This window comes from Acrocarpospora macrocephala (assembly GCF_009687865.1).
Taxonomy (GTDB): domain Bacteria; phylum Actinomycetota; class Actinomycetes; order Streptosporangiales; family Streptosporangiaceae; genus Acrocarpospora; species Acrocarpospora macrocephala.
The window spans coordinates 41,992-157,334 of the sequence record NZ_BLAE01000010.1; the positions used below are offsets into that span (position 1 = coordinate 41,992).

At 68.5% G+C, this 115,343-nt stretch carries 99 protein-coding genes and 5 pseudogenes (1 of these 104 running past the window's edge); 57 read left to right on the forward strand and 47 right to left on the reverse strand.

Annotated features, from left to right (window positions below; all coding sequences use genetic code 11):
• From Amac_RS53560 to Amac_RS09570, 3 genes are all read right to left on the reverse strand, one after another.
• Positions 1-283, reverse strand: a 283-nt coding sequence (locus Amac_RS53560; RefSeq protein ID WP_218040970.1) for a hypothetical protein, incomplete at its 3' end; no start/stop codon positions are given.
• A gap of 273 nt (positions 284-556) precedes the next feature.
• Positions 557-1,498, reverse strand: a complete 942-nt coding sequence (locus Amac_RS57225) for a calcium-binding protein (RefSeq protein ID WP_155353963.1) — start codon at positions 1,496-1,498, stop codon at positions 557-559.
• Between the two features lie 143 nt (positions 1,499-1,641).
• Positions 1,642-2,430, reverse strand: a complete 789-nt coding sequence (locus tag Amac_RS09570; protein WP_155353964.1) for a hypothetical protein — start codon at positions 2,428-2,430, stop codon at positions 1,642-1,644.
• 41 nt (positions 2,431-2,471) lie between these two features.
• Here Amac_RS09570 and Amac_RS09575 point away from each other — a divergent pair, with 41 nt between their 5' ends.
• Entirely contained in the window at positions 2,472-3,248 is a 777-nt protein-coding gene (locus Amac_RS09575) for a LysE family translocator (protein WP_246268204.1), read from the forward strand.
• A gap of 41 nt (positions 3,249-3,289) precedes the next feature.
• Here Amac_RS09575 and Amac_RS09580 read toward each other — a convergent pair whose 3' ends face one another.
• Positions 3,290-4,297 carry a nitronate monooxygenase gene (locus tag Amac_RS09580; protein ID WP_218040971.1) on the reverse strand — a complete coding sequence of 336 codons (1,008 nt, stop codon included), beginning with the start codon at positions 4,295-4,297 and terminating at the stop codon, positions 3,290-3,292.
• Between the two features lie 231 nt (positions 4,298-4,528).
• On the opposite strand from Amac_RS09580, the gene Amac_RS09585 reads away from it, so the two are divergent.
• Positions 4,529-4,867, forward strand: coding sequence for a histone-like nucleoid-structuring protein Lsr2 (locus Amac_RS09585; RefSeq protein ID WP_155353965.1), 339 nt, complete (start codon positions 4,529-4,531; stop codon positions 4,865-4,867).
• Positions 4,868-4,921: 54 nt separating this feature from the next.
• Here the strand turns inward: Amac_RS09585 and Amac_RS09590 are convergent, their stop codons facing one another.
• The gene (locus Amac_RS09590) at positions 4,922-6,121 is read right to left on the reverse strand and encodes a cysteine desulfurase-like protein (RefSeq protein WP_155353966.1); all 1,200 of its coding nucleotides are present in this window, start codon (positions 6,119-6,121) and stop codon (positions 4,922-4,924) included.
• An 85-nt stretch (positions 6,122-6,206) separates the two neighbouring features.
• Here Amac_RS09590 and Amac_RS09595 point away from each other — a divergent pair, with 85 nt between their 5' ends.
• Positions 6,207-6,953 carry an SDR family NAD(P)-dependent oxidoreductase gene (locus Amac_RS09595; RefSeq protein ID WP_155353967.1) on the forward strand — a complete coding sequence of 249 codons (747 nt, stop codon included), beginning with the start codon at positions 6,207-6,209 and terminating at the stop codon, positions 6,951-6,953.
• A 71-nt stretch (positions 6,954-7,024) separates the two neighbouring features.
• Here the strand turns inward: Amac_RS09595 and Amac_RS09600 are convergent, their stop codons facing one another.
• The 7 genes and pseudogenes from Amac_RS09600 to Amac_RS09625 form a co-directional block, all read right to left on the reverse strand.
• Complete coding sequence (locus Amac_RS09600) at positions 7,025-7,507, reverse strand: Ig-like domain-containing protein (RefSeq protein ID WP_155353968.1); 483 nt, start codon at positions 7,505-7,507, stop codon at positions 7,025-7,027.
• A 433-nt stretch (positions 7,508-7,940) separates the two neighbouring features.
• A complete protein-coding gene (locus Amac_RS09605) occupies positions 7,941-8,486 on the reverse strand; it encodes a dihydrofolate reductase family protein (RefSeq protein ID WP_155353969.1) in 546 nt (181 codons plus the stop codon).
• A 12-nt stretch (positions 8,487-8,498) separates the two neighbouring features.
• Entirely contained in the window at positions 8,499-9,587 is a 1,089-nt protein-coding gene (locus Amac_RS09610; protein WP_155353970.1) for a sigma-70 family RNA polymerase sigma factor, read from the reverse strand.
• Between the two features lie 143 nt (positions 9,588-9,730).
• Positions 9,731-10,132, reverse strand: coding sequence for a DUF6508 domain-containing protein (locus Amac_RS55985; protein WP_246268215.1), 402 nt, complete (start codon positions 10,130-10,132; stop codon positions 9,731-9,733).
• 36 nt (positions 10,133-10,168) lie between these two features.
• Positions 10,169-10,669 (reverse strand): annotated as a pseudogene (locus Amac_RS55990) (O-acetyl-ADP-ribose deacetylase); the annotation flags it as partial.
• A 48-nt stretch (positions 10,670-10,717) separates the two neighbouring features.
• Positions 10,718-11,515 carry an alpha/beta fold hydrolase gene (locus Amac_RS09620; protein WP_218040973.1) on the reverse strand — a complete coding sequence of 266 codons (798 nt, stop codon included), beginning with the start codon at positions 11,513-11,515 and terminating at the stop codon, positions 10,718-10,720.
• 196 nt (positions 11,516-11,711) lie between these two features.
• Positions 11,712-12,752, reverse strand: coding sequence for a hypothetical protein (locus Amac_RS09625; protein ID WP_155353972.1), 1,041 nt, complete (start codon positions 12,750-12,752; stop codon positions 11,712-11,714).
• A gap of 847 nt (positions 12,753-13,599) precedes the next feature.
• Between Amac_RS09625 and Amac_RS09630 the strand changes: the two genes are divergently transcribed.
• The gene (locus Amac_RS09630; protein ID WP_155353973.1) at positions 13,600-14,190 is read left to right on the forward strand and encodes a dihydrofolate reductase family protein; all 591 of its coding nucleotides are present in this window, start codon (positions 13,600-13,602) and stop codon (positions 14,188-14,190) included.
• A gap of 36 nt (positions 14,191-14,226) precedes the next feature.
• On the opposite strand, the gene Amac_RS09635 is transcribed toward Amac_RS09630, so the two are convergent.
• Entirely contained in the window at positions 14,227-14,466 is a 240-nt protein-coding gene (locus tag Amac_RS09635; RefSeq protein ID WP_155353974.1) for a hypothetical protein, read from the reverse strand.
• Between the two features lie 386 nt (positions 14,467-14,852).
• Here Amac_RS09635 and Amac_RS09640 point away from each other — a divergent pair, with 386 nt between their 5' ends.
• Positions 14,853-15,452 (forward strand): hypothetical protein, encoded by a 600-nt coding sequence (locus tag Amac_RS09640; RefSeq protein ID WP_155353975.1) that lies wholly within the window; start codon positions 14,853-14,855, stop codon positions 15,450-15,452.
• Positions 15,453-15,676: 224 nt separating this feature from the next.
• Here Amac_RS09640 and Amac_RS09645 read toward each other — a convergent pair whose 3' ends face one another.
• Positions 15,677-17,605, reverse strand: a complete 1,929-nt coding sequence (locus Amac_RS09645) for a Xaa-Pro dipeptidyl-peptidase (RefSeq protein ID WP_155353976.1) — start codon at positions 17,603-17,605, stop codon at positions 15,677-15,679.
• 204 nt (positions 17,606-17,809) lie between these two features.
• Between Amac_RS09645 and Amac_RS09650 the strand changes: the two genes are divergently transcribed.
• Together Amac_RS09650 and Amac_RS09655 are read left to right on the forward strand one after the other, a co-directional pair.
• Positions 17,810-18,370 (forward strand): helix-turn-helix domain-containing protein, encoded by a 561-nt coding sequence (locus Amac_RS09650; protein WP_170322406.1) that lies wholly within the window; start codon positions 17,810-17,812, stop codon positions 18,368-18,370.
• Positions 18,371-18,490: 120 nt separating this feature from the next.
• Positions 18,491-19,876, forward strand: coding sequence for an alpha/beta hydrolase family protein (locus Amac_RS09655; protein WP_218040974.1), 1,386 nt, complete (start codon positions 18,491-18,493; stop codon positions 19,874-19,876).
• A gap of 44 nt (positions 19,877-19,920) precedes the next feature.
• Here the strand turns inward: Amac_RS09655 and fxsT are convergent, their stop codons facing one another.
• Entirely contained in the window at positions 19,921-24,165 is a 4,245-nt protein-coding gene (gene fxsT, locus Amac_RS09660; protein ID WP_155353978.1) for an FxSxx-COOH system tetratricopeptide repeat protein, read from the reverse strand.
• A gap of 10 nt (positions 24,166-24,175) precedes the next feature.
• Between fxsT and Amac_RS09665 the strand changes: the two genes are divergently transcribed.
• Positions 24,176-24,316, forward strand: coding sequence for a hypothetical protein (locus Amac_RS09665; protein WP_155353979.1), 141 nt, complete (start codon positions 24,176-24,178; stop codon positions 24,314-24,316).
• A 651-nt stretch (positions 24,317-24,967) separates the two neighbouring features.
• Here Amac_RS09665 and Amac_RS09670 read toward each other — a convergent pair.
• A complete protein-coding gene (locus Amac_RS09670; RefSeq protein WP_246268205.1) occupies positions 24,968-25,894 on the reverse strand; it encodes an NAD(P)-dependent alcohol dehydrogenase in 927 nt (308 codons plus the stop codon).
• Positions 25,895-25,950: 56 nt separating this feature from the next.
• Here Amac_RS09670 and Amac_RS09675 point away from each other — a divergent pair, with 56 nt between their 5' ends.
• Entirely contained in the window at positions 25,951-28,404 is a 2,454-nt protein-coding gene (locus tag Amac_RS09675) for a LuxR C-terminal-related transcriptional regulator (RefSeq protein ID WP_218040975.1), read from the forward strand.
• Between the two features lie 81 nt (positions 28,405-28,485).
• Here Amac_RS09675 and Amac_RS55995 read toward each other — a convergent pair.
• Positions 28,486-28,662, reverse strand: a pseudogene (locus Amac_RS55995) (thiolase family protein); the annotation flags it as partial.
• 291 nt (positions 28,663-28,953) lie between these two features.
• Here Amac_RS55995 and Amac_RS09685 point away from each other — a divergent pair.
• From Amac_RS09685 to Amac_RS09705, 5 genes are read left to right on the forward strand one after another with little or no spacing between them, the layout of a single operon-like run.
• Complete coding sequence (locus Amac_RS09685) at positions 28,954-29,982, forward strand: ABC transporter substrate-binding protein (RefSeq protein WP_155353982.1); 1,029 nt, start codon at positions 28,954-28,956, stop codon at positions 29,980-29,982.
• A gap of 7 nt (positions 29,983-29,989) precedes the next feature.
• A complete protein-coding gene (locus Amac_RS54765) occupies positions 29,990-30,826 on the forward strand; it encodes an ABC transporter permease (RefSeq protein WP_155353983.1) in 837 nt (278 codons plus the stop codon).
• A gap of 10 nt (positions 30,827-30,836) precedes the next feature.
• Positions 30,837-31,658, forward strand: a complete 822-nt coding sequence (locus Amac_RS09695; RefSeq protein ID WP_218040976.1) for an ABC transporter permease — start codon at positions 30,837-30,839, stop codon at positions 31,656-31,658.
• Positions 31,655-32,476: an ABC transporter ATP-binding protein gene (locus Amac_RS09700; RefSeq protein WP_155353985.1), complete on the forward strand. Its 822-nt coding sequence runs from the start codon at positions 31,655-31,657 to the stop codon at positions 32,474-32,476. Before Amac_RS09695 ends, Amac_RS09700 begins: the two co-directional genes overlap by 4 nt.
• Positions 32,473-32,898, forward strand: a complete 426-nt coding sequence (locus Amac_RS09705) for a VOC family protein (RefSeq protein ID WP_218040977.1) — start codon at positions 32,473-32,475, stop codon at positions 32,896-32,898. The genes Amac_RS09700 and Amac_RS09705 overlap by 4 nt, the downstream gene beginning before the upstream one ends.
• Positions 32,899-32,963: 65 nt before the next feature.
• Here Amac_RS09705 and Amac_RS09710 read toward each other — a convergent pair whose 3' ends face one another.
• The gene (locus Amac_RS09710; protein ID WP_155353986.1) at positions 32,964-33,737 is read right to left on the reverse strand and encodes an SDR family NAD(P)-dependent oxidoreductase; all 774 of its coding nucleotides are present in this window, start codon (positions 33,735-33,737) and stop codon (positions 32,964-32,966) included.
• A gap of 131 nt (positions 33,738-33,868) precedes the next feature.
• Between Amac_RS09710 and Amac_RS09715 the strand changes: the two genes are divergently transcribed.
• From Amac_RS09715 to Amac_RS09725, 3 genes are read left to right on the forward strand one after another with little or no spacing between them, the layout of a single operon-like run.
• Positions 33,869-34,387: a carboxymuconolactone decarboxylase family protein gene (locus tag Amac_RS09715; RefSeq protein ID WP_155353987.1), complete on the forward strand. Its 519-nt coding sequence runs from the start codon at positions 33,869-33,871 to the stop codon at positions 34,385-34,387.
• Positions 34,384-35,184 (forward strand): SDR family NAD(P)-dependent oxidoreductase, encoded by an 801-nt coding sequence (locus Amac_RS09720; protein WP_155353988.1) that lies wholly within the window; start codon positions 34,384-34,386, stop codon positions 35,182-35,184. The genes Amac_RS09715 and Amac_RS09720 overlap by 4 nt, the downstream gene beginning before the upstream one ends.
• A complete protein-coding gene (locus Amac_RS09725; RefSeq protein ID WP_218040978.1) occupies positions 35,177-36,091 on the forward strand; it encodes an amidohydrolase family protein in 915 nt (304 codons plus the stop codon). The genes Amac_RS09720 and Amac_RS09725 overlap by 8 nt, the downstream gene beginning before the upstream one ends.
• A gap of 18 nt (positions 36,092-36,109) precedes the next feature.
• Here the strand turns inward: Amac_RS09725 and Amac_RS09730 are convergent, their stop codons facing one another.
• Positions 36,110-36,838, reverse strand: coding sequence for a GntR family transcriptional regulator (locus Amac_RS09730; RefSeq protein WP_155353989.1), 729 nt, complete (start codon positions 36,836-36,838; stop codon positions 36,110-36,112).
• A 180-nt stretch (positions 36,839-37,018) separates the two neighbouring features.
• Between Amac_RS09730 and Amac_RS09735 the strand changes: the two genes are divergently transcribed.
• Positions 37,019-38,389 carry an FAD-binding oxidoreductase gene (locus Amac_RS09735; protein WP_218040979.1) on the forward strand — a complete coding sequence of 457 codons (1,371 nt, stop codon included), beginning with the start codon at positions 37,019-37,021 and terminating at the stop codon, positions 38,387-38,389.
• A gap of 5 nt (positions 38,390-38,394) precedes the next feature.
• Here the strand turns inward: Amac_RS09735 and Amac_RS09740 are convergent, their stop codons facing one another.
• From Amac_RS09740 to Amac_RS09780, 9 genes are all read right to left on the reverse strand, one after another.
• Positions 38,395-39,348, reverse strand: a complete 954-nt coding sequence (locus tag Amac_RS09740) for an alpha/beta fold hydrolase (RefSeq protein WP_155353990.1) — start codon at positions 39,346-39,348, stop codon at positions 38,395-38,397.
• 195 nt (positions 39,349-39,543) lie between these two features.
• Complete coding sequence (locus tag Amac_RS09745; RefSeq protein ID WP_155353991.1) at positions 39,544-41,121, reverse strand: FAD-binding oxidoreductase; 1,578 nt, start codon at positions 41,119-41,121, stop codon at positions 39,544-39,546.
• Positions 41,122-41,302: 181 nt separating this feature from the next.
• The gene (locus tag Amac_RS09750; protein WP_155353992.1) at positions 41,303-41,941 is read right to left on the reverse strand and encodes a nuclear transport factor 2 family protein; all 639 of its coding nucleotides are present in this window, start codon (positions 41,939-41,941) and stop codon (positions 41,303-41,305) included.
• Between the two features lie 20 nt (positions 41,942-41,961).
• Positions 41,962-42,981 carry a dihydrodipicolinate synthase family protein gene (locus Amac_RS09755; protein ID WP_155353993.1) on the reverse strand — a complete coding sequence of 340 codons (1,020 nt, stop codon included), beginning with the start codon at positions 42,979-42,981 and terminating at the stop codon, positions 41,962-41,964.
• Between the two features lie 23 nt (positions 42,982-43,004).
• On the reverse strand, positions 43,005-44,471 hold the full coding sequence (locus Amac_RS09760; protein WP_155353994.1) for an NAD-dependent succinate-semialdehyde dehydrogenase: 1,467 nt from the start codon (positions 44,469-44,471) through the stop codon (positions 43,005-43,007).
• A gap of 16 nt (positions 44,472-44,487) precedes the next feature.
• Positions 44,488-45,468, reverse strand: a complete 981-nt coding sequence (locus tag Amac_RS09765) for an ornithine cyclodeaminase family protein (protein WP_155353995.1) — start codon at positions 45,466-45,468, stop codon at positions 44,488-44,490.
• Between the two features lie 20 nt (positions 45,469-45,488).
• Positions 45,489-46,625, reverse strand: coding sequence for an FAD-dependent monooxygenase (locus tag Amac_RS09770; RefSeq protein WP_155353996.1), 1,137 nt, complete (start codon positions 46,623-46,625; stop codon positions 45,489-45,491).
• Positions 46,622-47,551, reverse strand: a complete 930-nt coding sequence (locus tag Amac_RS09775) for an MBL fold metallo-hydrolase (RefSeq protein ID WP_155353997.1) — start codon at positions 47,549-47,551, stop codon at positions 46,622-46,624. Before Amac_RS09775 ends, Amac_RS09770 begins: the two co-directional genes overlap by 4 nt.
• A 10-nt stretch (positions 47,552-47,561) precedes the next feature.
• Positions 47,562-48,590: a VOC family protein gene (locus Amac_RS09780; RefSeq protein WP_218040980.1), complete on the reverse strand. Its 1,029-nt coding sequence runs from the start codon at positions 48,588-48,590 to the stop codon at positions 47,562-47,564.
• 195 nt (positions 48,591-48,785) lie between these two features.
• Here Amac_RS09780 and Amac_RS54770 point away from each other — a divergent pair, with 195 nt between their 5' ends.
• The 19 genes from Amac_RS54770 to Amac_RS09875 all read left to right on the forward strand — a co-directional run bounded on the left by Amac_RS54770 (position 48,786) and on the right by Amac_RS09875 (position 75,173).
• Positions 48,786-49,301, forward strand: a complete 516-nt coding sequence (locus tag Amac_RS54770) for a MarR family winged helix-turn-helix transcriptional regulator (protein ID WP_218040981.1) — start codon at positions 48,786-48,788, stop codon at positions 49,299-49,301.
• Positions 49,302-49,462: 161 nt separating this feature from the next.
• Positions 49,463-50,320 (forward strand): fumarylacetoacetate hydrolase family protein, encoded by an 858-nt coding sequence (locus Amac_RS09790; protein ID WP_218040982.1) that lies wholly within the window; start codon positions 49,463-49,465, stop codon positions 50,318-50,320.
• A complete protein-coding gene (locus tag Amac_RS09795; protein WP_155354000.1) occupies positions 50,317-51,333 on the forward strand; it encodes an amidohydrolase family protein in 1,017 nt (338 codons plus the stop codon). The genes Amac_RS09790 and Amac_RS09795 overlap by 4 nt, the downstream gene beginning before the upstream one ends.
• A 7-nt stretch (positions 51,334-51,340) precedes the next feature.
• Positions 51,341-52,279: a fumarylacetoacetate hydrolase family protein gene (locus Amac_RS09800; protein WP_155354001.1), complete on the forward strand. Its 939-nt coding sequence runs from the start codon at positions 51,341-51,343 to the stop codon at positions 52,277-52,279.
• A 28-nt stretch (positions 52,280-52,307) separates the two neighbouring features.
• Entirely contained in the window at positions 52,308-53,675 is a 1,368-nt protein-coding gene (locus Amac_RS09805; protein WP_155354002.1) for a hydroxymethylglutaryl-CoA lyase-like TIM-barrel protein, read from the forward strand.
• Positions 53,672-54,688, forward strand: a complete 1,017-nt coding sequence (locus Amac_RS09810) for an LLM class flavin-dependent oxidoreductase (RefSeq protein ID WP_155354003.1) — start codon at positions 53,672-53,674, stop codon at positions 54,686-54,688. The genes Amac_RS09805 and Amac_RS09810 overlap by 4 nt, the downstream gene beginning before the upstream one ends.
• 281 nt (positions 54,689-54,969) lie before the next feature.
• On the forward strand, positions 54,970-56,484 hold the full coding sequence (locus Amac_RS09815) for a serine hydrolase domain-containing protein (RefSeq protein ID WP_155354004.1): 1,515 nt from the start codon (positions 54,970-54,972) through the stop codon (positions 56,482-56,484).
• A 218-nt stretch (positions 56,485-56,702) separates the two neighbouring features.
• Complete coding sequence (locus tag Amac_RS09820) at positions 56,703-58,298, forward strand: hypothetical protein (protein ID WP_170322407.1); 1,596 nt, start codon at positions 56,703-56,705, stop codon at positions 58,296-58,298.
• 39 nt (positions 58,299-58,337) lie between these two features.
• Positions 58,338-58,553, forward strand: coding sequence for a hypothetical protein (locus tag Amac_RS09825; RefSeq protein ID WP_155354006.1), 216 nt, complete (start codon positions 58,338-58,340; stop codon positions 58,551-58,553).
• Entirely contained in the window at positions 58,550-59,908 is a 1,359-nt protein-coding gene (locus tag Amac_RS09830) for an MbnB/TglH/ChrH family RiPP precursor modification enzyme (RefSeq protein WP_155354007.1), read from the forward strand. Before Amac_RS09825 ends, Amac_RS09830 begins: the two co-directional genes overlap by 4 nt.
• 74 nt (positions 59,909-59,982) lie before the next feature.
• The gene (locus Amac_RS09835; RefSeq protein WP_246268206.1) at positions 59,983-60,780 is read left to right on the forward strand and encodes a S1C family serine protease; all 798 of its coding nucleotides are present in this window, start codon (positions 59,983-59,985) and stop codon (positions 60,778-60,780) included.
• An 18-nt stretch (positions 60,781-60,798) separates the two neighbouring features.
• Positions 60,799-61,782: an AAA family ATPase gene (locus tag Amac_RS09840; RefSeq protein WP_155354008.1), complete on the forward strand. Its 984-nt coding sequence runs from the start codon at positions 60,799-60,801 to the stop codon at positions 61,780-61,782.
• Positions 61,783-61,786: 4 nt separating this feature from the next.
• On the forward strand, positions 61,787-62,668 hold the full coding sequence (locus Amac_RS09845; RefSeq protein WP_155354009.1) for a DUF58 domain-containing protein: 882 nt from the start codon (positions 61,787-61,789) through the stop codon (positions 62,666-62,668).
• Entirely contained in the window at positions 62,665-63,606 is a 942-nt protein-coding gene (locus Amac_RS09850) for a VWA domain-containing protein (protein ID WP_155354010.1), read from the forward strand. The genes Amac_RS09845 and Amac_RS09850 overlap by 4 nt, the downstream gene beginning before the upstream one ends.
• Complete coding sequence (locus Amac_RS09855; protein ID WP_155354011.1) at positions 63,607-64,689, forward strand: vWA domain-containing protein; 1,083 nt, start codon at positions 63,607-63,609, stop codon at positions 64,687-64,689.
• A 25-nt stretch (positions 64,690-64,714) separates the two neighbouring features.
• Positions 64,715-66,133 (forward strand): FtsX-like permease family protein, encoded by a 1,419-nt coding sequence (locus tag Amac_RS09860; RefSeq protein WP_155354012.1) that lies wholly within the window; start codon positions 64,715-64,717, stop codon positions 66,131-66,133.
• 96 nt (positions 66,134-66,229) lie between these two features.
• Entirely contained in the window at positions 66,230-67,210 is a 981-nt protein-coding gene (locus tag Amac_RS09865) for a polyprenyl synthetase family protein (RefSeq protein ID WP_155354013.1), read from the forward strand.
• Positions 67,211-67,270: 60 nt separating this feature from the next.
• Entirely contained in the window at positions 67,271-67,750 is a 480-nt protein-coding gene (locus Amac_RS09870; RefSeq protein ID WP_155354014.1) for a hypothetical protein, read from the forward strand.
• A gap of 61 nt (positions 67,751-67,811) precedes the next feature.
• Entirely contained in the window at positions 67,812-75,173 is a 7,362-nt protein-coding gene (locus Amac_RS09875) for a pentapeptide repeat-containing protein (protein WP_155354015.1), read from the forward strand.
• A gap of 93 nt (positions 75,174-75,266) precedes the next feature.
• On the opposite strand, the gene Amac_RS09880 is transcribed toward Amac_RS09875, so the two are convergent.
• The 6 genes from Amac_RS09880 to Amac_RS09905 form a co-directional block, all read right to left on the reverse strand.
• Positions 75,267-76,751, reverse strand: coding sequence for a hypothetical protein (locus Amac_RS09880; RefSeq protein WP_170322408.1), 1,485 nt, complete (start codon positions 76,749-76,751; stop codon positions 75,267-75,269).
• A 344-nt stretch (positions 76,752-77,095) separates the two neighbouring features.
• Positions 77,096-77,920 carry a helix-turn-helix domain-containing protein gene (locus tag Amac_RS09885; protein WP_170322409.1) on the reverse strand — a complete coding sequence of 275 codons (825 nt, stop codon included), beginning with the start codon at positions 77,918-77,920 and terminating at the stop codon, positions 77,096-77,098.
• 463 nt (positions 77,921-78,383) lie between these two features.
• Complete coding sequence (locus tag Amac_RS09890; RefSeq protein ID WP_218040984.1) at positions 78,384-79,508, reverse strand: right-handed parallel beta-helix repeat-containing protein; 1,125 nt, start codon at positions 79,506-79,508, stop codon at positions 78,384-78,386.
• A 155-nt stretch (positions 79,509-79,663) separates the two neighbouring features.
• Positions 79,664-81,493 (reverse strand): ABC transporter ATP-binding protein, encoded by a 1,830-nt coding sequence (locus Amac_RS09895; RefSeq protein ID WP_155354018.1) that lies wholly within the window; start codon positions 81,491-81,493, stop codon positions 79,664-79,666.
• A complete protein-coding gene (locus Amac_RS09900) occupies positions 81,490-82,014 on the reverse strand; it encodes a TlpA family protein disulfide reductase (protein WP_155354019.1) in 525 nt (174 codons plus the stop codon). Before Amac_RS09900 ends, Amac_RS09895 begins: the two co-directional genes overlap by 4 nt.
• Before the next feature lie 71 nt (positions 82,015-82,085).
• Positions 82,086-82,292, reverse strand: coding sequence for a hypothetical protein (locus Amac_RS09905; protein WP_155354020.1), 207 nt, complete (start codon positions 82,290-82,292; stop codon positions 82,086-82,088).
• 135 nt (positions 82,293-82,427) lie between these two features.
• Between Amac_RS09905 and Amac_RS09910 the strand changes: the two genes are divergently transcribed.
• Positions 82,428-82,859 (forward strand): S26 family signal peptidase, encoded by a 432-nt coding sequence (locus tag Amac_RS09910; RefSeq protein ID WP_155354021.1) that lies wholly within the window; start codon positions 82,428-82,430, stop codon positions 82,857-82,859.
• Here Amac_RS09910 and Amac_RS09915 read toward each other — a convergent pair.
• Complete coding sequence (locus tag Amac_RS09915) at positions 82,854-85,064, reverse strand: AfsR/SARP family transcriptional regulator (RefSeq protein ID WP_155354022.1); 2,211 nt, start codon at positions 85,062-85,064, stop codon at positions 82,854-82,856. The two genes, Amac_RS09910 and Amac_RS09915, sit on opposite strands and share 6 nt — an antisense overlap.
• 124 nt (positions 85,065-85,188) lie before the next feature.
• Here Amac_RS09915 and Amac_RS09920 point away from each other — a divergent pair, with 124 nt between their 5' ends.
• The gene (locus Amac_RS09920) at positions 85,189-87,951 is read left to right on the forward strand and encodes an ATP-binding protein (RefSeq protein WP_170322410.1); all 2,763 of its coding nucleotides are present in this window, start codon (positions 85,189-85,191) and stop codon (positions 87,949-87,951) included.
• Between the two features lie 123 nt (positions 87,952-88,074).
• Here the strand turns inward: Amac_RS09920 and Amac_RS09925 are convergent, their stop codons facing one another.
• Together Amac_RS09925 and Amac_RS09930 are read right to left on the reverse strand one after the other, a co-directional pair.
• A complete protein-coding gene (locus tag Amac_RS09925; RefSeq protein ID WP_218041002.1) occupies positions 88,075-88,287 on the reverse strand; it encodes a hypothetical protein in 213 nt (70 codons plus the stop codon).
• Positions 88,288-88,354: 67 nt separating this feature from the next.
• Positions 88,355-89,214, reverse strand: a pseudogene (locus Amac_RS09930) (IS5 family transposase); the annotation flags it as partial.
• A gap of 59 nt (positions 89,215-89,273) precedes the next feature.
• On the opposite strand from Amac_RS09930, the pseudogene Amac_RS56000 reads away from it, so the two are divergent.
• Positions 89,274-90,211, forward strand: a pseudogene (locus tag Amac_RS56000) (IS3 family transposase); the annotation flags it as partial.
• Positions 90,212-90,304: 93 nt separating this feature from the next.
• Here the strand turns inward: Amac_RS56000 and Amac_RS09945 are convergent.
• Positions 90,305-90,946, reverse strand: coding sequence for a DUF6461 domain-containing protein (locus tag Amac_RS09945; protein ID WP_155354025.1), 642 nt, complete (start codon positions 90,944-90,946; stop codon positions 90,305-90,307).
• A gap of 345 nt (positions 90,947-91,291) precedes the next feature.
• Between Amac_RS09945 and Amac_RS57690 the strand changes: the two are divergent.
• The 4 genes and pseudogenes from Amac_RS57690 (at position 91,292) to Amac_RS09970 (ending at position 92,323) form a co-directional block, all read left to right on the forward strand.
• Positions 91,292-91,723 (forward strand): annotated as a pseudogene (locus Amac_RS57690) (replication initiator).
• Positions 91,720-91,905 carry a helix-turn-helix domain-containing protein gene (locus Amac_RS09960; RefSeq protein ID WP_155354028.1) on the forward strand — a complete coding sequence of 62 codons (186 nt, stop codon included), beginning with the start codon at positions 91,720-91,722 and terminating at the stop codon, positions 91,903-91,905. The pseudogene Amac_RS57690 and the gene Amac_RS09960 overlap by 4 nt, the downstream one beginning before the upstream one ends.
• Complete coding sequence (locus Amac_RS09965; protein ID WP_155354029.1) at positions 91,902-92,093, forward strand: helix-turn-helix transcriptional regulator; 192 nt, start codon at positions 91,902-91,904, stop codon at positions 92,091-92,093. Before Amac_RS09960 ends, Amac_RS09965 begins: the two co-directional genes overlap by 4 nt.
• Positions 92,090-92,323 (forward strand): hypothetical protein, encoded by a 234-nt coding sequence (locus tag Amac_RS09970; protein WP_246268207.1) that lies wholly within the window; start codon positions 92,090-92,092, stop codon positions 92,321-92,323. The genes Amac_RS09965 and Amac_RS09970 overlap by 4 nt, the downstream gene beginning before the upstream one ends.
• A gap of 41 nt (positions 92,324-92,364) precedes the next feature.
• On the opposite strand, the gene Amac_RS09975 is transcribed toward Amac_RS09970, so the two are convergent.
• The 6 genes from Amac_RS09975 to Amac_RS10000 all read right to left on the reverse strand — a co-directional run bounded on the left by Amac_RS09975 (position 92,365) and on the right by Amac_RS10000 (position 97,598).
• Positions 92,365-93,519 (reverse strand): sensor histidine kinase, encoded by a 1,155-nt coding sequence (locus Amac_RS09975; RefSeq protein WP_218040985.1) that lies wholly within the window; start codon positions 93,517-93,519, stop codon positions 92,365-92,367.
• On the reverse strand, positions 93,516-94,214 hold the full coding sequence (locus tag Amac_RS09980) for a response regulator transcription factor (RefSeq protein WP_155354030.1): 699 nt from the start codon (positions 94,212-94,214) through the stop codon (positions 93,516-93,518). The genes Amac_RS09975 and Amac_RS09980 overlap by 4 nt, the downstream gene beginning before the upstream one ends.
• Entirely contained in the window at positions 94,186-95,388 is a 1,203-nt protein-coding gene (locus Amac_RS09985) for a glycosyltransferase (RefSeq protein ID WP_155354122.1), read from the reverse strand. The genes Amac_RS09980 and Amac_RS09985 overlap by 29 nt, the downstream gene beginning before the upstream one ends.
• Entirely contained in the window at positions 95,274-96,248 is a 975-nt protein-coding gene (locus tag Amac_RS56005; protein WP_155354031.1) for a hypothetical protein, read from the reverse strand. The genes Amac_RS09985 and Amac_RS56005 overlap by 115 nt, the downstream gene beginning before the upstream one ends.
• On the reverse strand, positions 96,245-96,901 hold the full coding sequence (locus tag Amac_RS09995) for a DUF998 domain-containing protein (RefSeq protein WP_155354032.1): 657 nt from the start codon (positions 96,899-96,901) through the stop codon (positions 96,245-96,247). The genes Amac_RS56005 and Amac_RS09995 overlap by 4 nt, the downstream gene beginning before the upstream one ends.
• A gap of 73 nt (positions 96,902-96,974) precedes the next feature.
• The gene (locus Amac_RS10000) at positions 96,975-97,598 is read right to left on the reverse strand and encodes a TetR/AcrR family transcriptional regulator (RefSeq protein WP_155354033.1); all 624 of its coding nucleotides are present in this window, start codon (positions 97,596-97,598) and stop codon (positions 96,975-96,977) included.
• 133 nt (positions 97,599-97,731) lie between these two features.
• Between Amac_RS10000 and Amac_RS10005 the strand changes: the two genes are divergently transcribed.
• Entirely contained in the window at positions 97,732-98,361 is a 630-nt protein-coding gene (locus tag Amac_RS10005; RefSeq protein ID WP_155354034.1) for an MSMEG_1061 family FMN-dependent PPOX-type flavoprotein, read from the forward strand.
• A 17-nt stretch (positions 98,362-98,378) separates the two neighbouring features.
• A complete protein-coding gene (locus Amac_RS10010) occupies positions 98,379-99,284 on the forward strand; it encodes a PDR/VanB family oxidoreductase (protein ID WP_155354035.1) in 906 nt (301 codons plus the stop codon).
• Between the two features lie 51 nt (positions 99,285-99,335).
• Here the strand turns inward: Amac_RS10010 and Amac_RS10015 are convergent, their stop codons facing one another.
• Entirely contained in the window at positions 99,336-100,418 is a 1,083-nt protein-coding gene (locus Amac_RS10015; RefSeq protein WP_155354036.1) for a DUF6183 family protein, read from the reverse strand.
• Positions 100,419-100,668: 250 nt separating this feature from the next.
• Positions 100,669-102,237, reverse strand: coding sequence for a DUF1593 domain-containing protein (locus Amac_RS10020; RefSeq protein WP_218040988.1), 1,569 nt, complete (start codon positions 102,235-102,237; stop codon positions 100,669-100,671).
• A gap of 612 nt (positions 102,238-102,849) precedes the next feature.
• Between Amac_RS10020 and Amac_RS10025 the strand changes: the two genes are divergently transcribed.
• Both Amac_RS10025 and Amac_RS10030 read left to right on the forward strand, forming a co-directional pair.
• The gene (locus Amac_RS10025) at positions 102,850-104,556 is read left to right on the forward strand and encodes an FAD-dependent oxidoreductase (protein ID WP_155354037.1); all 1,707 of its coding nucleotides are present in this window, start codon (positions 102,850-102,852) and stop codon (positions 104,554-104,556) included.
• Between the two features lie 15 nt (positions 104,557-104,571).
• Positions 104,572-105,528: an NADP-dependent oxidoreductase gene (locus Amac_RS10030; RefSeq protein ID WP_155354038.1), complete on the forward strand. Its 957-nt coding sequence runs from the start codon at positions 104,572-104,574 to the stop codon at positions 105,526-105,528.
• Between the two features lie 8 nt (positions 105,529-105,536).
• Here Amac_RS10030 and Amac_RS10035 read toward each other — a convergent pair whose 3' ends face one another.
• A complete protein-coding gene (locus tag Amac_RS10035; protein WP_170322413.1) occupies positions 105,537-106,982 on the reverse strand; it encodes an MFS transporter in 1,446 nt (481 codons plus the stop codon).
• A 596-nt stretch (positions 106,983-107,578) separates the two neighbouring features.
• On the opposite strand from Amac_RS10035, the gene Amac_RS10040 reads away from it, so the two are divergent.
• From Amac_RS10040 to Amac_RS10080, 9 genes are all read left to right on the forward strand, one after another.
• Positions 107,579-108,997 carry an ABC transporter substrate-binding protein gene (locus tag Amac_RS10040; protein WP_246268217.1) on the forward strand — a complete coding sequence of 473 codons (1,419 nt, stop codon included), beginning with the start codon at positions 107,579-107,581 and terminating at the stop codon, positions 108,995-108,997.
• A 78-nt stretch (positions 108,998-109,075) separates the two neighbouring features.
• Positions 109,076-110,035, forward strand: a complete 960-nt coding sequence (locus tag Amac_RS10045; RefSeq protein WP_218040990.1) for an ABC transporter permease — start codon at positions 109,076-109,078, stop codon at positions 110,033-110,035.
• Entirely contained in the window at positions 110,032-110,934 is a 903-nt protein-coding gene (locus Amac_RS10050; protein WP_155354041.1) for an ABC transporter permease, read from the forward strand. The genes Amac_RS10045 and Amac_RS10050 overlap by 4 nt, the downstream gene beginning before the upstream one ends.
• A gap of 41 nt (positions 110,935-110,975) precedes the next feature.
• Positions 110,976-112,031 (forward strand): ABC transporter ATP-binding protein, encoded by a 1,056-nt coding sequence (locus Amac_RS10055; RefSeq protein ID WP_246268208.1) that lies wholly within the window; start codon positions 110,976-110,978, stop codon positions 112,029-112,031.
• Complete coding sequence (locus Amac_RS10060) at positions 112,021-113,052, forward strand: ABC transporter ATP-binding protein (protein WP_155354043.1); 1,032 nt, start codon at positions 112,021-112,023, stop codon at positions 113,050-113,052. The genes Amac_RS10055 and Amac_RS10060 overlap by 11 nt, the downstream gene beginning before the upstream one ends.
• Positions 113,053-113,118: 66 nt before the next feature.
• On the forward strand, positions 113,119-113,412 hold the full coding sequence (locus Amac_RS10065) for a hypothetical protein (protein WP_155354044.1): 294 nt from the start codon (positions 113,119-113,121) through the stop codon (positions 113,410-113,412).
• A gap of 37 nt (positions 113,413-113,449) precedes the next feature.
• Positions 113,450-114,847, forward strand: a complete 1,398-nt coding sequence (locus Amac_RS10070) for an aromatic ring-hydroxylating oxygenase subunit alpha (RefSeq protein ID WP_155354045.1) — start codon at positions 113,450-113,452, stop codon at positions 114,845-114,847.
• Between the two features lie 97 nt (positions 114,848-114,944).
• A complete protein-coding gene (locus Amac_RS10075) occupies positions 114,945-115,292 on the forward strand; it encodes a 2Fe-2S iron-sulfur cluster-binding protein (protein ID WP_281356262.1) in 348 nt (115 codons plus the stop codon).
• Positions 115,293-115,319: 27 nt separating this feature from the next.
• Positions 115,320-115,343, forward strand: the 5' end (the start) of a protein-coding gene (locus Amac_RS10080; protein ID WP_218040991.1) for a thiamine pyrophosphate-dependent dehydrogenase E1 component subunit alpha. It continues 972 nt past the right edge of the window; the window shows 24 of its 996 coding nt (coding positions 1-24); it begins with the start codon at positions 115,320-115,322; its stop codon lies off the right edge, out of view.

Genomic DNA, 115,343 nt, shown 5'->3' on the forward strand with positions numbered 1-115,343 from the left:
CCCCCGCCACGAGGATGGGGAAACCGATCGACAGGAGCGCGAGATACCCCAGGGCGGCCAGCACGACACCAGCGATCGCCAGCGCGATCCCCCGTCTCGGGGCTGCCCGCGACGCGCCGTACACCATCAGCACGGCGCACCCGGCCAGCCCTCCGAGGAACCAGGCCACCGGCCGGCCGCCCTCCCGCGCGATCAACGTGACGTACCAGACGGACATCATCACGGTGATCAAGACCGCCGACACCGCCAGCCAATCCCAGCCCGCTCTCCGCGCCACAGCCACGTGTCCACGATGCCACCACCAGCCCAGAACTCGTAGCCCGGGTCGCCTCTACCGGTGGCTGACAGGTCAGAGCAGGTGACGCCCCATCGAGGGTGAGGGCGTAGAGCCGGCCCCGCCTGCTCGTCACCGACAAGCGCTACGACAAGAACCCGGTCTATGGAGGCCCGCGGGACGCCATCATCACCGATTAGCCACGCCTTCGCGGCCCCGGCACCCTGTCCTCAAGGGCAGCGTTCCAGGGCCACCGCGGGCCCGTGGAGGTGGGCCAGCGGGTTACAGCTCGCAGCCGATTTCCACGTCGACGCCCAGCCCGCCGTTGCAGTCGTCGGCGAAGCCGAGGCCGCCGTTCAGGGTGTCGTTGCCCCAGCCGCCCCAGAGGGTGTCGTTGCCCAGACCGCCGTTCAAGGTGTCGTTGCCCCAGCCGCCCCGCAGGGTGTCGTTGCCCAGACCGCCGTTCAGAGTGTCGGCGCCTAGGCCGCCGTTCAGGGTGTCGATGCCGACGCCGCCGTTCAGGGTGTCGTTGCCGGACTTGCCGGTGATGTCGTCGTTGCCGCCTCCGCCGGTCAGGGTGTTGGCGAGGGTGTTGCCGGTCAGGGTGTCGGATGTGGAGCCGCCGATGACGTTCTCGACGCCGTTCAGGGTGTCGGCTTCGCCGGCCTCACCGCAGGGGCAGGCGGCCAGGTCGACGGTGACCGGGGCGACGCGGGCGGCGTAGCTGACGGTGTCGGTGCCGGTGCCGCCGTCGATCAGGTGCTGGCCGGGGCCGGAGTGGATGAGGTCGTCGCCTGGGCCGCCGTCGACCAGGGAGCCGATGCTGCCGGGGTAGCCGTAGGCGATGTCGTCGCCGGAGCCCAGGCCGATCAGGGCGTGGTTGGGGCCCGTCGGGTTGACGATGTCGTCCATGTCGCCGACGTCGACGATGAGCTGGCCGCCGAAGCCGAACTTGGCCGTGCACTGGACCAGGGTGAGGTCCCTGGCGTCGGGGTGGGAACAGCCGTCGAGCGGGGTGATGGCGACGATGTCGTCGACGAGGTAGGTGTTGGGGTCGGTGAGGGTGAACACCACGTGGTTGACCTGGCCCGGCGCGGCCGTGTAGTTGAGTTCGCCGCCCTGGACCGACGCGCTGGTGTCGGCCGCGTAGGCGGGGGCCACCGCGATCGTGGTGGAGAAAGTGAGAACCGCCGCGATGACCGCGGCTGAGCGTAATGCTGACATGTGCTTCTCCCGTCGGAGGAAATGCCTGACCGCAGGGTCCGCCCATGCCGTTGAGAGCTGGTTGCCCGCCGCTTGCAGACGTCAGCACGTGGACGCCGGTTACCGCGAGGTACGGATCCCCAGGTGCGAAGGCTGACCGTCGGTCACGAGTAGTCCGGGACCAGTTCCCGCTGGTCGATCACCTGGTCGGCGGGTGGGGCGGTGACCACCAGGGGCTGCCCCCATCCGCTGAACCGGGTATCGACGCTCGCCGCGCCCGGGTGCGTGCCCCAGCCGGAGGGCTCCGAGGTACGCAGGCGGGTGGGCAGGCCCTTGGCGTCGGTCCAGAGCCACCAGCTGATCTTCTTGTGGTCGTTGTCGTACCAGCTCCGGGCGGCCTTGGACAGCTCGGCATAGGTGGTCGTGCCCTGGTAGAGCCGCCCACCGGTGTCGAGCCTGCCGGTCTTTCCGGCCAGCAGGACGGTGAGGACGCGCGGGTCGTACACGTTGATCGGCTGAACGGTGATGTGCGGGGAGTCCTGGGCGCTCGGAATCTGCCTGATCCAGGGCTTGCCGTCCTGAAGTTCGGGCTCGCCGCGCACATAGGTTGATCCGCCGGTGCTGATGAAGTTGTACTCGTCCACCGAGTCCCTGGAGTCCTGCGCGTCCGCCTCCAGCGTCCGCGGCCCCGGGTCGGGGACGCCGGAGAACTGCGCGTAGGAACCGACCGGACCGGTGGGACTGAGCTGGACCAGGCTGCGAACGCGGATCCGGCGCCAGCCACCCTTCGACAGGGAATACCGGCCGACCTCGGAGACCTCGACACCGCGCTGGTGACGCAAGTGGTTCTTGACCGCCTGCGCGGGGTTCGGGGCGCCGGAGCCCCCGAGGGCCGGCACCGGGGTGCACAGGACCAGCAGGCCGACGGCGGCCAGGGCTAACCATCGCCTCATGAAGCCTTTGTCCTTCCCGGAAAGAACCGTGATCATGCGGAATGGTCATCATTGCAGATGGCGATGGCGCGATTGATGAACATTTGAAGGGAATGCGCGGCTTTGGCCGACCCTCGCGATGCTTGCCAGGACGCCACCTTTACTCTGGAGCCGATGCGGAGGGGGACGCGGTGAACTACGGGGGCTTGGGCGGGATCGCAGTGGTGGCTCTGGCTATGGTGCTCACCCCTGGGCCGAACATGGTCTATCTGGTCTCACGGTCGATCGCTCAGGGGCGGCGGGCCGGCCTCTTATCGCTCACCGGCGTGGTCGTCGGGTTTCTCGCCTACCTGACGGCCACCTGTTTGGGGCTCACTGCGGTGTTCGCGTTGGTCCCTGCCGCGTATTCGGCGATCAAGCTGGCCGGAGCCGGTTATCTGCTCTATCTCGCCTGGAAGACGTTGCGGCCGGGCGGCGTCTCGGTTTTCGAGGCCGGTGAACTGAAGCCTGACTCGACGCTGAGGCTGTTCACCATGGGGTTGGTCACTAATCTGCTCAACCCAAAGGCAGCCGTGCTGTATTTGTCGCTGCTGCCGCAGTTCATCGATCCGGCGGCAGGTCATGTGATGATGCAGAGTTTCATGCTGGGCACCGTACAGATCACGGTGAGCATGGCGGTGAACCTGCTGATCGTGCTCACGGCCGGAAGCCTGGCTGCCTTCCTGAAGGACCGACCGGCCTGGCTTCGCTTCCAGCGCTACGTCACCGGCACGCTGCTCGGCGCCTTCGCGGTCAAGCTCGCGACGGACCGATCGCGGGTTGTCGTGGCCACACCGTGAAGGTGATCGATCGCACGTGAGAGACCGGGTGCCGTCGCTCGTCAGCGGATGTGCTGGGCTCCCAGCTCTTGGACCAGCCCGGCGGCGGGCATGTCCCGCGCGAGCGCGAACCCCTGCCCCGCCCAGAGATTGATCATCTCGGCGTCACCCGCCCGGCGGGCGGCGGCGCGTAGCGGGGCGGTCAGCCGGTGGACCTGCGGATAGGCGGCGGGCGCGTGCGCCGAATGCTCGGTCAGGAACCGGTTCACCAAGCTCCGGGCCAGGCGCCCGGTAAAGGCCCGAGTCAGCGCTGTGGCCGACGCCGACGTCAGCGCGGCCCGGTGGGGTTCGCTCGTGCCCGCCTCGGGGCAGCGCAGGAAGGCGGTGCCCAGCTGGGCGGCGACCGCGCCGGCGGCCAGGACCGCGGCCACCCCCGCGTGGTCCATGACGCCTCCCGCGCCCACCACGGGAAGCGGGGTGTGCCGCGCCACCAGCCGCAGCAGGGTCAGCAGTCCGAGGTCGCCCTCGTCGGTGAACCCGCCCCGGTGCCCGCCCGCCTCGATCCCCTGGGCCACCAAGGCGTCGGCGCCCCCATCGCAGGCGGCGACCGCCTCGGCCGGGGTGGTGACCGTCACCAGCACGAGTGCCCCGGCCCCGCGCAACTCCTCGACGATCTCCCGGGCGGGCAACCCGAAGGCGAAGGACACCACCGGCACCCGTTCCCCGACGACCAGAGCGAGCTTCTCCGCCCAGCCGTCGTCGTCGGCCACGGGGTCCCCCAGGCGCACGCCGTACCGGTCCGCGTCGGGGCGCAGCAGCTCCGCGTAGGTCTCCACCGGACCTGGGGCGGGCCGGTCGGCGGCTGGCACGAAGAGGTTGACGCCGAACGGGGCTTCCGTACGCGCTCGCACCGCCGCGATGTCGGCCCGCAGCTCCGAGATGGTCCGGTACCCGGCCGCCAGGAAACCCAGCCCGCCCGCCCCGGACACCGCCGCCGCCAGCTCGGGCGTGGACGGACCGCCCGCCATCGGGGCCTGGATGATCGGGTAGCGCAGGCTCTGAAGATCCACAACCGCCACCCTAACGGCCGGAATCAGAGCGGCAGGTGAGCCGTCACCGTGGTGACCCCATCGATTTCGGGTCACCGCCGGCCCATCCCCCGGCGTCGCGGGTGATCACGACGGATTGGCGAGAAAGCAGCATGGAATTGCTTTGCGGAAAGAATGGTCCTTCGGATTTTCGACTGGCCCGGTTCAGCCGTTAAGGTATGGCAAATATCGCGGCGGCATGAGGAGCGGACCATGGCCAAGCACATCGTTGAGCAGGTCACCGACGACCTGGACGGCACTGCGGGTGCCGCCACCTACCAGTTCGGCTGGGGCAAGGACACCTTTGAAATCGATCTGAGCGAGGCCAACAAGGACAAGCTGGAGAAATTCCTGGCGCCCTACATCACCAACGGGCGACTGGTCCGCGAGGCCAGGGCCGGCCGCGGGCGGCGGGCCGGCGTCAGCCAGGCCAAGCTCAGCCGGGAGAAGTCCCACGAGATCAGAGAATGGGCCAAGGCCAACAACTATCCGGTGAACGAGCGGGGCCGGATCGCGGCCACCATCCTCGAAGCGTACGAGGCGGCCCACTGACCTGGGCCACCGGCGACGCGATGACTCAGATGGGCCTCTCGCACCATCAGCCGATCACAGGTCTTCCAGGGCGTTGAGCAGGCGGTCCACGTCCGATCTGTCGTTGTAGTGCACCAGCCCGGCCCGTACGGCAGAACCGGTGTCACGGATGCCGAGCGCCCCCGTGAGCTCCCAGGCGTAGCAGTGCCCGTCCCACACGTTGACCTTGCGAGCCGCCAGGTGCTCGGCCACCTGGCGGGGCTCGCGCCCGGCGACGTCGAAGAACGCGGTGGCCGTACGGCGCACGGGCGAGCCGATCAGGCCGACGCCGGGCAGGGACGACAAGCCCTTGAGCAAGTGCGCGAACTCGGCCTGCTCATGGGCTTCGACCGCCGTCATCGAGGCGAGCAGCCGTTCCCGCCGGGTGCCGGTCGCGTCCGGGTCCAGTCCGGCGAGATGGTCGACCGCGGCGGTCACCCCGGCCAGGTCGGCGAAGGGCAGGGTGCCCGTTTCGAACCGGTCCGGCACCTCGTCCGGCGATGAGGCGAGCTTGTCGGGCGACAGCCGTACGAGCAGGTCAGGCCGGGCGATGACGGCTCCGATGTGCGGTCCCGACCATTTGTAGGAGCTGGTCGCGTAGAAGTCCGCGCCGAGGGCGACCATGTCGATCGGGGTGTGCGGCGTCGCGTGCACGCCGTCGACGTAGGCCAGCGCTCCCACGGCATGGGCCCGCGCGGTGATCCGCCGGACGTCGGGCATGGTGCCCAGGATGTTGCTGGCCGCGGTGACGGCGACGAGTCTCGTGCGGTCGGTCACGAGCTCGTCGTACTGCTCGGCGGGCAGTTCCCCGCTCGGCGCGTCGACGGCCGCCCATCTGATCCGGGCTCCGGCCCGGGTGGCGGCCTGCACCCATGGCCGTACGTTCGCGTCGTGGTCGAGCTGGGACACCACGATCTCGTCGTCCGGGCCCCAGTCCTTCGCCAGCGCGTACGCGAACCGGTAGGTCAAAGTGGTCATGTTGGGGCCGAACACGACGCCGTCCGCGTCGCCGCCGACGAGATCCGCGACGGCCTGGCGAGCCCGCGAGACGATCTCGTCGGATCGTGCGCTGGCCGGGAAGGCGCCGTGGGCGTTGCCGATTCCCTCGGCGTAGGCGGCGGCGATGGCATCGATCACCGGTCGCGGCACCTGGGTGCCCGCGGCCGCGTCCAACCAGGCATATCCGTCAGAAAGGGCAGGGTAGAGCGCGCGGATCCGCGCGATGTCGAGGCTCATGCCTCCCCAGTCTCATGGGTCGGCCGGTCGGAGGCAAAGGGGGCCCCATCCGGCCGGAGCACGTCGACCTGTTAGTGTCCGGCCGGTGAGCGGACGAGCGGTAGTGATCACTGGGGCATCGCGGGGAATCGGACGAGCGGTCGCGACGGCGTTCGCGGCCGAAGGCGACCGGGTCGCGATTCACCATCGGGCTTCGCCGGAGCTGGCCGAACGGCTCCGCGCCGAATTGCCGGGAGAGGGCCATGCCGTCGTCCAGGCCGACCTCGCCGATCCCGATGAGGTGCGCCGGATGGTCGACTCGGCGGCTGACGCCCTCGGCGGGATCGACGTGCTGGTCAACAACGCCGGCGTCTTCTTCTCCCATCCGATCACGGAGGTCTCCTACGAGGAGTGGCAGGCCGCGTGGCACCAGACTCTGGGCGTCAACCTCCTCGGGGCGGCCAACGCGACGTGGTGCGCCGTACGGCACATGGCCCGCGGCGGCAGGATCATCAACGTCTCGTCGCGCGGCGCCTTCCGCGGGGAGCCGGACAGTCCCGCGTACGGCGCGAGCAAGGCGGGCATGAACGCGCTGGGCCAGTCGCTCGCCATCGCCCTGGCTCCGCGCGGCATCACGGTGGGAACCGTGGCGCCCGGGTTCGTCGAGACCGACATGACGAACGAGCACCTCAAGGCGCCGCGGGGCGACGCGATTCGGGCGCAGAGCCCGTTCGGACGGGTGGCGGTGCCGGAGGAGATCGCCGCCGCCGTGCTGTATCTGGCCTCACCGGCGGCCGAATGGGCGAGCGGCACCATCATCGACCTCAACGGCGCCTCCTACCTGCGCAGCTGATCCCTTGGCCGAGCGGCGCGGCCTGATCGGCAGGCCGCGCCACATGCCCAGGCTCCCCTAGTTTGGGTTGCTTACGGACAGAAGGGCTCGTCGGGCAGGCCAGGGGGCGGGTCGACCAATAGGAACGAAACGATCTCGGAGTCCGCGTTCAGTTGGGGCTTGTCGGTGTCGTACGCTCGCGCGAATGCCGTGTTTTTGCCCGAGCTCTGCGGGATGAACGGTCCGCGGTCGACCGTGATCTCGTACGGCGCGATGTTGTCGGTGGCCAGCAGGCGGTCGTTGACGTAGAACTCCACCCGGTCGATCCCGTCGGGGGCGAAGATCGGGATGTCGTCCGGGCCCCGCATGATCTCGTTGTCGCCGTCCACGGCGCTGGCGCTGAATGTGATCGGGCACCCTGACACGCCTATGAAGCCGTCGGTCGGGCTGATCAGGGCTACTCGTGGTGGCAGGTTCTTGGCAATGGGACCGGCCACCGGGTCGCCCATGGCGGTCCCCGCGCCGGCGACCGAGGCTAACGTTAGAGCCCCGATGAGAACCAGGCTGCGTCTCACGTGCTACTCCTTCGATTTGCTGTTGCTATGGCAGGAGACCTGTGTTGCCCCGTGTCTGTGGTGAAGGACATGGCCAGCGCGGCCGCGGGAGGCCTGAGACCAGGGTCATCGTCGGCTCTCCGATTGGATAGATCAGCGGGATTAGCCCACTACGCAGCCCGATAATCAGTGCAAACTGGGAGAAGGCACGTGCTCGCGACGGACGCGGTGGCAGCTTCCTGCGTTTTGACGCGCTGTTACAGGGCCTATCGAGTTCCGCGCGCACGGCGTAGGTGGCGCGGGACGACCCGGCTGGGAGCTTAAGTAGCCCAGGTCGTCCGGACCGTAGCTTGAGGACAGCTGATCTATAGGCTGTCTACACATCACCGCCGCACAACCGCTGTCCACCTGCGGCGACCCCTACCTGCCGGCCCAAAAAAGAATGCGCCGGCTGTCAGGCGCGCCGGTAGCGGACGTGGAACGCGCCGGTGTCGAAGTGCTTGATGCTGATCAGCCGCATGCTGATCGGTTCGGGAAGGCCGGGGAACAACGGCAGCCCTGTCCCGAGGGCCAACGGGTGGACGATCAGGCTGTACTCGTCGATCAGTCCGAGCCTGGACAGTGACTGGACGAAGCGGGCGCCGCCGGCCACGGCGATGTTCTTGCCGGATCGCTGCTTGAGCTGTGCGATCTCGGTAGCGGGGTCGGCGGTTGCCAGCCGGGCGTTGGCCCACTCGACCCGGTCCAGGGTCTCGGAGAAGACGATCTTTGTCATGTCGTTTATCAGGGGCGCGATCTCGTCGGTTGAAGTCGGCCAGTGTGCCGCCTGCTCGTGGTAATTGACACGCCCAAGCAGATAGGTGTCCATGTCCCGCAAGCCCCCGACGATCAACTCTTTCAGCTCATCGTTGAACGTGCGCCAGATCCAATCCAGCTCTCCGTTCGGTCCGGCGACGAAACCGTCCAGCGAGACCTGCATCCCCAGTACCACTTTCCTCATGCGCGTGTCCTCTCACGATCTCTTCCTGCTGCGCGTCATCGTTGGTTGAGACGGCGAGAGGATCGAAAAGGAATCGCCGGGGTCGCGCGTCACGAGGGTGGCCGGGAGGCCGAACGCCTCCAGCACAGCCGGAGAACTGAAGTCGACTATCTCTGTGATCTTGCCTTCCTCGACGCGCAGGACTTCCAGCGCCAGCGCCCGGAACTCGCTGTCCTGCGGGCGACGCAGGTAGACCGCGACAGCCGGTTGCAAGTTGGACCGGGTGGCCAGGTAGCGGTATTCCCCTGCGGCCGCGAACTCCGTGCTGCCTGTAATAAACGCCTGGCTCCCCTCGACCCAGAACGGCAGCGGCGGGAACGAAACGCGCACATCCTCGCGCAGCAGGCCGGCCAGCACGTGGGTGTCGCGCCGCTGGTGGGCGTCCATGTAACGCTGCAGCAGCGCACGCTCGGCCGCGCTGGGATCGGTCACCGGACCCCATTGCGACCGTTGCCGTGGCAGGTGCTTCCGCAGCGTCGAGCGCGCCCTTTGCAGCGCGCTCTTCACCGCGGCGACGGTGAGCTCCAGCGTCGCCGCCGTATCGCCGGCCGTCCAGCCCAGGACATCCCGCAGGATGAGCACCGCCCGCTGCCGGGGCGGCAGATGCTGGATGGCCGCCAGGAACGCCAATTCGATGGTCTCCTTCGCCACGACCACCGCATCCGGAGCGTCCTCATCGGAGGTGACATTCGGCAGCAGATGATCCGGGTACGGCTCAAGCCATGGATGATCGGCCGGTTCGAAGGGCGCCGTACCGGTCCCTGCCACCGGCGCCACCTCATAGGGCAGGACACGGCGGGGACGCTGGTCGAGCACGTCGAGACAGGCATTGGTCGCGATCCGATACAGCCATCCCCGGAATGTCGAACGCCCCTCGAAACCTTCCCGCCCGCGCCAGGCGCGCAGAAAGGTCTCCTGCACCAGGTCCTCCGACTCCTCAAGCGAGCCGAGCATCCGGTAACAATGCACCTGAAGCTCTCGCCGGTAGCGCTCGGTCAACGCGGTGAACGCCGACTCGTCCCCCGCCCGCACCGCGGCGACGGCAACGCTGTCCTCGGCCACACCCTGTCCCCTCCTGCTGATAACAGTTCACCCATTGCTATGACGACCACCAATCGAGAAAGGAATCGCTGACGCAAAGGGCGGGGCACCATAAGGGTTCCTGGAGCTTAAGCCGGGCCGACCTGCCGGACGGATCCTGAGCGTCATCGACGTTCGTGCTGGTACCAATGGCGCAGCCGCCGCACGATGGCCTGGAGGGCGCCGTTCCGAATCGCTTCCTGTATCGTCCCGTCAGAGAATCGCTCCCCCCGGATAAAGGTGGTCGCCAGTCGCGCCGCGTCGGCGACGGGCGCCTGGTCCAGCCCATTCCCGTCGGGAAACAGGGGCGTGACCTGGTGCCACGCCCACCAGTCGAACACCACAATGATCTTCAGTCCGACCAGGATGCTGAAGACGGCGTTCAAAGCCTCGCTGTAAATCGCGTGGACGCCCTCTTCACCCGGTACCGCTCCGCCCTCCCAGGTAACCTCCAGATCGGCATCCGTGAGCCCGTCGGCCAGCGCGAACAGCTTTTCCCAGCGTTCGGACGGCTGCTCGGCGAGCACCGCCTCGATCTCCTCATCCGTGGGTCCCAGGCCCCGAAGGACCTGTTCAAACGTCTGGTACGCCACCACGTCGAACAACACGAACCTGACATCTTCGATCCGCGTATCCACTGACCGCACCGTGCCGAGAGCGATTCGGGCCGCATCCTCCATGGGCCACCGATAGACCCCCGTAGAGATCGCGGGAAAAGCGACACTCCGCGCACCGAGTTCATCGGCCACGCGCAACGATTCCCGATAGCAGGAGGCCAGCAGCCCTGACCTGTCCTCCCCCACCGAATGAACTGGCCCGACCGTGTGAATCACCCACCGCGCCGGTAGCTCCCCCGCAGTGGTCGCGACCGCCTGCCCCGTCGGCAACCCCCTGCCAAACCGCGACGCCCGCAACTGCCGACACTCCGCCAGAATCTCGGGTCCGCCACGCCGATGGATAGCCCCGTCAACACCACCTCCACCCAACAGCGAGGAGTTCGCGGCATTGACGACAACATCTGTGTCCTGCCGAGTGATATCCCCCCGCACCAGCGTTATCTTCATGCGATCGAGTATCCCAGCGTGACACGTCGCCGCCCTGCCATCGGCCGCCTAACGTACCGAGCAGACCGCGGATGCGATAACTGCCGTCACCTCATCCGGATGCGATATCAATGTCAAATGGGACCCACCCTGGAACTCAGTGATCTTCGCGTGTGCCCGGTGGGCCATAGCCAGCTTCGAAGCCGGAGTGATGATCTGATCGCTGCTGCTGATGAAGGCCCAGGACGGAATCGTCTTCCACGCCGCCGTTTTCGACGGCGTCGTGAACGCAGTGGTTGAGGCGGGACGCTGGGAAGCCCACAGACGCATCGCGACGTCCCGGGGCTGATCGGAGGCAAACGAACGGACGAAGATCTCCTGCTGGAGGTAGAGGTCTTTCACTCCCTTAGGCGCTCCCGGATAGGACACGTCGTAGTACAGGGAAGCGGGATTCTCGTTGAGCACGGATCCGGAGCCGCTGAGTTGACCGGTCGTCTCCCCGATGTCAGGCGCGACCGCGTCGACGTACACAAGAGCCTTGACACTGGGATTGCCCGCGGCGGCGTTCGTGATGACCGATCCCCCGTAGGAATGCCCGACGAGCACGATCGGGCCAGAGATGGTCCTCAGATAGTCCGCCACGGCCGCGGCATCGGTGGTCAGGCTCCGGAGCGGATTCGGTACGGCCCGGGCGACGTACCCCGCCTCTTGCAGAGCGTTCACCTCGCCGTTCCAGCTCGACGTACCGGCCCAGGCGCCGTGAACCAGGATGATCACGGGCTTCTCGGTGCCCGAAGCCTGGCAGGGAAACGGACTGCTCTTGGTGGCCACCTGAGCGTTGGCCGTCCCCGCCGTGGTGGCGATCACCGATAGGGCCAGGGGGACGATGACCTGCCGTCGTCGTCGGGTACGCGCAACTTTCATGTCTCCCCCTCCGATGACGGCCGATTTAGATGATCAAGCGCATGCAACCCATCATGCCTCGAACAACGACGCAATTAACCCAAACAGGGTTAAAACGTCAGATTTTGGCAATCGGCAATAGGGGTCGTATTCGGGCCAGTTATCCCGCAACAGGCCCGGCCGGGGTGTCGGCGCGGAACTGATCCAGCGCCGCGGCCCGTTCGTGGTAGGGGATGCGGGACAGCTTGGTGACCAGGTCCCACATCGTGCGTTCCGCCGCTAGGTCCACCGGGAGCTTGAGGCCGAGGGACTCGGCCAGGGGTTTGCGGCCGACATTGACCAGCGCACGTACGGATGCGGCCCACTCGTCGGTGGAGGAGACCGCGGCGAGGTACCACAACGGGAGCAGGGCGCTCAGGCCGACGATGGTGATGAGCAGGACCGTGGGGTCGGAGCCGGCAGCCGCCAGCGTCGCCGCAGCCGCGACGATCACTATGACGTGGCCGGCCAGGAGCGCGATGAAGAAGTCCACGTTGGCCCGGGCCAGGTCGACTTGCTTGCGCACCTGTTCGGGCGAGACGCCGGTCAGTTCGTTCCACATGACCTGGGTGTCGAGCCGATAGCGGTCATAGCCGTACTCCTCAAGACGCCGGATCGCGTTGCCGAGGCGGGTGGGTGCCATCTGCTCGTCGCTGATCGGATAGCGGGCCAGTTTCTCGCGGAGCAGGGCCCGCTGGGTAGCACTTCGGAGACGGTCCTTGGCGAGCACTCGGGTCATCTCCGGATCGGCGCTCAGCTCAGCCAGCCGCGCCGCCAAGTCGGGGGGCAGCGACCCCTCAGATCGCTGCCGGCGCTCCAGCCGCAGCACGGTGAGTCGATCCTGGAGATTCTGTTTCGCTCTCGTCCGCCGGGCGCACCCTAAACGGTAGAGCCGCGACGGCCACAGCAGGTATCCCTCGAGCATCCGGTAGAGCAGGTTCTGCAGTGCGCTGAGGACCAGCCCGAGCAGGACGGAGGCCGCCAGCAGCAGCAAGGCGGCCGAGCCGCTGGCCGCCGGCCACAGCTTCTCGACGGGGCCGGTGTGACGCAGGCTGGGTGCGACCGCGATGACGAACAGGCCCACGTTGAGCGCGGTCGGCAGAATCCAGCCGACCAGCAGCGCCCACGCCCCGCCCAGGACGCCCTTGGCGATGTCAACCACATGTCACCATTCGTCATCGTCCCCGCCGACCGGAGGCCCCGGCGGAGTGGCCATGGCCCCCGGCTCCGGACGCGTAAAGGTGCCCTGAACGGTGTGGACCTGGCCAACACTCGAGCCTCCGGCTCGGTGCCAGGCAGAACTGCCAGTTCACCATCGCCGTACCATTGCCTCGTCCAGGAGGCCCGATCGAGGCCCGAGCGGCTCGCCGCAGACTCCAGGACGCCGGGCAGCCCCTCCTGGAGATCGTGCTGCTCCTGATCACTGAGCGAACTAAGGCCAGCGATGGCGAAGGCCACGATCGACCGTCGGCCGAAGTCATCACCTGGCGGATTCGGCGGGGTCATTCATCCCTCACACGCGAATACTCAGCGTTGCTCGTTCTGGGTGCCAGTGCCTGTCGTATGGGATAGACCGAAAAACGTGAGAGAGGCCCCGTGGGCCCAAAAGTTGTGCCACCAGCTACCTTCATGGCGAAGCATGATCTCTCCTCTCCGACAAGTCCACGGGTTGTCCAGGCAGATGCGCGAGCGGTCGCGGTGTCGCCCGAGACAACCACGACTCGTAAATGACACTACCGTAACGATTACCAATATGCCCAGAATGCCACCGATCGCTGCGCATTTAGTCATTCGCAAAGTTGTACGTGCCGAAAATTGTGTCACTAGCTCTGACCTGCGGCCTGACCTTAGGTTCGTGAATCGGCTGAGGAGGGACAACCGTCCGGCAATTCAGTAGAGGTGTTCATGAGCGTGCATGACCTGATGGAATGGGCGACACCCCTGTCCGATCTGGGGCACCGGCTCCGACGTCCCAGGCAAATCCGGTCTTCGGAAGGGAGTAACCCACCATGGGCAAGGTAATCGCGAGCGCGACGGTCTCATTGGACGGCTACATCGCCGACGAGTCGGACCAGGTAGGTCCGCTCTTCGACTGGTACAACAACGGGGACGTTCCCTTCAACGGCGGCGACCCAGAGCGGGTCTTCCATGTTTCGGCCGCCAGCGCCGCGTATATGGAGGAAACCTGGTCGCGGATCGGAACGGCGGTGATCGGCCGTCGCCTGTTTGACATCACCAACGGCTGGAATGGCCGCCCCGCAGCCGGCGACGCTGTCTTCGTGGTGACCCACGAAGCACCGACGGACTGGCCGTTCCCCGACGCGCCGTTCACGTTCGTCACAGCTGGCCTGGCAAGCGCGATTGCCCAGGCCAAGGCTGCCGCCGGGGAGAAGGACGTGTCGCTGACCGGCGGTGACCTGCTGGGCCAGGCCCTGGCCGCCGGCCTGGTGGACGAACTCCAGGTCGACCTGGTCCCGGTGGTGTTCGGCAAGGGCGTACGGTTCTTCGGCGCGTACGACGGTCCGCCCGCACTCCTCGGCAACCCAGAGATCGTCCAAGGCGACCGGGTCACCCATCTGCGATACGACGTCCGTCGATAGGAAGGATCGGCTCGGCGAACCACGGACGCATGGATGTCACACCGCCTGCCGGTAAGCGGTGGTCACGGCGTTCAGTGCCCAGCGCATGCGGCTGGCGAAAGACTCGGGGTGGTCACCGGCTTCCTGGGCGACGAAGGCGGCGCACACCGCGGCGTCGCCGTCGCAGGAGCACAGCCTGTCGTCGATGGCCGTCCTGATCTTGTCGGGCGAGAGGTCGTCCGAGGGCTGCAGCGAGGATGTGAACAACACCTGGGCCAGGTCTGATGTGGTCAACATGCCTTCACTGTGCGCCCGATACCGGGCTGAGAACATCCGGGGAGACCACTGATTCACCACGGTAAGAACCACGTAACTACCAGACGGGTCGTAGGGGTACGGGCCCTCAGGGCTAGGGGCATCGATGTAAAGCGCCCCGGGCGCGGTCGAGCACATCCGGCTTCGCGTACCGTCTCACGGCGAGGTAGGCCAAGCGCACCAACATGGCCGATCATCATGCCGTGCTGACACATCCCCTGCCGGCTCGCACAACTATGCCGGGAGCCGCCTGCCGCTGGCCGAGAATGGCCACACCACTGGTGCTCACGACGGCGAGCCGCGCGGCGCCATAGACCCCACCCATCCCGTGGCGACCACGCAAACCCCAACCAGCACAGGAGCCGGCCATGCACCCCCGACTGCTCGAAGCGGTACGTAACAACGCCGTCTGGTGTGAGGCGGTGTGCGTGGCGCACGGGCTGCCCGGCAGGTTTGGCGAGCGCGCGTGGACCAACCCGGCCAGGACCCCGATGCACTATCCGGACGCCATCTCGCTGGCCCCGGACGCGACCGCTCAGGACGTGCTCGACGGCATCGACACGAGTTCGGGCGCCTCGGTGAAGGACAGCTTCGCCACCCTCGACCTGTCGGCCGCCGGGTTCACGGTGCTCTTCGAAGCCCGATGGATCCACCGCCGGGCAGGCACGCCGGGTGAGGAGTGGCAGGTGGTGACCGATCCGGGGATCCTTCCCGAGGGGGTCTTCCGCCCGAACCTGATCGCCGACGACACGATCACCCTGCTGCGCGACACCAGAGGCAACAGCGCGGCGCTCAACACCAGCGACAGCGTCGTCGGCGTCTCCAACGTCTCCGGCGACAACCCCTGGCCCGGCATCGTCGCCATGGCCGCCCGGCTCCACCCCGGCCGCGACCTCGTCGGCTACGAAGACGAAGCGCCTGACGGCTTCACAGCGATCGGACCGCTGAGAGTTTGGTTCAAAGACTGACCAATGCGACATCAGCGCCGACGCAGGCACCGGCGGTCTCAACGGTCCATGCCTAAGTGAGCATCGCCGCTGGATGTGCACGCGGAGGCCGGCGAGAGGGTGCGGACAACGGCGAGCGCCGATGAGATGCCACTCATGCGGCTAGAGGTGAGCACAACGCGTATGCGGGTGGGCCCGGCGGGGATGCCGCCGGGCCCTGAGATCTGCCGGGGATCGTCCCGGTATCAGTAGAGACGGTTGTCCGGCACCGGCAGGTCGATCTCGCCGGGGCCGATCCAGCTGCCTCGCCTCGCCGTGATGTCGCTGTCGCTCAGCACGGGACCGGCGCCGACGACGAGCGGGATCCGCACCTTGCTCCTTTGCAGGTCGATCGTGACGTTGGTCCCGGTGGCCGTCTCGCCGCTGTACGTCGAGTCGGTTCCGGCGATCACCAGACCCAGCCGATGCCCCTGCTTGAAGGTGTAGTCCTGCGGCAGGGTCTCCCATTCGACCTCGCCGTACGTTCCCGGGGCCAGCGGGGAGGACTCGCTGAGCGAATCGCGATTCTGCACGTCGATCCAGCCGCGGGCCACGATCTCCAGCGGCCGGGTGACCATGTTCGTCACGACCTTGCGGTAGCAGCCGTCGTCGGTGGCGGTGGCCTCGCCGTGGCAGCTCTCCTCGGTCAGGGTGGTGATGCCCTGCCCGCGCCGCCAGTCGATCCTGGAGTCGTCCCCGAAGTCCACGAGGAGCGCGGTCAGGTTGGCGGTCGGCTTGTCGAGCGCCACGCTCAGCTTGATCACTGGCGTGCCGGACAGGCGCAGGTCGCCGGGCAGCTCGCCGGTGGTGAAGGCCACCCGGCCCGGCTGGGTCGTGCCGACGTTGGCGACCATCGTGTTCTCCGACTGGCGGATGTCGGTGAAGGTCGCGGTCTCCCCCTTGCCGGCCTGAACGAGGCCGAGCGTCCCGTCGGCCGCCGGGCGGAAGACGTGGCCCGACGCCTCCGACGCGGGCCAGTCACGCTGAGTGATCCACTCGGTGGGGCCGACCTGCACGTCGGCACGGGGCTCCCGCATGATGTCGTTGTTGACGCCCATCAGCCAGTAGTCGAACCAGCGGTGCAGCGTGTCGACCCACGCGTCCCGGCGTCCCTCGAAGTCGAAGGGATCCACATGCTGGTACTGGCCGACCCAGATCTTGCGCGGCACGCCCCGCTTGGCCAGCGCGTCCCACCAGGTGGAGAAGTGGTCGGGCTTGACGTTCAGGTCGTTGACCGTGTGCACGGCGAACACGCTGGCCCGCACGCTGCGGGCATCGCCCAGCGTGCCGTCGATGTAGTCGCGCTCGGCCCAGAAGGGGTTGTAATTGCCGGTGTCGTCGCCGTCCTGGGCGTCCAGCCCCGCCCGTACGGCGGCGCACTTGGCGATCGGGTCGGTGTCGACCGCCCTCGCCAGGAAGGACATGTAGTCGTAGTTGTAGACCACGCCGTTGGACCGCTGGTACTTGTACCAGGAGCTGATCGCGGAGATCGGGACGATGGTCTCCAGGCCCTTGACGCCGGTCGCCGCGACCGCGTTGGCCAGCGTGCCGTCGTACGACTTGCCGATCATCCCGGCCTTGCCGGTGCTCCAGTCGGCGAACGCCGGCGTGCCGTCGGCGCGGTAGGCGGCGGCGCGGCCGTTCAGCCAGTCGATGACGGCCTTGCCGCCCAGCACGTCCGCCCGCCCGCCGACGTCGGGGCAGCCGTCGGACCTGGTGGTTCCGATCATGTCGACGTTGAGCACCGCGTACCCGCGGGGCACGAAGTAGTTGTCGTAGAACAGCGGGAACTTGGCGAGGTTGCCCGCCGAGTCGTAGACCTTGCGCTCGGATTCGTTGCCTCGGCCGGAGTTGTCGTAGTACGGGCTCTCATCGATGATCGCCGGCACCTTGAGGCTGGGACCCGACTGGTTGGGCCTGATGATGTCGACCCGGACCCGGTCCAGCTGCCCGTCGGAGTCGCTGTCGATGCTCGACTCGACGTAGACATGTTCGCGGATGGCGTCGGCGTAGGAGAAAACGGGCTGGGTGCGCGCCTGTTCGACGGTGATGGTGGGGGTGCTGAGCGCCTGCACCGGGGTGGCTCCGATCAGGACCAGACCCACGGCGACGACGGCTGCTCGTAACGGTGGCACAGATGCCTCCAGAGACTCGGGGGAAACATCCGTAATCTCCGGCATTGTCCGTATATCTACAAGATCCCTTTATCGGTTCGACATCACCTTGGTTTTACTGTGTGACATTGCACATTCAACAGGCCTGTGTAAACGACGGCGAGCATCAGGTGACGCCAGACGGCTCGCTTGCACGATTATTCGTGCATGATTTATCGTGCACGTGTGACTGATTCCATCGCGGACCTGGGGACGGCGAAGGCGCTGGCCAATCCGGTGCGTCAGCGCATCTTGCGGGAGCTGGAGATCCTTGGTGAAGCCACCTCCACGACGCTGGCCGACCGGCTCCGGATCACTACCGGGGGCACCAGCTACAACTTGCGGATCCTGGCCGGGCACGGGCTTGTCGAAGAGGTACCGGATCGAGGGCAGGGGCGGGAGCGGTGGTGGAAACTATCCCGCCGTAGCATCCGCTTCCCCATGCTCAGCCGGCAGAGTCCTGCGTTGCGGGCCGCGATCGAGCAGCTCAACGAGTTGTGGCTGACCGAGGATCTGGAGACCTTCGCCCGGTTTCAGATGGAGCGTGAGCGGATGGGCGAATGGTCGGACGCCATGCCGTACTCACGCGGTTCGATCCGGGTGGACCTGGATGAGCTCGCGGATTTCTTCGAGGACTACCTCGCCCTGCTCAAGCGATATCAGCGCGACCCGGAACAGACCCCCCGGGGAGCGCGCACGGTGCTCACCCGGTTCATCGCCTTTCCCGACCCTGAGGAGGACGTCTGAGCTGAGTCGATCCTGGGCCGTCGAGCGGCAACTCAACGGCCCAGGCAGCGGAAGCCGCCACACCTCGCCCGATGGGCGAGGCCCTGATGTAACCAACTTCCAGCCAAAGGAGAGCACTCCGTGCTGCCCAAAAGCAAATACCGAAGGTTAGGCCGCTGGATCGCGGCCGTCTCGGTCGCCCTGTCCCCGCTGACCATCCCGGCACCCGCCGCGGCGGATGACCTCGTGAACACCAACGTCACCTTCCAGAACGGCACCACCACGCTGTACGGCACCGTGATCGCTCCCGCCCCGACCGGAACGCGATGGCCGGGCCTGGTGCTGATCGCCGGAGCCGGTGCCCGTGATCGCGACTCCTACCGGCCCGAGGCCGAGGCTTTCGCCAGAGCGGGGATCGTGGTGCTGATCTATGACAAGCGCGCCGGATACTCCCGGGCGACCAGCTCGTTCTCCGACCTTGCCGACGACGCCGTAGCGGGCGTGCGAATGCTGCGCACCCGCCCCGACGTACAACCTTCCAGGGTCGGGGTCTGGGGCCACAGCGAAGGCGGCTGGGTGGCGCCACTGGCCGCCTCCCGCTCGGACGCGGTGGACTTCGTGGCGGTAGCGGGGGCCAGCGCGCTACCTGCCAGCAGGACCCAGCTGTGGAGCAACCGCACGTACCTCTCCCATGCCGGGGTGAAACAGGCCCTGCAGGCACCGATCGGAGTGAACCTGAGCAGGATGCTGGTGGCCGCCGGACTGTTCGGCGACGCCGACAACATCCCCGTGGCCGCGCTGGAGAAGGTACGCCAGCCGCTGCTCGCCCTGTTCGCCGAGTACGACAGGTCCACGCCGCCCGGCGAGAGCATGCGCCTGTTCCGCGAGGCTCTGGCCCGAGGCTCCAATACCCACTACACGCTGAGGGTGATCAGCGGAGCCGATCACAACCTCCGCCGCAGCACCACCGGCTTCGACGAACCCGATGGAGGATTCGCCCCTGGCTACACGGACACCGTCACGCGTTGGATAGCCGGACTCGCCGACAGCCCGCCCGCGACCAGCTCCGATCAGCCACCTTCCCAGTCGCTGACGAGCGAGCCCGTGCGCCCGCTGGCTTGGTACGAGTCGATCAGCCTGCAGCTCACACTGCTGGCGGTGATGCTGACGGCGTTCGCCGGTTTCCTCGTCAGCGGGCTCTTTCGCAACAAACTTCGCCACAGTCCGACCTCAGTCCGCCGGCTGGCCTGGCTGACGGCTCTCGGGGGACTGGTGACCGTACTCGGCACTCTGACATATCTGTTTTCGATCGTCGCGACCGGCGCCACCAGCGTGGGCGGCACCGTGCTCGGCCGACCGCCGCTCTGGCTACTCCTGCAACTGCTGGCGGTCGGGGTGATCATCGCAGGAGCGGCGCTCGCCGTCCGCTGGCACCAGTCGGGCGGCGGCGTCCGGCTCGGCCTGCTCATGGCAGGCGGAGCGGTCTTCGTTCCCTGGGCAGCCTATTGGGGCCTGCTCACCCCGTAGCCCCGGCGACTTCAGGCTGAGGCCGTTCCGGTCGGTCTCAGCCGTCATTCGTCGACGAGCGGGGACAACTCGATGTCGTGGTCGTGCCTAGGGCCCTCATGTGCGCCGAGGTCGATCGACAGGTTGGAGGTGGCGGCCGCGGTCAGCGGGTGCGCGTCTCCCCACCGCTTTCGCGACTCCCGCAGGGTCGACCGGCCCAGTTCGACGGCGTCTTCCCGCTGGCCCAGGGCGGCGTGATCACCGGCCAAGTTGAGGGCGCAGGTGAGGGTGTGGGGATGGGCGGGGCCGAGCGTCGCCACCAACTCCGTGTATGCCCGACGGTTCAGCTCCAATGCGCCGGCGGCGTCGCCCTGCAGGCGCCGGATCAGGGCGAGATTGCCCGTGGAGCAGTAGGTGAACGGATGGTTCGAGGCCAACGTCGCCACGTAGCGGGAGTGGACCTCTTCAGTGCAGGCGCGCGCTTCATCTAAGCGTCCCGCGGCACGAAGGGCGTTGCCCAAGCTCAGCGAGACGGCCAGCAGCTCAGGATGCCCCGGATGGACGATCCCGCGGAATTGGTCCACTACGACCACAAGCACATCCGTCGGAGACTCGTCGTGGGCAGGCTGAGGGCCTGCGATACGCAAGGCGACGGCATAGTCTCGGCGCGTCCGAAGCTTGAGCAGGTCGCTCACTTTGCCGAATGACTCAGCCAAAGCCTTGGCGTCAGTGGCTACCAGCAGGGCCTTGGTGTAATTTCCGGCGATCCGCATCGTGCGCGCTGTGCCCGTCTGAGCGAGCAACGCGAGTCGGCTGCGGCGCGATGCCGTGGTCGCGAACAGAGCACGACGCAGGCGTGTGTAAATGTCCGCAGCCCGATGGTGGTCTCCGAGAAGTTCAAGGTCCAGGGCCAGGCGGTACCAGGCCCAGAGGGTGTCGTGGTCATTTGGGCTGCCAAGACTCTCGTATTCCGTCGCCGTCTTCTCATCAAGGGCTCGGGCGGCTGCGAAAGATCCGGCGACCCGCAGATCCGTGGCGTGGTTCTGGATGGCCGATAGATGGTCTGGAGCCCCGGCAAGAGCCGCCTGGCTGACCTCACGTGCTTCTTGATAGTCACCGGTTACCCGCAGAAGCATGGCATGCAGATGCTTGGCTTCCTGAAGCCTGGCATCATCCGGGTCGAATTCCCCTGCCCACCGTCCGAGAACTCGGCGTACGAGTTCACGCGCGGACTGATTGTCACCGATAACACGCAGGTATCTGACCATTCTCAGCACGAGATCACGCACGTTCGGATCTGTACTATCTTCAGAAAATGAAGGGCTTACGTGGCCGACCAGCTCTGCGTAGCGGGGCCATCCTTCGGGGTCTTCGGGATCTTCCGGCGCGACCCGCAAGAGCGCCGAATGCACCCTCTGCACGGTGTGATCGCGTTTCTCCTGGGACATGGCCTCGCGGAGCAATCCCTGGACCACGCGGGTGAGCTGGACCGTCCGGCGTTGGGGATCCACCGACACCAGACCGTAGCCCGACAATCGCTCCAAAGCGAAGAGCAGGTCAACCGGGTCCCCGGTGACGGAATCAACCGACGCGTCTTCCAATAGCCCCAGGACATCGAAAGGAATCGGTTCCGGCCCGAAATAGGCGCAGAAAGATAACAGAGCATCCAGCGTCGGATCTTCGTCGGCCAATCTACCAACGGATATGTCCACGGACGCCTTGAACGGAGCGGGAAAATCCAGTTCTCCTGCCGCAGCTACGGCGGAGACTTGGTCCTCGAATTCTCTGACGTGGGCTCCAACAGACTGTCCAGTCACGGCCAGCAAGGCAGCGCTGGCCTCCAGCGATGTCGCGATATCGCCGTGGCGCGCCGCGATCTGGTCCGCGCTGGCCTCGTCGATGTCCGGCAGCCTCCTACGGAGCAGGGCAATACTTTCCTCCCTGGTGAACACATCTAATTCAATCACCGGGAATTGACTTTCCCAGCGAGGGTTGCGAGAGGTAACGATCACATGACCGGAATCTACGATATAGGGCCTGATATCCTCTGGCTGGTTGGCTTGGTCGAAGACAAGTAACCACCGACCGCCGAGACCGTCGTCACGGAGCGCCGCGAGCACGCCGTCGATCGCCGCTTCAATCCCTACCGCCGACGCCAAGGGTACGCCGACATGCGGCGCGAGGTCGGCCAACGCGCTTTTCATCATCATTGTCTGATCAGCTGGTATCCACCAGATCAGATCGTAGGAGCCCCGGTAGCGATAGGCGTACTCGATGGCGATCTGCGTCTTGCCCAAGCCTCCGTAACCGATCAGTGCGGTGGGTGTCCCGATCCGAGTGTGCATCTCCGCCAGAATCTCGTCGCGGCCGGTGAAGAGGAGATTGCGTGGCGGCACGGCGCCCCAGATGCGGGGCATCGCACCGGCTTCCTGTTCGGTGCTGCGTACGCCCGTCTCCTCCGACCAAGCCGCCAGGGAGGGGAATCTCGCCGCGAACTCCGTCCCTCCCTCAGCGGCCAGTCCGGCGAGCGTCTCGCGGGCGTCCTCGTCCCGTGCCGAGGCCATCGCGGCCAGGACCGGGACCCTGACCTCCAGCGGTTGCGCGCTCTGCCGACAGACGCGGCGCAAGATGTCCACCGCCTCGGCGATGTCGAGCTGCAAGACGGCGCGGGTGGCGTCCAGGCGCGACTCAGGGGTCAGCGCCGGGTTGACGATGATGTCCCCCAGCGGGGAGAACTCATCCGCCAGACCGCCTTCGGCGAGCGTGAGCAGGGCCCGAAGCCGGTGCCCGGGATCACGCGCGGTGTCCATGACGACCTCCCGGTACCACTGGGCGGCCATGGCGCTGGTCGGCCCGCCGCCGCGCGCCGGGGCCAGGTCTGCCAGCTGTGCCAGGTCGGCTTCGGTGGCCTGGCCGCGGGCGGCGAGCCGTTCCAGGACCCAGCGCCGGGCGTCGTGCTCATCATCGGAGGTGGCGGCGAGGACGACGCGGAGCAATTCGACGCCGCCACCGGTGGCACCGGTCAGGGCGTCGGCGGTGAAGGCCCGTACCCAGATCGAGCTCTGCCCGTCCCTGACCAGTGCGGCCAGTCTCTCGGTGACCTCAGAGTGTGTCGTCAGGTTGATCAGGACGGTCAACGCCTCCGGGGCGCTGCGGTCGTCACGGGCGAGCTGTTCGAGGATGACGTCGATCACCCGCCCGCGCAGCTCGGTGCCGACCTCAATGCCGTCGGCCACGATCTCGCCGGCGATGCACGCGTCCGTGCCGCCGCCCTCCAGGAGCATGGTCACCAGCGGATCGGCTGAGTGGCTGCTGCGCGCCAGGGTGAACAGGGCGAGGTTACGGCTGTCCGGACTCCGCGCGTCGGCCAGCCAGGTGCTCCGGTCGAACGTGCGCGAGCGAGGCCCGGCGGCCAGGTACTCGGCAAAGCTAGGATGCGCGAACTGCAGCCCGTTCGTCCGGTGCACGATCAGGCTGGAGGAGGTCAGCACGGTACGCAGCGACGCCTCCCAGCCCGGGAGCTGCTCGAACAGGCCCGGCGGCGCGTGACCGGACACCCAGCTCACGGCCGAGGCGAGGACACGGGCTCCCGAACTGGACAGGAAGATGTCCGAGGTGCCCTCCAGCAACTCGCGCAGGTTCTCCCTCAGCCACTCCCACGCCTGCCTGCCGTGCTCGCCATGACGGGCGAACTCCGCGACCAGCACGTCCCGCTCCCGCGCCTCCGCCCGGCGCGAGTTGAGCAGATGCTGGATGAAACGCTCGTACAGGCCGACCCGGCTGGTCGGCAGTGCGCTGTCCTGGTCCGCCTCCAGGATCAGGGCGGTGATCGTCGCGATCAGCGGGACGCGTGCGATCGCCGACAGCCGGGACGACGACACGCTCGACAGGAACGCGTCGAGGGTGATCGGCTCGGTCTCCGTCTCGGGGGCGCGGGTCCGGCGGCGGTGTTCGACCCAGCGCTCGGCGAAGGTGTGCAGATCGCTGCGCTCGAACCGGCGCAAGGTGAAGCGGGTGATGTGCGCACCGCTGAGCTTGCCCAGCTCCCCCAGCATCAACGGCCGCGTCGTGATCATTATCCGGTGGTGCGGCAGGTTCTCCGCCACGCTGTCACCCAGCCGGGACAGCACCCGAGACCGCTGGCGCGTGCTCAGCACCTGGTCGATCCCGTCGACTAAGATCAGCCACGCGTCGGCACGAGCCGGTGGCCGCTCGAACACGCGGGCCGCGACGGTCCGCCCGCTCACCTGGCTACAGTGCGCGGCCACCGCCTCCGCGAGCCCCAGGCCGGCCAGCAGTTCGGCCGGCACCAGGATCGGGATGACGCTCCCGTATGGCGCGGCACCCGGCGAGTCCGACCGGCGGGCGTCCAGCCACCACCGGCACTGCTCACGTAACACCAGGGCCACCGCCGTCGACTTGCCGACCCCTGGTTCGGCCACCACGACCGTGCTCCGGTAGGCGCGGATCATCTCCCGGATCGTGTACAGGACGGACAGACCACCCGTGATCGGGGCCAACGCGCTCTCGGTCCGCTGCTCGACGTAGATCTCCGGCAGCGGCGGCGCGTCCCCGACGAAGTATTCGTACTGGTGCCTGCGCGCGTCCTGCCACTGCTCCAGCAACAGCGCCCGGATCGGGGCAGGGAGCGGTATGCTCTGCCGCCGGAACGCCAGATACGCCATGAGTGCCGCCGCGCAGGCCAGAGCGGCGGCCGTGAAGGCCACCGCGGAGGACAGCCACTGCCACGACCCCGGGACCACGTCCAGACCGCGAAACAGCGCCACGACCAGCGGCACGGCTCCGCAGGCAGCCGCCGCCTGGATCCATCGCCGTCCCGATCCCCCGGAGTCCGCGCTCTCGGGATCGTGCTCGCCTCGTTTGCCGCGAGCGGCGGCGGCCAATCCCAGCACTCCGGAGACCGCACCGACGATCGACGCGAACTTGTCCCCGTAATCCAGCCAGATCAGCACGTCCACAATAACAGCGTATGCACCGTTCCATCTGCGGGGGGCGATTATTCATCCGGCCAGGTCAAGCTGCTTGTTGATACTCCCTGAGGACCCGCCGAGTCGATCATGCTGGCGGATGTCCAGGCACCCCAAAGTCTTCTTATACGATGACAACGACCTTTCCCCTGGCATGTCCTTTTTCGAGGTAAGCGATGGCCTCGGGGACTTCGTTCAGCTGATAGGTCCGATCGATAACTGGTGCGATCTTTCCCGCCTCGAGAAGACCGCTCAGAACGGTGAGATCGTCCTGGCTCTCCCTCGCCAGAAAGGAAACCATCGTCTGGCTCACGATTCGTGAGAGCACGATCAGCTTGAGCACGCCGATCACAGGGCCGGCCCACTGGCCCTTGGCCGGCGCGGCTCCCACAAGTATTCCCCGGTGAGCGAGGGCTCGCCTGCTTTCCGCTGGGGTCCGGTTTCCCACCAGGTCGACAAGCACGTCATAGCGCTGCCCGGTACGGGTGAAATCCTCCTTGGTGTAGTCGATGACCTGATCGGCGCCGATCGACAGGACCATCTCAACGTTGGGTGTGCTGCACACGCCGGTCACCTCGGCGCCCAGCGCCTTGGCGATCTGCACCGCGAAAGTCCCGACACCGCCCGCCGCGCCGTTGACCAGAACCTTGTGCCCTGCCTGGATCCGTCCCTTGTCGCGCAGTGCCTGCAAGGCGCTCAACGCCGCCACCGGGACGGACGCCGCCTGCTCGAAGGTCAGGTTGGCCGGTTTCTTCGCCAGCATTCCGTTCTCGGGAAGGCTGGCGTACTCGGCGAACGACGCGGCGCGATCGACCAGGCCCACACCTCTGCCGCCGAACACCTCGTCCCCCGGCTGGAACTTGGTGACGTTCCTGCCTACGGCTTCGACGTGTCCCGCCAGGTCTCCACCCATTCCGCAGGTCTTGGGGCGGAAGAGGCCGAACTGGGTCCGGGCGATGTACGGCTTACCCCGCATAAAGTGCCAGTCCAGCGGATTGACCGAGGCCGCACGCACCCGGATCAACACCTCATCGTCGTTGACGGCGGGCACATCGACGTCCTGGAGTCGGAGGACGACCTCAGGCGAACCGTAAGAGTAGTAGCGGATTGCCTTCATGGTGCGCCTCATATTCACCGATTCAGAACCCTCTCACGCGAGCGTGCGTCGGCCGCCAGCCTAGGCAGCACGCGAGAACGTCGAAATCACTGAAATTCGTGATTAGGTGGCTAAACCCGATCGGCGGCGTAGCGGTAGTAAAGTCCATGCCAACCATGGCCAGACCCCCGCGCCGCTCCGGCAACCTGCAGGCGGAGACGACCAGCTTCATAGGCCGCCGCCGCGAGCTGGCAGAAGTCAGGAGGAAACTCACCGAGGCCCGCCTGGTCAGCCTCGTCGGGCCTGGCGGGGTCGGCAAGACACGCGTCGCGATCCGGATCGCGACCGACCTCGGACGTGGCTTCCCCGGCGGCGCGTGGTTCGTCGAGCTCGCTGAAGTACGGGATCCCGCACTGGTCGGCGACGCCGTCATCGTGGCCCTGGACCTGCGGAACCAGGTAGTCACCGATCCCCTGGCCCTGCTCCTGTCCTACCTACGGGACAAGGAACTGTTGCTGGTGGTGGACAACTGTGAGCATCTACTCGAAGCAACCGCTCGGCTCGTGACCGAAGTCATGAAGGCGGCGCCAGGTGTGCGCGTGATGGTCACCAGCCGGGAGCCGCTCGCGGTGCCGGGTGAGCACGTGGTGCCCATCCCCCCTCTCGAACTGCCTTCGACTCACGTGGCCACGCCTCTCACCCAGCTGCGGCAGAACGAGGCGGTCATGCTGTTCGTGGAACGGGCCGCCGCCGGATCAGGCAGGTTCGAGCTGGCGGCCGCGAATCAGGCGAGCGTGGTCGATCTGTGCCGCCGCCTCGACGGTTTGCCGCTGGCGATCGAACTGGCGGCGGTCAGGACACGGGTCCTCACCGTCGAGCAGATCCTCGATCGCCTGACCGACCGGTTCGGTCTGCTCACCGGAGGAGGCCGCGTCGTGCCGCCGCGTCAGCAAACGCTGCGCACCACCATCGACTGGAGCCACGACCTGCTGGCGGCAGGCGAGCAGACGCTGCTGCGGCGGCTGTGCGTGTTCGCGGGCAGGTTCACCCTCGACGACATCGAATCGGTTTGCGCATCCGACGACGTTCCGGCAGCGCACGCGCTCGGCTTCCTGTCATCGCTCGTCGACAAGTCCCTGGTGATGAAAGAGGACGCCAAGGGCTTCGCCTGTTATCACCTGCACGAGACCATGCGCGAATATGCCCGCCTCAAGTTGCGGGAGGCCGGTGAGGAAGAAACCGTCGCGCGGCGATGCGCCGAGTACTACGAGTCGAGGTGCCGTCGATCTGCGGCCGAAGCTCGATATCGGCTTGTGGAGTGGCTCGAATGGATGGATCTGGAAATCGACAACGTCCGATCGATCCTGCGGCGATGCATGACTCCGGAGGGCTCGCTACGCGGAATCGCCCTCGCCTACGCCCTCGGCTGGTATTGGATGACCCGCGCGACCAGTGAAGGCGTCCGGTGGCTCGACGAATTGCTCGCGCGTGGAGGCGGCGATTCCCGGACGCACGCCAAGGCTTACTTCATGCGCGGGTTCCTGGCCGTGTTGCAGTCTGATCCCGTGGCCGCCAGGCCGGCGCTTGACCGAGCGGTGTCGGCGGCCCGGGAAGCGGGCCTGCCCAGCCTGCTGTCGCAATCCCTCTCGCTGGCATCGATCGCCGCGAGCATGGCCGATGATCGCGCGTCGGCCGAACGTTTGGCCGATGCGGCCCAGGTGCCCGCGAAGGATCTTCCCGCGACGCTCATGTCGCTCCAGGCGCGGGCGCTCAACGGTCTTTTCGCCGGCGACCTCGACGTAGTCAGGTCCGCGGCGAGGGAGGGCGCACGGCTGAGCCGGGAAGCGGGCGACCTCTACAGCCTCGGCATGATGCTGATGAACCTGGGCTTGGCCACGCTGATCGCCGGTGATCTCGACGGGTCGGAGCCGCTGCTCGCGGAAGCCCTGAGGATCGCGGAACAGATCGATGACCGGGTGGCACAGCACCATTTGCTCTACGCGTCAGGCTGCCACGCGGCGAGTTCCGGCCAAGCGCGGTTGGCGGCACAGCTGTTCGGGGCGGCCGAAACCGTGCGAACGAGCATCGGCGCGAGCGTCTTGTCATTCCTTGGCCCATTGCTGGCCCGGGCCGAGAATTCGGCGACAGCGGCGCTGGGGGCGCCCGGGTTCGAGGCAGAGTTCGATACCGGGAAACAGCTGAGCCGAGACGCCGCGATCGGACTCGCGCTCGGCGAGCCGACGCCCGTCGCCGCCGCTTCAGACGACGTCGGCGCTCCGCCGCTGGGGAAGCGGGAAGCGGAGGTCGCACGGTTGATCGCCGAAGGCCTGAGCAACAAGCAGATCGGAACGCGTCTCTTCATATCCGAGCACACCGTCGACAGTCATGTCCGCAGCATCCTGAACAAGCTGGGGTTCAACTCGCGTACGCAGATCGCCGCCTGGATGGCGTCGCCGAAACGGTAACCCCCGCCTATCGGCGGATGGCCTATGCCCGGGAGCGGTCAGCGTTCGATTACCAGGGCCAGCCCTTGGCCGACGCCTATGCACACCACCGGCGATGGCGATCGAGGCATCGCCGTACGCGATGGCGCGCGCCGCCTGGATGGCGGCCTCCAAGCCGCACAGCCGGTTGACGGTGGCGCCGGGGACCGTGACGGGCAGGCCCGCGAGCAGCACGGCCATGCGGGCGACGTCGCGGTTCTCCTCGCCGGCGCCGTTGGCGGTGGCGGGGTCGGGCTGTCGTGAGTCACAACAGCTCACGCTAGTGTCGACAGTTTTTATCGTCAAGGGCGGCCAACCGAGGCGCTTCCGCGCCTGTCCATGCACCCATCCGCACCGACGCTGGCGTGCGAACTGGCCAGAATGTCGACAGATTTTGCGTCAATTCAGCATCGGACGCTTGACCGGGCCTTGTGTCGACAGTAGGTTTCGGACACATTACGACTGGGTGCACGGCCGGCCGCAGACCTGGCCCACTTCGCACTTACCGGTAACGTCCCGCAGAGGAGCAACATGTCGCGAGGTTCGTTGGGCCGGGCGGGCCGGACCCGCCTTGCCGCCACTATCGCCATCATCGTCGCCGCCGCCGGCACACTCAGCGCCTGTGGCGGTGGCGACGCCCCGGACGGCACGGGCGGGGACGGTACCGGCAACACCAGCAGCATCACCGTCCTCCGCTCGACGGGCGCGACGTTCGAGCCGCTGTACATCGCCGAGGAGCAGGGCTACTTCAAGGAGGCCGGCCTGAACGTGACCATCAAGCCCGGCGCCGCCGACACCTCGCAGAACGCGCCCTCGATCGTCAACGGCGAGGCGCAGTTCGCCATGACCGACAGCCCGGGCTTCCTCAAGGCGGCCGCGTCCAAACTGCCGGTCCAGATCGTGTCCGCGCTGCAGGTCGCGACCAGGAAGACCCCGCCGAGCGACGGTCTCATGGTCAAGCCGGACAGCCCGATCAAGTCCTTCGCCGACGTCGGCGGCAAGACGATCGCCGTGGCGGCGCTCGGTGGCAGCGTGCAGTTCGTCACCGAATACGCGGCCAAGCAGGCCGGCGTCGACCCGTCGACGATCAAGTTCGTGGCGCTGCCGCTGAACGGCCTGGTCGACGCGGTCAAGAACGGCCAGGTCGACGCGGCACACACGTTCGCGTCGTTCTTCGACGCGGCCAAGGCCCAAGGCCTGACCGCCATCGGCGAAGGCACCAACATCATACCGGGCCTGCCGCAGTCGGTGCTGTTCGCCGACAGGACCTGGCTCGCGGCCAACGCCGCCGCGGCCAAGAAGTTCACCGACGCCGTCGCCAAGGCGGTGACCTACGCCAACTCGCATCCGGACGACGTGCGCGCGATCGACGTCAAGTACACGACGATGGCGCCTGAGTACATCAAGAACCGGCAGATCCAGATCTACAGCGCCGAGGTCGACAAGAGTGTCGTGTCCATGATCATCAAGGAGATGCTGGGGTTCGGGCTGCTCAAGGCGGCCCCGGACGAGAGCACGATCTACTGGGACCAGATGCCGACCACCACGAGGTCGGAGTGACCGCATCATGACCACACCGGTCCAAGCGGCGACCACCGAGGTCTTGGAGCCCGCCGCGGCGGGCTCCAAGACCCGTGGCCGACGGGCGAGGGTCCACGCGTACCAGCTGCTGTGCGTGGTCCTCGTATTGCTGCTCTGGGGCGCGGTGACCGTGTCCGGGCTTTTCACCGCGTCGTCCTTGCCCAGCCCCGCTTCGGTGGCCACCGAGTGGCTGCACCTGCTCGGCGCCCCGGTGTTCTGGCAGGCGGTCTGGGACACGCTGCGCGGCGCGCTCGTCGGGCTCCTGTTCGCGGGGGCCGTCGGCGTGCCACTCGGCCTCGTCACCGGCACCTACGCGGCCGCCGAGCTCTCCTCGCGCATCCTGGTCGACTTCCTCCGGTCGTTCCCGGTCATCGCGCTGCTGCCGGTGTTCCTGCTCGTGCTCGGCTCGACGCCCGAGATGAAGTCCACCGTGGTCTTCATCGCCTGCGTCTTCCCGATCTTCCTGCAGGCCCAGTACGGCGCCCGCAGCGTGCCCCCGATGATCTCGGAAACGGTGCGGGCGTACCGGATCCCCCGCCTGCTGCGCTACACCAAGGTGGTGCTGCCCAGCGCGACGCCGTCCATCATGACCGGCCTCCGGCTGGCCGCCACCACCTCGATCCTGGTCGCCATCGGCGTCGAGATCCTCACCACTCTGCCGGGGATCGGGCATGAGGTCACCCAGCACCAGCAGAACGGCAATTCGGCCGTCGCGTTCGGCTACATCTTCACCGCCGGCCTGCTCGGGTACGGCATCAACCGCGGGTCGATGCTGCTCGAATCGATCCTGCTCCGCTGGCGCCCGCCGGCGCACACGGTCTGAGGGGAGCCCGGTGTCCCGCACGTTCCTGGTCTCGGCACTCAACCAGCTGTGGTTGCCTGTGCTCGTCATCGTGCTGCTGTGGGTCGGCACAGCCGGCAGCACCAACTTCTACTTTCCGCCGTTCGGCGACATGGTCGGCGCGATGGGGGCCAACCTCGCGCACGGCGGCCTCCTTGAGGACCTGTGGTTCAGCCTCAAGAACATCCTCGCCGGGCTCGGGCTCGCCATCGTCGTCGGCGTGCTCGCCGGGCTGATCATCGGCGAGCACCGCCGGCTGCGCGAGTCGCTCGGCCCCGTCCTCGACTTCGCCCGGGCCACCCCGACCGTCGCGTTCGTGCCGGTCATCATCCTCACCCTGGGCATCGGCGCGACGCCGAAGATCTTTCTGATCTTCCTGGGCTCGCTGTGGCCGATCCTGCTCAACACGATCAGCGGCGTCGAGGGCATCAACCCGGCCGTCCTGGAGACCGCGCGCAGCTACCGGATCCCCTGGCAGCTGCGGCTGCGCCGGGTCATCCTGCCGGGCGCGACGCCGCAGATCGTGGCCGGCGTGCGGGTCGCGCTGTCGGTGGCCGTCGTGCTCATGGTGGTCAGCGAGATCTACGGGTCGCCGGTCGGGCTGGGCAACTTCATCCTGCGGAGCGGCAGCAGCTTCGCGGTCACCGACACCTGGGGCGGGACCCTCCTGATCGGACTGCTCGGCTATGGGCTGAGCGTGGTACTGCTGGCCGTGGAACACGTGCTGCTCGGGTGGTACTTCCAGCGGCCTCCCCGAGTCCGCCGCAACACGCAGGGCCTGGCCCTGCTCGAACGAGAGGCCCTCACCCGATGAGCGACTCCGACCGGCTGGCCCCCCTTTCGGTCACCGGCCTGCACAAGAGCTACGGCCACCACGCCGTGCTCGCCGACCTCAACCTGTCCGTGGAGCCTGGCTCGTTCGTCTGCATCGTCGGGCCCTCCGGCGCCGGCAAGACGACGCTGCTGCGCTGCCTGTCCGGGCTGCTCGCCCCCACCTCCGGGTCGGTGCGGTACGGCGACCGGCCGGTGAACCAGCCCTTGGCGGAGATCGCGGTCGTGTTCCAGGATTACCGCGGCTCGCTGTTGCCGTGGATGCGGGTGCGGGACAATGTCGCCTTCCCCCTGGAGGGGCGCGGGGTGAGCCGTTCGGCACGCCGGGCCCGGGCCGACGAATGCCTGGCCGCGGTCGGCCTGCCCGGCGTCGGCGACAAGTACCCCTGGCAGCTCTCGGGCGGCATGCAGCAGCGGGTCGCGATCGCCCGCGGCCTCGCGTACGACGCGGCCGTGCTGCTCATGGACGAACCCTTCGGCTCGGTCGACGCGCAGGCCCGGTTCGACCTGGAGGACCTCGTCCTGCGGCTGCGCCGCGATCTCGGCATCACCGTCATCGTCGTCACGCACGACATCGACGAGGCGGTGTACCTGGGCGACCGGGTGATCGTCCTCGGTGGACAGCCGGCGACAGTGATCGACAACCTCACCGTCGACCTCGGCCAGGACCGCGACCAGATCCACACCCGGGCGCTGCCCCGCTTCGCCGAGCTGCGCACGCGGGTGCTGACCCGCATCCGCGGCGGCGCGGCGGCACCGGACCCCGCGCCCCCGGCTCAGCTGGACGTGAGCCGCACATGAGCCGCATGATGGTTCGGTTCGACCACGTCGGCATCTCGGTGCCCGACCTCGAGGCCGCCACCGCGTGGTACTGCGCCGCGCTCGATCTCACGGCCGCGCCGCCGTTCGCCGTGGCCGGCACCGACCTGCGCGGCGTCATGCTGCTGCACGAGGAGAGCGGCTACCGCATCGAGCTGCTGCACCGGCCGGACGCCGGGCCGGGCCTGGCCGCCGGCAGCGCCCTCGAGGCGGTGGGCACCCTCGGCTACGGGCACATGTGCCTGTGCGTCGAGGAGGTCCAGGCCGAGTACGACCGGCTCATCGCGGCCGGCGCCACGACCCGGATGACGCCGTCACCGGCGCCCCGGGCGGGCGCGACCGTCTCGTACGTCGCCGACCCCTGGGGCAACCTCATCGAGCTCATCGACCGCAAGGAAGCCTAGGCGCGCACCCCAGGCGGTCGGCAAAGACGCACGCGGCCGGCGACTGGGGCGCGCTTTCCTGTCATTCAGGCGGCCGTGACACCGCCGTCGATGCCGAACGCGGCGCCGGTGACCCAGTTCGCCTCGTCGGAGGCCAGGTACACGGCGCACCAAGCGATGTCATCGGGCACGCCGAGCCTGCCGAGCAGCGTGCGGGCGGTGACGGTCGCCGCGATGTCGCCGGAGGCGAGGCCCGCGCTCGCGGTCGCCGCGGTCTGGATCAGCCCGGGGGCGATGCTGTTGGCCCGGATGCCGTGCGGGCCGCCCTCCACCGCCAGCTGACGCGTCATCGACAGCACCGCGCCCTTGGCCGCGCAGTGGGCGACCATCGCCAGGTGGCGGCTCCCGCGATAGGAGTTCACCGAGGCGAAGTTGATGATCGAGGCGTTGCCGCTGCGGATGAGCCAGGGCCAGGCCGCCTGGCAGGCGAGGAAGACGAGGTCCACCTCGCCGGCGATGGTGGGACGCCACTGCGTCTCGTAGTCCATCTCGCCGACGCCGGCCATGTGCGGCGGGATCGCGCCCGCGTTGACCAGGACGTCGACGCGGCCGTACTCGTCGGCCGCGGCCTGGACGTATCGCCGGGCGTCCTCGGGCCGGGTGAGGTCGATCGGGTGCAGCGACCGCAGTGGCGTGCCGCGCTCGGCCGCCTGGGCGACGGTCGCCTCGGCGGTCGCCGGGTTGATGTCGCACCCGAGCACGGTCGCCCCCTCGGCGGCGAACCGCAGCGCGATGCCCTGTCCGATGCCGGACCCGATGCCGGTGACGAGTGCGACCTTACCTGCCAGCCGATCAGCCATTCCTGTCCCTTCGATGAGTGTATGTCGACACTATCAAGCTATCACTCACGCTAGAAGACCGATTTAGGGGATTTGATTTACTTTCTGTCGACACTAGGCTAGAAAGGACGCCAACGACGAGGGGAGAACCAGTGGCGCGGATACCGGTGGCGACACTTGACGCGGCGGTGAGCGACGTGCTGCGTCGCGTCCTCGACCGCCGGGGCGGTGCCTTGCGCCCGCTCGACGAGGTCCTGCTGCACAGCCCGCCGCTGGCCGACGGCTGGAACGGCCTGCTGGGGGCGATCCGCGGCGGGCTCGCGCTCCCGGCATTCGTCCGCGAGCTCGTCATCCTGCGCATCGCGGTCCTCAACCGCGCGTCCTACGAGTGGGCCGCGCACGAGCCCGTCGCGCGCCGGGCGGGCCTGAGCGGTGCGCAGCTCGTGGCGCTCCGAGCCGGTGACCTCGGGCCGTTCGACGAGCGCGCCCGGGCGGTGCTCGCCTACACCGACGCGATGACGCTTCAGGTCGACGTCGCTCCGGCGATCTTCGACGCGGTCCGGGCGCATTTCGACGACGCCGGGCTGGTCGAGCTGACCGGCACGATCGCCGCCTACAACATGGTGTCGCGGTTCGTGGTCGCGCTTGGGGTGACCGAGGTGGACCGGTGACCGGGCGGCTGGCCGGGAAGGTGGCGTTGGTGACCGGGGCCGGGAGCGTCGGTCCCGGCTGGGGCAACGGCCGGGCGACCGCGGTCATCTTCGCTCGCGAAGGGGCGCGGGTGCTGCTCGTCGACCGCGACGCCGAGTCGGTCGAGGTGACCGCGAAGCAGATCCGGGCCGAGGGCGGCACGGTGATCACCCAGCTGGCCGACGTCACCCAGCCGGACGACGTCGAAACCTTCGTGTCGGCGTGCGTCGATCGGCTCGGCGGGCTCGACGTGCTGGTCAACAACGTTGGCGGCTCGCGGCCGGGCGGGGTCGCCGAATTGTCCGCGCAGGACTGGCAGCGGCAGCTGGATGTCAACCTCACCAGCGTCTTCCTGGCCTGCAAGCACGCCGTGCCGGTGCTGCGCGCCCGGGGCGGCGGCTCCATCGTGAACATCGCCTCGGCCTCCGGCCTGCGGTGGACGGGCGCCGCGCAGGTCGGCTACGCGGCCGCCAAGGCCGGGATCATCCAGCTGTCGCGGGTCACCGCGGTCCAGTACGCGCCGGACCGGATCCGGGTCAACACCGTGGTGCCCGGCCAGCTGCACACGCCGATGGTCGAGGCCCGCCTGGCCGGCCAGCGCGCCGGCGGCGACGTGGCGAAGCTGCTGGCCCAGCGGCAGGCGCGGATCCCGCTCGGGTTCATGGGAGACGGGCGCGACACCGCCTACGCGGCCCTGTTCCTGGCGAGCGACGAGTCCCGCTTCGTCACCGGCACCGAGATCGTCGTCGACGGCGGGATGACGGCGCGCTGTGACTGACAGCCTGATCTCCACCGCCGCCGAGCACGGCCCGTATCGGCCGTCGGAGGGCAACCCGCCGCCGCATCCGTCGCCCCGCAAGCCCGCCCTGGCGCTGCCGGCGGACAGTTGCGACTCGCACTGCCACGTCTTCGGGCCGGGCGCGCTGTTCCCGTACGACAAGGACCGCACCTTCACCCCGGTCGACGCGCCGCGGCAGCAGGTCGCCGCCCTGCACGAGCACCTCGGGCTGGGCCGGGCGGTGGTCATCCAGTCCGCGTGCAACGGCTTCGACCACAGCGTGCTGCTCGACGCGCTGGGCCACGGCGGCGGGCGGCTCCGCGGGGTCGGGCTCATCGACGAGCGGACGTCGCCCGAAGAGATCGCCCGGCTGCACGCGGCCGGAGTGCGCGGCTTCCGCTGCAACTTCCTGCCCCATCTGCGCCGAGCCCCGAGCGAGGCCGAGATCGCCATGCTGGCCGCCTCGGTGGCCGGCCTCGGCTGGCACACCGAGATCCACGTGCAGGGTGAGGGCGTCGTCGAACACGAACGGTTCATCGCCGCGCTGCCGACGCCGGTCGTCGTCGACCACCTGGGCCGGATCGACATCCGGCGGGGACTCGGCCAGCCCGCGGTCCGGAGCCTGCTGCGGCTGCTCGACACCGGCCGCGTGTACGTCAAGGTGAGCGGGATCGACCGGGTGTCGCGGCAGGGTCCGCCCTACGCCGATGCCGTCGAACTGGCCGCGCTGCTCGTACGTCACGCGCCGGAGCGGGTGCTGTGGGGCACCGACTTCCCGCACCCGAACATCGCCGGGGACGCGCCCGACGACGGGCTCCTGGTCGACCTGCTGGCCGAGATCGCGCCGAGCGCGAAGCTGCGCGACCTGTTGCTGGTCGCGAACCCCGCCGCCGTCTTCGACTTCTGACCGCGTGCCCCGGCTGTGTCAGGCGCTCGACTGGCGTTGCGACCAGTCGCTCTCCTCGATCGCGCGCAGCGCGGCAACCGTCGCCCGGGACAGCAGCATCGCGGCCAGCTCGCCGTCGCGGTTCTGGATCGCCTCGAAGATGCGCAGCTGGTCGGCCACGCTGGCGGCGAGCCGGCCCGGCTGGGCCAGGCTGGCGTGGCGGAGGATCAGCGTGCGCAGGGCGAGGGAGTCGAGGATGCCTTTGAGGGTCTCGTTCCCGGCGATCTGGGTCATTCGCTCCTGCAGGGCCACGTGACCCCAGAAGTAGCTGTCGACATCACCGCCGGCGGCGTCGGCCTCCATCTGGGCCAGCCGCGCCCGTAGCTCGACCAGCTCGTCGTCGGTGGCCTTCTCGGTGACCAGCCCGCCGACGAGCGCCAGCAGGTGTTGCCGCACGAAGTAGATCTCCCGCACCCGCTCCAGGGTGAAGGCGGCGACCCGGGGCCGCTTGCGGGCGCGGATCTCCACCAGGCCCTCGGACTCGAGCAGCATGAGCGCCTCCCGCACCGGGGTCCGGCTGCTGTTGAACCGGTGGGACAGCTCGACGCTGTTGAGGTCCTCGCCCGGCCGGAGCCGGCCCTCGATGATGCCCAGGCCGACCCACGTGGCGACCTGCACCACGGACGGTTCACGGCGCTCGTTCAGCTTGAGCAACCGCACGAGCTCGATCGAGCGGTCCGCTGAGGGCGCTGCCGGTGCTGTGCTCATCTGTCCTCTCGCGGGGTGAGGTGGTCGTTCGCCCGTACAGTCTCGCGCATTCGCGATCGTCGTGCACGTCCAGGCCCGACCCATAATTGTCGACATTCAATGGCGATTATCCACGCTATTTCCGATATTATCGGCTCGATCACCAATTAGTGTCGACACTGTAGCCTGGAAGGCGGAACCGTGGCGAATCACATCTTTCGCGGCAGACTGCTGCGACGCGGCATGGACGGTTACGAGCTCGCCCGGCGGGCCGCCGTCTGGAACGAGCGCAAGCCCGACCGCTACCCGGACGCGATCCTGCTCGCCGAGCATGAGGACGACGTAGTGGCGGGCGTACGCCTGGCCGCTGACAACGGCTGGACGATCGGCATCCGGTCGGGCGGCCACTCCTGGGTCGGCAACGGCATCCGCGACGGCGGTCTGCTGCTCGACCTGTCCCGGCTCGACGGCATCGCCCTCGACGCCGACGCCCGGATCGCTCGCGTCGGCCCGGCGGTCAAGGGCCCGGCGTTGAACGCGCGCCTCGGCGAGCACGGCCTGTTCTTCCCGACCGGTCACGCGCCGACCGTCGGCATCGGCGGCTTCATCCTCGGCGGTGGCTACGGCTGGAATTCGCGGTTCTGGGGGCCCGCCTGCCTGAGCATCCGTGCCATCGACGTGGTCCTGGCCGACGGCGAGCTCGTGCACGCCGACGACGCGAGCCACCCTGACCTGCTGTGGGCCGCCCGGGGCAGCGGGCCCGGCTTCTTCGGTGTGGTCACGCGGTTCCACCTCGACGTCCACCCGGCGCCGACGCGGATCCTGCGGACCGTCCACACGTATCCGATCGCCCTGCGCGATGAGGTCCTCGGCTGGTCGTACGACATGCTGGAAACGTTGTCGCCGGCCGTGGAGATCTCGGCCAAGGTCGGCCACGCTCCCGGGCTCGGCGAGCCCGCGGTGTCGTTGACCTGCACGGCCTTCTGCACGCCCGACACGGGCGAGGACCTCCTGGCGCCCATCGAGGCGATCCCGGTGCGGGACCAGGCGATCCGCGCGACGGTCAACCAGGAGACGACCATCGCCGCGCTGTACGACGCGGCCGACCGGCTCACGCCCGAGGGCTACCGGTGGGCACTGGACGGCATCTGGATGGACGGTGACAGCGGGGACGTGCTCGACGCCGCCAGACCGATGCTCGACGACATCCCGCCCGGACTCAACTTCGTGCTGTGGATGCTCTGGGGTGGGTACCCGGAGCGGGCCAACGCCTGCTGGTCGGCGCAGGCGAAGCTCTACCTCTCACCCAACGCCGGCTGGGTCGACCCGGCCGAGGACCTGCGGCACGAGCAGTGGGCGCACGGGACTCTCGCCGCGATTCAGCACCGCTCGAAGGGCCTGCAGTTCTCCGACAACAACCTCGCCGACCGGTTCGACCTCGGCCTGAGCGCGACGAACGCCGAGCGGGTCGAGGAGATCCGCAGCCACTACGACCCGAACGGCAGATTCAACGGCTACATGCGCCCCGGGGAATCCACTACGGCCTACGCCGCCTGGCTGCGGACCGAGTGAGATCATCAGCGCCCTGCTCCTCGTCCTCCGATCCGATTCCGCCGCAGGAAGGCGAGGATGGTGCGGTTGAACAGAGCGGGGCGCTCCCAGCAACCGTTGTGCCCGCATTCGGGGAAGATCACCTGCTTGGCGCGTGGGATGCCACGTCCGAGCTCGCGGAGCATGGCGGGTGGCGTATAGAGATCGGCGTCGCCGGTGGCGAGCAGGATCGGGACTCCGGCGGCGCCCAGAGCCGCGGCTGTCACCGTCGCCTTGGTGCGCTGGCGTCTGCTGGCCGGCGGAGCGAGCGCGGCCTCGGCCAGCCACGTGGCGACGCCGTCGGGGTTGGTCGCGCGGTACGAACCGGAGAGTTCCTGGAAGTCCTTCGGCAGAGTATCCCACTGCGGTGGGCGCAACGCGTTACTGCGGGCGACGTAGGCGGGATCCCCGACGGCCACCAGACTGCAGGTGAGCGCAGCGCTCGCGACCCGATCGGGATGGGAGAGAACGTAGTCAGCCGCCGCGATCCCGCCTGCCGCGGTGCCGACGAGATGGATGCGCGCGAGTCCGAGGTGCTCGACGAGCGCGTGCAGGTCGTCCGCGTACGTCCCGGTGTCATCCGCCGGGCCGAGATCCGAGTTGCGATGGCCACGGCGTGAGTAGCCGATGACCCGGAATCCCGCACTGGCCAGCACCGGCTGCTGGTAGCCCCAGGATGCGCCGCTACCGGTGGCGGCATGACCCAGAACGACCGGATCGCCCTTCTCTCCGGTGTCCCAGTACCACAGTTCACCCCCGCCGAAGGACACACGTCCCTCGGTCGCCGGGACCTGCGGTGGCACCGGAACGGGTTTGAGGTCGTCGTCGGGTGCCGGCCCGGCGACGGCCGCCGCCGGCAGTGCGGGCACAGTGAGGGCCGCCGCGGCGAGCCCGGCGCCTCCCAGTACGTGCCGACGAGAGATGGACGGATACCGACTCATGAACTTCTCCCACATACTGTCGACATTATTGGCCAGTTAGTGCGCACGAACAGCAACAGAATAGTCCGTTTCAGGCAATTCTGTCGACACTTCAGTCGTAGGTTCGGGCGGGTGCGACCTCGATGTTGAGGAGCATGCGGCAACCCGGGTGGTTCACCAGGGTTTCGTGAATGAACCGCACTCAGGCGTCGCCCGTCAGGGCCGGTCGCGGAGGGCCGCGGGCCAGATGCCCTGCTTGCCCGGAGACAGGATTCCCGCCGGATCGACCGCATCCTTGATCTTCTCGACGAACCGCAGGTAGGCGTGATCGTTGAAGGAGAATTGCTCGGCGGCGAGGTCCATGAAGCTGAGATGCGCGCGGTACGCGCCGTATCCGAGCTTTCCGGCCTCGCGTACGAGACTCTGGAGCGTGTCGTAGACCCGCTGAGCCTGCTCTTCGTCGTTGAAGGTGAAGTTGCTGCCGCTGACATAGATCGCGCTGCGCGCGCTGATCGCCATGATGTCGCTCTTGAAGTCCAACCCCGCCGCCTCGACCATCGGCCGGAACTTCTTGATGAACCGCAGCACCTCGGCGCCGAGCAACGGCACGACGGGGGCGAAGTCCATGTGCCCGCCTCGGGTCCCGCCGTTCCATCCGGCCATTCCGAGCAGGTCAAGGTTGGCCACGCCGGAGGCGACCCGATCAGAGGGGTGCTCGAGGTTCCTGGCTTCCTCCGGCGTTGTCTTCTCGCCTCGGACTTCGACGCCGGGAATGGAGGTGAACGCCGCCCTCAGCTTCTCGTACTTCCGGTCGACGATGGCACTGTCCCCCCACAGGGAGAGCCGCATCATCCACCGGCCGATTCCCAGCTCCCGGCCGACCTTGTCGAGAACGGCGTCTGGCATCGGGCCGTCGCCGTCGTACCAGTCGGAGCGTTGCGACAACATGGACGCCGCGGTCGGCGTGTTCATGATGCACGGCACACCCGCGACGGTGCCGTCGAGGAGCAACATTCGGAGGGTGTCGACCAGCTGGACGATATCGTCCTCATTGGGCGCCGTGATCGTGAGGGGCATCACCACCTCCGGGAGGGGTTGAAGCCATACGCCCATCTTCGTGACGATCCCGAAGTTGGACTGCATGAACAGCTGGTCCAGTGAGGGTCCCAGCCCACGCCGGTACAGGTTCCAGCTGCGGTTCCCCGGCACGCCGCCCATCCCTGTGCGCAACAGCCCTCCATCGGCCGTCACGATCTCCATGCCACACGGAGCCATGAAGTCCTGGCCGTACGCCATGTAGGTGACACCGTGGTCGAGAGAGTTACCCACGACGCTGCCCCAGCCGATGTCGGGGACGGACAGCATCAACCGATGCCCGCCGTCCCTGAGTGCCGTGTAGAGCTGCAGGAAACTCACTCCGGGTTCGACCAGTGCGTACGCGAGGTCGTCATCGATCTCCAGGATCCGGTTCATCCGGCGCAGGTTGACGGTGACCGAGCCTTTCAACCGCGGCCCTGCGCCGCCGTAGCCGTTGTTGCGGCCCTGGCTGTTCGTCCACAGCGGCACGCCGTACTCGCCCGCGACGAGGACGATGTCCTGGATCTGCTCGACGCTCTCAGGCTGCACGACCGCCGACGGGGTGTGCGTGTCCCAGCGTTCCGGCTGGAAAGGGTCGCGGAACTCACGGAACGCCTCGCCCGAGGTCAGAACATGTTCAGCGCCGACGATCGCTTCGAAACGAGCAATCGCCGCCGAAAGCGAAATCTCCGACGGCCCGCCTGCCCTTTCGGACATCACCACGAATCTCTCCCTACTGTCTTTCTGGTTCTCAAGAACGAAAGCTCTACTCGGGCAGGCCCGCTCGGCCGCATTTCCGGAGCATCCTGCCCTGATCGCTGCTCCGCGCTCGTCGCATCCAACCGGTCATGGGCGTGAGGTGTGTCATTGCGAATGAGCGCCGCGATGCGTGCGCGCGTCATTCCCCTTCGGTGTTCTCGCCTGCGGCGGGACGGTTTCCGGTGAAGTCATCCATGCCGATGAAGAAGTAGGTGAAGCGCCAGCAGCCATCTGCCTGGCGCCGCAGTTCGCCGTTGTAGAAGACGCTGGCACCGAGGACCAGGCCGTCTTTCGCGACCGTGACCACACAGAACGCCAGGGCCTTCGCGGTGCCGGCCCCGAGGTCGAGTTCTTCGACCAGCACGTTGGATATGACGTGGCGGCGTTGATCTCTCGTCTCGTCGAAGATGGCCGAAAGCTTGTCCTCGACCATCGTGCGGCCGCGGTAGGTCGCGAACGGCTTGGCCGAACCGAGCGCGACATCGTAGACGACGTCCTCGGTGAAACACGACCCCGCGACGTCGGCCCGGCACTCGTCGTGACCGATGCCGAACCGATAGAAGGCCTCGGCGATCTGGGCGCGAGCGGCAAGTGCCTCCGGCGACCAGTCAGCCGGCTGAAGGGTCTTCATCGAGACCTTCCCCTGCCGGTGGGCCCACGCCTGCGGAGGAAACGTCTCGACCTTGTCCTGCGTCGTCAATTTCTTAGTCTCCTTAGCGGATGTTCCGCAGATCAAATGTCGGCCACGACGGTTCGTTGAATGAACATGAACCCTCATGCTCGGAGCCGGCGGTCGGCTCAGAGCGGGTTGCGGCCGATGAAGAACTCGCGCAGCGGTTCCATGCTGGGGTTTAGACCCGCATCGATGAGTCCCTTGCGGAGCGCGGTCATTTGCTGGTCGTGGATGCGCTGCGTGGGTTGGCGAAGGGGTCCGCCGTTGTAGCCCTGGAGCCAACCCTGGAACTTCCACGCCTGGCGGTTGATGAAGTAGCCGCCGTGAATCGTGGGCGAGAGCGCGCGGGCGACCTGGCGGGCCGGATGCAGCTGCCAGTAGATCTTCGCGGCGTCGTCGTATTTTCCGGCGCGCAGCAGGTCGAACACGTGCGGGATCGTCGGGCCGTAGAACTCGTGATTGCTCGTGGCCGACAGTTGGATCGGCATGATCTGCGACAGTGGAATGAGATCGCCTTCGATCGGCATCGAGATTACGACCTCGTCGCCGAAGTGGCGATGACACTCGATGACGCTCTGCACACCCGGAAAGCCACCCTCGGCCTTGATCGCCGCGATGTTCGGGCAGGCGTCGAGCAGCCGGCGGATGAGGGCGACCGGAATGTCGGACGGATGGATGCGAGAGCCGAAGCCCCACAGATACATGGGGAACAGCATCACCGCGAGGTTCGTGGCGTCGCACACCGCTTTGGTGTAGTCGAAGATCTCCTGCTCGGTCTCGGGGTAGAAATTCGGCGGATACGACAGCAGCACGAGTTCGGCTCCGGCGTCCTCCGCTCCCTGCAACGCCTCGATGTTCTGCTCGAGGTTTCCGAAGCTCGCGTGGTGGACGACGATCAGCCGGTCGCCTGCCTCATCCTTGATGATGCGCAGGAAATCGTGATATTCGGATATCGAGATCGCCACTTCGGAAACGCCGAGCGTGCCGACGAACCCGTGCTCGATGGCCAGTCTCGTGTCATGGCGAATCGCTTTTTCGTTGATGTTCCGCAGGTCCGCGGTGAAAGACGGGATGGTGCAGTTGACTACTCCGACCAGCTGCTGACGTCCCCATTCACGGGCCTCGTCTCTGTTGTACCGAGCCATGTCGCAACCTTTCGAGATGTGATTCAGGAAGGCCCGGCGCCATGCCAGGCGAGGTATTTCAGTTCGAGGTACTCATCGATGCCGTAGATCGATCCCTCGCGCCCGATGCCGGATTGCTTGACACCTCCGAAGGGAGCGACCTCGTTGGAGATCAAGCCGGTGTTGATGCCGACCATGCCGGCTTCGAGCGCGGCGCTCACCCGCCAGATGCGCTCCGGATCCCGTGTGTAGAGATATGCGGCCAGGCCGAACTCGGTGTCGTTGGCCTGGCGGATCGCCTCCTGCTCGTCCGTGAATCGCACCAGCGGGGCGACAGGACCGAACGTCTCCTCCTTGGTCACCGCCATGTCGTCGGTGACTCCGGTGAGCACCGTGGGTTGGTAGAACAGTTCGCCACGCGGATGACGGGCGCCACCCTGGAGCACGGTCGCGCCCTTGGCGACCGCGTCGGCCACATGCGATTCGACCTTGGCGATGGCATCGGCGTCGATCAGTGGACCCTGCTGTACGCCCTCGTCGAAACCGGCACCGACTACGAGATCGGCGACTCGGCGCGCCAGCCGCCGCGCGAAGGCGTCATAGGCGCCGTCTTGGACGTAGACGCGGTTCGCGCTGATGCACGCCTGTCCTGTATTCCGGTACTTGGTGGCGATCAGGCCGTCGACGGCGGCGTCGACGTCGGCATCGTCGAAGACGAGAAACGGGGCGTTGCCGCCCAGCTCCATGGAGGTCTTCTTGACTGTGGTGGCCGACTGAGCCAGCAGTAGCCGCCCGACCGCGGTGGAGCCGGTGAAGGTCAGCTTGCGCACCAGGGAGTTACTGGTGAGCTCGGCACCGATCTCGATCGGGTCGCCGACGACGACGTTGAACACGCCGGGCGGCACCCCCGCCCGATCGGCCAGGTCAGCCAGGGCGAGCGCGGTGAGCGGAGTCTGCTCGGCCGGCTTGAGCACCATCGTGCAGCCGGCCGCGAGGGCCGGACCGGCCTTGCGGGTGATCATCGCGGCCGGGAAGTTCCACGGCGTGATGGCGGCACAGACGCCCACCGGTTCTTTCAGCACCACGATGCGACGGCCTGCTTCCGGCGCCGCGATGACATCGCCTGTCACCCGTTTGGCTTCCTCGGCGAACCACTCCAGGAAGGACGCGGCGTAGTTGACCTCCCCCACCGCCTCAGCGAACGGTTTGCCCTCTTCGTGGACGATCAGGCGGGCGAGATCATCGGTAGCCGCGCGCACCAGCTCGAACCACCGCCGCAGGACACCGCTTCGCTGTTTGCCGGTAAGCGCGCGCCATTGCGGCCAGGCCCGGTGGGCGGCCCGGATCGCCTCGGCGGTCTCGCTTCGGCTGATCTTCGGCAGCGTGGCCAGTAGCCGGCCGGTGGCGGGATCGCGCACGTCGAACGTGCCGTCGGCCCCGGAGGCGACCCAGCGTCCGTCTATGTAGGCACTGTTCCGCAGAAGTGCCGGATCGGTCAGCTCTCGTTTCATGCCACGATCTCCGGGATCATTTGACGACTGTGCACAGGCGGACGGGAAGTATCGTTCCGAGCGCCCGCTCCTCGGCGCGGCGCAGGCACATGGCGGCGACCGCGAGATCCTGGAGGGCCGAGCCGACCGACTTGTAAAGGACGATCGCCTCCGGCGACGGCCGGCCGGACGCGCGGCCGCTGAGCACGTCGCTGAGTGAGCACAGCTTGCCATCGATCGATGTGCCCGCCTTCTGGGCGGCGATCAGGTCACCGGTCTGGTGTACGACTTCGTCGGGTTGGTCGGCGACGATGAGATCGGCGCGTCCGATGGCTTCTTCATCGAGCTCGCGCTGTTCGGGCAGCGTGGACCCGATCGAGACCACGGTCATCCCGGCTTCCAGCCACGCACCGTGCAGGGTGGGCCGCTCGTCACGAGATCGGGCGGCGCAGACGACGACATCGGCGCCGGCGACCGCGGCCTCGGCGCCGGATGCCGTACCGATCGGTACGTCGAGATCGGAGAGACTCTCCACGAACCGCAGCCGGCTCGCGGGATTGGGACTGAATACCGTGACAGCCGCCAGTTCCCGGGCCGCCGCCAGGGCTCGGACGTGCTGTTGTGCCTCGAATCCCGATCCGATGACCGCGGCACGCAAAGCGCCGGCCGGGCTCAGGGCGTCGATCGCGAGCGCGGACGTCGCCGCGGTACGAAAACCGGTGATGAGACTTCCGTCAAGCAGCGCCAGGAGTTCGGTGGACTGCTGATCGAAGAGCGGGATCAAATAGGTGGCGCGGCGCCCCACGGTCGAGGCGGCGATCAACTTCGCCCCCATGACTTCGCCGTTGGGCAGTGCGCCGGTGAGTGTCCGAAGCCACCCACCCGGCGTCCGTGCCATCGACCGTGGTGGTAGCCGGCTGTCGTCGGCCGGAGCGGAGTACGCCGCGCGCAGGGCCGCGATCGCGCCGTGCCAATCGAAGACAGCCCGTACGTCGGTATCGGTGAGAAACCTGGTCATGGTCGTCGGTGTCCTAATCACTACGCCGGCTCGGCCAGTCGCCGGGTTATGCGTTCCTGGCGAGCACCTAGCCCGGCCGCGAAGATCGCCTTTTTCGCCGCGTCGGCTTCCATCTCGTTGAGCAGGATGGCGTGGGCCTCCTCCTGGACGTAGCGCACCCGGGGAAGCCGGCGGCGCATGAACGCGGCGAGCGCTTTGGGCACGTCGTCCTCGTGGCGGCGCAGTTCGTCGGCAAGGACGATGGCGTCCTCCATCGCCATCCCAGCGCCTTGCGCGAGGTGGGGGATGACCGCGTGCGCCGCGTCGCCGACGAGCACCACCCGACCGTCGTTCCAGGTCGTGGGAAGTTCGACCACTTCCAAGGGCCCGCGGTGGATGTCGGTCTGTGGCGTGATGCTCGCGCGGATGTCGCTGATGATTCCCGGGAATCCCGCGAGCAGGCCGCTGAGTTCGCCGGCCAGTTGCGTGCGGTCGAGCGCGGCCGCCGGCGGCGCCTGCTGGACGACCAGCAGGTACATGGATTCCGCGTTGAGGTTGATGACCGTGGCTTTGACCTGCTCGCCGTTGTAGTAGAGGCTGTGCGTCACGTCCGCGGGCCGTCGTACCGGCATCCGCCAGCAGACGTACCCGGTGCCGCGAGGTTCGTACGCGTTGCCGAAGAGGACTCGACGTAGAGGCGAACGAATGCCCTCAGCGCCGATGACGAGGTCGTAGGTCCGCGTGCTGCCGTCGGCGAGGGTGGCGGTCACGGCGGCATCGTTCTGCTCGATCGCGGTCCAGGTCTGCCCCAGCTCGATTCTGGCCCCCACCTCGACGGCTCGGTCAGTCAGGATCTCGTGCAGGTCAGCCCGGGTCATGGAGATCTGGAAGGGCACGTCATCGGGATTGGCCGGTTCGAAGGTGGCGATCAGGTCGCCGGCTTGGGTGTACCGCTTTATCCCGCGGTAGACGTATCCGCGTTCCACGACCTGGTCGTAGACGCCGAGAGCCTGCAGCGCGCGCAGAGCGTTGGCCGGGTGGTTGAGCCCGACCCCGACCGTGGTGTTCTCGGTCTTTATCTCGATGACGGTGACGTCCCAGCCGATCTCGCCAAGCGCGATGGCAGCGGCGAGGCCGGCGATTCCAGCGCCGGACACGAGCGCGGATCGGCCGGTCATGCCATGCACCGGAGCGGCCCGCCGTTGAATGCGATCATGTCTCGCCGTGTCGCGACGAGATCGATCGGGTCGCCGGGAGCAGCGCCATCGAGCTCGGCGTAGGCGCGGTGGAGGTTGGCGACCAACCGCTCCGAGTCGAGCAGGCCGGCGAACGGGTTGTCGGCGGCGTCGCGGGCCGTCTCCAGGGGAGTGCGTCCGAGTCGATGGCCGACTGCGGCCACATCCTGGACGAATTTGAGGTAGTCGATCTCTAGGAGGAAGATCTCCGAGCCGCATACGTCGCCGTGGCCGGGCACAACCCGCTCCGCGCCGAGTTGGCTCAGTTCGGTCAGGACCTTGATCGCGCCCGCGACCGACCCCGCGGACATCAGCGGAGCGCTGCCGTTGAACGCGAGGTCGCCGGCGAACAGCACCGAATGCTCCTCGATCCACACGATCGAGTCGTCGACGGTGTGCGCCGGCGTACCCACCCAACTGATGTCGCAGCGGGTTTCGCCGGCCCACAGCGCGAGCCCCTGCGCATAGGTGAGGAAGGGCGGAGCGGGCTCCAGTGGCCCCCAGTCGACGTCCGGGAAAGGCCCGTTCGGATCCGGGATCGTCGGAGCGTGTTCGAGCATCATGGCCCGGGTCCGCTCGTGCGCGACGATGGTCGCCCCCCGGAACTGGTAGTTGCCGTTGGTGTGGTCGGTGTGCCAATGGGTGTTCACCAGCGTCGCGATCGGCAGCGACGTGGTCTCCGCCACCGCGGCTCGCAGGTCTTGGGTACGGGAGGCGGTTGCCGCCGAATCGATGACGGTCACCGTGTCGGCGCCGACGATGATCCCGCTGTTGTTGAGGAACCAGCCCCCGTCGGGTTGCACGAAGGCATAGACGCCCGGTGCGACCTGTTCGGTCCGCGATGGCGCGATGTCGACGATGTGCGTCATGGCCAGATCCTCAGATCGGTGCGGGTGTCCACAACCCGCTGTCGGCTTCGGACTGGGAATCGAGGGCGTACAGGTCCTCGAGCCCACCCGCGGTACCCCACTGGTCGTAGTAGTCCGGGGTGCCCGGCCAGACGCGCGGAGTCCACGCGTCCTCGTCGACGATCTTCTCCAGTTCGGTGGTGTATTCGACGACGTTGCCGTGCGGATCGGCGAAGTAGGAGAAGGTGTTGTCCCCGGCCGAGTGCCGGCCCGGCCCCCACGCCGGGGCATGGCCGTGCCGGATGAGCCGGCCCGTTCCCCGCAGGTATTCGTCGATCCCGCGCATCTCGAAGGAGATGTGGTTGAGCGAAACCCTGGTGCGCTGGGCGATGGCCAGGCTGTGGTGATCTGTGGAACACCGCAGGAACGCCATCCGGTTGGTCAGCCAGTCCGACAGGCGGAATCCGAGGAACCGCTCGTAAAAGGCCATCGTCGCGGCGATGTCGGTGCTGTTCACCACGACGTGACTCAGCTTCTGGGGAACGGATTCGCCCGCCTCCAGGCTGCGGAACGATTTGGCCCTCACCTCCACCGATACCTCGATCAGGCGCCCGTCCAGATCGAAGAATCGGACACCGTACCCCCCGCCCGGAGTGTCCTGTTCGCCAGGCTCGCGAACCAGGCGGAAACCGGATGTGGCCAGGTCGGCCGCGAGCGCGTCGACGGCGGCCCGGCTACGGCCGGCGAAGGCGATGATGTCGACCCGCTTCGCGTGCGCCTGACGCAACCGGACGATGTATGGCTCAGGTGAGCCGACAGAGCCGAGGAAGACGACATCGCGGTCGTCGGCGACTCGGTACAGACCCCAGACCCCCTCGTAGAACGCGCACGCCTGCCGCAGATCCGGAACTCCGAGACCGACGTGCCGCAGGCCGGCGATCGGCGAGCGGGCGGCCAGTTCGGATGCGCGGATCTGGCCGGTGGGCGCGGGCGGCGGCATCGGCCGCGGCTGGAACGGTGGTGGCTCAACGTCGACGGACGTGGGGACGGATCCTGACATGGCGTGACTCCGAAGTTTGAAGCGGGCGTTGAGGACGATCCACCATCCCGCGCATGATGTCAACCACTTGACGTCAACTAGTTGACGCCCAGGCTCGCCGGACCTAGAGTCCGGTACGCGTCGTCTGGCGCCCAAAGGAGCAGGCCAATGCCCAACCGTTCAGCTGGGCGATCCGACAAGATCTCGGATCGGACCATGAACTTCATCCACCGGATCCGCATCGCCACCGGCGAAGCGGTCACCACGATGCTGGCCGATCTGGGCCTGAATGGAACGCTCGCGCTGATCGTGGAGACGCTCGACGAAACCGGGCCGGTCAGCGCTGCCGAGATCGCACGGCGCACGCTGGTCACGCGTCAGGCGCTGACCGATCCCCTCAACGAACTGCAACGACGCGGGTTCGTGGATCGACCGCCGGTCAATGCGAACGCGCACACCCGGCCAGTCGCACTCACCGATGAGGGCCGAGCGCTGGCCGAAACACTGCGCGAGCGCATGCACCTCATCGAGGACCGCGCTATCAGCGACATGACCGCAGAAGAGGTGGCAACGCTGCGGTCCCTGCTGGCTCGCTACGCCAGCGGATGGGAGCAGCTGGCCGCCGACTCCAGCGAGCTTGCCTCGATCGCGAACAAGGCCCGTCCGGAATCGGCCGCCCGCGTTCGGTCCCCCGACCGACCCGCCGGGCCTACCGTGCGGAGCACCTCGTGAAGGCGGCATTCCCGGCCGGCCCAGACCTGACCGACAACGTTTCCGACCACGGGTTCGGCTTGGCCGCGGTGCGGTTGCCCAGCGGGCAACGCCGGCTGCGAGTCGTCTCCGCACGCGGGGTGTACCCGGTTTCCCTCGCACTCGGCGCGCGATGGTCTGACGTGACGACCGTCAACCAGCTCCTGCCCGACTGGGACACGCACGTGCGGACGATCTCGTCCTGGCTCCAATCGGCGTCGCCGGACGCCGATGGCTCCGACGGGGAGGCGGCGGAGGTGCTCGCTCCTGTCTGTCCCGGGCATATCTACCAGGCGGCGGCGAACTATCGCCGCCACGTCATCGATCTGATGGTCGCGTCGCCACGACCGGAGCACCGGGACCTCGGGTTGGCGGACCGGCGCGCGGTGGCCGTGAAGCTCATGGACGAGCGGGTGGCCTCTGGCGTTCCGACGGTCTTCTCCGGGGCGGTCTCGAGCCTGTGCGGTCCCTACGACGACGTGGTGATCCCGCACATCACCGAGCAATGCGACTGGGAGCTCGAACTCGCTGCGGTGATCAAGGCCCCGGCTCGCTATGTGAGCAAGGAAGACGCGCTGGACTACGTCGCCGGCTACACGATCGCCAATGACATCACCATGCGCGACCAGATCTATCCGAGCGGAGACAGCAGTCGCGGGGCAGACTGGCTCGCGAGCAAGTCCGCCCCGACGCATCTTCCCGTCGGTCCGCTGCTCGTGCCCGCCGCATTCGTCGCACCTGGCGATGTCACCATCACCCTGCGGCTCAACGGGCAGGTCATGCAGGACGAATCGAGTGCCGACATGATCTACGACCTGCCGCGCCTGATCGAGCACACATCGCGCTACGCGTTGATGCGGCCAGGTGATCTCCTGCTTACCGGTTCACCGGCCGGCAACGGTGTGCATCACGGCCGATTCCTGCGGGCGGGCGACGTCATGGAGGGCCGCATCAGTGGTCTCGGTGTCCAGCGTACCGGCGTCGTGGACGAGCCATCATGATCGACTTCCACGCACACGTCGGCATCCCGGCGGCCGAAGGGATCGCTCGAAACAGTGCCGGATGGGAGGACAACCAGGCAGCGCTTGCCCGTCGATACCGCGATCCCGCGACGGCGGCGCACATGGCGTCCGTGGCGAGCGAGTGGGATCGACGGCTGACCGACCTGGATGAGCGGATCCGGTTCATGGACGACGCGGGCATCTCTACTCAGATCGTCTCGGTCAATCCCGGTCAGTATCACTACTGGATGGGTGAAGCCGATTCCGCTGAGCTGGTCGGCTGCGTCAACGCCCAACTCGCCCGCATCGTCGAGTCCGCACCGCCGAACCGCCTGCTCGGGCTCGCCACCGTGTCGTTGCAGCATCCGAAGCTGGCGGCCGCACAACTGGAGCGAGCGGTCGAGCGCGACGGTCTCGTCGGAGTGCAGATCTCGACATCCGCCGGGGGGCGCGACCTGGCCGACCCGGCGTTCGACGGTTTGTGGTCGGCGGCCAAGCGGCTGGACGCGGCTGTCTTCGTCCACCCGCTCGGCTGTCCGCAGCTCACCGATCGGCTCGCCCCGTCCTACTTGAACAACGTCGTCGGGCAGCCGCTGGAGACCACGATCGCGCTGTCCCTGCTGATCTTCTCCGGCGTGCTGGATCGCCACCCCGGCTTGCGCATCTGCGCGGCGCACGGCGGTGGCTACCTGCCGCATTACCTGGGCCGCGGCGACCACGCCTGGGGCGTACGGCCCGACAGCCGGACCATGGCCCACCCGCCCAGTTGGTACCTGCGCGGTGTCTATGTCGACTCCCTTGTGCACTCCGCCGAGGTGTTGACCAATCTCGTGCGAACGATGGGGCCGGACCGGGTGGTGGTCGGCACCGACTACCCCTTCGACATGGGCGAGACGGATCCCGCGGGCGCCATCGGTGCGGTGCGCCACCTCACCGCCGAGCAGCGCCATGCGATCGCGGCGGACAACGCCCTTCGTCTGCTAGGCCCCCGCGCCACCGGCCGACACAGCTAGGAGAGTCATGCGCTGGTCAAGCTATCGGGCATCGGAGTCCGGGTTGCGAGTGGCGGTCGTCACCGATGACGGCCGGCTGTTCGGCAGCCGTACCCACACTGATCTCGTGACGCTCCTCTGCGATGGAGTGGACCTGGCCGCCGCTGCGGAGGCCATCTTGGCCGACCCGCTCGAGGTACTGAGGATCGACGAGGCGACGCTGACGGCGCCGATACCCCGGCCCCCCAGCATCCGCGACTTCATGGCTTTCGAGGACCACCTCAAGCCGATCCTGGCGGCACGGGGAGCGTCGATCGACCCTGCCTGGTACGAGATTCCCGCCTTCTACTTCACCAATCCCGCCGCGGCCAAAGGCCCGTTCGAGGACGTTCGGGCGGCGCCCGGGGCCGTCGAACTCGACTTCGAGCTCGAGGTCGCCGCGGTTATCGGGCGACCGGGCAGCGACCTGGACGTTGACGCGGCGCAGCACCTGATCGCCGGTTATATCCTCATGAACGACTGGAGCGCGCGCGACCTGCAACGACGCGAGCGGGGCGTCGGCCTCGGCCCGGCCAAAGGCAAGGACTGGGCGACCAGCTTCGGCCCGTTCTTCGTCACGGCAGACGAGTTCCCGATGGTCGACGGGCAGGCTCGGCCGGATCTCCCCCTCCGCGCCAGTGTGAACGGCCGCCCGTATTCCGCGGGCAACCTCAGCGAGCTCTACTGGACGTTCGGGGAAATGATCGCCTACGCCTCCCGCGGCACCGAGTTGCGCCCCGGCGACATCATCGGCTCCGGCACCGTGGGTACGGGTTGCATCGCCGACCTGTCCGCCCGCCACGGACTCGACAGCTATCCATGGCTTCGGCCGGGCGACCGCGTGCGCTTGGAGGCGGACCGCCTCGGAGCGATCGACTGCGCATTGCTTCCGGCTCCGCCGGTCGTCCAGTTGCGCCCAACGCGATAGATCATCAAAGGGAGAAGGCCCGACAAGCATGGCTGACCGCAAACCGCAGGTGTTCACCGAGACTGAGCTGCGGGAAATCAAGGAAGACATCAATCGAGCGCGGCGACCCAGAGCGTACGAGCCCGGCCGCTGGTCGGTAAGCCCGCTCAATCGCGACCCCGAGGTCGCCGGACGGATGCCGACGTCGGTGCGCTTTCGCGACATCACGCTGCGGGCGATCGAGGCATTGCCCGGAGTCGTGGTTTCCACGCGGGCCAAGTCCGAGTACCTCCGGCAACTTGTCGAGGCAGGCGTCCCCGAGATCGTGACCGCCGGCGTCCGCGATCGCGGCGACGACGAGCTGCGGCGCGACATAGAGATGGTCAAGTCGATAGACCCTGACCGGCGGGTCACCTGTCCGCTGGTGTTCTCCGCACGCGACCTCGCGGCACCCGCACGCGCGGGCTACGACGCGGTCCAGATCTGGGTGCCACCGTGGGGCGGCGCGTCACGCCTGTACGAGGCGGGCGTGCACGCCGCGGCATGGCGGGGCGACGACTGGCGGGACCTGGGCCTGCCGTCCGACCGGGCCGGGTTCGTCGCCCGCGCGGCCGACCTGGTGACGCGGGCACGAGACCTCGGCCTCGAGGTCACCGCCCCGCTGCTCATGGTGTCGTTCCTGTCGATCGAGGAATTGCTTGAGACGTGCTCGGTACTCGTGCACGCCGGCGCCAACGAGATCGGGCTGTTCGACGGACCCGGTGCCATGTCACCTGAGGCATATGGACACCTGGTCGCCCAGACCAAGGCGCATTTCCCCGACGTCCGGGTCGGGATTCACCCGCACAACACCTTCGGCCTGGCGGTCGCCGCCGCGATCGCCGCCGCCCGCAACGGAGTCGATGTGGTCGAGGTATCGGTCAACGGCTACTGCGGCGGACCGGGCAACGCGGACCTGTCCGTGGCGACCGCGGCCTTCGAGGCGCTCTACGGTGTCGAAACGGGAATCAGGCCCGAGCGGCTGAAGGCCCTGGCCCGGGCCGGCGAGCGGCTGACGGGGTATCGCACCGCGTACAACCACCCGGTGACCGGCGATCGCGTCTACAACTGGGGCGGCATGGACTTCATAACCCAGGAACTCGGGATCGACGAATTGTTGCACAACGCCATCGCACCAGGCTGGTCGGGCAGCACCATCGACATTCCGATCACCGAGGTCAGCGGGCCGTTCACCTTGTGGGACAAGATGATTCGGCTCGGCTTGGCGCCCACCCACCAGACCGTCGAGACCGCGCTCGGCATGATCAAGAGCGAGATCGAAAAGCAGGGTAGCCTGCTCACCGACGCTCAAGTCAAGGACCTGTGCCGGGCGGCAGGCGCGACCACTGCTCCCATGCCGGCGGAGGGTCACGCATGAGAATCGGGGTGGTCCTGTCCGTCCCGGCGTTCGCCCCGCTGGCCGAGGCGGCGCGCCGGGCCGAGGCCGGGGGTCTGGACCGCGTCTGGCTGACCGAGACCCCGGGACGAGACGCGCTCATCCGCGCGGTACACGTCGCGGCGCACACAGACCGGATAGCAGTTGGCACCGGCATCGCCTACGCCTTCACGCGGCATCCGATCGCGATGGCATCGGCGGCGCTTGAGGCGAACGCGGCCTCGGCCGATCGCATCACGATCGCGATCGGCGCCGGCCCCGCGCCGATCCGGTCGGGGGTCGGGGCCTCGTTCGACCACCCGGCCGACCGCCTGGCCGAATACATCCACTACGTACGGACCGCGGTCCGAGCCGATGCCGGGTTCTCGTTCGAGGGTGCGTACTACCGGTCACAGCTGCCGACCTTCACGACGCGAACGGCCGCCGTGGCGCCGCCGAAGATTTACGGTTCCGGCGCCGGGAAGAACGCGCTGCGGGCCATCGCCCCCGTCGCGGACGGCATCGCCCTGCATCCGCTCGCGGTCTACGAACCGTACTTCCGTTCTGCCGTCGTGCCGGCCATCACGCGCCAGGACGGCAGCCGCCCCGCGACGGTGGCCTGGTGCGTCACGTCGATCAGTGAACATCGTGGACAGGCGGTTCAGGAGGCGCGAACCAGGCTCGCGCAGTATCTCAGCTTGCCGTCGTTCGCCGCGGTGCTCGCCGGTTCGAGGTGGGAATCGATACTCGGCGACGTCCAAGCCGTTGCCGTCGCCTCCGGATGGGCCGCGGCCGGCCGCCTCATTCCCGAGGATCTGGTCGATCACCTGAGTGTGACCGGCACTCCGGAGGAGGCCGCCGCTCGCCTCGCGGGCCTGGCGCAACGGCTGGCCGCAGCGGGCGTCGACGAGATCGCACTGCAGATCGCACGGATGTCGGGACCGCCAGAAGCCGTACTCGACGATATGGACCAGATCGTCGGCGTGGCGTCATCCATGGCTACGTCCACCGAATGAGTCGCGTCGGAGCGGCGACGAAACGTGGTTCGCGAGTTGCGGGTGGTGAAGCCGCGGTTCAACCACCCGGACCAGCCTGACCTGCCCGGGCGGCCATCCCCCTACGCCGGAAAATCAGATTGGCGATGGCCGGGGCCGGAGGTATGGTCGTCGGAGGCGGTTTCCGGCCGCCTCTGGGTCCGCGGGCAGAGCTGCAAGCTCACCGGTTCGCCAAGTAAGTAATGGCATGTCTTTTCCCCGCCCGATGTCGCGGACCCGCGGGCGACGAGGGAAGGACTGCCTTGTCCGATCAGTCGCGTGCGCTCCCCGACCGGCCGAGTCTCCGGTACCTGAAGCTTGAGGCGAAACGCCGCCTCTCCGCCGGGGAGTTCGCCACGCTTCACCAGGCCCAGCTGGCCATCGCCCGCGAGCACGGGCTGTCGAGCTGGACCGCGCTCAAGGAACACATCGAGGCCGCGGGCCCGGCGAGTCACGCCCTCGCGCAGGTGCGGTGGGTCATGTCCCGCTTCGCGGCGGCCGACACCCCGGAATGGACACCCCCCGACGAGGAGGAACTGCGCCGGCACTTCGACGACCACTACCTGAGCCTCGTGCCGCCGGACACGCTGACCGGCATGGCCAGCTCGGTGGCGCAGCGGCTGCGCGAGGACCTCGTCGACGTACGGGCCGAGCCGCTGCGCCTGCGCGCACGGGTCGCCGACCTGCGGGTCGAGGCGGCGACCGAGGCCGACCCGCCGTACCGGCTGAGCACGTTGCGGTTGTATCCGCTGGAGACGAAGGTCAAGGACCCGCGCGTGGCGGCACCGGCGAGCCGTACCTCCGGTGCGGTGCCGGAGGAGGCGGCCGCGGTGGCCGCGGAGTCGTTCGCCGAGCTGGGCCTGGTCGGCCTCATCGTGGCCGGCGCGAGCGGTGACGGCTCGGTGTGGGTGACCGCACGGGGCTGGGCGAACCTCGACCAGGATGAGGTGTTGCTGCCCGATCACCGGTTTCCCGCGTACTCGATCACCAAGCTGATCACCGCGATCGCCGTCCTGCGGCTGGTCGCGGACGGGCGCGTACGGCTCGACGAGCCAGCGAACGCGTACCTGCGCACCATCCGGCTCGCCGACGACGCCGTCACCGTGCGGGAGCTGCTGTCCCATACCGGCGGCGTCGACAACCCCGCGTCGATGTTCGCCGACCGCGTCCCCGACCTGGTCTCGGTCACCGGGCCGGTCGCGGCGTGCGGCGGTCCACGCGGCACGTTCGGCTACGGCCACGGCGGGTACGCGCTGCTCGGGCAGCTGATCGCCGACGTGACCGCATCGCGGTACGAGGAGGCGGCCACCCGCATGGTGCTCGAACCCCTCGGGATGAGCAATTCGTGGTTCCCGCGCAGCCGTCCGGCCACCAGGGTGGTCACCGGGCACCGCCTCACCGACGAGGGCGTGTTCGAGCGCGCACCGGCACAGATCTCCATCGTGCCGGCCGCGGGCGGTCTGTGGACCACGGCGGCCGATCTCGTCCGCTTCGGCCACGCCTGGTCCTCGCTGCTGCCCGACGCGCTCGCCCGCGAAGCGCTGCGGCCGCAGGCCGAGCGGGACGACAGCCCAGGTGGCCAGGCGGGCCTCGGCTGGGGGCTCGTGCTGCCCAAGGACGTCGCCGGGCATCCCGGCGCCGGCCCCGGCTTCTCCGCGTCCCTGATCGTCAGACCGGGGCTCGTCAGTTCGGGCGGCGGCCAGACCTGGGTCGTCTTCACCAACCGCCAGGTCTTGGTCGAACCCGTCAACGAGCGCCTGGCCCTCCCGATCCCCTGAGCACGCACTGCCTCCCGTGCTGTTTCGCGATGGGTTCTGTCGTAGCACGGGAGGCCGATCCGTCCCGAAATCGAGGTTCAGCCAGCTTGCTCGCCAGCCGGGCGCGACCAAATATCGTGCTGTCTCCGCCGCAGGACTAGGGCTTTCCCTGAGAGCGCCCCTGGGGTGGGGTCCCGTCAGTTCTGTCTTCAATGAGGGGACTCCGAAGGGAATCGCTCATGGACCGATTGACGGCCGACCAGGAGTTGAACGTCGGTGCGGAGCTTGTGTCGGGTAACGGGCGGGTGCGCCTGGTCATGCAGGGCGATGGCAACCTGGTCCTGTATCGCGTCGACGACGGGCATCCTTTGTGGGATACCGGCACCTGGGGCGGGCCCGTCACCCGAGCCGTGATGCAGGGCGACGGCAACTTCGTTCTCTACGACGACTCCGGCCAGGCCCACTGGGCTTCGGGTACCGACGGCAACCTCGGTGCCTGGCTGTGTCTGCAGAACGACGGCAACCTGGTCGTGTACGGCACCGCGGGCAATCCGCTCTGGGCCACCAACACCGTCCGGTACTTCGGCCCGGCCGCAGTGCCGGGGTTCTTGCCCTCCACGAGGGCCCCGCTGTTCGCAAACGGCCCGTGGCCGCCGGGGACCGCGCTGCCGGTCTCCATCCTCGGCCTGCCTCCGGTGTCCATCGACGTCACCCGGATGGGGTTGTGCGGTGGCATGTCCTTCCTCGCCAGGGACATTCACGAAAGCGGAACTCCTCAGCTCAAGGGCAGGGACTCGTCCGCCATCCCTGCCCCGCTCGCCCGGCACATCCTCGCCCGCCTGATCCGCAGCTTCAACGGACCGCCGGTGGTCTCCCGCTGGCTGGCGGACACCCAGGCGCTCGACCACGACACGCTGGTCTGGGGTCACGGGCTCTTCCACCGGACGTACAACGAAATTCCGGGAATCATCAGTGACATCGACAACGGCGTCCTCTGCCCGATAGGGCTCGTGCTTGTTCACTCATACGCACCGTGGGACGTCTTCCAGAACCACGTCGTCCTCGTCTGGGGCTACGAACAGCACGGCCATCTCCTGACCCTGCGCACCTACGACTGCAATCACCCCAACCGCGACGACATCGTCCTCCAAATCGACATAAGCTCCCCCACCCCCGCCAAGACCATCACCACCAACGGCACAAGCGGCCCTGACCCCGGCCAGATCCGCGGCTTCTTCAGGATTCCGTACGAACACGCGGACCCAACCCCCGCCTACATCGACGACGGCTCGGTCGTCGCCTCGCCCCTACCCCCGGCGAACCTGCCCGCCGGCGCGCACACGCACGTCACGATGCGCGCCACCAACACCGGATCCACCACCTGGACTCCCGATCTCGGCTACCGGCTCGGCAGCCAGTCGCCCCAGGACAACACCACTTGGGGATTGGGCAGGGTCGAACTGCCGGTGCCCGAGATTCGCCCCGGCTCCACGGCGACATTTCAGTTCGACGTCACCGCAACCGCCACGGCGGGCGTGCACGAGTTCAGCTGGCAGATGGTCCGGGAGGGGGTGCACTGGTTCGGCCACGCGAGCCCTCCGGTGCGGATCGCGGTGGGCTCCACCGACGGCGCGTGCGAGCAACTACACCAGCGCCACCAGCACCTCAACGCACAACTCGCCGAGGTGACCGCCGAGATCGCCGGCATCGACTGGAGCGATCCGTTCATCGCCAGACACGAGGCGGCCAATCTCAGCCGCCTCACGCAAGCCCTGCGCAGGCAGATCAGCGCTGTGGAAGCGCAGCAGGTCGCGCAGGGATGTGCCCCGGGATAAGCCCGGCCCCACCGCACTCCACCTCGAAAGGGAGAAGCCATGGCAACAGAGAACATGTTCCAGCTGAGCGACCGAGTGGTGAACGTCACCATCCCCGCGGACGTCGCCTTCGATCTCGACCGGCTCCAGGCGGTGCAGCGGGATATTCTCGGCCGCCTCGGGTGCCAGGCCTGCTGCTCGGGATGGGACATCCGGTACGACATCCAGCGCAGGTTCGTGGTCTCACGCGAGCTTGAGATCCGCGAACTGGGATGAGCGGGGTCCAGGACCTGCGGGAACTGCCGGAGCTGGGTGTCGGGCTCGTCTACTGGCCCGGGTTCGAGAGCCTGCTCGACCAGGTGGACGTGGTCGAGGTGGAACCGCAGGTCTTCTGGTTCGCCCCAGACACGGACGGCGAGCCGTTCCGGCTGGACCAGCGCGCGTTCGAACGGCTCTCGCGGATCCGGAAGCCGAAGCTGGTGCACGGCGTGGGCCATCCGGTGGGCGGCACAGAGGCGGACGAGCGTCACCTCCAGCCTTTCGCCGAATCCGTCGCGCTGCTCCAGGCGCCCTGGGCGAGCGAGCATCTCAGCTTCAACCGGCTCCACGGGACAGACCTCGGTTTCCTGCTGCCGCCCGTACAGAGCGAGGAAGGCATCGCCCTCGCCGTCGAGAACATCCGCGCGCTGCGCGAACGCCTGCCTGTGCCGTTCGCGTTCGAGACAGGAGTCAGCTACCTGCGACCCCAAGCAGGGGAACTGTCCGACGGGACGTTCTTCGCCGCGATCGCCCGCGCGGCGGACTGTGGAATCCTGCTCGATCTGCACAACCTGTGGGCCAACGAACGCAACGGACGCCAGGCCGCCCTCGACGTGGTGGCCGAACTGCCGCTGGAGCGTGTGGTGGAGGTGCATCTGGCCGGCGGGCGGGAGTACGCCGGTTACTGGGTGGATGCCCACTCCGGCCCGGTCCCGCCGGAGGTGCTGGACATCGCCCGCCAGGTGATCCCGCGGCTGCCGAATCTCAAGGCCGTCGTCTACGAGGTGATGCCGGAGTCCGTCACGGACGCGAACCTGCCGATGGACCAGATTCTCGAACTGCGCGACCTGTGGGAACTGCGCGGCGCCGCCGCCGCTCCCCCGCTGCCCGCACCCCGAGCCTGGGAGGACGGCCTCGCCGCGGCCCTGCTGAGCGGGGAGCCTGCCGCGGACCCCGGAATCACCGTGCTGCGCAAACTCATCGGATCGGTGCGCGCCGGGAAGGTGGCCGACACGCTGCCTCTCACGACACGGCTGCTCCTGCTGACGCTCGGCGGAGAGGCCGTCGACGACCTCTTCGCCCACTTCTGGCACGCCACGCCGTCGGAGCAGATGGCCTCCGATGAGGCGCGGCTGTTCGCCGCTCACGTCACCGGCATGCCGCTGGAGGTGCCGTACCTCCGCGAGGTGGCGGATTTCGAACTGGCCGCGCTCCAGGCCGTCCTGGCCGGACTTCCGCAACGGGTGTCCTTCAGCGTCGATCCAGGACCTGTCCTCGCGGCCCTCCGCCACGGACGCCTCCCCGCAGCCCAGCCCACCGCCGCCCACGAGATCACGGTGCAGCCTCCGGCGCCGCTCCAAGCGCCGGGCTAGCGGCCTGTATCGGAGGAGTTGCCAGACACGATCTATTTAATCTTCTTTTCAGCTTGGCCTTGTACGGTGAAGCGGTGGAACGCGGGCCCGAGAGGGTGAACGCTGATGGGTCGCGGCGAGTCATGGCCGGAGTCCCAGGTCGCCTGCTGATCGGTGGTGGGGTAAGTGCCGTCGCCTTAGTGGTGGTGCTCGCATTCCTGCTCGGCAGGACGACGAGCACGCAGAGCGCGCCGTCACCCTCCCGGAGTCCCACTCCGACGGCGACCACCAGTCCCACGGTGTCGGAGATCTTCCAGCGGGTCGGGCCCTCCGTGGTCGTCATACGCACGGACGACGCGATCGGCACGGGCGTGATCGCAGCGGATAACGGGACCATCGTGACCGCGAACCACGTCATCGACGGCGCCAAGACCATCAACGTCACCTTCTCGGACGGCACAAAGGCGCGGGCACGTGTCGCATCGGCCGATCCGGGTCAGGACATCGCGCTGCTCATGCCGGAGTCGCTGCCGGAAATCCTCGTTCCCGCGGTTCTCGGCGGGAGTGGGGAGGTGGGCGCCCCGGTCGTCGCCATCGGCAATCCGCTGGGGCTGACCTTCAGCGTCTCCTCCGGCGTCGTCTCGGGCTTGAACCGGGCATCGAAATCCGACGGTGGCGATCTGGAGGGACTCATCCAGTTCGACGCATCCGTCAACCCGGGCAGCTCCGGCGGCCCGCTTCTCGACGCGCGAGGGCTCGTCATCGGCATCGTCGTCTCGATCGCCGACCCGGGCAAAGACGAGGCCTTCGCCGGTATCGCCTTCGCGGTGCCCATCGGTACGGCTCTGTCCGGAGGAGACGGAGACGGCGACGGAAACGGACCCCAAATCTGAGCGACGAAGGAACCCCCGATGACCTCTCCCGCGAAGTCCACCAACCCGCTCGAACGTATGCTGTTCGAGGTCAAACGCACGATCGTCGGCCAGGACGTGCTGCTGGAACGCATGGCCGTCGCCCTGCTCTCCGGCGGCCATCTGCTCGTCGAGGGCGTGCCCGGCCTGGCCAAGACGCTCGCCGTCAAGTCGCTCGCCGCCGCGATGGCCGGGCAGTTCCAGCGGATCCAGTTCACTCCCGACCTCGTCCCCGCCGACCTCATCGGCACGCGGATCTACCACCAGCACTCCGGCGAGTTCCGGACCGAGCTGGGGCCGGTCTTCGCGAACCTGCTGCTGGCCGATGAGATCAACCGCGCTCCGGCCAAGGTGCAGAGCGCGCTGCTCGAGGTGATGCAGGAGCACCAGGTCACCATCGGCCGCCAGACGTTCCGGGTGCCCGAGCCGTTCCTGGTCATGGCGACCGAGAACCCGATCGAGTCGGAGGGCACCTATCCGCTGCCCGAGGCGCAGGTGGACCGGTTCATGATGAAGGTCATCGTCGACTACCCCGGCGGCGCCGAGGAGCACGCGATCGTCGACCGTGCGCTCAGGCCGCCGGAGCCGACGCAGGCGATGCTCACCACCGACGACCTGATCGGGATGCAGGCACGCGTGCAGGAGGTGTACGTCGACCCCTCCATCGTCGACTACGCCGTGCGCCTGGTCACCGTGACCCGCGCCCTGGGCAACGCCGGGCTCGGCCAGCTGGAACGGTACGTCAACTACGGCGCCAGCCCCCGCGCCTCGATCGCGCTCGTGATCGGCGCGCGCGCCCTCGCGTTCCTCCGCGGCCGCGGCTACGTGCTCCCGCACGACGTCACCGAACTCGCCCTCGACGTGCTGCGCCATCGGATCGTGCTCTCCTACGAGGCCCTCGCCGACGACGTCGACGCCGACACGATCGTGACGAGCGTGCTCGGGGCCGTACGCGTGCCCGATGCCGTCCTCCAGGACCGCTGATCCGATGCGCGCCCCAGAGAAACTCCTGCTCCGCCTGGAATGGCGGGTCGTCCGCCGTCTCGACGGGCGGCTTCAGGGCGGCCACCGTACGGTGCACCGAGGGGCCGGGACCGACTTCGCGGGGCTGCGCGCGTACGTGGAGGGCGACGACGCGCGGCACATCGACTGGAACGTCACCGCCCGGCTGAACGAGCCGCACCTCAGGCAGTTCAACGAGGATCGCGAGATGACGGTCTGGCTCGTGCTCGACCGGTCGGCGTCGATGGCGGCGGGCCGGCCGGGACGCGGCAAGCACGAGGTCCTCGCGGAGCTCGCGCTCGTCCTCGCCCGGCTGTTCGGCCGCGGCGGGAACCGCGTGGGCGCCCTGCTCTTCGACACGGGCGTGCTGCGGGTGGTGCCACCCGGCACGGACCGCAGGCACGTGCTGCGCATCGGCGCCGAGCTGGACCGCACCGCCGCCGCGAGCAGCGGCCAGACGACCGATCTGGCCGCGATGCTCGACGCGGTCGCGCGCCTCGCCCGGCGCCGCGGCCTGATCGTCGTCGTCTCCGACTTCATCGGCGACGGCGACTGGGAACGCTCGCTGCTGCGCCTGGCGCGACGGCACGAGGTCGTCGCCCTCCGCATCGTGGACACCGCGGACGACGAGCTGCCGGAGGCCGGGCTCATCGTGGTGGAGGACGCGGAGACCGGCGAGCAGCTCATCGTCGATTCCGGCGATCCGCTGTTCCGGGTTCGCTTCCGCGCGGCCGTCGACGCACGCGACGCCCGGCTGGCGGACGGCATGCGCGAGGCGGGGGTGCCGGTCCACCGCATCGACACCGATCGCGATCTCGCCGCGGCGCTCGTCGAGGTCGTCGCCCGGACCCGGGACCGGCGCACGTGAACCTTTATCTGCTCGCCCTCGGTCTGCTCGTCACCGCGGCGCTCGCCGCCGCGGCCGTCGTCTTCGCGCGCCGCCGGTCGGCCGCATGGGCCGCCGCCGGGATCACCGCGCCGAACCGCCGCCGTACGCAGCTGGGCACCGGGTTCACCATCGGCGGCCTCGCGGTTCTCGCGATCGCCGTCGCCGGTCCGACCGCGTCCGTGCCCGTGCCACGGGCCTCGGGTACGGTCATCCTGGCCATGGACGTCTCCGCGAGCATGGGCGCCGACGACATCGCCCCCACCCGGCTCGCGGCCGCGCAGCAGGCGGCCCGGTCGTTCATCCAGGCGCAGCCGGCCAGCGTCGACATCGGCGTCGTCGCGTTCGAGCGGGGTGCGCTCACCACCGCGCGTCCGGACGCCGACCACTCCGCCGCCCTGGCGGCGATCGATCGCCTGAAGGTCACCGGCGGCACCTCGCTGGGGAGCGCCATCATCGCCTCGCTCTCCGCGATCACCGGCGAGCGGGTCGCCCTCGGACGCGACGGCGCCGCCCCTGACATCGGGTACTGGCCCTCGGCGACCATCGTGATGTTCTCCGACGGCCAGGACCTGGGCGGGAACGTCGACGACGCCGTGGCGGTGGCCGAGCAGGCGGGTGTGCGCATCCACACCGTCGGCATCGGCACCACCGCCGGGACCGCGGTGAAGGTCGACGGATTCAGCCTGCAGACCGCACTCGACGAGGACGCGCTCGAATCGATCGCGCAGGCCACCCGCGGCACGTACCATCCCGGCACCGACACGGGCCAGCTCGACGGGGTGGCCTCGACGATCGATCTGCGGCTCACCGTCAGCGACGAGCCGCTTCCCCTCGCCGGCGCGTTCATCGCGGTCGCCCTCGCCTTGCTCACCGCGGGGTCGGCGCTCACCGTCTTCCGGACAGGGCGGGTGGTCTGAATGTCCTTCACATGGCCCTGGGCGCTGCTCGCCCTCCTGGCCATCCCGCTGGTGTTCGCCATCTGGTGGCTGACGCGGCGGCGACGCCGGCGCGCCGCGATCCGGGTCACCTCGGTCGCGCTGGTCCGGGTGGCGCTGCCCGGACGCGTCCGCTGGCGGCGCTGGATCCCGGCGGCGCTGCTCGCGGCAGGGCTCGCCGTGCTCGGTTTCGGCGCCGCGCGTCCGCAGGCGACCGTACCGGTCCCGATGACCTCGGCGACGATCCTGCTCTCCCTCGACATCTCGGGCTCCATGTGCTCCACCGACGTGGACCCGAACCGCATCACCGCCGCCAAGGAAGCCGCCGCGGACTTCATCCGGTCTCAGCAAGGCGGACCGCGCATCGGCCTGGTCACCTTCGCGGGCACCGCGGGCCTCGTCGTCCCCCCGACCGATGACACGCAGACGCTGCTCGACGCGCTCGAGAACCTGATCACCTTCCGTGGCACCGCGATCGGCCAGGCCATCCTCGCCTCGCTCGACGCCATCGCGGAGGTCGATTCCTCGATCGCCCCGATCGGCGCCGAGCCCGCGGACCGTGGCCCGGGTTATGCGAGCAGCGCGATCGTCGTGCTCACCGACGGTGCGAACACCCAAGGCGTGGACCCGCAGACAGCCGCCCAGGAAGCCGCTCTCCGCCGCGTACGCGTCTTCACCATCGGGTTCGGCACCTCCACACCCGGGCCCATGGTGTGCGACAGCTCGCAGTTCGACGGCGGCTTCGGCGCTCCCGGCCGCGGCGGCTTCGACCGGGGGCGCGGCTGGCGAACCATCGACGAGGACGCGCTCCGGCAGGTGGCCGACACCACCGGGGGGTCGTACTACCGCGCGCAGAACGCCGACCAGCTCCAAGAGGCCCTGGGCAAGCTGCCGGGCACGTTCACCGTCGTCAACGAGCACGTCGACGTCGCCGCCTGGTTCGCCGGCGCCGGCGGCCTCCTCATCGCGGCCGCCGTCGCGCTCTCGCTCTGGTGGAACAACCGGCCCTCCGGGGGAATCGGGAGCGCTCGGGCGGAAGGCGGCGCGCCACGCCGCGGAGGATGATCTCTCCGCGCCGTATCATGCCCTCGTGATCGTGACGATCGTGCTATTCATCGTCGTTCTGGGCATTCCCGCCGCGCTCATGTGCGGGTCCGTGTTCCTCGCGGCGCGATCGACTTCTCCGCTCGTACGCCCCGGCTATCTGCTCTGGGGTGCCATCTTGGCGGCGATCGGCTATGCCGTCATGGCACACACCGCGTCGGCTACCTATGAGGACCAGCACTACGACGACTTCGGATCGTTGGGGACCGTGCTCTTGGGGTTCCTGGGCGCGGGAGTCTTCCTCCTCGGGCTCGGTCCCTTCATCCCGTGGCTGTTGCGCATGTTCGAGCGCCTCGCCGTACGGCTGCCGGTGCCGTTCCGGCTGGCGGCCCGCGACACGGGCGAGCGTCCCGTCCTCACGACGACCGCGGTCGCGATGACCATGATGATCACAGCCGTCACGGTCGCCGCACTGATCGCCTCGGCCGCCAGGACGGCCATGAACGAATTGGAATACCAGCCGCGAGCCCGTCCGGGAGCCCTCCTGGTGGACGAGTTCAGGAACGACCAGGCGGCCGCCGTTCAGGCCGCCGTCCAGCGCGAGCTGCCCACCGTGTCCATCGTGCCAAGCAACGGTGAGAACGATTCCGGATATTTCATCGCCGAAGTCACTGACGGGCTGCTGGCCGACCCTGTCCATGTCGGTGACCCGGCACTGCTGCGCTACCTCACCGGGGACCCGTCCGCGCCATTCCGCGAGGACACGGCGGTGGTCGTCACGGCGGAGGACGTCGCGATCAGCTCGGTGCCGATCGTGCACAACCTCTCCGGCGACCACGGCGACTACGCCGCCTACCCGCGCAAGACCATCCCGGCCGTCATCGCCCGCCCCGCCGACCCTCACGTCGAGGCGATCTTCATCCCGTCGAAGGTCATCCAGGACCTCGGCTTCCATCTGGTACCGAGACAGCTGATCGTCGACCCCGGCGTCCATCGGATCTCGCCGCTTGAGCAGGAGCGGCTCGAAGAACGTCTGGGCGGGACCGCGACCGTGTACGTCGAACGGGGATTCCAGCCCGCGACCGGTTGGCAGGCGTTCGTCGCGGTCATGGCCGTGATCGCCCTCGGCAGCGCGCTGCTCGCGACCGGCTGGACGTCCGCCGAGTCGCGGTCCACGCGCGTCCTGCTGAGGGTGAGGGGCGGCTCATCCGCGGCCCTGCGGCGGCTGGCCGCCTGCCGTGCGGGGATCGCCACCGCCTGCGGCACAGTCCTGGGCGCCACCGCCGGCTGTGCCATCGGCCTGCTGCTGAGGTGGCCGCTGACCACGTCGGCCGAGTGGGATCCGATCAAGCGACCGCCTTTCCCCGTCCCCTGGCCGGTCATCGCCGAGCTCGCCATCGGACTGCCTCTGCTCGCGGCGGCCATCGCGGCCCTCCTGACTCCCAGACGGACCGCTGAGACCTGATGGGCTGAGACGAATCTCAGCGGCGCTCAGCGGCGCCTCAGCGATGATCGGGCAGCGTGGAGGGCGGTCAATTCAGGTGGCCCGAGGAGGAATGCCGTGCTTGCCCATGTCGCGCGTCCAGTAGAGATCCTCAGCAGCCCTGCCGTCTCGGCCGGGCTGCTGCGGGTGGAGAACCGCATCCAACGGCTGAGCACCTCCTCCCGGTTGCCGCTCATCAACACGGCGGCCGGGAGGATCACCGGCGCCGGAGGCAAGCGGCTGCGCCCCGCACTGACACTGGCGACCGCGCTCGCCCTCGGTGGGCGGATCAACAACCGGGTGGTCACCGCGGCGGCGTGTGTGGAGCTGATCCACGCCGGGTCGCTGGTCCACGACGACCTCATGGACAACGCCGCCGAGCGCAGGGGGGTACGGACCGTCAACGCCGAGCTCGGCGACGCCCGGGCACTGGTCGTCGGGGACTTCATGCTCGCCAAGGCCGGGCTCGCCGCGCTGTCCTCGGCGTCCAAACCGGTCGCCGAGACGCTCGCCGCCGTGGTCGTCGAGCTCGCCGAGGGCCAGTTCCAGGAGGCCGCCGAGCTGTTCGACCCCGGCCGCACTCCCGAGGACGCGCTGCAGTCGATCACCCGCAAGACCGCGTCCCTGTTCCGGGCGAGCTGCCTGGTGGCGCACCCCGCCGGACGGAGCATGGCAGCGTACGGCGAGCGGTTCGGCGTCCTGTTCCAAGTCCTCGACGACCTGCTGGACCTGGCCTCCACCGCCGAGAGGCTCTGCAAGCCGGTCGGCAACGACCTCAGACAGGGCGTCTACACCCTCCCGCTGCTCATGGCACTACGCCACGACTGCGGAGACGTCCGGCCGTTCCTCGGCCGGCGGCTGAGCCAGGATGAGATCACGTTCCTGCTCGCCCGTCTACGACGCAGCCGCATGGTCGACGACACCCTGGAGTACTGCCGGAGCCTGGCGTCCGACGCGCTGGCCTCGCTCCCCGACATCGCCGACCCGCAGATCACCGCCGCCCTGTACGGCCTGCCGACCGCCTACATCGACTGGGCGGAGTCGCTGGTCGTCAGGTGAGGGCGACCGGCAGGGCCTCGGGCGGATCCGTTCAACCGACCGCCACGGCACAATTTCGTCATGGACCCAGTGCGGGAGTATTTCGACGCCGTCGCCAACGACGACGTCCGCGACACGTTGCGGTGGCTTGACGAGGCCGGCTACCGGGTCACTTCGAGCCAGGGCGGGCCGGCTGAGCCGTTCGGAGATGCGCATCTGGTCTTCACCGGTCGCCGAGAGGTGGAGATCATTCGCGACCGTGGCCAGTGGATGATCAGCATCTCCCTCGCTCCCGGCGGAGAGCGTCTTTTTCTCGACGTTCTCATGGCAGCCCGGCACGGCGATGCTTGGGCGCCCTCACCGCATGGCCAGCCCTTGAGCAGCCCACTTCCGGACCAGCTTCCTGCGGACGTCTCATGGAGTGCCTCGCTGCCGGATGTTCTGGGATGGCTCGATGAACCTGGCGCGGCGGAAGAGGCAGCGGCGGCGACCATGAAGGCTCGCGACTTGACATGGCAATGGTCGCGCGACGCCGGCGGCGCGGGGACTGTGCGCGATTGAGATCATCGGAGTTGGCGGTCCACCGGTCGGATGCACGGGTTTGGTGGATCCTGTTCGGGTGATGTCCATCCCCTGGCAAGATCTTCGTGCGGCAGACGTGGAGGATCTGATCGCCGCGCTTCTCCTGCGGACCGTGGACGGCGCTGTGCGGATCGACGGTTCCGGGGGAGACGGCGGCGTCGACGTCGCCGTGCAGAGGCCGACCGGCAAACACGTCTTCGAGATCAAGAGCTTCAGCCGGCGTCTTACCGCCGCGCAGAAGCGGCAGATACTGAAGTCGCTGCGCACCGCGGTCGAACGGCAGCCGGACATGGTGGCCTGGACGTTGGTGCTCCCGCTCGACCCCAGTCCGTCCGAGGACAGGTGGTGCAGGGAAGTACTCGCCGCAGAGACGACCGCGGCGGTGACCTGGATGGGCCGTACCGCGGTGGAGGTGGCATTCGCCGAACATCGCGATCTTGCCGACATGTTCTTGCCCGGGTTGGCCGAACGCGCTGAGATGCGAACCGGTTCCGTCTCGGCGACCGATCGCAGTGTCGCCGTCGGGATCAACTATGGGACCGTCCAGCAGGTATTCCTCGGCGGTGGACACCGCCGGTTGCGCGACGTCACGATCGATCTCGACCCGCTCCCCGGGGACCTGGGCCTCCTCGACCCGGTGGATCCGAGCAACGTGCTGGGGGCGTTCACCGGCCGGCGCTGGCTGGTCGAGGCCGTGGACCGATTCGTCGGCGACTGCGTCACTCGCAGGGTGGGCGGCTACCTGCTGATCGAGGCCGAGGCGGGCATGGGCAAGTCGGCGCTGGCCACCTATCTGGCGTTCGACCGGGATCGGGCCTGGCCGGCGCACATCAGCCGACTGGGTACGGTCACGGCCGAGGCCGCACGTGCCAACCTGGCCGCCCAGCTGGTCGCGCGTTGGGGACTTGACGAATCGGCGGACGGGCTGCTGCCCGACGGTCACGACAGCACGGCATGGTTGTACGCACGGCTGGTGGAGGCCGCCCGGCGCCGGGACGAGGTGGATCCGGACACGGCCGTGGTCCTCCTGGTCGACGGTCTCGACGAAGCCCCCGCGACCAAGGTGGGGGAGATGCCGTTCGGCCTTCCGCCCCGGCTGCCCCCGGGAACCGTGATCGTGGCGACCAGCCGGCCGGGAACCCCCCTGCCGACGGCGGTACACGTTGAGCGGATCGAGGTGGAAAGCGAGCCCAACCTCGACGACCTGAGAGAGCACCTGCTCCGGCTCACCGGCCGCGACCCACGGCTGAGCGGGCCGCTGGCGGCGGCCGGGGTTTCCCAGGACCAGTTCACGCACATGCTGCTGGAGCGGTCCGGCGGGGTATGGATCTACGCGGTGTCGGTGCTCGACCAGGTCCGGCACACGGGTCGCGTGCCCTCCGCACTCGACGACCTCCCCAGCGGGCTCGCCGGCTACTACGCCGACGTCGTCGGCCGCTGGGCGGAGGATCCCGCGTTGGACTGGCACAATGCCGGCGAGCCGCTGCTGGCGACGCTGGCCGCCTGCCAGGAACCCCAGCCCGCCAGGGTGCTGGCCCGGTGGGCGGGCGTACCGGAGCCACACGCCCGCAGGATCGTCCGCGGAGCCTTCAAGGCGTTCCTGTCCTCCCGCCCTCACGTGGACGGCGACCCGGACGTCTACGCGCTGGGACACAAGAGTCTCCTGGACTTCTGCGAAGGCAGGCTGCCGGCCGCCATCACCGGCGTCAGCGCCGTCCGGGAACACGCCCACGACCTGGCCCGCGCCACCCGCGACGCCCACCGCCGCATCGTCGAGATCCTCACCCCGCCCGGTGACGCGGCCGGGAGAGACTGGAGCACGGCCGACGACTACGCGCGCCGATACCTCGCCGCCCACGCCGCTGCGGCCGGGCTGCTCGACGAGCTGTGTCAGGACCCGGGGTTCCTGCTGTTCGCCGACGTCCCCGAACTGCTGCGCCGGCGACGGCAGCTGACCACCGACGCGGGCCGGGCCGCGGTCGCCGCGGCGGAACTCGCCGCCAACAGCTGGTCGGACGAGCCTACCGACCAGTTGCGGTGGCTGGAGGTATCCGCCCGCAAGACCGGAGCTCACGACCTCGCCCGCCACGCCGCCGGGCGCCACGACGGCCCATGGCGCGTCCACGCCGCGATCTGGTCGGGCGCCAGTCACCAAGTCCTGTTCAGCCGCGACCACGCGATCTGGATGACAGCGGCGGTGCCCCTGCCCGACGGACAGGTGATGGTCGCCTCCGGCGACTCGGACGGGACGGTGCGGCTGTGGGATCCCGCGACCGGAACCTCCCCCGGCACCTGGCTCAAGGTGCACCGCAGCGGAGTCACGGCGCTGGCCACGGTGCCGACGCCGGACGGAGGAGCGCTCCTGGTCTCGGGCTGCGACGATGGGAGAATACGCCGCTTCGACCCGGTCGCCGGCATGTCCGTCGGGCCGGTACGCAAAGCCCATAAGGGGCGGGTCACCGCGCTCGTGCCAATACCGCTGTCCGACGGGCGGACCGCGCTGGCCTCAAGCGGCGATGACGGGAAACTACGGGTGTGGAATCCCAAGACCGGCAGGCCGATAGGCGATCCGGTCACCGCCCACGGCGAGATCATGGCCATGACCACCGTGTCCCTGCCCGGTGGGCGGGTGCTGCTCGCCACCGCCGACAACGAGGGCACGATGGGACTGTGGGATCCTGCGACCCTCCAATCCTTAAGGACGTGGAAGTGCCACGACAGCGGCATTTGGGCGGTCGCGGCCGTACCGCTGTCCGACGGGCGGGTTCTTCTCGCCACGGGAAGCATGGAGATCGCACGGCTGTGGGATCCGACGACGGGCAGACCTGTCGGCGAACCGCTGACCGGCCACGTGGAGATGGTGCACGCCCTCGCGGCGTTGCCGATGCCCGACGGCCGGACGCTGCTCGCCTCCGGCGACGAGGACGGCAGCGTACGCCTGTGGGACGCGGCCACCCGCGCACTCGTGGCCGGACCGTTCGGTGAGCACAACGGTCCGGTGAACACCCTGGCGGAGCTGCCGATGCCGGACGGCCGGACCCTTCTGGTCTCCGGCGCCTTCGACGGCACCGTACGGCTGTGGGACTTCACCGCCGAACTCACCGACGGCGAACGGTTGGCCGGTCATTACGGCGGGGTCATCTCGCTGGCCACCGTCCCAACGCCGGATCGAGGTGTCGCGCTCGCGTCCCTCGACGGCGCCGGCGACGTGCGACTGTGGAACCCGGCCGACGGCACACCCATCGACGAACCGGTCACCGCGTACATCACCGACGTGCGGGCCCTCGCGTCGACGTCGTCCCCGGCCGGTCCCGTGCTGCTGGCGACCGGGGGCGGCGACGGGTCGGTCCAGCTGTGGGATCTCGACGCTGCCGGGCGGGCGGGCGGACCGCTCATCGGTCACACCATGGGGGCGAGCCTCCTGGCGGAGCTGCCGATGCCGGACGGGAGCGTCCTGCTCGCCTCGGCGACGAGGCAAGACTTCTACCTGCGGCTGTGGGACCTGGCGACCAGGACGCAGATCGGCAAACCACTCCATGTCAGCAGCGTCTACTCGCTCGCGGCGATACGGCTGGGCGACGGGCGAACCCTGCTCGCCGTCGGCGGGCACAGCGAGATCCAACTTTGGGATCCCATCACCCGGACTCGGGTCGGCCTGCTCGGCGGACATTCCACCGCTGTACTGGCGGTAGCGGCGGTACCGCTGGGCGGCGGACGGACGCTACTCGCCTCCGGAGGCAGCGATGGGACGCTCCGGCTGTGGAACCCGGACACAGGTTCGCCGATCGGTGACCCGCTCGGCCAACCCCACAGCCACGTGCAGGCGGTAACGGCCGTGCCCACGCGGGACGGGCGGGTTCTTGTCGCGTCCGGGCACCTCGATGGGACGGTGCGACTGTGGGACCCGGTCACCGTCACGGCCATCGGCCCCCCTCTCGTCGGACACACCATGGGTGTGACGGCACTGGCCACGGTCCCGCAGGCCGGTGAAAGCCCGCTGCTCGCCTCCGCCGGCGACGACAACACGATCATCCTGTGGGACCTCGCGGACGCCCCGGCGCCGGCGATCGCGGACCGCGCAGTTCCCTCCCGGCCCAGCACGAACCAGCAGCCCCCGGACGCCGGCGCCGCGGCCGGGCCGCTGGACGATTACCTCGCGGAGCACCTGCCGGACCTGCTCGCGATGCGAGGTCCGCTGCTGAAAGCCTTGGCGGGCGCGAGCACCCGCACGACCCCGGGGCCGATGCCGTCGCCCTCCTACCCGGCGGACATCTCCGCGGCGATCACCTACCGGCTCCGGTTCGCGCTCACCGGAGCGAGCCGGGAGGACGAGCCACCGGGATTCCGGTCCGCCATCCCCCGCCTGCTGGACCATTCCCAGCCGTACGACCACCAAGCGCCGATAATGATCGACGACCCGGAGCAGGAAGCCCGCCTGTACCGATTGGCATGGTGGCTCGGCCAAGCTCACCTCGCCCGCCTCCGCCGTCCGGCCCTGCTCGTGCCCGACCTCGACCAGTCCGGCCATGTTCCGGACCTCGCCGTGGCCGACCTGCGCGGACTGGTCCGTGCCGCCGCGAGCGGACCCTTCGCCCGCCTTCGCCAGTGGGCCGCGGGCGCGAACACCGTACCGGGCCCACCCTTCGTCGGACCGTATGGGCTCGGCCACGACCTCAGCGCGGACGTGGTCGCCCGCACCACCGCCCTCGTCTTTCTCACCTCGGAGCATCCGGCTGAACTGACCGCGCCCGAACATGCCACGGCGTGGCTGCGCCGGCTGGTCGGCTCCGTCCTCGCCGACCGGCGCGGCATCCGCCACGTGGCTGTCTACCTCACCCGCCAGGCCATAGGGGTCAGCTGGCCCATCGATCGCCTCCTGACCGTATGCGCCGGATCCGCGCCCCCGCGATCCCTATCCGAGCACCGGCACGAAGTCCGCGCGATTCTCGAAAAGGCCGGCCGCCAGGCCCTCATCTCAGGCCAAGGCCTGCGCGATCGTGTGCTTTCCGGCCTGGACTTGCGCCAAACCGACCTCACCGGCGCGACCCTGGCCGGAGCACACCTGCACGACGCCGACCTGTCCGGCGCCGACCTCTCCGGCACCGACCTGACCGGGGCACGCCTCGTCCGGCCGCGGCTCACCGGAGCACGCCTCACCGGCAGTCGTTGGCACCACGCGGCGATCCTCGCCCCCGCTCTCGACGAGACCACCCGGGCGGCCCCGGAACTCGCCGCCGCCGCCATCACGGGTCGTGACCGGGCCGAGCCGGTGCTGCTCCCACCCGAGGGGACCGTACAAGATATCGCCTGGTCACCCGACGGAACCCTGCTCGCCGTCGCGACCGGCGCACACGTGCTGATCTTGGCGGCGGCGGATCTCCGTGTGCGCCGAGTCCTGCTCGGCCACGCCCGCTGGGTGTCCACGGTGGTGTTCTCCCCGGACGGCCGCCTGCTCGCCACCAGTGACGAGGGAGACGAACTCGGAGGCGCCGACGCGCGGGTGCGGATCTGGGAACTGCCCTCCGGCCGGTTACACACCGAACTCACCGACACCATCGGCCCGGCGAGCACGCCGGCGTTCTCCCCGGACGGCCGCCTGCTAGCCACCAGCCATCAAAGCGAGGACTCAGCGGGAACAGTGCGGCTGTGGGATCTGGCGACCGGCCGTCAGTCCGGTGAGCTGACCGGCCACGCCGGATCGGTACGCGCGCTCGCGTTCCGCCCCGACGGCCAAATCCTGGCCACAGTCGGCTACGACGAGCCGGTGCGGCTGTGGGACGTCTCCACCGGCCGCAGGCTCGGCAAGCTCATCGGTCTCAGCGGTTCGGTGCACACGCTGGCGTTCTCCCCCGACGGCCGCCTGCTCGCCACCGGCGACGCCGACACCTACTTCGATGTCGAGGAGGAGGATTACTACGGGACGGAGGTCCGGGTACGGCTGTGGGACCTAGCCTCCCACCGCCAGTGCGGCGAATTCACCGGTCACCTCGGCCAGGTGAACGCGGTGGCCTTCTCGCCCGACCGGCGCCTGCTCGCCACTTGCGACGGCGTCCCGTGGTCGGCGAATCCAGGGCGGATACGGCTGTGGGACGTGCCTTCCGGCCGCCCGGTCGGTGAACTCCCGGGCGGCGCAGGAGAGGTGAACGCGCTGGCGTTCTCTCCCGACGGCCGCCTGCTCGCCACGGACGCGACGGACGGAAGAGTACGGCTGTGGGACGTGACCACCGGCTGCCGGCTCGGCGAATCCACTCGCCAACCCGAGCGGACGACCGCGGTGCACGCGGTGGCGTTCTCCCCTGACGGCCGTTTCCTCGCCACCAGTTCCGGCTCCACCAGCAACATGGGCGCGGCCGGCGGCCGGGTACGGCTGTGGGAGGTGACCACCGGCTGCCGGCGCCGCGAGTTCACCGGCCACAACGGCGCCGTGAGGGCGCTCTCGTTCTCCCCCGACGGCCGTTTCCTCGCCACCGGCGACGGCACCTACCGGGGACGGAGTCAGGTGCGGTTGTGGAACGCGGCCACCGGCGACCGGCACGGCGTGATCGAGCAGCGCGGCCACGTGCGGGCGCTGGCGTTCTCCCCCGACGGCCGCCTGCTCGCGACCGGCGCCGGCGAAGACGGCCAAGGCGGACAGGCTCAGGTGTGGGAGGTTTCCTCCGGCCGCCGGCACGCCGGCGCCGTTGAACACATCGGCCCGGTGGCCGCGTTGGCCTTCTCCCCCGACGGCGGCCTGCTGGCGAGCGGCGACTGCGGCCACGGGAACTCTCGCGGCGAGGTCCACCTCTCGGACCCGGCCACCGGCCACCGGCGCGGCAAACTCACCGGCCGCCTCGGCCATGTAACCGCACTGGCGTTCTCCCCGGACGGCCGGCTACTCGCCACCGGAGCGATCGGCGCGGGAGTACAGCTGTGGACGGTGCCCTCCGGCGAAGAAGTCCGCGCCCTCGACGGCACCTGGTATCCGCACTCGCTGGCGTTCTCCCCCGACGGCCGGTTCCTCGCCACCGCCGATGCCACGCGAGGCCCGGCCGGTCGGGTACAGCTGTGGGAGGTCTCCTCCGGACGGCAATGCGGCGAACTCGTCGCGCACACCGGCTCGATCAACACCGTGGCGTACTCCCCCGATGGCCACCTCCTCGTCGGCGGTGACGAACACGGCATCGTACGGCTCTGGAACGCGGCCACCCACACGCTGATCGCGACCGTCGCCGAGTTCGAGGACGGCTGGGCGGTCCTGCTACCGGATGGACACTACAAGCTGAGCGGCGATCCCGGAGGACACCTGTGGTGGGTGATGAACCTCCACCGCTTCGAACCCTGCCAAACCGACGGCCTCGACCCATCCGTCCGCCGCCTCGACCCGGAAGCACCACTCCCCGGCCTCGATCACCACCACCGGTAGTCGCAGCCAGCTGGCATCTGCCTGCGTCAGCCAGCGGCCTATCCGACGGAGCATCTCGATTCTTCGGCGGCCCGCAGGAAAGCTGGATGATCATCATGATAGTTCGCCTCCGGCTAGGAAGGTCTCCATGTCCGTTCGCGTGTGCTCGTTGGGTTCGACGGCGGCGGCCTGACGTACCCAGTCGAGGGCCTGATCGGGGACGACAGGCCAGGCGGAGAGGGTTCGTAAGGCCATGTTCCTGACCCGGGTGACGCGGTTGCGCAACGCGACCTCGATCAAGGGAAGTCCGGTGCCGGGGAACGGCTGTAGCCCGGAGACGACGTAGTCGAGGACACGGTCGGCGGCGAAGTTGTCCCCGAAGCCGAAGTGGTCGCCGGGACCGTTGGCGAGGTCCGCGAGTGGGAGCAGGCGGGCGGCCAGTGCGGTGAGTTCGGCGGCTTCGGCCGGACCGGCCATGTTCATGGCATGCCACCAGACGAAATCGTCGAGTGGCCGGCGTTCGAGGCGAGTCGTGATCTGAGGAAGGACGGGCAAGCGCAGGCGGCCTGCCGCCCAGAGGGCGCTGCCGAACCGGGGGTCGTCCGGGTCGGCCAGGTGCGCGAGCGTCAGTTCCGGCCAGCGCGATTCGGCGACGAGTTCCTCATACTGGCGGCGCAGGCTTGCGGGCCACCTGGGCTCGTCCTGGTTGTCCTGGAGGAAACCATGGATGGTGAGCAGGCTGTTCAGCCTGCCGAGCGTGGCCTCCCGGCCGGCGAGAAGGGTGGCCCACCGGCTCATCGCGGGCACGGCGTCAGGGTAGTCGTTCATGTCCTCGGCGGGACCGCCTTCGGCCAGCGCTTCCAGGATCTCCCCGGCGCTGTCCAGCAGCCCGGCGTCGACGTCCGGTTCCAGCAGGGCCGGATAGAGTTCGCCGGTCGTGGCGGCCAGGTGCGCCAGGTACTCGTTCATGATCCCGTTACGGAAGCCGTCTCGCAGCAGCCAGGCTTTGATGTCGGGATCGTCGCAGTCCTTGAGGCGTTCCACGGCGTGGATGCGGCCCCAGTCCTGAACCCGTCGGGCCAGCTCGAACACGGCCCGCTGCCCGTCGGTCTGGGTGCGGACCAGGGCGAGCACCGCGTACAGGGTGAACTCTTCCAGCGCGCCGAGCAGGAGCAGGAGTTCCCGGTCGGATTCCTCGCCGCAGGCGCCGATGAGCACCAGGCCGATCTTCACGGCCTCGCGCCGGGTGCCGTACTCGGCCAGATGCCGGGCGACGACGTGAAGCCGGTCGCCGGGCAGTTCGCCGCGCCGGATCTGTTCGATCAGCTCGTCGGCGATGCCGAGCGCCGAGGTGGCGGCGAGGCGTTCGTGCAGCCGGACCAGGTCTGCATGGTCCGGCGGTCCGGTGACCAGCCGACTGAGCAGGGCGACGACGTCTGCCAGGGCATCCGGGTCGTCCTGCCTGCCGAAATGGTGGCTTTCCACGCCGTCTCTGACGACGCTGGGGAAGTGCAGTCCCCCATTCGCCGGGCGGGGCGGCTCGTCGGGGAGCTCCCCGGCTTCCGCAGGCCAGGGCCCGGGGCCGTAACGGAGGGACATGGTGAGTGCGTGAGCGAGGAAAGTGGGGCGATCCCCGATAGGGTCGTCGCCCAGCTTCCAGATAGCGGCGCTCATCCGCAGGGGCGGTGGCCGCCCTTCCAGTCGGTCATGGCTGTCATAGTGGCCTCCCCGCGCCGCGAACGCAACCGCCGCCGGCGGCCTGTGGTCTGGGCTGCCCCCCGGTCATGCGCCGTAGAGTCAACGCGTCGCTCGCTACGCCACCGCCTGGCCCTGGGACGTTTCCCTGCCACGACAAACGCCCAGGTGAACCCCGAGACCTACCCCCTGGTGATCGGTGAGCGACGGGGCGGGCGCCGAGAGCCGTCCGCCCCGTCTCGTTCCCCCTACTGCCAGGCCTTCACGTGCCAGCTGACCGCCGACTCCTGGCGGGTGCCGCCGGGGAGGTCCAGCAGGCCGTTGTCGACGATGCGATTCTGTTCCAGTTCGCGTTCGCCGGAGGCGTCGACGCTGATGACGTAGAACTTGGCGCGGATGCCGACCGGTTCTTTGAGGAGCATGCGGATCACGGTCGACTCGCCGATGCGGGTTTTGGCGATGACGGCTTTGACGTAGTACGCGGGGTGGGGATTGCGCACATCGACGTTGGGGACCTCTTCCACGATAAAGTAGCGGCGGTCGGGCGGCAGGCCGCATTTGACCTCGACGGTGACGTCCATCACCTCCCCGCTCTGCGGCGGGACATAAAGGGAGATGGGATAGTCGACGGCACATGGCGGCCTATCCGGGCTCTGGATCCAGATAACGATCACTGCGGCGATGAGGGCCACCATCCCGGCCAGGACCCCCGCAACCAAACGCACTCGCAGATTTCTTCGGGATTTTTCCGGTTTTTCTGGTTCGATTGCCGGCAGGGTCGCGGATTCGGTGCTCGCCCGCTCCCATAGGTCGAGCATGACCGAATCGTCCGTTCCGCATAACTGCGCCCAGCGCAGCGCCTGCTTCTGGTCGGGCAGCGCCCGGGCGTTCAGCCACCGGCTGACCGTGGCCTTGGACGAGAACATCTCCTTGGCCAGCTCTTGAAGGCTCAGATTCGCCAGGTCCCGCCCCCGGCGCAGTTCGGTGACCAGAGCCGCGCGGGCGAGCGGAACGTCGGACGGCAACTGGTGGAGCCGCCCGGGACTGCGCCGGCGCGGCGGTTCTGAATCCACTGCCTGGTTCTCCCTGTGACAAATGGGCACCTGGAACGTTCCGCAAGGCACTCTTTATGTCGGAAGACAGCGTGAAACGTTACGCGAGACGTCTTTGATTCCTCGTCGGCCTGGCCGCGCCAAGCCTGGGCCTGTACGCCGCCAAAATCGATCAGCAGGAGAAACGTTGCCAGCCCGCTTCTTCATCCACGACCGGGACACAAGTTCACCGCCGCCTTAGACACCGTGTTCGTCGATGCGGCGTGAAGGTCGTCACGATGGGGATTCGGATCCCGCGGATGAATTCGATCATGGATTCTCAGAGAGTCTCAGAAAGTACCGACATGCAGCTTGGCCTGGACATGAATAATCGGCCCCGCAGTGGCAATGATGCTCTCCTCACCACGGGGTTTCCGAGTCGTCGTGTTGGGCAATGGCGAGATCCCGGCCCTCCCCCGCGGGGGGCCGGGATCTCATCGGATGGTCAGAGGCCCGCGGTGACAGTCACGCCAGCGCCCACGCTGCGCTGGGTGGCGACCCCGGTCACGTTGTTGCCCGTGGAGACGACGGTGAGCGCGGTGGCGCCCCCCTTGCTGTAATACAGGCCGGTGCCGGTCGTGCCCTTGCCGCGGATGACATTGTCCGCGACGGTGGCGAAGCCTGAGTTGTAGTTCACCTGGGAGATCCCGAGATAGCGGTAGGTGGAGCCGGCGACCTCGTTCTGGAAATTGAAGACGCGATTTCCGTTGATGGTCGTGGCGGCGTCCCCCTGAACCGTGGCGTTGATTCCGTAGTAGGTGCCGGTGGTGCTGTTCTGGCCGAAATCCTCGATGTAGTTGTCTGAGACGCTGGTGCCGAACGTGCGGTTGGCGTAGATGGCGTTGTTGGCCACGCCGTACACATGGTTGCGCTCGACGACCCAGCCGGCGGCGTTGTCCAGGTGAATTCCGTCGGCCCCGGAATCGGCGATCCAGTTATCGACGAGATACCAGTCGGTGACCGCGTTGCCGCTGTCCTGGACCCAGATGCCGGAACTGTCGGAGCCGGTGACGAAGACGTTGGCGATTCGGCCGTTGACCTGAGTATTGGTGATCTGGGTGCCGTTCACGCTCTCGTTGGTTACGCGGATGCCGTTGCCGCCGAACGCCAGCACCTGCAGATCCTCGATTGTGGTCTGCCAGGATCGCACGACCAGGCCGATCGTCGCGGCGGAGTTGTTGGCCTTGTTTCCATCCAGCGTCAGGCTTCGCACCGAAACGGGCGTGTCGGTGGTCGTCGTGTTGTTGACCCATCCGGCGGACGCCATGAGTGCGGCGAGATTGGCACCGTTGGCCTGCTTGAGTACGGTGCTCCGGCTGTCGCCCCGGTAGGAGCGGCTGGGTGACAGGACGATGGTGGCGGTGATGGAGCACGGCCCGTCGATGACGATTTCGTCACCCACCGCGCTCGATGAGATGGCCGAGTTGATGGTCGCCGCGTCCGTTGCTGAATTATTGCAGGTGGCGGTCACCCTGGCGGCGAAGGCCGCTTGCTGTATGGGGCCCAGGCCTACGATCAGTAGAAAGCCGACGGTGAGGAGAACGCCGGTCCTGATGGCGATGGATGACAATGACTCTCCTTGAATCGGTGGCGATGTCCGTCAAGGCCTAGAGCAGCAAACCGCTATTTCGAAAAGGAAGCGCGTAGCGTCCCCACTCACGCCGAGTAACGTTTCCGGGCATTTGACCTGCTGAAATCTGAATCGGGCCGGAACGTTTCCCGCCCTCAGTGAAGCGCCGCAGGCTCCTGGAAGCCAGCGGCCTGGCGGGTGAACAGGCGGGCGTACTCGCCGCCCAATGCCATCAGCTGGTCGTGGGTGCCCTCCTCGGCGACCTTGCCCTTGGCGAGCACGATGATGTGATCAGCTTGGCGTACGGTGTTGAGCCGGTGGGAGATCAGCAGGCTGGTACGGCCGGCGCGGCCGGCGCGCAGTTGCTCGGCGATCGCGTATTCGGCGTCAGGATCCAGGCCGGAGCTCGGCTCGTCCAGGATGAGCAGGTCCGCCGATTCGGCGCGGAGCAGGGCCCGGGCGATGGCCACCCGCTGCCACTGCCCGCCGGACAAGAGCACGCCCTGACCGGCCTCGTCTCCCGGTCCCGCGGCGAAGAAACGGGACAGGACGGTCTCGTATCCGAGCGGCAGTCCGGCGAGCGCCTCGTGGACGCCCGCCTGGCTCGCCGCGACCTGGATCCGCCCGAAAGACTCGGAAGAGTCCAGCGCGGTCAGGTCGCCGATGGCGATGTTCTCGGCGGCGGTCAGGTCGTACGCGACAAAGTCCTGGAAGACCGCGCCGATCCGGCGGCGGAGGCCGTCGACGGGCAGGTCGCGCACGTCGGCGCCGTCCCAGTGGATGCCGCCGCGGTCGGGGTCGTACAGCCGGCACAACAACTTGACGAGCGTGCTCTTGCCCGCGCCGTTGAGCCCTACCAGGGCGACGGCCTTCCCGTACGGAATGGTCAGGCTCAGGCCGCTGAGCACCCACGGAAGGCCGGAGCCGTAACGGAACCAGACGTCGCGCACCTCGATGCCGCGCCGCAGCGTGGCGACGACCCCCGCGGGGGCCGGTTCCGGCAGGTCAGCCTGCGCGCGTACGACATGCTCGTAGTGGTGCACGAGGGTGAGCGCCTGCTGGAGCTGGCCGAGTTGGACCGTCATCGACGACAGGCAGGACAGTACGCCCGCCACGGCGGCGGTGAGGACCGCCAGGTCGCCGACGCCGGCCCGACCGGCCCCGATCTGCGCCACCATCGAGATCAGCGCGCCGCCCGCGACGACGGCGGCGAGCAGGGTGAGCGCGCCGTTCCGGCGGACCGCGACGGTGTCGACGCGGCGCTCGGCGCGCTGTCCGGCGTCGAGTTCGGCGAGCATCCGGCCGCGCAGGAAGCCGCTGATCCCGAACAGCCGGATTTCCTTGGCCGCCTGGAGGTCCAGCAGGAGCAGCTGGTAGAAGATCCTGCGGCGTTCGAGGGGCGCGATCTCCCACATCATCCGCGTACGCGCCCTGCTGAGCCGAAGCTGGACGATCACGTCGGGCACGGCGGCGGCGGCCACGACCAGCGTGAGCCACAGGCTGAAGGTGCTGACGGCCCCGGCGAACCCCACCAGGGTCACGGCACCGCTGAGCAGGCTGAGCAGCGCGTTCACCACGATCTGCGGGGTCGCCTGGCCGGACTGCTGAGCCAGCTGGAGGCGGTCGCGGAACTCGGGGTCCTCCAGCCGGGCGAGCCCCGTGATCCGGGACACGGCCGTGAACAGCTCGTCGCTGGTCCGGCGAACGATCCGGCGCTGCTGCTCAGCCTGGACAAAGCCGGTGAGGTGCGGCAGCAGGGCCAGCACGCCCCCGGCGACCGCGAGCAGCAGGGCCAGCACGAGCGGGCTCGGCCCGGACCCCATGGTGAGCCGGTCGATCAGCAGCTTGGTCAGCCAGGCGAGCGCGACGGGCGCCGCGCCGCCGATGATCGCCCCGGCGAGCTGGGCTGTGGCGAGGACCGGCCCAGCCTGCCAGACAAGCGATCCGACGGCGAGCAGCGCGGCCCCCGTCCCCGGTGACCTCATGCCCGCGCGAGGCGCCGCAGCGGGTCGAGTTCGTGGCCGGAGGCCAGGACCGCGCCGTCCGGCCCGACCAGGAAGAACAACGGATAGGCGGCGACCGCGAAGGCCGTGGCCACGGGGCCGCCCTCCGCTTCGACGACCACCTTGCCGACCGCGTCCAGCGCCTGCCGCAGGTCGTCCGCGGCCGTACGCCCCGCCGAGACGACGGCGAGCGCCGGGGTGGACGCGGCGGTGTCGGCGAAGTCGGGGGCCTTCGGCAGGCACGACCCGCAGTCGGTGGAGAAGAACCCCACCAAGGTGACGCCGTCGCGCAGGATCTCCTCGTCGACCGTCTCGCCCGTGGTCGTGGCGGCGGTGAACGAGGGGACCTTCGCCCCGTCGGCCAGACCCGGCTGCCAGCCGTCGGTGTGCCCGGCCCTCTCCCGCTCATATTCGCGCAGTTTCCTGATGATCCCGCCGGTCAGCACCAGGTTGACGGCGACGAGCCCGCACAGGACGAGCACGGCGGACAGACCGATGGTCATGAGCGTTTCCCCTTCCGATCGTGGTGGTGGCTCCGGAGCCGCCATGGGTCCGGAGCCGTGGGTTCATACCGTCAGCACCGGCCGAGGTAGGTCCAGCTGCCGCACGTCGCCCGGGCGTAGGCCAGGCAGATGTTGCCCGTGGGGTTGGGGTAGCACTGCTTGTAGTGGTTACAGCCGCCGCTGGGGGAAGACTCGTAGCACAGGTCCGCCTGGGCCTCGGTCTTCGGCAGGAACGCGCTGAGGAGCCTGTCCCCCATTCGCGCGATTGTCCGGGTCATGCATCGCTCCTTTCGGATGGTGACCGGCCCTGTCGGGCCGCCCCACACGATGGACGGCGCCGGCTGCGCGGCGGTGACGGGTGACGCGCGAGCCCGCGTAACCGGCGCGACACCGGGCGCGGCGACACTGGGCCGATGGGATACCTGATCGCCGGCGTGCTGGTCGCCGCGGTGCTCGTGGCGCGGCGGCTCCTGGTCGTCGTCCAGGTCGCGGGGACGAGCATGACGCCCGCGTACCATCCGGGCGACCGCGTCCTCGTCCGGCGGGGCGGCGCGGGCAGGCTGCGGCGTGGCCAGGTGGTGGTGTTCCAGTCCGCCCACATGTGGGGGCTGGCGCCGCCCCGGCTCGGCGCCACCGACTGGTTCATCAAGCGGGTCGCCGCGATCCCTGGTGAGACCGTGCCGGACTCGGTCGCGGCGCGGGTCGACGCGCCGCCGGGGAGCCTGGTCCCCGCCCGGCGGCTCGTCGTCCTCGGCGACAACCCGGCCAGCCGTGACTCCCGTGCGTGGGGGTATGTGCCGTACGACCGGGTGCTCGGCGTCGTGATCCACCGGATGCCGTCATAGCTCGGCGGTCAGCCGGGCCGTACGCAACGTGGCCAGGTTGCGCGCCATGATCTCTTCGCCCCACAGGTTGTCCGCGTGCCGGCAGGCGCGCAGGGCGCGCTCATGGGTGTCCGCCCAGTCCTCGTGCAGCCCTCGCGCGGCGTAGTAGTTGACCGAGCGGGCCGCGAGCTCCCAGGCCAGCTCGTGCTGCCCGGACGCGGCGGCCTGCGCGACGCACGCCCTGATGGCGGCGCGTTCGACGTCGAACCAGTCGAGGGCGTCCAGGACGAGGCCCCTGGCCCGCGCCGGCGTCATGTACCAGCGGGCGGCCACGCCGCCGATGTCCCAGGTGAGGCGTTCGGGGAGGGAACGGTCCGCGGCCTCGGCGAGCGCGAGCCAGCCGCCGATCGCCCGCCGCACCGCCCCCGCCCGCGGTTCGGGCGGTTCTTCGGCGGCGGCGCGTTCGCGGGCGTGCAGCCGTACGAGATCGGACAGGCGATAGCGCGGCCGGCCGCACGCGTCGGCGCCGGTGCAGTCCAGCAGGTGGACGTCGAGCAGCTCCTCGGTCAGCGCCTCCGCCTCCTCCAGAGAGACGTCGAGCAGCGCGGCCGGGACCCAGGACGCGAAGTCGGGGACGTCGAGCAGGCCGAGCAGCCGGTACGCCCGCCGGGTCGGCTCGCCGAGCGCGGCGTAGCTCGACCTGAGGCGGTCCCGTACGGACAGGTCCCCCGCGGTGAGCTCGTCGAGGCGGGACGGCTCCGCCCGCAGCCGGGACGCGAGACGGGTCAGGCTCAGATGCTCGTCCCCGGCCACCCGGGCGCCCGCGATCCGCAGCGCCAGGGGAAGCCGGTCGCAGAGCCGGACGATCTCGGCGGCCGCCCATTCGTCCGCGCCAGGCTCGCCCGCCACCCTCGCGAACAGCTCCCGCGCCGCCGCCGGGTCGAGCACGGACAGCCGCATCGTCGGCCGGGCGCTCAGCGCGGCCAGCCTGCGGCGGCTCGTGACCAGCACCGCGCAGTGCGGGCCGCTCGGGATCAACGGCCGGACCTGCGCCTCGCTCGCGGCGTCGTCCAGGATCACGAGCACCCGCCGGGCCGCGGTCAGCGCCCGATATGCCTCCTGCCGCTCCTCCTGCGTGGCCGGGAGCGTACGGCAGTCCGCCCCCAGCGGCACGAGGAAGCGGCCGAGCACACGGCCAGGGGCGACCGGCCGGTCGCCGGACCCACCCAGTTCGGCATAGAGCTGGCCATCGGGGAACTGCTCGCGCAGCCGATGGGCCACGTGGACGGCCAGCGCGGTCTTGCCGGTCCCCGCCCCGCCGACCACCACCGCCATGGCTGCGCCGGCGGCCAGCGCGCGGCGCAGCGCCTCGGCCTGCTCCTGCCGCCCGGCGAAGTCGGCAAGATCGGGCGGCAGGAAATGGGGTGAAACCGGGTCCGCCCCGAAGGTGTGCCGGACGGCCGGAAGCGTCTCGCCCGGCAGCGTCACCGCGCCGTCGTCAAGGACGGCTTCGTGCACGCTCGTGAGTAGCCGGCCGGGCGCCACCCCGAGCTCCTCGCGCAGCGCCGTACTCGTGCGGTGATAGATCTCCAGCGCCTCGGCCCGCCGCCCGGTGTGGCACAGGGCGAGCATGAGAAAGGCGCAGAGCCGCTCACGGTACGGGTGGAGCGCGGCCAGCGGGGCGAGTTCGGCCGACACCTCGTCATGCCGGCCGAGGGCGAGCGTGACGGCGGCGCAGTCCTCGTGGACGCGCAGGTGCTCCTCCTCCAGCCGCCGGGCCTCGGCGGCGACCAGAAGCGGCTCCTCGATGTCGTCGAACGCGGGGCCGCGCCAGAGGGCGAGCCCCTGGCGGAAGAGCACGCGGGCCGCCTCCAGGGAGCCCCGTTCGACGGCGGCGCGCGCGTCCGCGGTCAGCTCGGCGAAGCGCAGCGCGTCCAGCTCGCCGGGCGCGACGACCACGGCGTAGCCGCCCGGGCCGTACGCGATGCGCCCCTGTTCGCCGATCAGCTGCCGGAGGCGCCGCACGTACACCTGGACGGTCTTGTGCGAGCCCCGAGGCGGCGCGTCGCCCCACAACGCCTCGATCAGCGTGGGCACCGCGACGGCACGGCCCGGCCGGCACAGCAGGACGGCCAGCAGCCGGCGCACCATCGCGGCGCCGATCACGACGTGCGCTTCCCCGTGGCGCACCTGCACTGTGCCAAGAACGCCGAAGTCCGTGGTCATCAGATTATGGTGATCCGCCGAGGATGTCGCGGACAGGCAGTTGACCGGCAGTTGATTCGTGCCTGACGGGGCGGGCCGATGTCATAATGCGGCTTCGCGCCCCGAATCCAGCAGGATGACCAGGATGACCGCTGCGCTAGTGATCACGCACCGGCGTCGGCTCGGCCTGACCCAGGAAGAACTCGCGGACAGGTCCGGCCTGAGCGTACGGGCGATACGCGACATCGAGTCCGGCCGCGTGGGCAGCCCGCGGCCGACCACGCTCCGCCTGCTCGCGGACGCCTTCGGGCTCGCGGACGACGACCGCGACCGCTTCGTCGGTTCCGCGCGCGTGCCCGCTCCCGCGCCGTCACGCGAGCCCGCAGGTGAGCGCCCGTGGCCGCGGGTGGCGCAGCTGCCGCCGCCGGCAGGCGTCTTCGTGGGCCGGGCCGAGCAGCTCGCCCGGCTGGACGCCCTACGGCCCGCGGGGCGGCGCCTTCCGGCACCCGTCACCGCCACGGTCGTGGGCGCCGCCGGGGTGGGCAAGACGGCCCTCGCCGTGCACTGGGCGCACCGGGCCGCCGCGCACTTCCCCGACGGGCAGCTCTACGCCAACTTGCGCGGGCACTCCGCCGAATCGTCCATGGCACCCGGGTACGCGCTCGCGGGCTTCCTCCGCTCGCTCGAGGTTCCGCCCGAGCAGATCCCGCGCGACCTGGACGAGCTGGCGGCGATGTACCGTTCATTGACTTCCGGGCGGCGCATTCTGGTCCTGCTGGACGACGCCGGGACGCCCGATCAGGTGCGCCCGCTCCTGCCCGCCAGCGGCATGGCGCTGATCACCAGCCGGGACGAGCTCCGCGGGCTGGTCGCGCTCAACGGCGCGCATCCGGTCGTGCTGGCTCCGCTCCCGGCGGCCGAGTCGCTCGTTCTGCTCGGCCGCGTCCTCGGGCGGGACAGGGTCGAGGCCGACCCGGGCGCCGCCGGTGAGCTGGCCGGGCTCTGCGCCCACCTCCCGCTGGCGCTGCGCATCGCCGCCGCCGACCTGACCACCCATCCCGAGCTCACCATCCGTACGGCCGTGACCCGCCTGGCCGCGGACCGCCTGAACCACCTGGAGATCGCGGGAGACCCCTCGGCGGCGGTCCGCGTCAGCTTCGACCTCTCCCTCGACGCCCAGCCGCAGCCCGTCCAGCGGGTCTTCCGCCTGATGGGTACGGCCCCCGGCGGCGACATCTCGATTCCCGCCCTCGCGGCGCTGGCCGGGATCTCGACCGGCGAGGCGGCCGAAGCGGCCACGCTGCTGGCGGGCGCGCATCTCGTCGACCGCTCTCCCACCGGCCGCTCCGCCATGCACGACCTGCTGCGCGCGTACGCCGTGGAGCGCGCGGCACGCGAGGACGGCGCGGCCGGCACGCGGGCGGCCCTGACCCGGCTCTACGACCACCTCCTCGGCCTGGCCGACGCCGCCGCCGACCTGCTCTACCCCGAGGTGCTCCGGCTGCCGCGACCGGCCTCGGGCTCCCGCCACGAGCACGAGTTCGAGGACAGCTTCGAGGACAGCTTCGAGGACAGCAAGGCCGCCGCCGACTGGCTGGAGGCCGAACGGGAGAACCTCGTCGCCGCCGTCATCCGGGCCGCGGCGGACGGCCCCCCGCATGTCGCCTGGACCCTCGCCGCCGCGCTGCGCGGCTACTTCTCCATGCGGATGCTCGCCGTCGACTGGTCGGCCTGCGCCGAGGCCGCGCTGGCCGCGGCCCGCGCGGCCGGCGAGTGCCGGCCCGCCGCCGTGCTCGAACTCGGCCTGGCCTGGCTGCACGTACGGCACAGCCGGGAGAAGGAGGCGATCGACCACTACACGAAAGCGCTGGAGTACGCCGAAGAGGCCGGGTGGGTGGACTGCCAGGCCGCCACCCTGGGCGCGCTCGCTTCCGTGCACTTCTACTCCGGGCGGCTGGACCAGGCCGCCGACGGCTACGCGCGGTCGTTTCGGGCCAACGAGGAGGCCGGCAACGTCGGCGGCCAGGCCGTACAGTCGAGCAACCTCGGCCAGGTCTGCTACGAGCTGGGCCGGACCGCCGAGGCGGCCCACCACCTCGCCCGCGCGCTGGAGCTCTATCGGCGGATCGGCTCCCGATCCGGCGAGTCGCACACGCTCTCGGACCTGGGCGCGGTGTACTGCGTCGCGGGCGACTTCCGCCTGGCCGAGAGCCACCTCGACCAGGCGTGCGCCCTGGAGCGGGAGGTCGGCGACCGGCTCGGTGAGTCGGAATCGCTCCATCGGCTCGCCGCGGTCCACTGCGACACCGGCCGGCTGCCTCGCGCGCACGAGCTCGCGCAGGAGGCCATCGCCGTCGCCCAGGAGATCGGCCACCTACGCCTCCAGGTCCGGGCCAGGACCGTCCTCGGGACCGTACATTTCCACCTGGGTGACCACCAGCAGGCGTTCTACACCGACCACGAGACGTTGCGGATCGCCCGCGACGCCGGAGAGCGCGTCCCCGAGATCACCGCGTTGATCGGCCTCGCCCGGGCAGGCCACCGGCTGGGCGACGAGCAGTCCCTGGACTACGCCACCGCGGCCCTCGCGCTGGCGCGCGGCACCGGCCACCGCGTCCTCGCGGCCCAGGCGATGACCGCCGCCTCCGAGATTCACCTCACGCGGGGCGAGACCGCGCTGGCCCTCAGCCGGGCATCGGACGCCATCGCCCTCCACGAGCAGACCGGCCACCGCCCCGGCGCCGCCCGGAGCCTGATCGCGCTGGGCAACGCCCTGCGGCACGAGAACGGCACCGGCAAGGCCCGCCCGGTCTGGGACGCCGCCCGTGCGCGACTGGCCCAACTCGGAATGTCCGACGAAGAGTTCCGCGACCTGGTCGACCCGCTGTACTGGAGCCAGCACGCGTGACCGATGCGCGTCAGAGCGGGTCGAGGCGGGCCTTGAGCAAGCAGATTGGTTCCCAGCTGGAGGACCCGTCGGGCGGCTACGGTCCGCGGCATGGGGCATGCGAGCGGCTAACCGGTGTGATCGTCAAGACTTATCAGGTGGCGATCGGCGACCGCGCCGCAGATGCTGGCCTGCCTCCAGCAGCTGCCCGGCCTCCCGGGCGATGCCGACGACGTGCTCCTCGATCGCCTCCAGGCGGCCGGTGGGCAGGACCACCTCGTCCTGGGTGAGCTCGGGGCGTGGCAGGAAGGTCAGCAGCTCGTTCTCGCGGTGCTCGCTGAAGCCGAAGCTGAGCACTCTTCCCCGGAACGGGTCGTGCTCGGGATCGCCTGGACGAGGGGGTGTCTGACAATTCGGCTTGGCGGAGCCAGAGCATCAGGGACGCGATGACGGTGCCGGTGAGGTAACGGCTGGCCAGCTTGTCGAAGCGGGTGGCGATTGCCCGCCACTGCTTGAGCTTGGCGAAACACCGCTCGACGAGGTTGCGGTTCTTGTAGGCCTGGGCGTCGAAGGCCGGAGGGCGGCCCCCGCGGCTGCCCTTGCGTTTGCGATTGGCCTTCTGATCCCGGCGCTCGGGGATGACCGCCCCTATACCGCGTCGGCGCAGGTAGAGGCGGATCTTCTTGGAGGAGTAGCCCTTATCGCCCATGAGGCGATGGGGCCGGGTACGCGGACGGCCGATCCGGCGGCGGAGCCGGAACTTGGCCATCACCGTTTCGAAGGCGGTGCAGTCGGCCACGTTCCCGCCGGTGACATGCAGGGTCACGGGCAGGCCGCGCGTCTCGGTGATCAGGTGGAGCTTGGTGGTGAGCCCGCCTCGGGACCGTCCGAGAGCCTGCCGCTTCTGGGCCTACCTGATATCGATCGTCCCGTCGTCGCCCCCCTTTTTCGTGCTCCGGCGGCATGCTGGTGGGCGCGGGCGATCGTGGAATCGATGCTGACGGTCAACTCGACGGTGCCGATCGAGTCGTCCTTGACCTGCATTTCCTCCAGCAGGCGAGCCCAGGTGCCGTCGTTGTCCCAGCGGGCGAAACGCTCGGAGCACGTCTGCCAGGGGCCGTAGCGTTCGGGGATGTCCCGCCAGGGCGCTCCGGTCCGCAGTCTCCACAGGATCCCGTTGATGACCTCGCGGTGATTCCGCCAGGGACGCCCCCGGCCGTCCACTGCGGGCAGCAGCGGTTCGATTTGCCGCCAGGCATTGTCGGTCAGCTCGCCACGTCGCACCACGAAGGATCATCTAACCGCACCGGCCGTGATCATTTATCAGACAGTCCCTAGTCGCATTCATCGACGAGAACAAGAAAGAGTTCGGAGTCGAGCCGATCTGCCGCGAATTGGAGATCGCTCCGTCCACCTATTACGCCGCCCTCACCCGGCCGCCGTCGGCGCGATCGGTACGCGATGCGGAGCTGAAATCACAGATCAGCCGGGTGTTTGAGGAGAACCTCGGCGTCTACGGGGCTCGGAAGATCTGGCGGCAGCTGAACCGCGAAGGCGTTGACGTCGCCCGGTGCACGGTCGAGCGATTGATGCGTGAGCTGGGTATTTCCGGTGCGGTGCGCGGGAAGACCAGGCGTACCACGGTGGCCGATCCGGACGCCCGGCTTGCCCCGGACCTGGTCAAGCGGGAGTTTCGGCCGCGGCGCCGAATCGGCTGTGGGTGGCGGATTTCACCTATTGCGCCACCTGGGCGGGCACCGTGTACACCGCGTTCGTCGTCGATGTGTTTTCCCGACGGATTGTCGGCTGGCGTACGGCGTCGTCCATGACGACCGATCTTCCGCTGGATGCGCTGGAGATGGCGATCTGGGCACGGAATGACCGTCTCGGCAATCTCGTTCACCACTCGGATCGGGGTTCACAATACACTTCGATTCGCTATACCGGAAGACTCATCGAGGCCGGCGTTGAATGTTCGGTCGGCACGACCGGCGATTCGTACGACAATACGCTCGCGGAGTCGATTATCGGGCTCTACAAGACTGAGCTTGTCCGCAGGAAAGGGCTCTGGAAGACCATCGACGACCTTGAAATCTCCACCCTCGAATGGGTTGACTAGTACAACCACCGTCGTATTCACAGTGCCATCGGTGACATGCCGCCAGCCGAATATGAAACCCTCTACTATGCACAAGAATCATCTGATACGGTAGTCAAGACGATATCGAGTAGCCTCTATCGATCCCGGTGCGGTTCATCCGCGTCATCAAGCGTGGCCTGAAGAGAATCGAGTACCGACCTTACTTTGTCGACCGACGCCCCACCGCAGACCTGCCTGACTCTCGCAGCAGCAGTCGACATTATGAATCAAAGATCAGTACTCATCCGACCCGGCGGGCGCCGTGGGGGTCCAGGCGAATTCAGACAAAAAGTCGCTTGGATAGTAGTGGGCGATTGAAGCCCGGTGGGGTAACCCTTGATGAATATGGTAGTCTCGTAATCTGACGCCCGTGTATCGTTCGGCCAATGCAAACGCTCCTTCCAGATATTGGTCGAAAAACCCGTCGTCGTCTCCGCTCGATCTCACCAACATCCCCAAGTCCTCGAGATTTCGCCGAAGATCATCGGGCTCGCGGCTCGTATGCCACTCGGGAAACATTGGATCGAAACTCGAGATCACATATCGATCCCGTGCGTGGACGAAACGTGATCGATGGTGGTCGCTTCGCGTAACGCTCGCTATCTCCGTTCCTTGAGACAACTGACGTATGACGGGCAAGAGAACCCCCGCCTGCCCCCCATATTCAATCATGATCGCTCCGCCTTCGACGGTTCCGATCTGGACGGTATCGGGCCCTTGTCGACCGGGTTCTTCCCGCAACTCGAGTCGCTCGATAACGTCGCTGGACGCAAGCCCGGAAATAAAAGAGGCACAGAACCCCTGGCCGAATTTCCGGGCCTGAGGAACCCAATTGTAATCACCTACGGCGGCAAGGCCCTGACCTTCTGTTGTCACTGCTTCTACCCTCTCTGGATTTCGGCATATTTATTCAGAATTGCCTATAAACGCATGCCTGCCCTGGGTGCGGGGATCCCACCCAGGGCAGGCACTGTAGCATGGATTAGCTAGTTGTTGAAAAGATTTCCGGCGGCATTGTACAACCTAAGGAAGAAATCATCTTCGTCGATGATTCGATCATGTGAATAGAATCTCCCGAGCCCTTGACTCGTCCCCCAGTCGTAATTCTCTTGCGCGGGAATGAGCGCGACAGAAATGTTCACCCCCCGGACGTAGCTACCCGCCTTCGACGACGAACCGGGCCGTGTCCTACGCTGGGGCGCCCAACTCGACATCCGCCCCATCACCGCATCAGGCGACCTCACCGAATCCGCGGTAGCGGCTTACGTCGCCAAGTACGCCACCAAAGCCGCCGAATGCGTCGGCACCCTCGACCGGCCCATACGGCTGACCGACGACCTGGCCACCCTCCCGGTCCGCGACCACGCCCGACGCCTCATCGCCGAATGCTTCCGCCTCAACGGCCGGGAAGCGACGGCAGATCTCAGCATCGCCCACTAGGCTCACATGCTCGGCTTCCGAGGGCACTTCTCGACCCGCTCCCGGCACTACTCGGTGAACATCGGCGACATCCGCGCCGAACGAACCGCACACGCGCGTCTCCCGCTCTTCGACGAAACAACGGCCGAGTTCGTCGCTACATGGGACTACGTAGGTCGTGGCCTCTCCCTCGGTGACGCCCTCATCGCCGACAGCCTGAGCGGTGCCCTATGACCGGTCTCCTGCTGACCGTCGAAGAAGCCGCCGAGGCGTTGGCGATCTCGTCCAACAAGCTCGACCAGCTTCTCGACTCCGGCGCCATCGATTCCATCCGCGCTGACGGGTGCCTCCTCATCCCCATCGGCTCCCTTCACCTCTACGTCCTCGGCCTGGCCTCTCTGGAGGCCGCCGTATGAAGCGGAATGACGAACTCCTCACCGTGCCGCAGATCCTCCGCGAACTCGGCGGAGTCTCCTGCCGGACGTTCTACCGCTGGCGCGAACTCGGCCACGCCCCACGCGGCCTGAAACTGCCCAACGGCGAGATCCGCGTCTACCGAAGCGAACTCGCCGCCTGGCTCGACTCCCTGCGGGAGGCGTCGTGAACCTGTCATACGACGTCAAGCTGTGGGAGATCAAACGCAACCAGTCGAGCAAGGCACCGTCCTACGTGGTCCGCTGGGCGGTCGGGCGCAAGGAGAGGTCTCGGAGCTTTCGCACGAAGGCCCTTGCCGAAAGCTTCCTGTCCGACCTCCGCCAGGCGGCCAAGCGGGGTGAAGCCTTCGACATCGACACCGGTTTGCCCGTGTCCATAGCCCAAAGCAAGAAGACGTGAAAGGCCGGGGGTGGGCTGCCACCGTGAGATTCCGCAGTGTCCTAAGCGCCTGGCGGCGCCAGCGGCAGGCGGACGGTGAAGGTCGCGCCTTGGCCCAGGCCGTCGGACGTGGCCGTGATGCCGCCGCCGTGGGCGCGGGTGATGCCGCGCGCGATGGTCAGGCCGATGCCGCTGCCGCCCGCGGGGGCCGGGCGGCCGGGGTGCTCGACGCGTTCGAACCGGGTGAAGATCCGGGTGAGGTCGTGGGCGGCGATGCCGATCCCGTCGTCCTGGACGGTGATCTCCACATGCGGAGCCGGGCTGGCGCCGGTGCGTACGGTGACCGACACCCGGCCGCCGGGATCGCAGGCGCGCAGGGCGTTGCCCAGGAGGTTGACCAGCACCTGGGCGATGCGGCCTGAATCGAGCCGGGCCTTGACCGGCGGGCCGGGGGTCATGGCGAGCGTGACCTGACCGTCGTCGAACTGAGGACGCAGCTTTTCGACGGTGGTCCGCGTCAGGGCCGTCACGTCGGTGAGCGAGTGTCGCAGGGTGAACGCGCCCTCCTCGACCCGGGAGAGGTTGGACAGGTCGTCCGTGAGGCGCCGCAGCCGGGTGAGATCGTCGGTGAGGGAGGCGAACATGGCGTCGTCGGGGGTGAAGATGCCGTCGGCCATCCCCTCGATCTGGCCGTTGAGGATGGTGATCGGGGTGCGCATCTCGTGGGCGATCTCCGAGACCAGGCGGGCGCGGCGCCGCTCGATGTCGGCGAGTGCGGCGGCCAGTCGGTTGACGTCCTCGACCAGCGCGGCGAGTCCCGGCTCGCGAGGGACGGTGAGGACATCGTCGTAGTGCCCGTCGGCGAGGCGGTGGGTCGCCGCGCTGACCTGGCGCAGCGGCCGTAGCAGGAACCGGGAGAACACGAGGGACAGGCCGAGCGCCGCGATCATGCCGACGGCCAGCGCGGGCACGACCATCTCGAAAACGATGTCTCCTTCGCCGGGGCCGACCAGCGCGGCCACCAGCGCTTCGAGGTCGGTACGCCCGGTGGCGGGCCCCTGGCGCCAGAACATGTCGGAGGTGGAGTTCATCACCAGGAGCGACACGACCAGGACCGTCAGGTGGGACAGCGTCAGGCGGATGGTCAGCGGCAGCGCCAGCAGCCGCCGTACCGCGGCCCAGGCGGTCCTCCGGGGGTGACGGGGCGGGCGGGTCATCCGGCGGGGCGGGCGAGGAAGCGGTAGCCGATGGCGCGCACCGTGCCCACGAACCGGGGCGCGCTCGCGTCGTCGCCGAGCGCGCGCCGCAGCGTGCGGATGTGGACGTCCACCACGCGTTCGTCGCCGAAGAAGTCACGGCCCCATACGTGCTCGATCAGCCCGCGGCGGGTGAACACCCGGCCCGGCGCGCGGGCCAGGGCCACCAGCAGGTCGAAGTCGAGCGCGGACAGCTCCACCGTACGGCCGGCGTCGCAGGTGACCGTACGCGTGCCGGGGTCGATGACCAGGCCGTCGAAGCGCAGCGTCCGTTCCTCCGTGGCCGGGGCTTCCGCGCGGCGCAGGATGGCCCGCGCCCGCAGGGCGAGTTCACGGGCGCTGAACGGCTTGGTGACGTAGTCGTCGCTGCCCGCGGTGAAGCCGATGACCCGGTCCACCTCCTCCGTCCGGGCGGTGAGCAGGATCACCGGAACCTGGCGGGTCGCCCGGATCCGGCGCAGCACCTCGAACCCGTCCAGGCCGGGCAGCATCACATCCAGCACGATCAGGTCAGGCCGCTCGCGGATGGCCGCGGCGAGGCCGGCCGGGCCGTCTGACGCCTCCAGGACCTCGAAGCCGTCCGCCTCCAGGTAGCCGCGCAGCGTCATCCGGATCTTGGGTTCGTCGTCAACGACCAGAATGCGCTGTGTGCTCATGGTTCTCCCTGCCATGGGCCGTCGTGAGCTTGGCCGCTTCCTGATAGAGGGTTTCGAAGGCGTCCAGGGTGAGCCCGATGTCATGGCGGGCGACGATCTCCCGGCTGGCTTCGCCCATCCGCGTCCGGCCTTCGGGGTCGCCCAGGATCGAGCCGAGGGCCGCGGCCAGGGCCGGGACGTCGCCAGGCGGGAAGAGCAGTCCGTTGCGTCCTTGGTGCACCAGATGGGGCAGCGCCGTGGCGTCGGCTGCGACGCCGGGCTTTCCGGCGGCCATGGCCTCCATGGTAGCCAGGCTCTGCAGTTCGGCGGTGCCGGGCATGCAGAACACGTCGCAGCGGGCGTAGGCGTCCAGGAGCTCCTGGTCGCCGACCAGGCCGTGGAAGGTGACGCGGTCGGCGACGCCGAGCGCGCGGGCCAGGTCCTCCGGGTCACGGCGGCGGGAGCCGTCGCCCACGATCTCGGCCGTGACCGGGAGCCGCGCGGGCAGCAGCGGCAGGGCGCGCAGGAGTTCGCCCACGTTCTTCTCCGCGTCCAGCCGGCCCACGAACAGGACGCGTAGTCCCTCGCCCTGGTGTTTCGCCGCAGGCTGTGCGAAGCGGCGCAGGTCCAGGCCGCAGGACACCGGGAAGACGGCGTCACCGGCGAGGCCGTGCTCGCGCATCAGCCGCACGGCGCGGGGGGTGGGGGCGGTGACGATCTGGGCGCGGTGGAAGACCCGTACGAAATCGCGCCAGGCCAGCCGGGACGCGGCGGCGGCGAGCCGGTCCGGAAGGGAGGTGTGGCCGACGAGGTTCTCCGGCATGAAGTGGTTGGTCGCCACCACCGCGACGGCCGCGCGCCGCGCGGCGCTGATCAGTGTCCGGCCCACGGCGAAGTGGGACTGCACGTGGACGACGTCGGGGGCGATCCGGTCCAGCAGCCGGGCGGCCGAGCCGCGGATCTGCCAGGGCAGGCAGACTCGGAAGGTGGGATGGAACGGGGTTCCGTGGGAGGCGAGCCGGTGCACGGCCGGACCGCCGGGCGTGGCGCGCTCGGGACCGGCGCCCGTGGCGGGGCAGATCACGTGCACGTCGTGGCCTCGGCCGGCGAGTCCGGTGGCCAGGCGGTGGGCGAAGTTCGCGGCGCCGTTGACGTCGGGCGGATAGGTGTCGGCGCCGATGACGATACGCCGGATGGTACTGCCGGACATGGGTGCTCCTGTCGTGCGGAAAGGGATAGGGGGAGGACGGCGCGGGAGAGGCGGACGACCCCGCCGACCGCGACGGCGGCGAAGGCCAGCCCCAGCGCGGCGATCGGCAGGGTCAGGCCGGGGGCCTCGCCGAGCAGGCCGATGCCGATGGTGACGGCGACCAGCGGGTCCACGACGGTGAGGGTCGCCACCGTGCTCTCGGGCGGACCGTCGGCGTAGGCGCGCTGCACGAGCCAGAAGCCGGCCAGGACCGTCGCCGCCAGACCGGCGAGCGTGCCGACCAGGGGCGCGCTGATGCCGTACGAGGCGAACTGCTCCGTCGCGGCCCGGATCAGCACGGAGGTGCAGCCATAGGCGGTGCCCCCGCCTATGCCCAGGACCAGGCACCGGGCCCGGCCCCTGAGCGGACGGGCGACCAGCAGGCAGGCGGCCACCACGGCGCAGACCAGCGCACCGGCCTGAATCTGCGCCGCCGTGGAGACCGGGCGGGGGACGGTGTTCAACGCGGCGAGCACCGCGAAGCCGCCCGTCCCGGCGAGGATCGCCGCCAGCGCGCGGCCGGTGTCCCACCGCAGCGGGGCGCGTCGCACCCGCAGCGCCCACACCACGCTGATCACGATCCCGAGCACCCCGGCCGGCTCGATCACGGTCACCGGAGCCAGCCGCAGCGCGTTGACCTGCAATACCGCCCCCGCCGCCAGCAGCGCAAGACCCGCCAGCCAGCGGGGCCGCCGCACCGCGGCCGCCAAGGACGCGCCACCCGCCGACGCGCCGTGCTGCAGCCAGGTCCCGGCCGTGAAGCAGCAGGCGTTCAGGACCGCCAGGCCGATGGCGAGCCAGGTCACCTGCCCTCCCGGCTCGCCGGCACCACGCCGGCCAGCGTGAACAGCAGGCTCATCTCCAGGGCGAGGGTGACCCGCTCGGCCAGCCCCAGCCAGCCGCCGATCTCCTGTACGGCCGGGGTCTGGGCCGGGGCCGTGGCGCACAGATGCGCGCACATGAAAGCGAGGCAGCCCGCCACACTCGCCCAGGAGGTACGGCGCAGCGACCGCGCCGTCGCCTCCCAGCCGGGCCGTCGCCCCAGCCGCCGGGCGATCAGGAGTCCGGCGGCCGGGAGTGCCGCCACGGCTCCGCCCGCCGCGTACCGGTGCACCAGCCCGCCTATGGAGGGGACGCCCGGCGGATCGGTCCGGAAGACCGCCGCGAGGGCCAGCCCGCCGCACCACGCGCCCAGCAGTGCGATCGCCGGCGCGCCGACCGGCAGCCTGGACCGTACGAGCCCGGCGACCAGCGCCGTCGATCCCATCGAGAGACAGGCCACGGTCCCGGCGAAGACCCGGTCCGCGCCCTCGTTCAGCGCGTAGTCGCTGAACACGTGCCGGACGGTGTCCACCTGCTTCGCCCAGCCGAGGTGCAGGGCGGCGGCGCCGACCAGCGACCCGGCCAGCCCGGCGTGCGCCGCGACCACGAGTTTTCGGGTGAGGGGAAAGCTGTCCATGCCCCGACAGCGAACCGGGGCATCGTGTGGCGCGTACGACTTCGACCGTGAAGCTTCCGTGAAGCGGGCGCCGTCAACCGGCGGCCGTGAGGTAGCGGGTGAGCATGGCCACCAGCTCGTTCTCGAACCGGGGGATGTCGATGGGGTCGGGCGCGGCGATGAGCTGGTGCACGACCAGTTCGACGGTGCTGACGGTGAGCCGGGCGGCGGTCTCCGTGTCGCCGACCCGGACCTCGGGGTGGCGGTCGAGCAGCTCCCGCATGTAGGCGACGCGCTCCCGCTCGTGCCGGGAGATCTTGTCCAGCAGCGCGTGGGAGCGGGGCGCCTGTTCGACCATGACGCGCAGGAGCTGCGGGTCGTCGAGGTGGTTCTCGATCGCGGTCCGTACGTAGCGGCGGACGATCTCCTCCAGCGAGCCGGGCAGCCCGTTCTCCTCCCGGCGCGCGAGATCGGCCATGCCGGCGTCGAGGTGCCGGGCCAGCAGCTCGACGAGGATCGCGTCCTTGTTCGGATAGTACTGGTACAGCGAGCCGATCGAGATCCGCGCCCGCTCGGCGATCCGGTTGGTGGTGCCGGCGGCGTAGCCGTGCTCGGCGAAAACGTGAGCAGCGGCCGTGAGGATGCGCTGCCGGGTGAGCTCGGCCCGTACCTGGCGTGGCTGTTTACGTGGCTGAAGCCGCCGCTTGTCGGACGTCATGGCACCCCCTGGACGGCAGCACGAAAGCGAGTAGCGCACGAACTGAATAATTGCTCATAATTGTGCCATGACCTGCGCCGACGCGGCGCTCTTGATCGCGAACGGCGATCCACCCCCAGAGAAGGAGTCCTTGATGACGCATGCCCTCACGCGGCCCCGGCGGGTGCCGCAGGACGAGGTGCTCGCCCGGCTCGGGGAGCCCGAGCCCATGACCAAGGCCAAGATTTTCGACCGCGTCGACCAGCACTCCCGCCGCTTCATCGCCCACTCCCCCTTCCTGACGATGGCCACGGCGGACGCGGCGGGACGCGCCGACTGCTCGCCCCGCGGCGACTACCCGGGGTTCGTGAAGGTCCTCGACGACCGCACGCTCGCGATTCCCGACCGGCCCGGCAACAGGCTCGCCGACTCCTTCCGCAACCTCGCGGAGAACGACGGGATCGGGCTGCTGTTCCTCGTCCCCGGAGTGCGCGAGACGCTGCGGGTCAACGGCCGCGCCTATCCCACGGACGAACCCGACGTGCTCGTACGGATGCAGACCGAGGCCAGGCAGCCGGCGCTGGCGCTCGTCGTCGAGGTGGCCGAGGTCTATCTGCACTGCGGCCGAGCGCTCATCCGCTCGAGGCTGTGGGATCCCGCGAGCCAGGCCCTCGCCGCGGAGATCCCGTCGGCGGGTGAGATCGCCATCGGCCAGCTCGGGCTCGACCTCGATCCGGAGCTCATCGACCGCAAGCTCGAAGCCGACTACCGCGAACTGTACTGACCCAAGGTGATCTTCCGATGCAACTGACGATTCTCGACCGCGTGGACCGGGTCGCCGACGGCGTCCTCTCCCTCGTCCTGCGGGGCGCCGGCCCGCTGGCGCCATGGGAGCCGGGCGCGCACGTCGATCTGGCGCTGCCGAACTGGCTGACCCGGCAGTACTCGCTGTACGGGGACCCGGCCGACCGGGAGCGTTACCGCATCGCGGTACGCCACGAGCCGCTGAGCCGGGGAGGCTCGGAGTACGTCCACCTGTTCCTGCGCCGGGGCCGGACCCTGGAAGTCTCCTCGCCGCGCAACAACTTCCCGCTGCTGGCCGCGCGGGAGTATCTCTTCCTCGCCGGCGGGATCGGCATCACCCCCATCCTGCCGATGCTGCGGGCCGCCACCCGGGCGGGGGCCACGGCGAGGCTGGTGTACGCCGGGAGGTCGGCCGCGACCATGCCGTTCACCGACGACCTGCGCTCCTCCTACGGCGACCGGGTATCCATCCTCGCCGAGGACGAACAGGGCAGGCCCGACCTCGCCGCTCTGGCGGCCGGCCTGAGCCCCCGCGCGCTGGTGTACTGCTGCGGCCCCGCGCCGATGCTCGCCGCGGCCGAGGCCGCCTTCCCCGCCGAACGCCTGCACATCGAACGTTTCCGCCCAACGGCCAGGACGTTCCCGCCCAACACCGCCTTCGAGGTGGTATGCGCCCGCTCGGGCCAGACGGTTCACGTCTCCCCGGAGGAGTCGATGCTGACCGCCCTGACGCACGCCGGGCACCCCGTGCCCTCCGGCTGCCGCGAAGGCGTGTGCGGAAGCTGCGAGCTCACCGTCCTCGACGGCGAACCCGAGCACCGCGACGACATCGGCGCCCCAGCGAACCGCATGTACGCCTGCGTGTCCCGGGCACGCTCACCCCGCCTCGTGGTGAACCTCTGAGGACTTGCTGCCCAAGGTGCGCATGCAGTACGACGAGCCCGGTCGTCAGCGTCAGTTGGTGTCTGTCGCGGCCAGCACCGACAGGGTCCGGCCGTCCGGGGTGACGACGGCCAGCCCGATGTCCCACGCGATCCTCTTGAACCATCCCGAGTCCGCCCCGAAGGTGAACCAGGCGCACTGCCCAGCCCGCTCCTCGACCTCGGCGGCGGTCGCGCCCTCCAGGGCGGCGCAGAGGCCGGCGAGGGAACGCCACGCGGCCAGCCGCCCGTAGGCGCCCCGGAGCCCGGAGTTGCGGGCGCCTCCGGTTGACGCGGCGGAAAAGAGCAGCCGCCAGGCACGGTCGGGCCTACCTGGGACGATCGTCGCGGGTTTCCCCTCCAGGCAGGCCAGCCCCAGTTCGGCGAACCCGCCGAGTGACCCTGCCAGGGTGTACGTCCGCGCCTCGACGCGGCCGTTGGACTCCTCGGCCCAGTTGGCCACGGCGGCGGCGATCAGCGTGGCGGCCGCGTCCGTGGTCGTCTCCGTGACCTGCGTGGCCGCCTCGGATGGGACGCCCGTCTCGCCGGGGATCCCCGACCAATACGGGACGCTCCCGCCCCGGACACTGTACTGAGGCAGGGCCGGGTCCCCCTCGACGGCGCACAGGGTCAGCGGCAGCCACGACAGCGGGTGGGACCGCCAGTCCGGCGAGGCCAGCCAGCCACGCACCCCGGGAATCTCCTCGACCGCCACCTTCCGAAGCACCAGCTCCTGAACCAGGCAGGCACGCAGATCGGCCGGGACGTCACGGCCGGTGAAGGCGACCGCCAGCTCCGCCGCCGGATGGCAGGCCGCCAGCAGCTCCATCCCGTGGTGCGCCAGCTTCGGAGCGTTCGTCTGATACGCCGAAACCAGCCGCAACGTCTGGGTTACCGCCTCCACGCCGGGCGCGAATGCCAGTAGCCGCAACAGACGGTGGCGCACAAGCCGTACCTGCCACGCCCGGGATTCGTCCGGCCCGGCGAGGGCAATCCCGAGGTCCGCGACGAAAGCGGCGTCCCCCCGGGCGAGCCGTTCCTCAGCCGCTGCCCACACGCCGGCGACCTTTGTCATGGCCGGTAACGCGGCGACAATCTCCTGGATCTCGTCGGTCACCTCACCGAGCATAGGCGTACCGAACGCACCTACCGGGCGAACCTGAAAGCATGATCACCACGATTCTGGCCAGCATCGCGCTGCAGATTCGAAGTGATCATCTTCTGACGGGAAGGGCGCTTTTCCGTGCCCGGGACCGTCACGTTTCGGAACGGGCATCTGAGGATGAGGCCGACGGCGGTACTACGCACGGCGGGCGGCGGAGGGCGCGAGATGCGCTTCCTCCGCCGCCCTAGGGGGTATCGGGTGCTCAGCTCTTCACGGTCAGTACGACACGCTGGTAGGAGGTGAGGGCGGGAGAACCGTTGTCCGTGCTCTGCAGGACCAGGTGGATGGTCTGGCCGGGCGCCGCGTCGTCGGGGACGCGGAACTGTACCTTGGCGAGGTCCCGGCCGGGCGAGCTCTGGGTGAGCGAGACGGTGCCGGGGTAGGTGTCCGCGTCGGTGTACTGCCACCACTTACTGGTGACGTCGTCTCGATCGGGATCCGTGGCGTGGCCGACGAGTGTGACCACCTGGCCCCGGCGGACGTCACGGTCTGGCTGTCCGCTCACCTTGACGCTGGGCCGGTGGTTCGCGGCGGAATATCTCGGGGTGACGGTCCACTTCATCCGGGCGGCGAAGTCCTCCTGAGCCGCGCCGAACCAGCGGGCCGAGGCGTAGTCGGATGAAGAGGTTCCGCTGGGGTCGACGTCGGGACCGCTCCGGCCGCCCCAGCCGCCGTAGCTCGCGTCGACGTAGCCGCGCAGTCCGTTGTCGAGCAGGTTCATGAAGATCGATGTGTCTCCTTCGGAGATCCACGATCCCTTCTCCTGTGGCGGAGTCCACACGATGTATCCCATCGCCCGGAGTTCCGCGGTCGTCAGGCCGGAGAAGCCGAAGTAGTCGAAGATGTCGCCGGGCACCATCTGCTTTCCGTCGCCCCAGACGCGGTAGAACGCGCCGAACGGTCCCACATCCGACACGTTGGCTTTCGTCCACGCCGAGGACAGATACTTGCCGTCCTCGGGCCGTACGGCATTGCGCGCGCCGTAGCCCCAGATCCTGGTGGACATCTGGCGGAACTCGATGTCCGGCCAGTTGGGCTTGATGTAGTTGGCGTAGGTGTTGTCCTGGTCGCCGAACGACTGGATGATCGCCTTCTGCGACACCTTCTGGTAAATGGCGGGCCACTGGGGCGTGTTCTCGTACTGGTCCTTGATGGACTTCAGTGCCCGGGCGATCGTGCTCTGACCGGCGCCGGTGAGCAGGTAGACAGGCCCGGGCCGGTTGTCCAGCAGCGCTCGCCTGACCAGGTCGGATCCGGGGGAATCCGTGGAGATGTCGCCGTCGAACTGGATGTTGCCGTTGAGGATTCTCGACGTCAGCTCTCGCGGGTCGGGGTATCCGTCGGCGTGCTTCCGCAGATTCGGGTACACCTGCTGGTAGATGTCGACCGCATCGTGAATGAAGCGTTCGCCGGGACTCCAGCGCCACGAAGTGCACGGGCAGAGGTTCAGTCCGAACCTGGTGTACTCCCGCCCCGGCACGAACCATTTCGTGCCATTGCCGTCGCCGGCCCAGTGCACGCCGCTGCTGGAATATATCAGCGCTTCGGTGCTGAACTCGTTGCTGTAGAGCAGGTAGCGGATAAGCGTGTTCTGGTCATCCAGTTCGGGGTCGTGCATAAGGATGACGCGCGGCTTGTCGTTGACCGGCCTTCCGGCACCGTCCGCCGAGGCGGGAGCGGCGGGCGTCATGCTGCACAGAACGGCGGCGGCCAGGCCCGGGATCGCCGCCCGCCTCAGGGCGGCGCGCAGCGATGATGCGGCTTTCTTCATTTGTGCGTCTTTCTTTGCAGGGGGTGCTGTTACTGAGAATGAGTTTGCTGGAATTCGTGAGCGGAGGAAGGCTGCGGGAAGTCGGCAGCGTTTCTCCGGCTCCCGTCGATCTGCACGGCTAACGGAAACCGAAGGCCAGTAGTGAATTTTTATTCATGCCTGGTGGTTTATTCAGTAACCTGAAATTAACGTGCCGCCCCAAAGTTGTCAACGGCATCGAAGCGGCGCCGCGGACCTCCGGCCCCGGCTGCCGGTAGGCCGCCGAGTTTCCAGCCGGTGATCAGTGTGCGGCGGCGCGGAGGGGTCGACGCGATCTGCTCTGGCGTCGCGTGCCAGGGCGTCCCGTGACCGGGCAGACCCAGGATGCGCGGATCTCGGCGAGGCGGCGCAGCGCGACTCGTGCGTTCCAGATGAGCCCATCTAGCGGCCAGAACTCCTCCGGGCCTGCTCGTCGGTGACGGCCACGTGGCCGGGGAGTGGATCCCGACCGGCAGCGGGTGTCGGCCTCAAGGCCTGAAGATTGAGGTCGCTAAGGGGCCTTGTTGCCTGACCGGCCTACGGTTAACGTGACGTTACCAAGATTCTAGAAATGTCAATGCAAGCGGGTGGGCCATGGATTCCACAACTGAGTCATTCGACCTCGTCATCGTCGGAAGCGGTGGAGGAGGGTTGACCGCGGCTTTGGCAGCGGCTGAAGCGGGACTCAAGCCGGTGGTCCTGGAAAAGCGGGAGGTTGTCGGAGGCTCGACATCGATGTCGGGGGGCGTCATCTGGATGCCGAACAATCCCTTGATGCGGGCCGCGGGTGTGCCGGACTCGTACGAGGCGGGACTGACCTACCTCCAGTCCGTGGTCGGGGAGCCGGACGACGCCTCGTCGCTGGAACGGCGGAAAGCGTTCCTCGCTCAAGGGCCCGCGATGATCTCGTTTATCCAGCGCAAGGGCGTCAAGCTCACCCGCTGCGAGGGCTACAGCGACTACTACGACAACCGCAAGGGCGGACACGCCCGCGGACGCTCGATCGAGGGGATCCCTTGGGACGGCAAGCAGCTCGGTGAATGGCACAGCAGGATCAACCCGGGCATGGGTCGCAACCTCGATCTGGCGGTCATGACCAACGAGGTGCGGAACCTTCCCGCCGCGTTCCGTTCGGGTCGCTCGTTCCGAGCCGCGGCTCGCGTGGTGTTACGCACGAAGATCAGCAGGTTACTCGGCAAGGACCTGCTCACCAACGGCATGTCGCTGGTCGGCCAATTGACCAAAGCCTGCGTCGATGCGGGCATCCCGATCTGGCTGAACACAGAGGTGCGGGAGCTCGTGGTCTCCGAGAGCCGGGTCGTCGGCGTACGGGCCGAGCGTGACGGTGTGCCCACGGTCGTGACCGGCACCGGCGGGGTCCTGCTCGTGGCGGGTGGCTTTGAGCGCAACGGCGAGATGCGGCTCAGGTACAACGCGGAGACGCAGCCGAACGACGGTGAGCGAACCATGGGCAACCCGGGCAACACCGGCACGGTCTTGCAGGCCGCCATCGCGCTCGGGGCGAAGGTGGACTACATGGACGAGGCGGTCTGGAGCCCCGCCCCCCGGCGAGAGATCGCCATCTCGAACCTCACCACCGCCCGGCAGTTCCCCCACACGATCTTCGTGAACAAGTCGGGCCGGCGCTTCGTCAACGAGTCGAACTCCTACATCGAGGTGGTGAAGGCGATGTACGCGAACGATGCCGTGCCCGCCTGGCTCATCTTCGACGACGCGTTCCGGCGCAAGTACCCGTGGGGACGAGGCATGCCCAAGATCCGCAACCTCGCCTCGGTGCTTCCCGGCCGGCTGCCGGAGGAGTGGTTGTCCCAAGGCTGGATCAAGCGGGCCGACACAGTGGAAGAGCTCGCCCGGCTGATCGGCGTCGACCCGCGGACACTGGCCACCACCGTCGCGAACTTCAACGAGTACGCCGCCCGGGGGCAGGACCCGGAGTTCAACCGTGGCGTGTCACAGTACAACAAGGCGTTGGGAGACCCCGGGAACAAGCCGAACCCGGCCGTCGGCACGCTCGCCGAGCCGCCGTTCTACGCCACGGAGATCTTCGCCGCCGATGTGGGGACGATAGGCGGCGTCCTCACGAATCAGTACGCCCAGGTACTGGACCAGCAGCTCGAGCCGATCGCCGGCCTGTACGCCGCGGGCAACATGGCCGCGACGGTCGTCGGGCGGACCTACCCCGGGGCCGGCGCGAGCATCGCCCACACGATGACCTTCGGCTACATAGCCGCCCACCACGTGGCTGACCTGCGGATGCAGGGCCGAGTCCCGGCGTCCTGACGGGAGGGCGTACGGATGCACAGTGAGGAACAGGCGCCTGCTGTCGGGCTCACGAGGTTCGGTGGACCGGAGGTGCTGCGCCTCGTCGGCGTCCCGATCACCGAGCCCGAGGGCGCGCAGGTCCGAGTGCACGTGAAAGCGGCCACGGTCAACCCCACCGATGTGCTGTTCCGCACTGGCCGGATCACCGGCCGGCTCCGGGAGGACGGGGGCCCGCTCGTGCCTGGGATGGACTTCGCCGGGGTGGTGAGCGCGGTCGGTGACTCGGCGACCTGGTCGGTGGGGGACCGGGTGGTCGGCGCGACTCTCCCGGGCATGGAACCGGCGAGTGGCGCCTACTCGAGCCAGGTGATCGTCCAGGACGACTCCCTGACGACTCTCCCGGCGGGAAGCGACTTCGTCTCCGCCTCAACCCTGCTCATGAATGGGCTGACGGCCATGCGCGCGCTCGACGACCTTCCCCCCGGGGGCGTGCTCGGTGTGACGGGTGGCGCGGGCGCCGTGGGTGGCTACACGATCCAGCTGGCGAAGATCCGCGGCTGGACGGTGGTCGCCGATGCGACGCCCGGGGACGTTTCGCTGATCGAGAGCCTGGGTGCTGACCGGGTCGTCGCACGTGGAGACGGTGTCGGCGCGCGCTTCATGGCAGCAGCCGGGAGGCCCTTGGACGCGGTCGTGGATGCCGCCTTGGTCGGACCGGAGGACCTGATGCCGGCGGTCCGGGACAGCGGCTGGTTCGTGACCGTACGACCCGACGACTGGCAGCCCGAGCGCGCGATCACCAAGTTCATGACGGTCTGTGTCGCGTACTTCCACGACCGGGCGAAGATCGACTACCTCAGGGACCGAGTCGAGGATGGTTCGCTGACTCTCCGGGTCGCGACGACGTTCGAGCCGTCCCAGGCGGCGGAAGCGCACCGTACCCTCGAACGCGGCCGCGTTCGAGGTCGGCTGGTGCTGGACTGGACCTAGCGCAACGATCAGGGCGCGGTCGCCGATTCGGTCACAAGCCCGCCATGTCCGTCCGGGAGCCGGTCGCGCCGCGGGATCGCGGTCGTCAGCAGTGCCGCTGTCATGGACAGCACGACACACGCCCAGAACAGCAGGTGGTAGGTCTCGGTGGTCGGATACTCGGTCCCGTCGAAGGTGACTGCGGTGAACGAGGTGACGGCTGCCATGCCGGCCGTGGACAACGACGTGCCGAGCATCCGGCAGAGGGTGTTGATGCCGTTGGCGGACGCGGTGTGCTCGGACGGGACGGCGGCCATGATGATCATCGGCATGGCCGACAGCGCGAGACAGGTTCCGACGCAGACGAGGACCGCGCCGAGGGCGATCTCGAACACCGATCCGTCGAGGAGGATCCGGGCCACGTAGCTGGCGGCCATGAACAACGCCCCCGCGATGAGCACCCAACGACCACCGAAGCGACGCAGCAGCCGGGCGGCGAGGGGCGACGCGGCCGCCACCGCACCGGCCGGGAACGCCATGACCAGTCCCGTCGCATCCGCTGAGAGGCCCAGGCCACCTGCCACGAATTCCGGCACGGCCAACTGCTGGCCGGCCAGGAAAAGGTTGATCAGCATCGCCATCGCGATGATGATCGCGACGATGTTCGTCAAGGCGACCGGTCTGAGCACCAGCAGCCCCAGATGGACGATGGGATCGCGCTGCCGCCGCTCCCAGGGCACCCACGCGAGGAAGGCGACGAGACTGAGCAGGGTCAGCCCGATGATCGGACGGCTCAGCCAGCCCCAGACGTTGCCCTGGGTGACCACGAGAATGAGAGGAGTCAGCGCGACGGTGAGGAGCAGCGCCCCGAACCAGTCGATCGACTGCTTCGACTCGGTCACGCGCTTGGGCAGCATCGTCCAGACCAGGAACGCGAGCAGCGCGCCGAGGATCGCGAGCCCCCAGAACAGCGAACTCCAGCCCAGATGGGTGTACATGAAGCCGGCCAGCGGCAGTCCGAGCGCGGAGCCGGCGCCCAGCGTCCCACTCATCAGGGCCACCCCGAAGCCGACCCGCTCCGGTGGCAGCACGTGCTTCATCAGGCTCATCGCGACGGGCACGAGCGCTGCGGCCACTCCCTGGAGGGAACGGCCGACGATGGCCAGCGCGAAACTGTCGCTGATCGCCAGGAGCAACGAGCCCAGCACCAGGCCGATCAGCGTGGCCACGATGATCAGGCGCGCTCCGAACATGTCGGCCAGGCGCGTGAGGATCGGCGTCGCGAGCGCTCCCGCGAGCAGCGTGCTCGTGATGATCCAGGAGGCCGGCACGGCGCTGACGTCGTAGATCTCGGGAAGGCGCGACACCAGCGGAACGAGCAGGGTCCCCCCGAGCGCGGCCACGATGCCGACCATGCACAGGACCACGATGACCGCGTTCGGGCTGCTGGCGCGGCGCACGTACCCGCTTCGCATCAGCGCCATCCCGCTGAGCGCGCGGTTGTCATTGTCATGTGACGGGGCCCTTCTCTCGTCGGGTGAGTCGCCTGTCTCCCCTTGGCGTAACCAGATAGTTCCATGATTATGGAACTATACGACTTCGAACCGGTATGTAGCAGTGGGTGCGACCGGCTTAGTGATCTCGCCCACGGGAGGCACGCCCCTTGGAAAACGCCGAGTACCTCGGGCTTTTCGCGTCCGAGATCGCTCCCCGGCCCTGATCGGGACCTGCCGACCTCGGCTTCAAGATCGCCGCAGCTTAGTGACTACTTCTATACATTTGGAAGCATTGACATGACACCTCGGCCGTCCTAGCGTCGGGCCAAGCATTACAGCGGTGTTTCGGGCGGATTCCTGTGGTCAGCCGTCGTTCAAGTGCGTCGACCTGGCATCAGTACAAACACGTTCCCAACCAAAGGAGCAGGGATATGAGGGTCGGTCGACGGCTATCCCGCATGGTGGTCGCCCTCGTGGCGGCATCAACAGTTGCGGCATGCGGCAGCAGCGCCGCGGAACCCAGCGGCGGAAGTGTTCCGAATGACGGGACGCCGCGTCAGGGTGGCGAGTTGACGATGTCCAGGCTGGGCCAGCTCAACTCACTTGACTCGGCGCTGTGCTCGAGCAGCGCGTACTACATCTGTGCGGCGCTTTACGGGACGCTGGCGCGGTACAGCTTCGAGGATCAGAAGTTTGAGCCGGCGATGGCGGAGTCGTTCGAGTCCGCGGACGGCAAGGTGTGGACCCTGAAGCTCCGGTCCGGGACCAAATTCACCGACGGCACGCCCTACGACGCGGAGGCGGTCGCCTTCAATTGGGAGCGGCTGAAGGACCCGGCCCTGCTGTCGTTCGCGGGCTATTGGCTCTCCCAGATGACGTGGAAGGTCGTCGACCCGCTCACCCTCGAGATCACGCTGGCCAGCACGAACTACCAGTTCCCCTGGGCCCTGCAGTACGACCTCGGCTCGATCGGTTCGCCGACCGCGATCAAGGCCAAGGGAGAGAAGTTCGCGACCGAACCCGTCGGCGCGGGCCCGTTCGTGGTGGACACCTGGGTGCCGGGCTCCCAGATCCAGCTGAAGCGCAACCCCGGCTACGTCGAGAAGGGCTTGCCGTACCTCGACCGCATCACCTACGCGACGGTGGTCCAGGATGACCAGCGCGTGAACGCGCTGCGGGCCGGCCAGGTCGACCTCACCGCGACCTTCCTGAAGCGGTTCGGCCGCGAACTCCAGCCGGAAGGGTACGGAGTCCACGCGATCCCGCTGTTCGGCGGCACCGGTCTGGGCTTCAACCTGAAGGACCCGATCATCGCAGACCCGGACCTGCGCCAGGCTCTTCTGCACGCGTTCAACGCGCCCCAGTTGACGGCGGCCGCCTACCCGGGTGATGAGCCGCCGGACGCGTTCTTCCCGAAGAACAGCCCGTATCGCGATGCCGCCGTGACGTACCCGAAGTTCGACCTGACCGAGGCTCAGCGGCTCTTCGACGCGTATCTCGCCAAGACGGGAAAGACCAGCCTGGACTTGGAGATGCTCACCTACAGCCCAGCCCCGATCATGAAGCAGGTGGGCGAGGTCGTCGCGGCGCAACTCAACAAGATCAATGGCCTCCACGTAGAGCTCAAGCCGACGGAGAACGCGGTCATCAGCCGGCTGTTCCGTGAGGGCAAGTTCCAGATCTCGGTGCACGCGTCGGTGATCAGCCAGTCCCCGGTGACCGTCTACCGCACCCTCTACACCGGCGGCGACCTCAATGTGTACGGCTACTCCAACCCGAGAGTCGACACGGCGCTGGACACGACGATCCACTCGACGGACGCCAACGAGGTCGCCGAGGCGTGGAAGGTCGTGGGCGCGGAGATCTCCAAGGACGTGCCAAACCGGCTGTTCGCCTATGAGCAGGACGTCATCTTGGCCGCCAAGCACGTGCACGGAGTCAACCCGGTCACGCTCTACGCGGCGTCGCCGGAACTCCTGTGGGTGGACAAGTAACACGCGGGGGGACACGCCGACCGCGCCTTCAGGGACGGGCGGCGAGAAAGGGTGCGAACCGATGGCGAGGAAAATCTCGTGACCACATTGATCCGACGGCGGATGTTCTCCATGGCGAGGTTCGTCCTCCTGCTCGTCATGGTGAGCGTCGCAACGTTCCTCCTGCTGGAGCTGATCCCCGGCGATCCGGTCGACGGGCTGCTCCCCGAAGGCGCCACGGAGGAGATGCGGCAGCAGCTCATCCAACTCTACGGGTTCGACCAGTCCCTGGTGACGCGATACGTCTCCTGGCTGGGAGATCTCCTCCACGGTGACCTCGGGACATCGTGGCAGACCAGGATCCCGGTGGCGACGACGATCGCCGAGCGGGCTCCAGTCTCTCTCGAGCTGGCCGTCCTGGCGATGGCGCTCGCGCTCGCGGTCGCGATTCCCGTCGGGATATACAGCGCGTACCGCCCCGGCGGGATCGTCGACAGGATCGCGACGTTCATCGCGTCCGCGACGCTGGCGACCCCGGCATTCGTCCTCGCGATCGTTCTCGTCTGGGTGTTCGGCGTCCAGCTCGGATGGCTGCCCATCGTCGGGTGGGTGCCGTTCAGCGAGGATCCGTTCCAGCATCTGAGGGCGGTCATCCTCCCGGTCATCTCCCTGGCCGGCGGTGAGTGCGTTCTGTTCATCAGGCTGCTCAAGGGCGACATGATGGCGACCCTGCAGCAGGACCACGTCCTGTCGGCTCGGGCGCGCGGCCTTCCGACCTGGCGGATCCTCGTACGTCACGCGTTGCGGCAGTCGTCATTCTCCCTGGTCACGGTCTCCGGCGTCGTGATCGGCCGGCTCATCGGCGGCGCCGTCATCGTCGAGATGATCTTCTCGATCCCCGGACTGGGTTCGCTTGTCGTCATCGCGATCAACAACCGCGACTTCATCACGGTCCAGGCGATCGTTCTGCTGAGCGCCCTCATCTATCTGGTTCTGAACAGCCTCGTGGATCTGGCGTACCCGCTGCTGGATCCGCGCGTGAGGAGGGCTACGACATGACGGATGTCGTCGGTCACACGGGCTCCGCCCTGTCAGTCCCGCCGACCGTGAAGTCGGCCGACGCCGCCCCGGTCGTCAAGCGGCGAAGGCGTCGGCGCGACTACGGGGCGCCGCTGGGCGCGGTGTGGCTCGGGCTTGTCGTCGTCGGGGCGATCACCGCGGATTGGCTTCCGCTGGCCGATCCCAATGAGATCGGCAACGTCTTCAGTGCCACCCCTGGCTTGGGCGATCATCTTCTGGGCACCGACATCCTGGGACGCGACATCCTCTCGAGGTGCGTCTACGGTGCCCGGATCTCCATGGCGGTCGGGCTTGGCGCGACCGCGCTCGCCATGGTGGTGGGTGTCGCCTTCGGGATGGCCGCGGGTTATTTCCGCGGAGCCGTGGACTCCACGATCTCGCTGTTCGTGAACTTCCTGATGGCGTTCCCCCCGCTGATGTTCCTCATCGCGCTGGTGGCCGCCATGCGACCGAGCCTGACGAACCTCGTCCTCGGCTTGGCTCTCCTGGGCATCCCGAACTTTGCCCGTATCGCTCGCGCGAACACCATCGCCTTCGCCGAGCGGGAGTTCGTCACGGCGTCCAAGGCGCTCGGCGCGAGCCCGTTCCGGGTGCTCACTCGCGAGCTGCTGGCCAACGTGATGCTCCCGGTCATGTCGCTGATGCTCGTGGTGATGGCCGCGCTCGTCGTGGCGGAGGGAAGTCTCAGCTTCCTGGGACTCGGCGTGCCGCCGCCGACCCCGAGCTGGGGAGGCATGCTCGCCGACGGCCGCAGCCAGATGAACGAACATCCGCATCTCGTCATGATCCCCGGGCTGTTCTTCTTCCTCACGGTGTTCGCGTTCAACAGGCTCGGTGACTGGGCACGGGGCCGAATCGGCAGGGAGTCGTCGCTATGAGCACCATCGAGGCCCGGACTGCTTCTCGGCTACTTCTTCAGGTGAGAAACCTGAAGGTCTGGTTCGACACACCTCGTGGCCTGGTACGGGCCGTCGACGGAGTCGATCTCGATCTCCGGGCGGGCGAGACCCTGGGGATCGTGGGCGAGTCAGGCTCGGGCAAGTCCGTGCTCTCCCGGTCGATCATGAAGATCCTCGCACCGAGCGCCCGGGTTCTTCCGGGAAGCGAGATCCGGCTCAAGGGCCTCGACCTGGCCACGGTTTCGCCGAAGCAGAACAAGCACCTCTGGGGTGTCGACCTGTCCATGGTCTTCCAGGACCCTATGACGTCGCTCACACCGGTGCTGACCGTTGGCGCGCAACTCACCGAGACCCTCCGCTTCCACCTCGGGCTGAGCCGCGATCAGGCCGAGGAGGAGGCGATCCGCCTGCTCACGCTGGTGGGGATCCCGGAGCCGGCCAAGCGCGCCAAGCAGTACCCGCACAACCTGTCCGGCGGCATGCGCCAGCGTGTCACCATCGCCCTCGCGATCTCCTGCTCGCCCGAACTGCTGATCGCGGACGAGCCGACGACGGCGCTCGATGTGACGGTCCAGCACCAGATCCTCAACCTCCTCGAGCGGCTGCAGGCGGACTCGGGCATGGGCATGGTGCTCATCACCCACGACCTCGGGGTGGTCGCGGGACGAGCCGACTCGATCGCCGTGATGTACGCCGGGCGGATCGTCGAGAAGGCGCCCACCAAGCGGCTGTTCTCGAACATGCGGCATCCGTACACGCGGGCGCTCATCGACGCGATCCCCCGGATCTCCCACCCCAGCCACACCCGGCTGGCCTCGATCCCGGGCCGCCCACCTGTGCTGATCGATCCACCGCAAGCGTGCGGCTTCGCACCGAGATGTCCGTCGGCGCAGCCGCGCTGCCTCAGCGAGACCCCTGTCCTGGAGCCCACACCGATCGATCCCGCCCACGCGTCGGCCTGCTTCTTCCCGCTGGGAACTCCGGCCGGCGACGCGGCACGAGAGAACAACATCAAGGCCGGCGTCAACGCAGCGGGCACCGCCGTGAACGCAGGGGAGTCAACTGATGGCCGGTAGCGGTACTGCCCACCTTCGTGCCAGCGACGACGTGGTCCTGGACGTACGCAACCTGACCGTCGAGTACGTCGGGCGGCGCGGCGAACGCGTGTTCGCTGTCTCCGATGTGAGTTTCGACGCGCGCCGAGGCGAGACCGTAGGGCTCGTCGGCGAGTCTGGTTGCGGAAAGTCGAGCGTGGCCAAAGCGATCATGCAGCTGCCTCCGCCGACATCGGGTTCGGTCCTGGTCGACGGCGTCGAGGTCACCGCGCTCAAAGGTTCGGCGCTGCGGCGGCGGCGCGACAAGCTCCAGATGATCTTCCAGGACCCGATCTCCTCCCTGAACCCGCTGCGCAGGGTCAAGGACATCATCGCCGAGGGCCTGCGCATCCACGGCGAGCTGAGCAAAGGCGAGATCGAGACGCGGGTACGCACGATCATCGAGCGGGTCGGACTCGACCCTGACACCGCTCCCGACCGCCGGCCGCACGAGTTCTCGGGGGGCCAATGCCAGCGAATCTCCATCGCTCGCGCCATGGTCCTCGACCCCCAGGTGGTGATCTGCGACGAGCCGGTGTCCGCCCTGGACGTCTCGGTGCAGGCGCAGATCATGAACCTTCTCGAGGAGATGAAGGCGCGATACGAACTCACGATGGTCTTCATCGCGCACGACCTCGCGGTGATCAAGAACCTCAGTGACCGCGTCGTGGTGATGTACCTAGGCAAGATCTGTGAAGTGGCCGACTCCGACGCCTTGTTCGCCGCGCCGCTCCACCCGTACACCCGCGCCCTGATCCAATCCATCCCCGAGCCTGACCCGGAAGCGGGCATACAGGAAGCCGCGCTGTCGGGCGATCTTCCGTCGCCGTCGAACCCTCCAAGTGGGTGTCGATTCCGGACGAGGTGCCCTCGCGTCCAGGACATCTGCTCGCGAGAAGAACCCGAGATTCGGGAAGCGGCTCCGGGGCGGTTCGCCGCGTGCCACTTCCCGCTCCTGGAAGCCGCGACTGCTCCTGAGCAAGGCGAACTCGCGTCGGCGTGACCATTGCCCGAAGCTGGAGCCCGCGTTACGTTAAATCTATATTTCTAGAATCATAGAAGGAGTTGTATGTTCAGAGCGAGCACCGTCCAAGACGTTGAAGTGAGCGGCGAGTCGGGCTACGTTGACGCGCTCCTCGCGAAACTCCTCGACATCGATCACCACCGCATTGCGGCCAACGATTCTCTGGTGCTCCGCAAGGCCGTCCTCGGCCTGCTCGAGATCGTGGCCGAGTTGGAGCGTCGCCTGATCGCCCTCGAAGGGCCCGATGTGCGTACCGAATGGACTACGCGGCTGGAGGAGCACCTGTCCGCCGCTCAGCCGGTGTACGCGACGACTGATGACAAGCAGACCGCGCAGTGAGTTGTCAGCCCGAGACGAGAAAACAGGAGGAAGAACAATGACTGTCACTGATCCGCGAACCAGCACCCCGGCCAAGGTCACGCCGATCGGGCCGAACGGCGAGGAGGTGACCTCGAAGGTCCCGTTCCACATGAAGGACTCGCTGCATGTGCCGGCGGAGCGTTACTACTCCCGCGAGTTCTACGACCTGGAGAAGGAGAAGCTCTGGTCGCATGTGTGGCAGATGGCGTGCCGCGAGGAGGAGATCCCGGACCCGGGTGATTTCGTGGAGTACGAGATCGTGGGAAAGTCGTTCCTGCTCGTGCGCCAGAACGACGGTTCGGTGAAGGCGCTGCACAATGCGTGCCGGCATCGGGGCACTCAGCTGGGCAAGGGGTCCGGTCGGTTCCCGGGCGGTCAGATCGTGTGCCCCTTCCACGGGTGGCGGTGGAAGACCGACGGGCAGTGCTCGCATGTGTTCGGCCGGGAAGGTTTCTCCGACGGCGTGCTGTCCCGGGACGAGATCGACCTGCCTGAGTGCCTCGTCGACACCTGGGGCGGGCATGTGTGGATCAACATGGACCGCGACGCCGGGCCGCTCCGCGAAGCCCTGTTCCCGGTCGCGGACATTCTGGACCATGTCAACGTCGGGAACATGCGGGTGAAGTGGTGGAAGGAAGTCGTCCTCAACTGCAACTGGAAGCTGGCGCAGGAGGCCTTCTTCGAGAGCTACCACGTCAAGCAGACACACCCCCAGCTGTACACCCAGCACAACCAGGACGACGCCGACGAGACCAACCGCTCGCTCCCCGAATACCAGTCGTTCGTGAACGGGCACGGGCTCTTCCAGGGCGGTGACGCCCAGCGGGGAAGCACCCACGGGAACGCGACCAACCTCCTGGAGATGGCTCGGGTGCTGTGGTCGGGTCAGGACGCCATGACCCTCGAGCGTGACCTGTGGGTCATGGAGAGCGTCTCCGGCAAGGTCGACCCGACGGACCCGCAGTTCGGGCTGGCGACGGTCGACGCCCTGTTCGAGTACTGGGAGAGCGCCGGCATTCCGGCCTACGAGCGGCGTCCGGAGGCCCTCAAGCTGTGGGGCGGGGACGTGTTCATGTTCCCGAACTATCTGATGCTGCCGATGTACAACAACTGCCTCTGCTACCGGGTGACGCCGTACAACGACGACCCCGAGCAGTGCAAGTTCGAGGTCTGGTCGCTGACGGCCTACCCCGAGGGCAACGAGCCGGGACGGCCCGAGTCGCTCGGAAGGTTCGACAAGGATGACGCGGATCACTGGGGTCTCATCCCACGGCAGGACTTCTCCAACATCGAGCGGATGCAGCAGGGGATCAAGGCGCCGAGCTTCACCGAAACTCGGCTGGCGGCGAAGTGGGAGTTGACGATCTCCAACATGCACGAGGAGCTCGACCGCCGGTTGGCGGCCGAGTACTGACCTCGGATTGACGGCTGGGCTCGAACCGGTGCGGTCGTGCCCAGCCGCTTTCGCGGCGAAATTTCCAGTCGAAACGTCTCCGAAAGTGGGGCCAATGATGCCGTGGGTCACTGTTGAGCCTTCGGGTGTGCGGTTCGAGGTGCGCGAGGGCGAGTCCGTAGCCGAGGCCGCTTGGCGACAGGGCTACGTATGGCCGACGAAGTGCTGGGGCCAGGCGGACTGCATGTCGTGCTTCACGAAGATCGTGGATGGCGAGCTGTCCGCGGTGCCGGCGGGCACGGAGGAACTGGACGCCATGCGCTTGAAGATGGTGGCCCGGGTGCGAGGCCCGATGGTGCGACTGGCCTGCCGGTTGACGGTCAAGAAAGACGGCTTGGTGTTGCACAAGCAGGGCGTGCGGGTTCCGGAGGACGTACCCAACTCCAACCAGGCCATAACAGGTTAGGGCAGGACATCAAACGGCAGGGAGAATATGAGTGACATAGCGCAGCTGACC

Excerpts from the sequence above, each read along its gene's own strand:
- Amac_RS57225 (WP_155353963.1), bottom strand. The coding sequence starts at position 1,498 with ATGTCAGCATTACGCTCAGCCGCGGTCATCGCGGCGGTTCTCACTTTC.
- Amac_RS09570 (WP_155353964.1), bottom strand. The coding sequence starts at position 2,430 with ATGAGGCGATGGTTAGCCCTGGCCGCCGTCGGCCTGCTGGTCCTGTGC.
- Amac_RS09575 (WP_246268204.1), top strand. The coding sequence starts at position 2,472 with ATGGTCATCATTGCAGATGGCGATGGCGCGATTGATGAACATTTGAAG.
- Amac_RS09585 (WP_155353965.1), top strand. The coding sequence starts at position 4,529 with ATGGCCAAGCACATCGTTGAGCAGGTCACCGACGACCTGGACGGCACT.
- Amac_RS09590 (WP_155353966.1), bottom strand. The coding sequence starts at position 6,121 with ATGAGCCTCGACATCGCGCGGATCCGCGCGCTCTACCCTGCCCTTTCT.
- Amac_RS09605 (WP_155353969.1), bottom strand. The coding sequence starts at position 8,486 with ATGAGGAAAGTGGTACTGGGGATGCAGGTCTCGCTGGACGGTTTCGTC.
- Amac_RS09630 (WP_155353973.1), top strand. The coding sequence starts at position 13,600 with ATGGGCAAGGTAATCGCGAGCGCGACGGTCTCATTGGACGGCTACATC.
- Amac_RS09635 (WP_155353974.1), bottom strand. The coding sequence starts at position 14,466 with ATGTTGACCACATCAGACCTGGCCCAGGTGTTGTTCACATCCTCGCTG.
- Amac_RS09640 (WP_155353975.1), top strand. The coding sequence starts at position 14,853 with ATGCACCCCCGACTGCTCGAAGCGGTACGTAACAACGCCGTCTGGTGT.
- Amac_RS09665 (WP_155353979.1), top strand. The coding sequence starts at position 24,176 with ATGACGCTCCCGTATGGCGCGGCACCCGGCGAGTCCGACCGGCGGGCG.
- Amac_RS09685 (WP_155353982.1), top strand. The coding sequence starts at position 28,954 with ATGTCGCGAGGTTCGTTGGGCCGGGCGGGCCGGACCCGCCTTGCCGCC.
- Amac_RS54765 (WP_155353983.1), top strand. The coding sequence starts at position 29,990 with ATGACCACACCGGTCCAAGCGGCGACCACCGAGGTCTTGGAGCCCGCC.
- Amac_RS09700 (WP_155353985.1), top strand. The coding sequence starts at position 31,655 with ATGAGCGACTCCGACCGGCTGGCCCCCCTTTCGGTCACCGGCCTGCAC.
- Amac_RS09705 (WP_218040977.1), top strand. The coding sequence starts at position 32,473 with ATGAGCCGCATGATGGTTCGGTTCGACCACGTCGGCATCTCGGTGCCC.
- Amac_RS09710 (WP_155353986.1), bottom strand. The coding sequence starts at position 33,737 with ATGGCTGATCGGCTGGCAGGTAAGGTCGCACTCGTCACCGGCATCGGG.
- Amac_RS09730 (WP_155353989.1), bottom strand. The coding sequence starts at position 36,838 with ATGAGCACAGCACCGGCAGCGCCCTCAGCGGACCGCTCGATCGAGCTC.
- Amac_RS09740 (WP_155353990.1), bottom strand. The coding sequence starts at position 39,348 with ATGAGTCGGTATCCGTCCATCTCTCGTCGGCACGTACTGGGAGGCGCC.
- Amac_RS09745 (WP_155353991.1), bottom strand. The coding sequence starts at position 41,121 with ATGTCCGAAAGGGCAGGCGGGCCGTCGGAGATTTCGCTTTCGGCGGCG.
- Amac_RS09750 (WP_155353992.1), bottom strand. The coding sequence starts at position 41,941 with ATGAGGGTTCATGTTCATTCAACGAACCGTCGTGGCCGACATTTGATC.
- Amac_RS09755 (WP_155353993.1), bottom strand. The coding sequence starts at position 42,981 with ATGGCTCGGTACAACAGAGACGAGGCCCGTGAATGGGGACGTCAGCAG.
- Amac_RS09760 (WP_155353994.1), bottom strand. The coding sequence starts at position 44,471 with ATGAAACGAGAGCTGACCGATCCGGCACTTCTGCGGAACAGTGCCTAC.
- Amac_RS09765 (WP_155353995.1), bottom strand. The coding sequence starts at position 45,468 with ATGACCAGGTTTCTCACCGATACCGACGTACGGGCTGTCTTCGATTGG.
- Amac_RS09770 (WP_155353996.1), bottom strand. The coding sequence starts at position 46,625 with ATGACCGGCCGATCCGCGCTCGTGTCCGGCGCTGGAATCGCCGGCCTC.
- Amac_RS09775 (WP_155353997.1), bottom strand. The coding sequence starts at position 47,551 with ATGACGCACATCGTCGACATCGCGCCATCGCGGACCGAACAGGTCGCA.
- Amac_RS09780 (WP_218040980.1), bottom strand. The coding sequence starts at position 48,590 with ATGTCAGGATCCGTCCCCACGTCCGTCGACGTTGAGCCACCACCGTTC.
- Amac_RS54770 (WP_218040981.1), top strand. The coding sequence starts at position 48,786 with ATGAACTTCATCCACCGGATCCGCATCGCCACCGGCGAAGCGGTCACC.
- Amac_RS09795 (WP_155354000.1), top strand. The coding sequence starts at position 50,317 with ATGATCGACTTCCACGCACACGTCGGCATCCCGGCGGCCGAAGGGATC.
- Amac_RS09800 (WP_155354001.1), top strand. The coding sequence starts at position 51,341 with ATGCGCTGGTCAAGCTATCGGGCATCGGAGTCCGGGTTGCGAGTGGCG.
- Amac_RS09805 (WP_155354002.1), top strand. The coding sequence starts at position 52,308 with ATGGCTGACCGCAAACCGCAGGTGTTCACCGAGACTGAGCTGCGGGAA.
- Amac_RS09810 (WP_155354003.1), top strand. The coding sequence starts at position 53,672 with ATGAGAATCGGGGTGGTCCTGTCCGTCCCGGCGTTCGCCCCGCTGGCC.
- Amac_RS09820 (WP_170322407.1), top strand. The coding sequence starts at position 56,703 with ATGGACCGATTGACGGCCGACCAGGAGTTGAACGTCGGTGCGGAGCTT.
- Amac_RS09825 (WP_155354006.1), top strand. The coding sequence starts at position 58,338 with ATGGCAACAGAGAACATGTTCCAGCTGAGCGACCGAGTGGTGAACGTC.
- Amac_RS09830 (WP_155354007.1), top strand. The coding sequence starts at position 58,550 with ATGAGCGGGGTCCAGGACCTGCGGGAACTGCCGGAGCTGGGTGTCGGG.
- Amac_RS09840 (WP_155354008.1), top strand. The coding sequence starts at position 60,799 with ATGACCTCTCCCGCGAAGTCCACCAACCCGCTCGAACGTATGCTGTTC.
- Amac_RS09845 (WP_155354009.1), top strand. The coding sequence starts at position 61,787 with ATGCGCGCCCCAGAGAAACTCCTGCTCCGCCTGGAATGGCGGGTCGTC.
- Amac_RS09855 (WP_155354011.1), top strand. The coding sequence starts at position 63,607 with ATGTCCTTCACATGGCCCTGGGCGCTGCTCGCCCTCCTGGCCATCCCG.
- Amac_RS09870 (WP_155354014.1), top strand. The coding sequence starts at position 67,271 with ATGGACCCAGTGCGGGAGTATTTCGACGCCGTCGCCAACGACGACGTC.
- Amac_RS09875 (WP_155354015.1), top strand. The coding sequence starts at position 67,812 with ATGTCCATCCCCTGGCAAGATCTTCGTGCGGCAGACGTGGAGGATCTG.
- Amac_RS09880 (WP_170322408.1), bottom strand. The coding sequence starts at position 76,751 with ATGTCCCTCCGTTACGGCCCCGGGCCCTGGCCTGCGGAAGCCGGGGAG.
- Amac_RS09895 (WP_155354018.1), bottom strand. The coding sequence starts at position 81,493 with ATGAGGTCACCGGGGACGGGGGCCGCGCTGCTCGCCGTCGGATCGCTT.
- Amac_RS09900 (WP_155354019.1), bottom strand. The coding sequence starts at position 82,014 with ATGACCATCGGTCTGTCCGCCGTGCTCGTCCTGTGCGGGCTCGTCGCC.
- Amac_RS09905 (WP_155354020.1), bottom strand. The coding sequence starts at position 82,292 with ATGACCCGGACAATCGCGCGAATGGGGGACAGGCTCCTCAGCGCGTTC.
- Amac_RS09910 (WP_155354021.1), top strand. The coding sequence starts at position 82,428 with ATGGGATACCTGATCGCCGGCGTGCTGGTCGCCGCGGTGCTCGTGGCG.
- Amac_RS09915 (WP_155354022.1), bottom strand. The coding sequence starts at position 85,064 with ATGACCACGGACTTCGGCGTTCTTGGCACAGTGCAGGTGCGCCACGGG.
- Amac_RS09920 (WP_170322410.1), top strand. The coding sequence starts at position 85,189 with ATGACCGCTGCGCTAGTGATCACGCACCGGCGTCGGCTCGGCCTGACC.
- Amac_RS09960 (WP_155354028.1), top strand. The coding sequence starts at position 91,720 with ATGACCGGTCTCCTGCTGACCGTCGAAGAAGCCGCCGAGGCGTTGGCG.
- Amac_RS09965 (WP_155354029.1), top strand. The coding sequence starts at position 91,902 with ATGAAGCGGAATGACGAACTCCTCACCGTGCCGCAGATCCTCCGCGAA.
- Amac_RS09975 (WP_218040985.1), bottom strand. The coding sequence starts at position 93,519 with ATGACCCGCCCGCCCCGTCACCCCCGGAGGACCGCCTGGGCCGCGGTA.
- Amac_RS09980 (WP_155354030.1), bottom strand. The coding sequence starts at position 94,214 with ATGAGCACACAGCGCATTCTGGTCGTTGACGACGAACCCAAGATCCGG.
- Amac_RS09995 (WP_155354032.1), bottom strand. The coding sequence starts at position 96,901 with ATGGACAGCTTTCCCCTCACCCGAAAACTCGTGGTCGCGGCGCACGCC.
- Amac_RS10000 (WP_155354033.1), bottom strand. The coding sequence starts at position 97,598 with ATGACGTCCGACAAGCGGCGGCTTCAGCCACGTAAACAGCCACGCCAG.
- Amac_RS10005 (WP_155354034.1), top strand. The coding sequence starts at position 97,732 with ATGACGCATGCCCTCACGCGGCCCCGGCGGGTGCCGCAGGACGAGGTG.
- Amac_RS10010 (WP_155354035.1), top strand. The coding sequence starts at position 98,379 with ATGCAACTGACGATTCTCGACCGCGTGGACCGGGTCGCCGACGGCGTC.
- Amac_RS10020 (WP_218040988.1), bottom strand. The coding sequence starts at position 102,237 with ATGAAGAAAGCCGCATCATCGCTGCGCGCCGCCCTGAGGCGGGCGGCG.
- Amac_RS10025 (WP_155354037.1), top strand. The coding sequence starts at position 102,850 with ATGGATTCCACAACTGAGTCATTCGACCTCGTCATCGTCGGAAGCGGT.
- Amac_RS10030 (WP_155354038.1), top strand. The coding sequence starts at position 104,572 with ATGCACAGTGAGGAACAGGCGCCTGCTGTCGGGCTCACGAGGTTCGGT.
- Amac_RS10035 (WP_170322413.1), bottom strand. The coding sequence starts at position 106,982 with ATGCGAAGCGGGTACGTGCGCCGCGCCAGCAGCCCGAACGCGGTCATC.
- Amac_RS10040 (WP_246268217.1), top strand. The coding sequence starts at position 107,579 with ATGTCCAGGCTGGGCCAGCTCAACTCACTTGACTCGGCGCTGTGCTCG.
- Amac_RS10050 (WP_155354041.1), top strand. The coding sequence starts at position 110,032 with ATGACGGATGTCGTCGGTCACACGGGCTCCGCCCTGTCAGTCCCGCCG.
- Amac_RS10060 (WP_155354043.1), top strand. The coding sequence starts at position 112,021 with ATGGCCGGTAGCGGTACTGCCCACCTTCGTGCCAGCGACGACGTGGTC.
- Amac_RS10065 (WP_155354044.1), top strand. The coding sequence starts at position 113,119 with ATGTTCAGAGCGAGCACCGTCCAAGACGTTGAAGTGAGCGGCGAGTCG.
- Amac_RS10070 (WP_155354045.1), top strand. The coding sequence starts at position 113,450 with ATGACTGTCACTGATCCGCGAACCAGCACCCCGGCCAAGGTCACGCCG.
- Amac_RS10075 (WP_281356262.1), top strand. The coding sequence starts at position 114,945 with ATGCCGTGGGTCACTGTTGAGCCTTCGGGTGTGCGGTTCGAGGTGCGC.